This is a genomic window from Desulfofundulus thermosubterraneus DSM 16057 (genome assembly GCF_900142025.1).
In the GTDB taxonomy this organism is placed as follows: domain Bacteria; phylum Bacillota; class Desulfotomaculia; order Desulfotomaculales; family Desulfovirgulaceae; genus Desulfofundulus; species Desulfofundulus thermosubterraneus.
The window spans coordinates 1-115,343 of record NZ_FQZM01000003.1; the positions used below are offsets into that span (position 1 = coordinate 1).

Sequence of the window (115,343 nt, forward strand, 5' to 3'; positions counted from 1 at the left end):
CGGGATACGGCTTTGGCCAGGATGGTGGCCGTGGTGTATTCGTCTATTTCTTCCAATTCGGGGGTGATGAGCACAGCCCGGTCGGCGCCCATGGCCAGGGCCTGGCGCAGGACGTCCTGGGCCTTTGGCCCGCCCATGCTGACCACGGTTACTTCCCCTTTGGTTTTCTCCTTGATGCGCAGGGCTTCTTCTACGGCAAATTCATCGTAGGGGTTCATGATCAGGCTGACGCCTTCCGGGTTGATTTTGCCCTGCGCGTCGAGGGTGATTTTGGCTTCCGTGTCAAAGGTTTGCTTGGTGAATACTACTACCTTCATCTTCCCCCTCCTTAAACGTAAGAGCGGCGCAATTATATTGCAGGCGTAAATCTTCGGTGAATCAGGTTGGATGCGGTGCGCATCTTACGCGAAGCACTGGATTGGGCGAGGACGGCACCGCATCCTTGTCATAACTTTACCTACAGGTTAATGTTGGAGTACTTCCGCCAGGGTCTAACCACCTGTTTGTTTTCCAGGATATCCAGCGCTCTGGCGATATACTTCCTGGTATCGCTGGGCATGATGATATCGTCTATATAGCCGCGCTCTGCGCCGCGGTACGGGTTTTCATACATTTCACGGTATTGCTGGATTCTCTCGGCGGCTACTTTGGCCGGGTCTTCGGCATTTTTAATTTCCTTGGCAAAAATTACGCTGGCCGCCGTTTCCGCACCCACAATGGAGACCTGGGCTATGGGCCAGGCGTAGACCAGATCGGCCCCGGTGTCCTTGCAGCACATCCCCAGGTAGGCACCGGCAAAGGATTTGCGCAGAATTACCGTGACCTTGGGCACCGTGGCGTCGATGTAGGCGTAGAGCATTTTGGCCCCGTGCCTTAAGATCCCCCTGTGTTCTTCATAGGAACCAATCATGTAACCCGGGGTGTCGTGGAAGTTAACCAGGGGGATGTTGAACAGGTCGCAGAAGCGCACGAACCTGGCCACCTTGTCGGCAGCATCGCAGTTGATCACCCCACCCATATACAGGGGCTGGCTGGCCACAAGCCCCACCGTCCGGCCGGCAATCCTGCCGAAACCCACAATCACGTTGGGCGCAAAATCTTTCAGGATCTCAAAGAAAACCCCGTTGTCCACTATTTTATAGATCACCTGGTGCATGTCATAGGGTATGTGGCCTTCCTCGGGCACCAATCCGTCCAGTTCGGGAATGATCCTTTCGGCCTCGTCGCCGGTATCCACCCGGGGCGGCTTCTCCCGGTTGTTTTGCGGCAGGTAGCTCAAAAGCTCTTTGGTCTTGTCCAGACAGTCCTTGTCATCTTCCACCACCACGTGGGTTTGTCCGGTCCTGGTGGCGTGGACATGCACGCCGCATAAGTTCTCCAGGCTAATCTCCTCACCAAGCTGGGTCTTCACAAAGGCCGGCCCGGCTATCCCCATGAAACCGGTCTTCTTGCACTGGAAGACAAAGTCCTGCATCACCGGGTGATAGGCCTGTCCTCCCAGGCAGGGCCCCATCAACAGGGCAATCTGGGGGATAATACCAGAGGCAAGGATTTGGGAACGAAACAACCAGGCATAGGCCTCCAGGGTGTCCATGCCTTCCTGGAGGCGGGCACCGCCGGAGTCATTCATACCCACAAAGGGTATGCCCATTTCCTTGGCCATGTCAATGGCCTGGGCGAATTTTTTTCCGTGGTATTCACCAAAAGTACCGGCCATGGAAGTATAATCTTCAGCCGCCACCATCACGTTCCGGCCGTTTACCTTACCGTAACCCACCACCACGCCTTCGGCCGGAACCTCCCTTTTATCCATCCCAAAGGCCGTGGTACGGTGTTTGACGAACATACCGATTTCCGTGAAGGTGCCGGGGTCAAAGAAATATTCTATCCTTTCCCGGGCCGTCCATTTGCCGGCTTTGTGCTGCTGTTCTACCGCCTTGGGGCCGCCCATTTGCAGGATTTTTTCCTTTTTCTCCTTCAGTTCCTGGTAGCGATCCATTTGAACTTCCTCCTCCAGACGTGATCAAGACGACCGGTTGGCCTTGCGATAACCCAGAGCATCCTGGGAGATAATGAGCTTGTGGATATTGCTGGTGCCCTCCACTATCTGATAATATTTGGCGTCACGGAAGAACCGGGCCACGGGGTATTCCTCGGAGTAGCCGTAGGCACTGTATATTCTCAAGGCATAATCAGCGCACTTATTGGCGGCTTCACTGGCAAAAAGCTTGGCCATGGAGGTTTCCAGGGTGCTGGGTACCCCCTTGTCCTTCAAGAATGCCGCCCGGTAGGTTAAAAGGCGGGCCGCCTCAATGTCCACGCACATTTGGGCAATCATGTCCTGGATCATCTGGAACTTGCCGATGGGCTGGCCAAACTGCTCCCTGGTATTGGCATATTCGATGGCGGCGTCAAGGCAGGCCTGGGCCACTCCCACTGCTCCCGCAGCTGAAGCCAGGCGGGTGTTGTCCAGTTGCTGCATGCAGATGGCAAATCCCTGGCCTTCCCGTCCCAGGAGGTTTTCTTTGGGCACCTTGCAGTTCTCAAAAGTAATGGTACCCACGGGCGAAGACCAGTTGCCCAGTTTTTCAGTTATCGCTTCTACGGTAATGCCTTCGCTCTTCAGGTCCACGATGAAGGCGGACATGCCCTTGGCCCGCTGGGAGGGATCGGTATAGGCGTAAACGAGGGCTATGTCGGCTACAGGCGCTAAAGAGATCCACATCTTGCTGCCGTTCAAAATATAATAATCTCCCTCTAAAACAGCACGGGCCTTCATGGACGCCACGTCGGATCCGGCGTTGGGTTCGGTCATGGCAAAACAACCTAACAGTTTGCCGCTGGTGAGCCCCGGCAGGTACTTTTGCTTCAGTTCTTCGCTGCCGTGACGCCAGATGGTAATGGCCGGGCCGAGGGTGTTGGCCGCAAATATGATGCGCAGGGAACTGTGCACCCGGGCTATTTCTTCGGCCAGAATGGCTAAAGCCAGGTAGCCTAGCCCGTTCCCGCCGTATTCTTCGGGAATAACGCAGCCTAAAAAGCCCAGTTCCCCCATCTTCTCCACCAGATCCCGGCGAAAGCGGTGTGCCTTGTCGTCGGCATCCACCGTGGGCAGCACTTCGCTCACAGCAAAATCGCGGGCCAGCCTTCTAATGTCCTGTAACTCTTCCGGTAAATCGAAGTTCATAAGATCTCCTCCCTGGCAGGAAATTCATTTTTGCCTTTAGTTAGCCCGAGCAACCCTGGACGACTGTGCCTGGAATAACCCAGTTTCTGGGATAAAGTTTCCGCAGCGCGCTTCACCTCCCTGATTAAAACCGGCAGCCGTTCTTCGGTAAAGCGGCTTTCTATGCCAATGATCCCTATGGAGGCCCTGACGGAACCGGAAAAATCGTAAACCGGTGCTGCTATACCTACGCCGTGGTCAAGGTAGTCGCCATAGGTGATGGCGTATCCCTGTTCCCGGATCTTTTTGATCTCTTCCAACAAAATTTTCGGGCTCAGGTGCTCCTGGTTATCTGACATTTCCTTGATGTACTGGTTAATAAAATCGTCATCCATGAAGGAAAGCAGGGCCTTCCTAGCCGCACCCCTGTGCAGGGGAACTTCCTTGCCAACCAGTTCCATTACTTTCACCGGATAAGGCCCTTCAAACCTTTCCAGGAAAATGCCCATCTTACCTTGAACAACGGTGAGGTAGGAATCTTCGCCGGTGCAAAGGGTAAGCTCCTTTAAAACGGGCAGGGCTGCTTTCCTTAAATCTAGCGTTCCCCTGACCTGCAGGCCCATCTTCAACAGCTGGGGACCCAACCGGTAATTTTTGGTTTCAGGATCCTGTTCGACTATCCCAAATTCTTTAAATGTTTGCAAAAAACGATGGATGGTACTGGGTGGAAAGCCTGTAAGGTGAAAAAGCTCCCTGATGGACAAGCCGTTTTCGGATCCCTTTTCTGAAATAGCCTGAAGAACAATCAGGCCCTTGCGCAGAGTGTTGCTCATCAGCATCAGACCATTCCATATATCGAAATTGATTCCGATAAATAGCTAAACGTATTTTTTTACTTAGACATTCCTTTCTGTTTCCCTGTAACCCGGCAAAAATATAAAAATTAAAGTTAATTTTCTGACCTCTAACTTCCGACCTCCGACTTCCATTTAGATTGCTCCGCACGCCTTCAGTTCCTCAATTTCGGCCGCAGTGTACCCCAAACTCGAGAGGATCTCGCTGGTGTGCTGGCCGAGAAGCGGCGGAGGTAGACGGTATTCAATGGACATTCCGGAGAAGTTCAAGGGACTGCCAAGCACCTTGACTTTCCCCGCTTTTTCATGATCCATTTCCACCACCATGCCCCGGTGCAAGACCTGGGGATGGGAAACCACTTCCGAGATGGCGTTGATCATCCCGCAGGGAACCTTGTGCTCGTGCAGCAGGTTTACCCAGTAGCTGGCCTCTTTCTGAATGAAAATCTCAGCCAGTAGTTTCTCCAGCTCATCCCGGTGCTTTACCCTCATCTCGTTGGTCATGAACCGGGGATCGTCCACAAACTCGAGACCCAGAGCAGCGCAGAAACGCTGCCAGATGGCGTCGTTGCCCACGGCCAGGATGAAATACTTGTCCCTGGCGCGGAAAGCCCTGTACGGCACGATGGAAGGATGACCCGAGCCCATACGGATGGGATCTTTCCCGGACGCAAAATAGTTGCTGGCCATGTAGGTCAACCAGGAAACCTCCGTATCCAAGAGGGAGATGTCAATGTACTGGCCTTTGCCGGTTTCTTTACGGGCCATCAGAGCGCTTAAGATCCCAATAACGGCATACATGCCCGCTCCAATATCAATAATGGCCACGCCAATGCGTACGGGTTCGCCGTCCTTTTCCCCCGTGATGGACATCAGCCCGCCCTCACCCTGCATCAACAGGTCGTAAGCGGGGTGATCGCGGTAGGGGCCGTCCTGCCCATAACCGGACAGGGAACAGTAGATAATTTGCGGGTTAATTTCTTTAATCCGCTCATAATCTACACCCAGGCGCTGCACCGTTCCGGGCAGGAAGTTTTCAATCATCACATCGGCCTCTTTGGCCAGCCTGTAGATGATTTCCCGCCCTTTGGGCGACTTCATGTTAACGGTAATGCTTTTCTTGTTCCTGTTGACGCTTAAGAAATAGGCGCTTTCCCCGTTAACAAAGGGAGGGCCCCAGCTCCGGGTCTCATCGCCGACCCCTGGCATCTCCACCTTGATCACTTCCGCCCCCAGGTCACCCAGAATCATGGTGCAGAAAGGCCCCGTCAGGACGCGGGAAATATCCAGCACCTTGATCCCTTCCAGGGGCAATTTCGCCTTTTTTTCCGCCGCCATGCCGTCTCCCCTCCTTGTTCCAAATAATAAAACGGGTTCCAACAGATGAGTTATTATTTAGACGAACATTTGGGTTTTCCTGCTGTTATGACAAAAATTTTTACGAAGTGTGCCTATTTAGCCCATAAGTACCATCACACCCCATGTCGCCTGCTCCCTTGATCACCACCAGCGGCCGCCCTGTTTTGCAAAATGTTTTATTGTTTTCAGGATTGTATTTGGTATAATCTAAGCAAAAGGAGGGATACTCCTTGGTTGTTTGGAGACTGCACGAGATAATGGCAAGCAAAGGCTTAAGATTGCGGAGGTAGCACGAAGCACAGGCTTGGCCTGGGACACCGTGGCGGCAATTTATCACGGGAAAGCAAAGGGTATCAGTCCGGAAACTATCGATGCCCTTTGTGAAGCCCTTAACTGCCAGCCGGGTGATTTGCTGGTTTATGTTCCTGATGGAAAAGGGAGCAAACAAAGTTGAAAGTCAGGGGCGTGATTAAAATGCTCCAGGAAGACGGCTGGTACCTGCTGGCGCAGAAAGGCAGCCACCGCCAGTTCAAGCACCCTACGAAGCCCGGCCGGGTGACCATAGCCGGGCACCCCGGTGACGACATCGCCCCAGGGACTTTAAACAGTATTTTAAAACAGGCCGGATTGAAAGGGAGGCATGAAAAGTGAGGCGTTACCTTGTGGTCATTGAGAAGGCCAACGGCAATTATTCGGCATACATCCCGGACGTGCCGGGATGCGTGGCCACCGGCAAGACGGCAGAAGAAGCTAAAGTAAATATAGCCGAAGCTTTGAAAATGCACCTTGAGGGGCTGGCCGAAGACGGCTTGCCCGTGCCGGAACCCAAGGCGGAAACCGATTACGTGACGGCTTAAACTTGCGTGGCAGCTATTGCACTGGTGTTCAACTGGAAACGCCAGGGGTTTGCCCCCTGGCGTTTCCCCTTGCAGTAATTTTACAGTAAAACCGGGTTTTGCAGTAACCCACAAAACCCGGTACCCCTTGATTTCACTGGTGGGCGATGACGGATTTGAACCGCCGACCCCATGCTTGTAAGGCATGTGCTCTCCCAGCTGAGCTAATCGCCCGTATGGTGACCCCAGCGGGATTCGAACCCGCGTTACCGCCGTGAAAGGGCGGTGTCTTAGACCACTTGACCATGGGGCCGTTTTAAGATATGAGATGTGAGAAGTGGGATGTGAGATTTGTTGTTGGCTTTGGCTTTGCCAAAGCCTTCTTAATCTCACTTCTCACTTCTCACCTCTCATTGCTCCCTGGTGGGCCCACCAGGACTCGAACCTGGAACCAGCCGGTTATGAGCCGGATGCTCTACCAATTGAGCTATAGGCCCACAAATTAATATGAGATGTGAGACCGGAGAACGGTGCATAAATGATTATACATAAAAACACAGCCCCGGTCAATGGCTTTGTGGAGAAAAATTATACCGGGGCTGGTGGTTTAATCTAAGTAGTCTTTAAGCTTCTTGCTGCGGCTGGGATGCCGCAGCTTGCGCAGAGTTTTCGCCTCAATTTGCCGGATCCGTTCCCGGGTCACCCCAAACTTCTGACCCACTTCCTCCAAAGTACGGGCGCGGCCGTCGTCCAGCCCAAAGCGCAGGCGCAGCACCTTTTGTTCCCGGTCGGTGAGGGTTTTCAGAACCTCCTCCAGTTGCTCCCGCAAGAGAGTATAAGAGGCCTCTTCCGCCGGCGCCCGGGCGTCCTGGTCCTCGATGAAATCCCCCAGGTGAGAATCTTCTTCCTCCCCAATAGGCGTTTCCAGGGAAACGGGTTCCTGGGCTATTTTCATGATCTCCCGCACCTTTTCCTCGGAAATGCCCATCTCCTTGGCGATTTCCTCCGGGGTTGGCTCCCGGCCCAGTTCCTGCAAAAGCTGGCGGGAAACCCGGATCAGCTTGTTGATGGTTTCCACCATGTGGACCGGTATCCGGATGGTCCTGGCCTGATCGGCGATGGCCCGCGTGATGGCCTGCCGGATCCACCACGTGGCATAAGTGCTGAACTTATATCCCTTGCGATAGTCAAATTTTTCTACCGCCTTGATCAGTCCCAGGTTGCCTTCCTGGATCAGATCTAAAAAGAGCATACCCCGGCCTACGTAACGCTTGGCTATGCTGACCACTAAACGCAGGTTGGCTTCCGCCAAACGTCGTTTCGCTTCCTCATCTCCCTGCTCCATGCGTTTGGCCAATTCGATTTCTTCTTCCGGGGTCAACAGGGGAATGCGCCCGATCTCTTTCAAGTACATCCTTACGGGATCGTCTATGGCGACCCCCTCGGGAATGGAAAGGTCCACATCCTCTTCTGCTGGCGGCTCCATAACGGCGTCATCTATAGGTTCCAGGTCCGGGATTTCCGGCACCACTTCGATACCCATACCGGCTAATTTTTCATAAATATCGTCAATTTGTTCCGGCGTTAAATCAATACCCTGCAAGGTATCCATAATCTCACTGTAGGTGAGGACGCCCCTTTTTTTACCCTTTTCGATTAATTCCCTGACACATTCAAGTTTGCTCAATTCGTCCCCCAATTTGCTCATTCCCCCTTTCCAACAAGGGTTTGCCGGTCTGTAACAGACTTTGCAGGTCACTTAAAATCCGGGCTACACGCCCCTGATCGCCAATCCTTTCGGCTTCAGCCAGTTCCTGTACCAGTCTTTCCCTTTTTTCCTGTATATTATTTCTTTGAATGGTACAAACAAGATCGGGAATTATTTTAACCGGGTCATCCCCGGGTATTTTTTCCATGAGCAATTGGCTTAATAAGTGTTGTTCTTCTTCATCCAATTCATGCATCCACGCAGCCGGATCAACCCGAACCGCTTCCCCCTCACGGCAGATAAACTGGTAAATCTGGCGTAAACCAGGGTCCCGGGGGAAGGATTCGCCCAGTTGCCGGCTAACCTCCCGCACATACCCGGGATAATGCAACAACAGCTGGACAAGGAGCAATTCCGCCTTATTTCGGGCGCTTGCTATTATATTATGCTTATTTTTAGCAATTTTATCCGGATTTAGCCATTTTTTTCCCGAGTCTCTACTAAATCGCTGTAAAGCATCTCTCACCGCTTCCCAGCTTAAGCTTAAACGGGCAGCCACCCGCTTAATACCCTCTTCTCGCTCCGCTTCTCCTGGCATGGCAGCCAGATTCGGCAGAACCTGGGCCAACAGGGAAGCGGCATCACCACCTTTTTTCGCTGCCTGGCTTAGCTTGTAATCCAACAGGGAGGCCGCCGTCTCGACCAACTGCCGCCACTTCTCCCCGCCATGCTGCTTGATATATTCATCTGGGTCTTTCCCCTCGGGAATGGTGACCACCCGCACGCGAAACCCAAGCTGTTGCAGAAGATCCAGCCCCCGGATAGTGGCAGCAATGCCTGCCGTATCAGCGTCATAAGCAATAACCACATCTTTGGTATAACGGGACAAAAGATGGCCCTGCTCTGCAGTGAGGCTGGTCCCCAGGGAAGCCACCGCATTGTGAATGCCGTGTTGGTGAGCGGTAATCACATCCATATAGCCTTCCATAATGATGGCGTAACCTTGTTCCCGGATGGCTGCCCGGGCCAGATGCAGGCCGAAAAGCAGTTGCCCCTTATTAAATACTATGGTCTCCGGGGTATTGAGGTACTTGGGCTGGCTGTCATCCAGTACCCGGCCCCCGAAGCCCACCACCCGCCCCTGGGCATTGCAAATGGGAAAGATCAGGCGGTTTCTAAACCGGTCGTAAAGCTTTCCCCGCTCCCCCCTGATCAAAAGACCCAATTCCACCGCCCGGTGAGAAGGGTAGTTGCGGGAGGCAAGAAACTGCAACAGGGCATCCCATCCGGGAGGAGCATAACCCAGTTGAAAAATCCCCTGGGTATGCCGGGACACCCCCCGCCTTTCCAGATAGCTGCGGGCTTCCCTCGCCTCCGGCCGGTGGATGAGAAAGTGGTGATAAAAATCCCGCACCATGGCGTTAATTTCCCAGGCCTGCTCCTCCAGCCAGGCCCGCGACCCCTCCCGGGGCCCGCCAGGACGCGGTACTGTTATGCCGGCCCGGTCCGCCAACCTGTATACCGCTTCTGGAAAAGTCAGGTTCTCTTGAAGCATCAAAAATTTAAAGACGTTGCCCCCAATTCCGCAGCCAAAACAGTAAAAGATCTGTTTGTCGGGGCTTACTGTGAAGGATGGGTCTCTCTCCTGGTGAAAGGGACAACTACCAACGTAGTTTTTGCCTTTCTTCTCCAGGCGAACATACTCACCGATTAGCTGAACAATATCGGTTGCCAGGCGGACGGATTCCACGACATCGGCAGGGATCAGGCCACCCATGGGAACCACCCTCCCAAACCCATCCCAGGGGCGTCACGTCCCTCTGTGAATGAGGTATTCGCTATCACTATAGATTTTCCTCCCCAGACCTTCGACAATTTTTCTACCCTTACGCCGTTAACCTATTCCGGCGTGGGAAAGGCCCGGGGAATAAAGAGACGGGAAAATTGGGTAATGGCGAAATGGTCGGTCATGCCCGCAATGTAATCACAAACTACCCTCTCCACCCCCACCTCATCAACCCTCTTGAGTTGCTCCGGAGGCAGCGCTTCCGGATGCTTGGTGAAGTAAAGGTAAAGGTACTGAACCACGTTTTTGGCTTTGGATTCCTCTCTTTTCGCCTCTGAACCAATGTAAACGTGGGCAAAAAGGAAAGAGCGCAACTCATCTGTGGCCTGCTGGACTTCAGGGCTCATGGAGATCACCGGTCTTTCCCAGCTGTTATTGATCAGATCCAGCACCATGGTGTTAATACGTTCCCGGTGCGTGCGTCCAAGAACGTCCAGGCAGGGCTTAGGCAGATCCTCCAGGGTAAGAATGCCACCCCGGATGGCGTCATCAATATCATGGTTAATATAAGCCACGCGGTCACAAATTTTTACCACCTGGCCTTCCAGGGTAAGCGGCCTTACCATGCCGGTGTGGTTTAAAATCCCGTCCCGGACTTCCCGGGTAAGGTTTAAACCCCTACCCCCTTCCAGTTCATCCACAATCCGCAAACTTTGCTCGTTATGACGAAACCCGGGAGGGAAGACTTCATTTAAAGCTTCTTCCCCGATATGACCAAAAGGTGTATGCCCCAGGTCATGGCCCAGGGCAATGGCCTCGGTAAGGTCTTCATTCAGACGCAGTGCTTTGGCCACCGTGCGGGAAATTTGAGCCACTTCGAGGGTATGGGTAAGCCTGGTACGGTAGTGATCCCCTTCGGGAATGATAAAAACCTGGGTTTTGCCCTTTAAACGGCGAAAACTTTTGGAATGGATGATCCGGTCCCGGTCCCGTTGAAAAGCCGTACGCACCTGACAGGGTTCCTCGGGGTACAGGCGACCGGCACTGGACGAACTGCAACAGGCATAGGGAGATAATTGCTGTTCCTCCAACCTTTCCGTGCGTTCCCGAATGTTCACCTTTATCACCCCGATGAAAAACCCCCGGAGCCACGGGGCAAAACCGGGGGTATGAAGTTTCTATCCGCCCGTTACCCGGGACCTGTCCCGCAGACCCCGGGTGGCCAGGGCGACTTCCACCACCCGCCGGGCCAGTATTCGCGCCCGCTGCAATCCCAAAGCATCCTCGCTGGCGGGATCCTGGGCACAGGCTCCTTGATGCCCAGCATCATCCTCCAGGTAGCCGTCCCCCACCACGGTCATCCCCTGGCAAAGCATCATGTCGTGCATGGCCCGTAAGGCGGTTTCCTGACCGCCAAAACGGGCACCGCCTACGGTTAATGCCCCACCGACAACATTTAAAAGAGCTTTCTCCCGGCGCAAGGGACGGGTACGGTCCCAAAAGGCCTTCAAGTGGGAGGACACGGTACTGAAATATACGGGACTGCCCATAATAATGCCATCGGCCTGGCGCATCAAATTAAACACGTCCTCCAGACGGGTTCCGGAAAAGCACTTCCCCGCACAGGGATCGGAGCAAACGACACAATAGGGGATTTTTAATTCCGCCAAAACTTCAGACACCTGACAAAAGACGAACTTTGCACCCGCCGCTTCTACTACTTCCCTGGTGGCCAGCAACATCTGGGCGGTACTGCCCGCCCGGCGAGGACTACCGTTAATAGCCAAAACCAGCATCTTCATACCCTCTCTTCAAGAACTTAAACTAAATTATTATACCTGAAAAAACAAATTTCCTTCCTTGAGATTTTTTAAAAAATATGCCTTGCTAAACGAATTTAGACCTTTAACGGCCTTTTAGACGAATTTGAGCCATCAAGGTATATATAGGGCCGCCGCGGGTAAGCTCGCTTTGCATTAAATCCACCGAAGCAACTTGGACCGTACCAAGGTGAGTGCAGGCATCGCCAAGTTCACGCACCTGCACCATCAATTCCGGCACCTTCCGGGGAGAACGCAACCTGGCCAGCGTTAAGTGGGGAGAAAAGGGTCGACCCGGCAAAGGTATCCCGAAAGGCACCATGGCCTCGCTCACCAACCGGTGGATTTCCCGCAACTCGTCCCCTCCGCCGGTGACACCGGTCCAGAGAACCCGGGGACGCCGGGGATCCGGGAACACGCCCAAACCACCCAACTGCACGGAAAAAGTCTTTTGGGTAAGCAAGACCCTTTGGGCCGCGGCAACAAGGTTATTGATCAGGGCAATCTCCACTTCCCCCAGAAAGTGGATAGTTAAATGCAGGTTTTCCCTTTCCACCCACTTGGCATCCGCCCCGGTTCCTTGTAACTGATTTTGGATCTTCCAAAGCCGCTCTTTAATTGTATCGGGAAGGTTTATGGCCCAGAAAAGCCGCATGGTTTTACCCATTCCCTCTCTCCTCTTCCCCGCCCTTATACTCACCCAAAATGCGCATAAAAGCCTCGACTACCCGAGGGTCAAATTGGCCCCCGGCGTTACGTTTTAATTCGTTGATGGCCACCGGCACCGGCAGTGCCTTGCGATAGCTGCGATCCGAGGTCATGGCATCAAAGGCATCGGCCACGGCCAGAATCCGGCTGAGCAGGGGAATTTCTTCACCCCGCAACCCCCGCGGGTAACCCCGCCCATCATAACGCTCATGGTGGGCCAGCACTACCGGAACTACATCCTCCAACCAGCTTATATGGGATAAAATAGTGGCTCCCTTTTCCGGATGTTGGGTAACCTGCTTAAATTCATCCGTTGTTAGAGCTCCCGGCTTGTTGAGAATATTTTCCGGTACGCCGATTTTACCCACGTCGTGCACGATACCGCATATGTAAGCCAGATCAACCTCTTTTTCGTCAAGCCCAAGGGCCTCCGCAATTAGGCGAGCATATTCCGCCACCTTTTCACTGTGTCCCATGGTGTATTGATCCCGGGCCCCAATGGCTTCGGCAAAGGCATAGATGGTTTCAAACTGCTCCGAGACGGTGGTCAGGCGGTTCATTACCGTTTCCTTTAACAACTTCCGGTCCCGGAGGAAATTGTAGTAAACGGCGCAGGCCCCCACCACCCCTCCATCCCGGTCCCGCAGGATAGAAGTATCCACCAGGAAAACTTTCGGCAGAACATGCAACGCGGTTTTTATTTCTTCCAGACGCAAAGAAAACTCGCGGCCCGTTTCCAGCGTTTCAATTAAAGCACTGGAATACCGCCCCTTGCGGTCAAATTTCTTTCCCTGAAAAAGAATGTCAATTAGGGGATGGGAAATAGCTTCTTCCTTATTTACCCCCAATTCCCTTTCAGAAGCACTGTTGAGATAAATCAAAAATCCCCCGTGATCAATAACCAGCACCGGACACGGCAAAGCTTCCAAAATCAGCCTGTCTAGCGATGCGCCTTCACCATCCATACCGGGTCCCCTTTCCCTTAAACGATAACTGCTATAATCTTTCTCTTTTTGTTTCTCTTTTTGTCGCCTTTTTCCTGTAACCAACCCCCTAAAATTATTAACCCTCCCAAAGGGAGGGCGCAGTATCGTCAGAAATGACCCTGGGCGGCCGGTTAATTTATCGCGGAAAGACGCACGTTCCTTCCGTGACCACCAGCCGCCCTCCTCACTACAGTTCTCAAGCGCTACTTTTAACAGTTCTTTACCCTGGCCTGGGCTGCGGCCAGGCGGGCAATGGGGACCCGGAAGGGAGAACAGCTGACATAGTTTAACCCGATGCGGTGGCAAAACTCAATGGAACTGGGCTCGCCGCCGTGTTCGCCGCAAATACCGATAACCAAATCGGGTTTGGTCTGGCGGCCCAAAGCCACGCACATTTTCATCAATTTGCCCACGCCGGCCTGGTCCAGAACGATGAAGGGGTTTTCCGGCAGGATCTTCTTCTCCACATACTCGTGCAAGAATTTGCCCTCGGCATCATCCCGGGAAAAACCAAAGGTGGTTTGGGTCAGGTCATTGGTGCCAAAGGAGAAGAAATCCGCTTCCCGGGCAATTTCATCGGCCAGCAGGGCCGCGCGGGGTATTTCAATCATCGTCCCCACGCTATACTCAAATTCCACGCCCGTTTCCTTCATTACCTGTTCAGCTACTTCGTCAACCAGCTGGCGAAGCAAAGCCAGCTCCCTGACCTCGCCAACCAGGGGAATTTCCACTTCCGGAAACACCTTTACGCCCTCTTTTACCAGCTGGACCGTAGCCTGGAAAATGGCTCTGGCCTGCATGGCATAAACCTCCGGGAAAGTTATGCCCAGGCGGCAGCCCCGGTGACCCAGCATGGGGTTGAATTCCGCCAGCACCCTTACTTTTTTCAGCAACTCCTCTTTCTTCCGCAGTTCTTCTTCATCGCCACCGGTGAGGCGCAGGCGGGTAATTTCCACCGCCAGTTCTTCCGCGTTGGGCAAAAATTCATGCAAGGGGGGATCCAGCAGGCGGATGGTCACCGGCAAACCCTCCATGGCTTTCAAAATGCCGTAAAAATCCCCCTGCTGCATGGGCAAAAGCTTATCCAGGGCGTCCTGCCGCTCCTGGGTGGTGGTGGCCAGGATCATGTCCTGTACTATGGGCAACCGGTCCGGAGCCATAAACATGTGTTCCGTGCGGGTCAGACCGATACCCTCGGCCCCAAAGGCACGGGCTTTAGCCGCATCTTCCGGAGTGTCCGCATTGGCCCTTACGCCCAGGGTGCGGATCTCATCGGCCCACTGCAACAGCTCAAGAAATTCGGGGGAAAGCTCGGGATCGATCAGCGGCACCTCCCCGAGAATTACCTGGCCGGTAGATCCGTCAATGGAAATGACATCTTCCTTCTTGACCACCAGGTCATTGACGCGAAACTCGCCGGCCTCGTAATCAATGCGTATGGCCTCACAGCCGCAAACGCAGGGCTTGCCCATACCGCGGGCCACTACTGCCGCATGGCTGGTCATTCCACCCCGGGAGGTGAGCACCCCCTGAGCAGCAACAATGCCGTGGATGTCGTCGGGAGTGGTTTCCGTACGGACAAGGATGACTTTTTCACCCTGATTGCCCAGCACTTCAGCCTCATCGGCGTCAAATACAACCTTACCGCTGGCCGCACCAGGAGAAGCAGGCAAGCCTTTGGCAATAACCTTTACGCTGCCCCGGGGATCGATACGGCGGTGCAACAGCTGATCCAGCTGGGCGGGCTCCACCCGCATGATGGCCTCTTCTTTGCTGATCAATCCCTCATGGACCATATCCACGGCAATTTTTACGGCCGCCTGGGCAGTGCGCTTACCGGTACGGGTCTGCAAAATGTAAAGCCTGCTCCGCTCAATGGTAAATTCGATGTCCTGCATGTTCCGGTAATGTTTCTCCAGACGCTCGCATATGGAGGCAAACTGCTGGTAAACAGCGGGCATTTCCACCTTTAAATCGGAAATTGGCCGCGGTGTCCGGATGCCCGCCACCACATCTTCACCCTGGGCGTTAATCAAATATTCCCCGTAAAGCTCCCGGGCACCGGTGGCTGGATCCCGGGTAAAGGCTACCCCGGTACCGCAATCATCCCCCAGGTTGCCAAAGACCATCACCTGGATGTTAACGGCAGTACCCAGGTCATCGGGAATTTTGTTGATCCGGCGGTAGACAATAGCCCGGTCGTTGTTCCAGGAGTTAAATACGGCATAAATGGCCATGAAAAGCTGCTCCATGGGGTCCTGGGGGAAGGGCTGTCCGGTCTCCCGTTCGATTAAGGCCCTGTACTCCGCGACCACCTGTTCCAGATCTTCAGCCGGCAATTCCTGGTCGAGGGCCACCCCCCGGCGCTCCTTGTATCTTTCCAAGATCCGTTCAAACTTGGCATGTTCAATGCCCAGAACCACATCGCCAAACATATTCAGGAAACGGCGGTAGCAGTCAAAGGCAAACCGCCGGTCGGCGGCCCGGCCCAGGCCTTCCACCGTTTCATCGTTTAATCCCAGATTGAGCACTGTATCCATCATCCCGGGCATGGATACTGGAGCACCGGAGCGCACGCTCACCAGCAAGGGATTGGCAGGGTCGCCAAACCGCTTGCCCGTTTTTTCCTCCAGCACACGTATCTTTTCCCGCACCTGTTCCTCCATCCCGGGAGGAAACCGCCGGTCATTAACGTAAAACTCCTTGCAGGCCTCCGTGGTAATAATCATGCCGGGCGGGACAGGCAGGCCTATGTTGGTCATCTCCGCCAGATTCGCCCCTTTGCCGCCGAGCAGATTTTTCATGTCCGCGCGGCCCTCTTCAAACAGGTAGACATACTTTTTACTTGACATGCCTTTCCCCCCTGTAATAAATTTCCAGCACGCGGCTGGCCGTTTCCTCTACTGCCTTGTTGGTAACGTCAATGACAGAACATTTTACCCGGCGCATGATTTCTTCCGCGTACTCCAGTTCCTGTAGTATGCGTTCCATGCTGGCGTAATTTGCCTTGGAAGCAAGCCCCAGAGCTTTCAGACGTTCCCGACGGATTTCATTTAGCTGCTGGGGTTGGATGGTTAAACCGATTACCCGGTGAGGCGGCAATTTAAAGATTTCTTCCGGTGGCGCCACCTCCGGCACCAGGGGAACATTGGCCGCCTTTATGGCCTTGTGGGCCAGGTACATGCACAAGGGAGTTTTAGAAGTCCGGCTGACGCCAATCACCACCACGTCCGCCCGTAAAATTCCCCGGGGATCTTTTCCGTCATCGTACTTTACAGCAAATTCCACTGCTTCCACTTTACGAAAATAATCATCGTCGACACGGCGGACCAGGCCGGGTTCCAATTTCGGTCTTAGACCCCCTACCCGGGTCAGGGCGTCCAACATGGGGGTCAATATGTCCACAGTAGGTATGTTGTATTTACTCGCTTCCCTTTCCAAAGCTTCCCGTAACTCCGGAACAACCAGGGTATAAGCTATGACACTGGGCCTGGTACTGGCCTCCTGCACAATTTCGACAATTTCTTCCACATCATGCACAAAGGGCACCCGGTGGATATCCCCTATACCGGAGTTGAACTGGCTGGCCGCCGCCCGGGCCACCAACTCCGCCGTTTCACCAATGGAATCGGAGATGATGTAAATCACCGGGTGTGTATTACTGGTCGTGGTAATGGTTACCTCCCCCTTAGTTTCCTTCTCCCAGCTCAACAAAGAGGCGAGTGATATTAGTCTTGCTCAGGCGACCGATAACTTCCAGGTCCTTGTTTTTGTCGCCCCCCTCAACCGGGCGTACCACGGGCAGGGCATCCACTTCGTGGGTAATTAGTTTCTTGGCTGCCAACCAGACCGAATCATCAGGGCCCACGGTAATAACATTGGGCATACGGGTCATTACCACACCCACGGGTAATTTATGGATATCCTGCCCCCCCAGGGTGATCTTCAACAGATCCTTCCGCGAGATAACCCCCTCCAAAATCCCTCCCTCCCGGACCACAATCAGTGTCCCCACGTCCTCAATGAACATGGTGACCACCGCATCGTATACCGAACAATGCTCCGAAACAACCACAGGTACGGACTTTACTTCTCCCACCTTGATGCGGTGAAGCTTTTCGGCAATCACCTTGTTCGGGGTCTTGCCGCTGTAATAGTAGCCCACCCGGGGGCGGGCCTCCAGAAGCCCGGCCATGGTCAAAATAGCCATGTCGGGACGCAAAGTGGCCCGGGTGAGGGAGAGGCGCTCGGCAATCTGCTCACCGGTAATGGGACCTTCCTTTTTGACAATCTCCAGAATGGCTTCCTGTCGTTTGGAAAGTTCCAATTTCATCGCCCCTTAAAAGAGCAATTATGTTATACTAATCGGCCCACTTAAAGCAATGTTATATAATATTATATATTCGTCTTAGATTTTCCTCCTGCATCAAACCCAAAATTCATGTATACAATTTGTCCCCCGGTGCGGCAACCAGTTTGCTCAGATCGGCCACACCCAGGGCCAGGGTGGCCACTCCTTTAAGCAGGCTGAGACGGTTGTTCCGGATTTTCTCATCATCCACCATGACCATGACGGCATCAAAAAACTGATCTACTCCCGGCCGCAAAGAAGCCATGGCCGCCAACGCACCCCGGTAATCCCGGGCGGCCAGATTGCGGGCAACCTCTTCCTGTACTTCTTTTAATTTCTTGTACAGGGCTACTTCTGCCGGGTGCACGAGTACAGCCGGGTCCACCGTGGTGGAACCGTGCTTGCGGGATAAATTATGGGCGCGGGTAAAGGCCGTGAGCACTGCTTCAAAATGGGGTTCGTCCCGGAACGCCTCCACAGCCTGGGCGCGCTGCCAGGCGCCGGTGAGATCATCAAAACCGGCCGCCAACACCGCCTCCACCGTGTCGTAGGATAATCCCCGGTCGGCAAAAATTCCTTTCAAGCGCTGGGCGAAGAAGTCCATCAGGTGGGATATAACCTGTTCCCTTCTCAGCTTCAGTTCCACCCGCCCGCGGTACTGTTCGTAGGCCTGCTCAATCAAACCGCGCAAGGAAAGCACCAGTTCCCCCTCCAGGCAGATATGGCATATCCCCAGGGCCTGCCGGCGCAGGCCGTAGGGATCCTGGGAACCGGTGGGCTCGATGCCGATGGCAAAACAACCAACCAGGGTGTCCATTTTATCGGCCAGGCTCAATATCCGTCCCGGGGTACTTACCGGCAGCTCATCGCCGGAGAAACGGGGCAGGTAATGCTCGTAAATGGCCCGGGCAACCGCCGGATCCTCCCCGGAAGCCAGGGCGTATTCCCGACCCATGACGCCCTGCAATTCGGGAAATTCGTAGACCATGTTGGTAACCAGGTCGGCCTTGGCCAGGTATGCCGCCCGCAGCACCTGTTCCGTTTCTTTTTCGCCGACGGCAAAAACACGGGCCAGGTAACGGGACAAGCCGATAAGGCGTTCCACTTTGTCGTAGACCGTACCCAGACTTTCCTGCCAGACGACCTTTTTTAACGCCTCTACCCGTTGGGCCAGGGGTATGGCCAGATCTTCCTTCCAGAAGAAAGCGGCATCGGCCAGACGGGCCCGTAGCACCTTTTCATTTCCCGCCCTTATCGTATCCAGGTAGTCCTCATTACCGTTGCTGATGGCAATAAAGCGGGGCAGCAGTTTACCCCGGGCATCCCGCACGGGGAAATAACGCTGGTGTTCCCGCATGGGCGTTACCAGCACCTCGGCGGGCAACTGCAAAAAGCTCTCGTCAAAGCTGCCGCAAAGGGCTAAGGGATATTCCACCAGATTGGTTACTTCTGTCAGCAGTTCTTCGTCGGGCACTACCTGCCCGCCGGCTCCGGCTGCCAGCTCCTTCACCTGGTTCCAGATCATCTCCCGGCGCCGCTCAGGATCTACCACTACCCGGCCCCGCTCCATAACCTCGAAATACTTGCTGGCATGGGGGATTTCCAGAGGGCCCTGGCTTAAAAACCGGTGCCCGTAGGTAATCCGCCCGGACCGGAGACCGGCATAGGAGAAATCAATCACCTGATCACCGTAAAGGGCCACCAGCCAGCGAATGGGACGGGCAAAGCGCACCTCCAGGGTTCCCCAGCGCATGGGTTTGGGGAAGTGCAAACCAGCAATTAAAGAGGGGCAAAGCCCGGCCAGCACTTCCGTTGCGGGCCGACCCTCCTGACGCTTCACTGCAAATACATATTCCACGGGGCCCAGGTTTTTCACCACCAGCTGGGAAACATCCACCCCCTGGCTTTTCGCAAAACCCAGGGCCGCCCGGGTTGGCTCCCCGGCCGGATTGAAGGCCACTTTAACTGCCGGCCCTTTTACCTCCTGGATCAGGGATTCCTGCACACCGGCCAGGTTGTAGACGTAGAGGACCAGGCGCCGTGGGGTGCCACAGGTCTTAATTTCACCAAAGGGCAGCCGGTTCTCCCGCAACAGATTCACTGCCAGTTCCTTCAATTGTTCCAGGGCCGGGTTTAAAAACCGGGCCGGTATTTCTTCCATACCAATTTCCAGTAAGAAATCCTGGGTATGCATGGTTGTCCTCCCTCGATTATTAGTTATTAGTGTTTTTAACGGTTATTTCTTTAAAAGGGGGTAACCCATTTCTTCCCGCTGGGCCACATAGGCCTCGGCACAGGCCCGGGCCAAGCTGCGTACCCGGTGAATGAAGGCAGTGCGTTCGGTAACGCTGATGGCGCCCCGGGCATCCAGGAGGTTAAAGGTATGGGAGCATTTGAGCACATAATCGTACGCCGGCAGGACCAGGCCCTTTTCTACTATGCGCCGGGCCTCCCTTTCGTACATATCAAATAGCTTAAAAAGCATCTCTGTATCGGCCTCTTCAAAATTGTAACGGGAGTGTTCCACTTCGCCCCGGTGGTGTACGTCTCCGTAAGTCAGGCCGTTGACCCATTCGATGTCAAAAACATTGTCCTTGCCCTGGATAAACATGGCCAGCCGTTCCAAACCGTAGGTGATCTCCGCCGAAACGGGGCGGCAGTCCATGCCCCCGCATTGCTGGAAATAGGTGAACTGGGTGATCTCCATCCCGTCCAGCCATACCTCCCAACCCAGGCCCCAGGCACCCAGGGTGGGGGACTCCCAGTTGTCTTCCACAAAGCGGATATCGTGCTCCCGGGGGTTGATCCCTATGGCCGCCAGGCTGTCCAGGTATACCTCCACCACATCATCGGGGGAGGGCTTCAGGATAACCTGGTACTGATAGTAATGCTGCAGCCGGTTGGGATTTTCCCCGTAGCGGCCGTCGGTGGGCCGGCGGGAAGGCTCCACATAGGCCACCCTCCAGGGTTCGGGCCCTAAAACCCTGAGAAAAGTAGCCGGGTTCATCGTGCCGGCGCCCTTTTCCACATCGTAGGGCTGCTGGATAATGCAGTTTTGATCGGCCCAGAAACGGTTTAAAGCCAGGATCAAGTCTTGAAAGTTCATGTATACATTCCTCCCTGAGCTAGAGAAAAAAGTGATACTTAAGAAAAAATTAGAACACCCTTACTCCCAGGGGTACTTCCCGGTCGGGGTGCAACAAGGCTATATCGCCCTTTTCGTCGGGCACTCCCAGTACCAGGACTTCCGAAGGGAAACCGGCCACCCGCCGGGGCGGGAGGTTTACCACCGCCACCACCAGGCGACCTACCAGTTCCTCCGGACGATAAAGGGCGGTGATCTGGACACTGGACTTTTTTATTCCCAGGGGCCCAAAGTCAATAGTTAGTTTGTAGGCGGGCTTACGCGCTTCAGGAAATTCTTCCGCTTGCAGCACCCGCCCCACGCGCATGTCAACCGCCAAAAAATCTTCAATAGTGGCCATTATCCCACCCCTTTAAAAATTTAAACCCCCCGCCCGGGCAAACTAGGCCAGGGACGGGAGGTACTTCCCGCGGTTCCACCCTGTTTGGCCGCTACAAAAAGCGGCCCCCTCCTTTGGTGCAGGTTTTACTCACCGCCACCTGACACGGCGGCTTTCCTCCTGCCGCTCGGGAACCCCCTTCACACGGGTTCGTTTTACCGGGCTTCCACCTCTTCCCGGCTCTCTGTAAAAACTCCCCCGGCTACTCTTTCCCTCATCGCCGGATATGCTGTTGAACAATGTTAATTTACCAAATTGGCGAGGCAAAGTCAACGGGGACGCTTTTTCCCAGCGCCCCATTCCCCGCGGCCAGTTCCTCCTCCAACGGGAAGGCCGGAATCTCTTCAGGCCTCCCCTTACGTAGGGCCCGCCGGTTCCACATATTGTTCACCCTGACCCTCATTTTGCTGTTCTCCCCGGCCGGGTCGCTCAATTTCCAGGGTATAATTCTTGGCCATGGCCGTAACCGCCCCCAGAGCTCCCAAAACAGCCAGCTGGCTGCTGGCCAGAGTCCCCACCAGACCTAGAGCCCCCAGGGAAGCCGGTAGTTCCATGACCGTCCTTTCCCCCTGTTTTACCTTGATTTTAGTTTCCTGGCTCCGGTGAAAAAAATCCTTCAAGTGCTCCAAAAATTCCTGTCCCCGGTCCTGGAGCTTTTCCGTGATGTTTTTCCTCTCTTCTTCCAGGCGAATGAGAGCCTGCACCACATCTCCTCCGGCTGCATCCAGGGCCTCCTTGGCCTCCTTGTAACCCACCCCCAGGCGGGATCTGATTAAATCAATTTTTTCCAGCTCGCTGTTCATACAGCCATCCTCCCTGGTTCTTTTTATTTAACCATATTTAACCCGGGAGTCCGGCCATTTATACATGTTCCAGCAGTTCCAGAAATCGCGTGGATTTCATACGCCGGTCCAGATGGTACTCCAGGTGGCGGCGAAGCACTTCCTTCAACTCCTTGCGGGCAATCTCCCCCACCTGCAGCTGGTTGAGCTTGCCAGGATCCCAGCGCAAAAGAAGCCTTAGCAGTTCCACCGTACCCCGGCGACAGAGCAGACCGCCCTCGTTCCTGCCTGCACATGATGCACAAAGCACACCCCCTGCCCCGGCATGAAAAACCACTTCGCCGGCACTAATAGGACCCTGGCACAGGATACACCTTTCCAGGCAGGGCCGGTACCCCAGAATGGACAGCAGTTTTATTTCAAAGGCCCGGACCAGCAACTCGCCGTCTCCGCTGCCCAGGGCACGCAGTGTTCCCAGCAGCAGACCAAAAACCGCCTCGCTGGGCTCTTCTTCGACGGTCATGCCGTCCACCATCTCGGCCAGATAAACGGCATAGCCCAGTTTATCCAGCCGGTAACGCAGTTCCGGAAACATCTCTAAAAGCTCGCATTGGCTCACCGCATCCAGCCCGTTGCTCCGGCGGAGGAGAAACCGGGAATGGGAAAAGGGTTGCACGGCCCCCCGCTTACGGCTGGTAGGCTTGCACGCCCCGTAAGCCATCACCCGGATTTTTCCCTTTTCCCGGGAGAATAGCGTTAGCAACTGGTCGGCCTCCTGGATGTTTATGGATTTCAGGACCACGGCCCTGACCTTATATAATTTCACCCGGGCCCACACCCCCGCATGTCCGGAAAGACAAAATTCGTGTGCACAAGCCAAACAATATAATGAAAGTCTTCCCGTGGTTTACCATATATTTTACTGTATCACCTGCAGCCTGACCAGGGCAAACCGGTCGCCCGGAGGGTGGAAATATTAAATGCTTATTGTTCTGCCTTTAACTTTTAAAAAAATTAAAATTGTACTGGTTACTGCTCTGGTTGCAGCCAGTCTCTGGCTGGGTTTGCGCGCCATCGTCAATGCCCGCCACCAGGCATCCATCAGCGCCCTTTCCTGGGCCTTAGCCGGCCGGGTGATCGTAGTCGATCCGGGGCACGGGGGTGTGGACCCCGGAGTGGTGGGGAAAAACAACGTGCTGGAAAAGGACCTGGTCCTGGCCGTAGGGCAAAAGCTGGCCCTTTACTTGCGCCAGGGCGGAGCGAGGGTAATCATGACCCGGGAAGGAGACCACGACCTGGCCGACCCGGAGCTTACCGGCCTGTATAAACGAAAGCGCCAGGATCTCGCCCGCCGGGTGACCCTGGCCAATAGCTTACCGGCCCATGCCATGGTAAGCATCCACATCAACAGTTTTAGCAATCCGTCCCAATATGGCGCACAAACCTTTACCAGATCCGGCTCGCCGGAGAGCGAGGCTTTGGCCAGGGCCATCCAGGACGAACTCAACCGCCTGCTTAAAACCAACCACCGGCTGCCCTTATACGGGGATTATTACATCCTTCGTCATTCCCGGGTGCCCACGGTGATTGTAGAGATTGGTTTCATCACCAATCCCAGGGAATACCGCCTGTTGCAGGATCCCCTGTACCAGAGCAAGGTGGCCTGGTGCCTTTATGCCGGCCTCACCAGATATTTTGCCGGAGAGGGAAAAAAGTCCCCCCGGCTCAACTTAGGTAAGAGGGAAAAGCGTCATTTCCTGAAGGGGGTAAGGGCATGACAGTCAGCCGCATCACCAACATCTGGAGCAAAGTCCACTACAACCCCAGCCGCCCGGTCTCCCGGGTAGTAATTGAATCCACCAGTCCTTTTCATTTTGATGCAAAGGAAAATCCTTCAGGTATCACCCTCATCGCCCGGGGGGCCCGGGCCAGTATGTATTGCGAAACAATTGAAGTGTATGACGGGTTGATTGAATGGATCAGGGTTGAAGAGCAATCACAGGGCGTAACCTTTGAAATCAAGACCAACCACCCTTCCCCCTGGCAAGTAGCAAGTGAACCGGGTATACCTCACCGTACTGTAATCAGCTTTGTCCGGGACCACCTTTTTAATCTTTTTTCTTCAAAGGTATTTGTTATAGACGCGGGGCACGGGGGTAATGACCCGGGAGGAAGGGGGCCCGTTAATCTCCTGGAGAAAAACGTTACCATGGCCATGGCCACCGCCCTGCAGGATCTGCTCAAACCCCTGAAAAGTCAAGTCTACCTTACCCGCACCGGGGATTATCCCCTTTCCCAGTGGATGCGCTGCAACCTCGCCCTAAAAATGAACGCGGATGTGTTTATCAGCTTTCATACCTACCATAATACGGACACTTCCATTCAAGGAACGGCGGTAAAATATAACCCCAGAGCACCGGGGTGTGAACGTCTCGCCCTGTTTACCCTGGAAGAAATCGTGCGCAAAATTAAACGCCCCTCACGGGGGGTAGAGCCGGATCCGCAGCTGTGCCATCTAGGTAGGCTCCCCGGCGTTACGGTTGAGCCCGTGGCCATTTCCAACTGGGTCGAGGAAGGTCTTTTGCGCAACCCTACTCTTTACAAAAAAATCGCCCAGGGTATCTTTAACGGCCTTTTACGGTTATGGGGGGAGAAAAAAGGGGAAAAATAAAAAACGACTCTTTGACCTGCCCGGTGATATGCATGCGTCGTTGCATCTGCCTGATCATCTTAAGTTTCCTTTTGCTTTGCCGGCCTGCCTGCACTCCGGCCCTGGTCAGGGCACATGAGTGCGGCAGCTATGAGCAGCCCCGGCTTACGACACCCTTCCACCAGGGACGGGATATTGCCAACCTGCAGCAATGCCTGTCTTCCCTGGGTTACTTTCGGGGTCCGGCTAGCGGCCTTTACGACGAAACCACCATACAAGCCGTGGAACGCTTCCAGAAGGATCACGGCCTTCCACCCACCGGCGTGGCTGACGTATCCACCTGGCAGTCTATTAGCCAAGCCATGTTGGCCAGGCCTGACCAGGGAGCGCCCCCCTCCCCCGGGCATGACCTTTTTATCCTGGTTGATACCCGTTCCCTGACCATGACCGTTTTTTCCCGGGGACAACCCATCAGGCAATACCCGGTGGCCCTGGGCAAACCGGGCTCGGAAACCCCTTTAGGCCTCTGGAAAATCGTAGACAAATCGGATGAATACGTCCCCGGCATGGGCCCCCGCTGGATGGGACTGAACATCCCCAAAGGCACCTATGGCATCCACGGCACAGACAGCCCCTGGTCCATCGGGACTTTTGCCAGTGCCGGTTGTGTGCGTTTGCACAACGCCCATGTGGTCGAGCTCTATGATTGGGTTTCCGAGGGCACGCCGGTACTGGTCCTGGGTAATCCTTTTTTGCCGCAGTATCCCGTACTCTACCAGGGAAGCTGCGGTACGGCAGTGCAGGAAGTCCAGCGCACCCTGAAGCGGCTGGGTTATTACAACCAGAAGCCCGACGGTATCTTTGGCCCTCAGACGGCCGAAGCCGTAGAATTGTTTCGAAAAAAACACGTCCTGGAAGAAAAACCCGTGGTGGATGAGGAACTGTGGCGTTTGCTGGGATTTTAAGGAGGGTAGGTGAGGAATAATCGACCGGGTGCTTCTGATTGCCGTTTTAACGGCAATTATTCATTTAACTGATACATTAGTTTACGCTGTACGCCTTTCAGGGGTGACCACGCGCCGGCTGGCTACGGCCTTTTCCTTATTTCAAATTATTTCTCTACTGGCCAGCACGGCCAACCTTATTCAGGCCCCCCTGTTATCATCCGTGGTGGAAAAAACCATCAATACCGGCCTGAAGCACGCTTCCGGTTCTTTGCTCGAGTCACCTTTGTATCACCACCAGCTCACCCAGCTAAGCATGGATATACGCCTGGTTATTTTTTCCGCCACCGTGGGTACAGTATTGGGAGTGCTACTAACTCCGGCCTTTAATTATGTTTTTACCCGGGTGATTTTTCTCTTTGAAGAAGCCGGTTCCATTCCCCGCCTGATTATTATCCTCCTTTCGCCGCACCTGTTGGTCAGAACCATGCGCAAAAGACCCGGATACCTCGGCGCCCTGAGAGCATCGTTTCCGGGGCGTCCACAAAACATACCTTTGGCTTTTTTAATCGCCAATACCATGGTCATCGGCATCTGGACCACGGGGGTGTTATCGGCCCTGTATGCCGGCGCGTTGTTGCCCGAATACCGTTCAACGGCCAGCCTTCTTTCAGGCGTGGTGAACGGCGTGGCCACCATTCTTTCGGCCATGATCGTGGACCCGACCGCCGCCATGATTACCGACCAGGCCCTGCGGGGAACCAGGGATCAAAGGGATGTCCGGCAAATGGTTTATTACCTGTGTTTAACCAGGGTGCTGGGGACTATTCTGGCCCAGGTCTTTTTTCTACCGGCTGCCTATCTGATCAGGAATGTGGCCCTGATCATTGCCGTTCCAGATCGTTAAAAAATGGGAGAGAGAGGGACAGGCACATAATTAACCTTCCGGTATAACCTGATATTAGCTCCTTAACCGGCCCGGGCAAATACCAGGAGCACGGTGAGAGGTGATGATGTGTATGCCCTGCTATACCATCCCCATTCGAACCCATGTAATTACCGAACAGGATAACATCATCGAGCTGGCCAAACGTTACACCGAAGGGGTGGTGGAGCCGGGGGATATCATTGCCATTGCCGAGAGTGTGGTAGCCATTACCCAGAAAAGAGCCATCTTACCCGAGGAAGTTCAGCCGGGCTTGCTGGCCCGCTTTCTGTGCCGCTTCCCGGGTAAACACGGTAGCCTGGCTACCCCACCGGCCATGGAACTGGCCATCAGGGAAGCAGGGACCATCAGAATTCTCTTGGGCTGCATGGCCGCAGCCCTGGGGCGGCTCATAGGCAGGCGTGGCTTTTTCTACCTGGTGGCCGGCCGGGAACTGGCTTTTATCGATGATATTGCCGGCACCATGTGGCCCTATGAAAGGCATATCATTCTCGGCCCCCAAAAACCGGGCAAGATTGTGGCCGCCATCAAGGAAGTCACCGGTGCCGATGTAGTAATTGCCGACGTCAACGATATCAAATGCGTGGATATACTGGCTGCAACCAGCCCCGCCAGCGTCAAAATAGCTAAAGAATCGCTGGTAGACAACCCCTTTGGCAACGACGACCAGCAAACACCCATTGTGGTCATTAAGGTAAAAAAGGAGGCACAAGACAGAGCAGCCTAACTATGATAGGAGGGAACACTTTGCTACCAACACCAACCAAATTTACCCTGGTGGCAGGAGCCGGTGAAGGGCAGACGCCTTTAAACGCCTTTGACCGGGCATTGCTGGAAGCCCGAGCGGGAAACGTAAACCTGATCCGGGTAAGCAGCATCCTACCGCCCGGTGCCGAATATGTGGAAGAATTAACCCTGCCCCCCGGAGCACTGGTACCTGTAGCCTACGGTGCAACTACCTCCACCACCCCCGGAGACAGAATTGCCGCTGCCGTAGCCGTGGGCATCCCCGAGGAAGGTTTTGGCGTAATTATGGAGTATTCTGGCCACACCTCCCGCCAGGAAGCGGAAAGGATCATCCGGCAAATGGTGGAGGAGGCTTTTGCCACGCGCAGGCTGGAACTGAAAAAGTACATGGTCAGGGCCGTGGAACACCAGGTAGTCAGGACCGGAGCAGTTTTTGCAGGAATACTGTTGTGGTATTGAGCTGTCCAATATTTGAAAAGCCGGTTTTTCGGCAGGAAAAACCGGCTTTTATGCTTTTATATTATAAAATAGACGGAACAACCGTTCTCCTACAATACTTTTAACGCTTTCAAAGAAAGATAATAATATAATTTCTCTTCCCCATTGCAAAAAGGGTCCTTTCCCAGAATCTCTTTGATGCGCTCCAGGCGGTATTTTACCGAATTGGGGTGAATGTAGAGCTTTTCGGCAGTCCTAGAGATGTTTTCATTGTAATCCAGGTATACTTCCATGGTTTTGATTAACTCCGCCTTATTGGCGGAATCATATTCCAGTAATTTGGCCAACCTCTGACGGCAGGACTCTTTAACTTCATTATTACCAAAAGATAAAAGTAAAGCATAAATACCCAGCTGTTCAAAGTCAAATATACCGTTACCGCCCTGCACCCTGCGGCCAATTTTCAATGCCTGTTCTGCTTCGTGATAACTCTGTGCCACCCCGGTCAATCTGTCACAACACCTGCCAATTCCTATGGACACCGTAACTTTGCCCAACATCCTGTTCACTTCAGCAGTAATTTCCTGGGCCAGGTGAAAGAGCATCGATTTGATTGACTCTGGTTTAACTTCCCTGGCTATGTGCATCAAAACGATCATGCCGTCGCTTTTAGGAATGACTATATTTTTTTGATTCCGGGACAGGGCAGAAACCCTCACTATTCTGCATAACTGGTTCTTTAGCTCCTGAAAAAGAATTTCCCCTCCCTCCAAATAGTAATCTTCAAAACGGTCAATAGCCACAATCATGACGGCCCGTTTTCCATTCAGTTCAAAACCAAGGTGTTGAGCGCGCTGGATAATAATTTCTTCAGAATCATAATGATTGTAAAGCAAATCCTCCCAGAACTCAATGTTCATCTTGTCTTCCGCTCTTTTGATTGCCCTTCGTTTCGATTCCTCCAGGGCAACTGCCGTGGCAGCATGAGTTAAAGCTACGTCTGATATATCGAATTCCCCATCCCTACCAGTGCCTGCAGGAGTAACCACATACCCGTAAAGTTCCCGTCCGACCGCTACCCTTGTTAATAACAACTGCACATTGGGGATAGAAGTCGGTCTGTTGTATGTCCTGATTCCCAGGCTTCCTTCCAGAGGAAACCCATCATCTGCAGGAATAGATGAGTGCAGCTGTCTCAAAACATCCAGAGCTTCCCTGGTAAAATCGCCTGCTAAAACCTTATCAGTCCCTGCAACGGCCAAGACTTTTAAGGAGCTATCCGTAATCATAACCGGCCTGTTTATGAGTTTCTGTAAGGAAAGGGCTATTTTTTCAAAGCTCCCTCCGGCCAGGAGAATATCCGTCAAATATGTGTTTATCTGCAACGATTTTTCCAGCAACATCTTTTGCTTATTAAGGATGGCGCCCATCACAACGGAAAATACGGTGCTGTAGGGAATGCTCCTGGGCAGAACAAGGACGGGAAAATTAAGTTCTTCCGCCAGCTGGAAGGCACAATCATCCATGGCTACTTCCAGGTTATGGCCCGGGTGCACCGCCAGGGCGGTCACACCTGCTCTGCTCAAGTCCCTTATGAGATCATAAACCTGCTCCCGGGCTGGGAAAGCCCCAAGTGTAGTCAGGAAAAGCTCTCCCCCGCGTACCCAGTCCTGGTACCGCGTTACTTCCAGCACGCTCACTGTCTCAATGATCCTGGATAAACCGTTACGCCCCGCTTTCAAAATAACACCGTGGCCTTTTAACAGCTCCAGGGCCTCGTTGACAGTTATACCCTTCATTTAATCTCACTCCTGTCCGCCTCTACTTATTAATTCTTGATTTACAATTCTAACCCCTCCCCATGGATAGAAAAGTTAAAACAAAAAGTGCGGCACCGGTGGCCGCACCTCATACCCTTTAATTCTGCCTGCTCATTTCTTCCCGCAGTTTTTCTGTTTTCTCCCGGTCGATTTCCAGGGTCACCGGATCGATGATCACACCGTATTCCCTGGCTGCCGCTTCAATGGTAATGTATTCGTCTTTGACGTCCTGCCATACTTTTTCCACCGGACGCTCCAGGGGATCTCCATAACCGCCCCCACAACCGCTAATAAATCTTACTAAATCACCTTTACGCATGGGATAATTGGAGAAAGTGGCACCAATAATGGGTTCTGAACCATCTGCAGGGTGAATTTCCACCACGTTGGGGGAGCCGTCCTTTCCTCCGGCAAATCCCCACGGTGGAATCCTGTGCCTGCTGACAATAGTTGTCAATTCGGCATTCGAGTTGAGCAAGCGGTAATCCCTGATCAACCCGCAGCCCCCTCTAAATTTACCGGCACCGGTATTGAGGTTAAAAGCATACTGTTCGACTATAATGGGATACTTGTACTCCGCAACCTCAACAGGAATCATATACGTTTCCCCATCGGCGATGGCCACCAGGCCGTTTTCACCGTCTTTGTTATATCCGGCACCCCATCCTCCGGCCTGGGGTTCACACAGGACAAAGGGTTGCCCGGTTTCATCTTCGATTCCGGCCAGGATGGTACCGATAATGCTTAAAAAGTGGCCGGCCGTTATTCTCTCCGGTATCACCGGGGCCAACGCCTTCGCCACCAGGTCTGTAATATGAGACAAAGCCTCCCAGTTGGTGGAAACCGGGGCCGGTCGCACGGCGGCAAAAACGCTGCCTTCACGCACAATTACTTTTAACGGGGAATAAAAACCCTCGTTGGGCTCGGCGTCGGGATTCAGCAGGGCATGGTAAATAATTCTTCCGGCAGAGTAGGCCCCAAATTTTGTACAGTTGATGGGAGCGGCAATCTGGTTCCCCGACTCCGATAAGTCCACCACAAAACTGTCATCTGTAATGGTCACCTTAACTTTGATATAAACATCGCCCAGACCATTAGCATTGGCATCAATATAGCTTTCCGCCTCAAAGGTGCCCTTGGGCATTTTGGCCAGCTCTTTAAGAGCCAGCTTTCTGCCGTTCTCCAGCAATGTCTTTATACTTTCCATGACAGCGTCTTTACCATACTTGTCGAAGAGCTCAAGCACCCTTTTTTCCGCGATACGCAAAGAAGCCGTCTGGGCATATAAATCCCCGAGAGTCATGTCGGGAGTACGGCAATTGGCAGCAATCATATCCCTGACTGCCTCGTTTAATTTTCCTTCCTCATAAATTTTAATTACCGGGAATTGCAGGCCCTCCTGATAAATCTCGGTGGCATTTGTAGACCAGCTGCCCAGGTTTTTGCCGCCAATCTCATTCCAGTGCCCTTTATTGGCGGCAAAGGCCACCAGTTCCCCGTCGTAAAAAATGGGTAAAACAGCCGATACATCGCACAGGTGGGTGCCGCTGCCGGTAAAGGGATCATTGGTGAGAATGATATCCCCCGGCTTTAAATTCTCCGGACCAAACTTTTCCAGCGTTGAAATAACCGAATAAGTAATTGCTCCCAAAAAGCCGGTGACTCCGTTGGCCTGAGCAATGAGATTTCCTCTGGCATCGGTCAGGCCGCAGGCATAGTCAAGCACTTCGTAGATAATGGTACTCTGGCTGGTACGGCCCCAGGTAAGAAACATTTCTTCCGCTGCTGCAATCAAACCCTGGGCTATGTTTTCTCTAGTGAATGGATCTACTTTTGCCATAAGTCTTACACCCCCGTATAAATGATCAGGTTGCCGTAATCGTCTACTTCCAGAGTTTGACCGGGGTAAAGGATGGTTACCGACTTCGGTTCTTCTATGGCCGCCGGCCCCTGAATTTTATGACCCGGCCCCAGCATGCCCCTGTCGTATACCTTGCTCATCAACCGCCCGTGCTCATCAAAGTCGATAACTCTTTCTCCTTTGATGGCATCATGCAGGGAACCGGCAGGAGGCACTTTCTTTATTTCCGGCTTTTTGACCATTCCAAAAGCAGTCAAATTGAAATTGACAAATTCAGCCGGAGCGTAATCCAGGCTAAAAGTGTACTGTTGATGGTGGTTGCGATCAAAAGCCTTCCTGATGGTAATCAGGTCTTCTTCTCGAATAATACCGTTACCAACCGGAGTCCTGACCGTGTGTTCCTGGCCAATATAGCGCAGATCTGCTGTTCTGACAAACACAATATCACCGGGGGATATACCCTGCTTTTCATAAACGGCCATTGCTTCCTGCTCCATTTCCTGGTAAATAGCATTCACCCTATCCAGATCGCATCCGTTCACAGGCATAATCTGGGTCTGGATGAAATCCTGCCTCAGGTCGGTCATCAACATTCCCCAGGCTGAGAAGGTAGCCGGCATATTTGGAACAATGAGCTTGCCCACCTTTAACTCGGCAGCCAGGAATGGCCCATGAACAGCCCCGTTTCCGCCCATGGCCACCATGACAAAATCCCTGGGATCGTAACCCCTGCGCACGGAAATGAGCTTTAAAGCGTTCAGCATATTGTTATTGGCCGTTTTAATCACACCCAGCGCGGCTTCCTCAATGCTGATTCCGAAATGCCTGGCAATTGGTTCCATAGCCTTCCTGGCCAGCTCGGGGTTGATTTTAAATTCCCCACCCAGGAAACTGCCGGGATCAATCCGGCCTGCTATTAAATTGGCGTCAGTCAGAGTGGGCTGAGTTCCGCCCAGGCCGTAACAAGCAGGGCCAGGGTCCGCTCCAGCACTTTGAGGACCTACTTTCAGCACACCTACATCATCTATCCAGGCAATGCTACCCCCGCCAGCCCCAATTTCGATAATGTCCACAATAGGAGTTTTTACAGGGTAACCGGCAAATTTGGGTGTCCATTCCAGCTTGTAATCGGTAGTGATCTTAACCTCGCCCCTGCTGATTAAAGAGGTCTTGGCCGTAGTACCACCAATATCGAAAGTTATTAAATTTTCCTCGCCGATAATTTTGCCCAGGGCGGCAGCACCGATCACTCCTCCTACGGGCCCCGACTCGATCAGGGTGATTGGCACTTCCTTGGACCGGGCAAAAGTGGCCGTTCCTCCGTTGGAAAGCATGGCGTGAGGTTCTACCTTGAGACCCATTTCCTCCAAACGTTCCTGCAGGGTATCAAGGTACCTGGTGGCCGCCGGCTTCACATAGGCATTGAGTACGGTCGTGCTCGTCCGCTCATATTCACGCCATTCCTTAATCAAGTCTGACGAGATTGTAATCTCGACCCCCGGCAATTCCCTGGCCAGAATGCGTCCGACCATCCGTTCTTGTTCTGGATTGGCATAGGAATGTAAAAGACATACTGCAACCGCTGCGACACCCTCTTCCTTGATCTTTCTGGCTATTTCTACCACTTCATCTTCCGAGACACCTTTCAGCACCTCGCCTTTATAATTGAGGCGCTCATCCACCTCAAACCGCAGGTGTCTGGGAACAAAAGAACGGGGTTTCTTATAAAAGTAATTATATAAATCAGGCCGGTTGGCCCTGCCGATTTCCAGTACGTCCCTGAAACCTTTGGTAGTGACCAGAGCCGTTTTGGCCCCTTTTCTTTCCGTAACGGCATTAATCACCACGGTGGTACCATGTACAAAATACACGGTCTCTGCTAAATCAATACCGGTTTTCTTAATGGCATTAATTACCCCGTTGGCAAAGTTTTCCGGAGTGGTGTGGGCTTTTTCATCAATTACCTGACCGGTTTCTTCATTCAGGCACACGAAGTCAGTGAAGGTTCCTCCAATGTCAACTGCGATTCTTAAACTCATGAACAACCCTCCAGGCCTCTAATTTTCGGGTACTGTGTGCGGAGTAACAAACCACAATATTTTTGCTTCTCCCTGAGATATATTGGTGCTGGCATGGGGCTTGTTCCCAGGCATAAACACCAGATCTCCCTCTTCTGCTATTTCACTGCCGGTATCAGTATCTAACCGGACTTTCCCGGTAAGGATATAGGAAACTTCCTCGGAGGCATGACGGGAATAACCCGAAACCGGGAGCCTTTGGCCCGGTTTCAACACTGCGATTCCTACCTGACAGTTTTTTGCGCCGTGCTCCCTCCCGGAAATCAAGAGCTTCAAAGGGTAGCTTTCATCAACGACAGCGCAAAACTGGTTCTTCTTCACAATCTTCAACTCGAACCACCTCCTTTCCAATGAACAGACCCTATATTTCGATCAGTTCCCTGGGAAAATTATTCAAGCGGATTGGGCCGTCACTGGTTACGGCCACAATATCTTCAATGCGCACGCCCAGTTTTCCGGGCAGGTAGATCCCCGGTTCCACGCTAAAAACCATTCCCTGCCGGAGGGGAGTGGTGTTTCCTTCAACCAGGTAGGGATCCTCATGATAATCCAGGCCAATGCCGTGACCGGTCCGGTGAATGAAGTAGTCCCCGTAGCCTGCACGGGAGATTAAGCTCCGGGCAGCCCTGTCTACATCCCCGCAGGGAACACCTTCCCTGGCCGACTGAAAGCCCAGCTCATTGGCCTCCTGCACCACGCGGTAAACCTCTTTTCCCTCCGGGGTGGCCTTACCCAGGCAAAATGTACGGGTAATATCCGAACAGTACCCCCCCACCACCGCACCGAAATCCAGGACGATAAAATCACCCTTTTGCAGTTTTCGATCGCCGGTGATGTGATGCGGCAAAGAACCGTTAGGGCCTGAAGCTACAATGGGCTTAAAGGAAATATCTTCAGCGCCCAACGCCTTAATGGTGTTCTCAATAAATAGGGCCAGTTCTTTCTCCGTAACACCTTCCCTCATTTCTTTCAGCACTTCACCCATTACCCGGTCCACCAGCTTTCCTGCCTGCTCCAGCAGGGTCAGCTCTGTTTCGTCTTTGCAAACACGCACTTCTGACATGACATCCCGGGCGGCCACGAATTGAAAGCCGGAGAAAGCCCGCATAATGCTCAAGAAATGGCCCGCCCACATTTTTTCATCTACCGCAACCCGCCCCTGTTTTGTGGTTACCGCCGCCATGACCAGCTCCACCGGGTCCTGGTGATCGGGCCAGGTAAGCAAGCGGTAATGCCCATGGATCTTGGCGGCATATTCTTTATACATCTCAGGCAAAACCAACGTTAAGGGACCTTCCGCCGGCAATACGGCAACCTGAAGGCGTTCATCGGCTACTGTTTTCAACCCCGTCAGGTAAAACATATTGGCGGTGGGAGCCAGAACCAGGTAGTCAATGCCTTTGCGGCCCATTAACTGCTGCACCCTGGCCACCCTTTTCGAAAATACATCCATATTCAAACCTCCCTTCACGGGAAGGAACTCAGACGCTTCTATAATCAGTACACCACCCGGCTGCAAACCAAACTAACACCGGGCCATCTCTTTAACGCTTAAAACTGAAGCGCAAAGAAAGGATCTACTTCTTTTCGCTCCAGAGCCCTGGCATGGCGTACTGCTCATCCAGCCGCCACTCCCTTATCTCACGGGCGGGTGGTGTTTCATAGCCTCCCACCTTACTGGTCATCCACCCGAAACGGTCTCTTAAGTCAACCAAAAACTCGGCATGTTTGAATGGTGCCAGCACCACATCAATAACGGGCACTCCCACCATCTCCTGGAGTTCCCTGTAGAAACCAAACTGCATGGTACAACCTAAAACAATCGTTTCCGCCCTATCCTCTTCCACGGCCTTTCGTGCTTCCTCCACCAGCCGGTTTCTGGTACGGCATTCATCGGCGTGAAAATCCAGCACCCCCAGTTCCAGGGACCGGAATGAGGCCAGCTTTTCGCCGTAGCCGTATTTTAAAACATTGCGCCGCATGGCAGGAATCCACTTTTTCCTGCCCACAATAATTGAAAAAGAATCACCCAGCACACTGGCCAGTTGTAGAGAGGACTCGGCCGGAGCCGTCACTACCATCCGTTCGCAAATCTCACGGGCCTCCTCCAGGAAAGGATCATAGAAGCACCCAATCACTGCCGCGTCGTAACCGTCCTTTTCAGCCCGTTTAATGGTGTTAAGCAAATCCACTCCAATCAAAGCCTCGTAGTAGTGATACTCCAGGTGGTGGGGACCTTTTTGGAGAGAGATAACGTCCACTATTGTGGATTCGCTCCTGGCCTCTTCCAGGTAATCTTTTATCGCACTATCCCAATTATTGTGGCCAACAGGATTAATAAACAGGATTCGTTTCTTACTCACGGATTAAATTCCCCCCCAAAATTAGTTTCCCGGTAATGCAAACCAGATAAAATCTGGAAAAATCTTACTACCTTCAAGCAACGTTAACACCGGCAGTCTTTTGATAAGCATGACAGCGCACCAGGTGACCGGGAGACACCTCCAGCATTACGGGGTCTTCCCGGAAACACAACTCAGTCTTTTCCGGACACCGGAGGTGGAAGCTGCAACCGGGCGGCACATTTACCGGGGAAGGTATCTCACCAGTAGAGATGACCTTTTTAGGCTTCAGTGCCTCCTCCTCTTCGGAAACCACCGGAATAGAGGAAAGAAGCATTCTGGTATAGGGGTGAAGGGGATTTCTAAAGAATTCAACGGTATCGGCCATTTCGCAAATTTTCCCCAGGTACATAATGGCCACCCTTGTGGCAATGTTTCGCATCAAGCTTAAATCATGGGTAATAAATAAATAAGTTAGTTGCTTTTCCTGTTGTAATTTTAAAAGCATATTAATTATTTTAGCCTGAATGGAAACATCCAGGGCAGAGGTTGGTTCGTCCAGAATTATGAACGTTGGGTCGGTAGCGAGGGCACGGGCAATGGATACCATCTGTCTTTCCCCGCCGCCCATGGAAGCAGGAGACTTATACATGTAATTAGGCGATAACTCCACCATCTGCAAGATTTGCGTGATCTTCCTCTCCATCTCTTCTCTCTTGACAATCTTATGTACCCGCAAGGGCAGCTCCAAAATTTGACGGATGTTATGAGACGGGTTCAAGGAAGAACCGGGGTCCTGGAAAACTATCTGCAAATCTTTTTTTAAGGAAAGAGGACGTTTGTCACTACTCATACTGATATCCCGGCCCTGAAAAATGATCTGTCCACCGGTAGGCTTATACATGCCCATGACCGTGTAGGCCAGGGTACTTTTACCCGAACCCGATTCTCCCACCAGGCCCATGATTTCCCCTTTGTAGATGGTTAAGTCAACCCCGTCCACGGCCTTCACATAAACGGGCTTACCTTTTGATTTTTGCACCGGAAAGTACATTTTCAAATTGTTAATGGTCATGATGGGTGCATTCATGATTTCTCATCTCCTTATACCTGAAAACAGGCTACCTGGTGGCCGTCTCCCAGGTCTCTAAGAAGGGGCTTTTCTTCCCTGCACCTCTGTACAGCCCGGGGACAGCGGGGGTGAAAACGGCACCCACCGGGAGGGCGCAGGTAATCGGGTATACGCCCATAGATGCCTTCGGCCACACCGCCGCCTGTAAGCTTGGGCACGGACGACAGCAGGCCAAGGGTATAAGGGTGAAGGGGGTTGGCAAAGAGATCGCTGGTTCGAGCCACTTCGACAATATTCCCGGCATACATAACGTAAATGCGGTCTGTTAACTCACGGGCGACTCCAAGGGAGTGGGTAATCATAATTAAAGACATCTCTTTCTTTTCAACCAGCCCCCTCAGGAGCCTGTGCACCTGGTCCTGAATGGTTACATCCAGGGAGGTTCCTGGTTCATCGGCAATCAGTAATTCACGGGCTGTAACTATGGCCATGGCAATACAAATTCGCTGTTTCATTCCACCGCTCAACTGGTTGGGGTAGCAGTTCAGGATCCGCTCGGGATCAGGAATATACACCTCCTTTATTGCCTGAATGGCCAGCCTTTTAATGTTATCCTTCCTGCTTTCTTCTTTGCTCAAGCCGGAATATTTAATCACATCAAACATTTGGGTCCCCACGGTAAAAACCGGATTTAGTGCAGCCGCCGGTTCCTGGAAAATCATGGAAATGCCTCTGGTACGCACCTGCTGGAGTTCCCGGGGTTTCATTTTAAGTATGTCATTTCCATGGTACAGGATCTGACCTTCAGGTATGTGCGCCTGTCCCTCGGGAAGTATTCTTAATACTGATCGCATGGTAGTCGTCTTTCCACAACCGGCCTCACCCACCAGTCCCACTTTTTCCCCTTTGTATACGTGCAGGTTTACGCCATCCAGGACCCTGGAGTAACCGCCGTAAGTGCGGTACCAAACATGAAGGTTCTTGATTTCTAAAACAGGGTTACTCATGGTCATGTTCCCCCTTGGCCAGCATATCCCGGACTCCGTCACCCAGCAGGTTGAAACCCAAAATCATTACTGCGATGGCCAGGGATGGGAAAACAGTCATCCACCAGAGATCGGGCATGTACCGGGTTCCATCGGAGACCATCTGGCCCAGAGCCGGGGTAGGTGGCTGTTCGCCCAAACCGACAAAGCTCAAAGCTGCCCCGATTAAAATCACCCAGCCCACATCCAGGGCCATCTTGGTAAAAATTGGTGAAAGACAGTTGGGCAGGATCTCGCGAAAAAGGATGTGGAACTTGCTGGCCCCAATTAGTTCGGCCGCCGTTACAAAGTATTCGTTGCGCAGGGAAGTGGCCATGCCGTAAACCAGCCGGGTGTACCACGGCCACCACATGATCGTAATGGCAATCATGGCATTGGTAAGGTTCGGCTCTAAAACTGCAGCAATGGCCAGGGCCAGCAACAGGGGAGGTACCGATAGGAAAATGTCGGTGACGCGCATGATGATGGTATCCAGTAAACTTCCCTTGTAATAGCCGGCCAGCAAACCTAAAAAAACACCAACCGGAACAGCAATGGCCAGCACCAGTACCGCCATTAACAACGCCCCCCGGAAGGCAAAGATGATCCTGGACAGGATATCACGCCCGAAAATGTCGGTGCCAAACGGGTGGGTGGCGGAAGGAGCAAGGCTGGCATTGCCATAGTCCACGAATTTTCCGGCATGTTCCGGGTAAGGAGTAATATAAGGTGCCAGAACAGCCGCCATCACAATGGCCAGCACGATTACCAGGCCAGCCACAGATAATTTATTACGAGAAAACTTATACCATTTTTTTCTAAACCCCTCTTTAAACCTGGCTGCAAAAGATGGAACATTTATATCTGAAGCGGGTTGCAAGTTGGCATTCATCAAAGTTTTCCTCCCAGCCGGATGCGTGGATCGAGATAAGCAACTATAAGGTCCACCAGAATATTTACCAGGACAAAGATTAAGCCAAATACGATAATTACCGCCGAAATAGCATTTAGATCCTTTCGAAGCATGGCCTCCATGCCATAGCGGGAAATCCCCGGCCAGTTGAAGATTACTTCGACCAGAAAGGCATTCCCCATCAAGGAAGCGATATCCAGGCCCATTACGGAAACAGCCGGTATCAGGGATGGTTTCAATAGATATTTACCCATAATGATGTGGTTTGGAATTCCGTATCCCACCGCCGCCGCCACGTAGTCTTTCCCCATGTTGTCGGTCATGGCAGATCTGATAATCCGGGCTTCCTGAAATATAGGACCGATAGCCAGGGCCAGTGCCGGCAGGAACAGGTGTTTGAGAGCGTCCCAAAAAACCGGAAAGTCACCGGTGAGCAGGCTGTCAATAGTGAGCAAGCCAGTAATGGACACGGGTGGTTGCACTCCGGCACTAAGACGGCCCAGAGCAGGTATCACCGGCCAGAGATAGCCAAATATGAGCACGAATAGCACGGCCAGCACGAATGACGGCACGGCAACCCCCGTATACGCCATAATCCTGATCACGCTATCTACCCATTTATCTTTGTACCTGGCCGCCAGGGCGCCGAACAATATGGAAAAGACAATCACAAATATGGCCGATACCATGACCAGTTCCATGGTTGCCGGAAGAAATTCCATGATATCTTCCAGTACCCCGCGTTTGGTTACCAGTGACCTGCCCAGGTCACCGGTGGCAACCCCTTTAATCCAGTAATAGTATTGAGCTACCAGGGGTTTATCCAGGTGCATTTCCTCCCGCAACGCATCCACCGCAAACTGGGGTGCTCTCGGCCCTAAAGCCATTCTAGCCGGATCGCCGGGCACGACGCGGGCAATAATGAATATTACGATCGAAAGCCCAACCAGCACAAAAATGGAAAGCAAGAGCCTTCTCAGAAGATATGAGTGCAATTTCATAAATTACCCCCTAACGGCAGTACAATATCCGTGACTGAGATTATGTCAATCCAGTGTAAGCATGCATAATGCACCTGGAGTCCTTGATGAGTACTTCCCACTAAAATTTTGCTCTAGTTTTTCCCGGACAGGCAATGGATTGAAAATGCCGGCTACAGCCACCAATCAATAATACAAATAGTGTGTGGTGTGGTGGCCCTCCTTATCCAGATAGCTAAGGGGCGCCACCACCCGTTAACACCAGAAAACAGCCTGTAATAATGAACAGGCACAAGTTATCTTAATTTACTTGGGAACCTTGTTGGGGTAAACCTTGAAATCGTGGAAATAGAACATGTAGCCCATCACAGAAGTGACCGGTTTACCCTGCTTGATTAAATCGGCCGCCGGCCATACTACATATTCATCCTGGTAAGCTCTTTTCTCGGCCTGATCAAACGCCCAAATAGTCGGAGCCAGGTCTACAATTTTTTCCTGAATAGCCCCGTATTTTTCAAAACGCTTGTTGGTGTCCAGAGTGCTGATGGCATCCTCAATGGCCGCGTCTATCCCGGGATTCTTCAACCACTCACACTGCTCCCAGGTCCCGGTGGATTTGGAGTGGTAGCGTGATTCCAGGATGGAACCAGCCTCACTGTAATGCGGGGACACGAATACGATGCTGGCATTCGGCGTATTCTCAGGCTTCGCCACCTGATCCACAAACGACAACCAGGGAACCTTTACTACGTTAACCTTTATGCCAAGTTCCGCTGCATTCGACTGCAAGAGCAGGGCGATTTTTTCTTCATCAGGAACCTCAGCTACCCATGCCAGTTCAACAGGATATTCATCCAGCTTGCCGGCATATTTCGATTTGGCCAATTCCGCTCTGGCCTTCTCCAGATTCCGTTCATAAGGCGTCAGGTTGGGATTGAATCCGGGCAGGACGGAGGAAACCGGCCCTTTTGCCTTCCGGCAGCCGGGGAACAGCTTATCGACCACGGTGTCGTAGTCAAATGCATAGGCCAGGGCCTTCCGGAAATGCACGTCATCGGTCGGCGCCTTTTTGGTGTTGAGCATGATATTAAGTATGGTACCGGTGAAAGCGGCATTAACGCTCACACCCGGGATCCGGTCCAAGGCTTCCAGGGCTTCTTTAGTTTGCCACTGGTCCGTAATTTCCAACTCCCTGCGGGTCATAAGCGTACGGATTGTCGATGGGGCAGTGGTGCCGATAATCTTAAATGCATCCGGTGCGTCCTGATCCCACCCGCCCCAGTACTGGTCGAATTTGACGGCATAAAGGTGCTCCTGTTTCTTCAACTCTTTGACCATATAAGGGCCGCTACCGGCATCATTGGTAATCAGCCAGTCCTTGCCGTAATCGCCCATCTTCCCGTAAGGGCCGGGCTTGATATTGGCCATTACTTGATCCTTATTTAAGATGTACAGCCTCACCAGGGTGGAAAGGAACGGGCCAAACGTCTTTTTCAAAGTGAATTGTACCGTGTAATTATCCAGGGCCTTGACTTCTTTCACGACGCCGGTGAAGAGATAACCGTAACCTTCACCCAGGGTAAGCATTCTTTGCATGGAGAAAACCACGTCTTCCGCCGTCAGTTCATCTCCATTGTGGAACTTTACACCATGTCTTAAATTGAAGGTCCATGTAAGACCATCGCTGCTGGTTTTCCAACCCGTAGCCAGCCAGGGTTTTAAAGTACCGTCATGGCTGGGAAAAACCAGCGTGTCGTAAAGATTGGCCAGGGCAATAGAACTGGCGTAGTCGGACCCTACTCCCGGATCAATATTGGGTACGTTGGCCTCCGAGATTCTAATGATTTTCTCCCGGGCACTTTGCTGGCTGTCGGAAGCGCCTTTTTGACTTTCGGTCTTACCACCGCCACAGCCGGCCAATAGCATGGCAACCAGAATAGCTAGTACGCCCGGTATTACCAGTTTTTTTCTCAACTTGGCCCATTTTTTCATTTGGAAGTTCTCCTCCTGGTTTTAAAAATTTGTTAATACGCTCCCTTGCACCGCCCCTTACCGTACAGCGAAAATATACGGGCAGCCGTATCCTGATTAGCCCACCATCACCCCCCGTTTCCGGTTTAAGCACCGACTATGTAAAAACAAAAGGGAAGTTATAACGTCTCGAGCATAAAAGAAAAATGCCTCCCCGCATCACAACCCAACTAATTGGTTTTTACCGAAGCAATAGTCTTACTATTCAAAATAAGTAGAAAAGTTATCAAGCTAAAACTTTTAGACATAGTCTGACATTATGCCTATATATATTCTAAGCTTGAGTCCCGGCTCCTTTGTGGGTAAGGGACAAATGCTTGGCTTTGATTTTGTTCTTTTTCAACAATATAGTTACTAATCACGGTTCAGCCCTGCACGGAGTTTACGGATCAAAGGTGTGGAATCACTTTGTACACCCGTCTTCTTGGCCACCCTGGCTCTCAACTAGGGTTATCCTGTCAGCAAGGGATACGTAAAACGAAATTTCTTATTACGCATCATCAGGGTTTAGCGCTTGACCCACGCCATTTAGCCCCAGCCAGGCCAGATTGCCGAACAGGTGCGCCTTATCAGGACCAAAGGCGATGGTGTAACCCAATGTATCGAAATCAAGGCCATGATAAACAGGCTCTGCATGATCGTGCTGAGGGTATTCTTGCGCCTGACCATACCACCGTAGAACAGGGCCACTCCGGCAGGGTCATAATCATCACCAGTGCTGCAGAGATAAAAACGAATGCGGTATCTCCCGTATCAATTTGAGCTTCATCGGCCCAGGCCAGACCGGTCCGGCCAGCAATACCAGAGGTAAAAGGTTAAGGCCATTCATGATTCGCCTGTACACTTACACCAACCTCCTATCTAAACCTACCCTGGTTTCTGCACCTTGAGCCGCCGCAGCCTCCGGATCCTGCTGTAACGGCTGAAGATGGCCTGCATCTTATCACCCGGGGTGAACGGCAACAATTCACCAGCCGGACGTTTCCTGTAAAACGTAAAAAGGGTGCTTTAATGGAGCAACGTTGCTCCCTTTAAAGCACCCTTGCTTTGAGCTCTGCTGGTAAGGTAAAAAGGCACCCTTCAGAAGACACACCTTCTGAAAAAGCGCCTTTGCTTGACCTCCACCTATGGGATAAAACGCCTCCTAACGGAACCTTCCGTTAGAAAACGCCACTGCCTCCTTAGATACTCCCCTGTATCTGCCGCTGTTCAGATTATAAGTCAGGGAGGATTTGTTGTCAACACCCTTTTTAAATGTGTGTCGTCGGACTGTGATATTGTCAGGGTAAAATCCGTCAGTGAAAATGTCAGTATGAAGGAGATAGTTACCCTGTCGCAGACGGAACTAAAGCGGATGCTGGTTTTGCAGCGGGCTCTGGAAGGTCAGATCTCAACCTTTGAAGCTGCCCTGGTATTAGGCTTAAGTGAACGTCAGGTATACAAGCTAAAGGCCAAATTCCAGTCGCAGGGACCTGCTGCCCTGGTCCATGGGAACCGGGGCCGCAAGCCGGTTCACGCTGTTCCCGAGGAGACCCGCCAGCAGGTCATCCAACTCGCCCAAACCATTTATAGGGGGTGCAATTATACTTTTCTTAGCGAGTTGCTCTGCGAACGGGAAGGAATCACCTTGAGTCCTTCTTCGGTGGGTCGCATCCTGAAAAGCGCCGGCATTCCGAGCCCGCGGAAGCACCGTCCGCCTAAACTGCACCGCCGTCGTCATCGGAAACCCCAGTTTGGGATGCTGGTCTTGATCGATGGCAGCCATCATGATTGGCTCGAGGGAAGGGGACCAAAACTGGTTTTGCTTTTGGCGGTGGACGACGCCACCAGTATGATTTTGGCCGCCCTTTTCCGTCTAACGGAAGATTTCGAAGGTTACCGGCGTCTTCTTTTCGACCTGGTTACCCGTTACGGTATTCCTCTGGCCATTTACTCTGACCGGCACACCCTCTTCTTCCCCCGGAAAAGGAAGTATCCCTTGAGCAGCAGTTGCTGGGGGAGGTTCGGCCGCATGGTAAATAACATGACCGTCGTCCCGCCGGCTGCTACGGCCGGGTTGGTAGTGGCAGCAATACGGGTAAGGAAAAAGAAACCCTTAATAAATCCAAGGGTTTCTTTTTAGGAGTAACAAGACCTCCGCAGCATTGTTTAAAGGCGTTTCAAATCATTACCTGGTGGTGGGCGTAATGCGGCGCAGGATTTCTTGAATCTCCCGGTTGAAGCTGGCTACAGGAGTGCCCCGGCTGATGCCTTGAGCCACCCTGCGGATGCGGGTAACGGTATCCGGATCGGTAGTTACCTGCACGGTGGCCACGCGGTTATCTGCCGCCCTGACCCTCCGGGCCACTTCATCCTTAATGGCCGCTGTACGCCCCCTCTCTACCCCGCTTTTAATATCGAGCCCCACAATGGCCGTGTTCCCGGTCAGGACGACCGTGGCCGATTTCACGCCGGGCACTTTCTCGGCTTCAGCCGCCAGCTTTGTAGCCAACCGGTGGGCCTCCGCGGGCGTGGTGGGCAGGGGACGGGGAGCCGTTGCCGCCGGGCCGGGGGCCGCAGGCGCAGGTCCCGGAGCAGCCGGAGCTGGCGGGGCCGGCTTGCGAGCTGCCGTGCAGCCGGATACCAGCATCAATACCAGGGGTATTATGGAAAACCAGACGGGCCATTTTTTCATTTGGTCCACCCCCATTTCCAATCATAATTTACCGTCATTTAATATTTACCGGCGGCATATCTCTTATGCTGTAAAATAATGTCTAGGGACGCCATCGCCGGACCCGTAAAAAAGCGGGCCTGCTTTTCCCGTATTGAACAATCACACCATTCAGGATACAATAATGCAGGAAAAATAGTTACCATATAACACGGAGCGACGGGGAACGATCGCCACCCCGGGGAGTTATGCGACAGTATCCATAAAGGATGGTAGAAAAGTGCGCATTATTCTAGGCATAACCGGGGCATCAGGAGCCGTATACGGCATAACCCTGCTGGAACAACTAAAGCTCTCAGGGATTGAAACCCACCTTATCTTGAGCCCCTGGGCGGCAAAAACCATCGCCCTGGAAACCCGGTGGACGCCGGAACAGGTAATGGCATTGGCCAGCTACTCTTATACGGCCAACGACCTGGCTGCACCGGTGGCCAGCGGGTCTTTTATGCACCAGGGTATGGTCATTGCCCCCTGCAGTATGAAAACCCTGGCATCTATAGCCTGGGGCTACAGCGATAACCTGATCACCCGGGCTGCCGACGTGACCATAAAAGAAAGGCGCCCCTTGATCCTGATGATCAGGGAAACGCCTTTAAGTGCCATCCATCTTGAAAACATGCTCAAACTGGCCCGGCTGGGGGTAATTATTATGCCTCCGGTACCATCCTTTTACCAGCACCCGGAAACCATCGAAGACCTGGTCCTGCAAACAACCGGGCGGGTACTGGATCTTTTGGGTATCGAAAATAGCCTAGTAAAAAGATGGGGGGGTACCCGGTAACCTTACCTGATCAGAATAAGAGTTGCCAGGGTGAAATAAATAAACATACTGCTAACGTCCATCAAGGTAGTAATGAAAGGTCCCGAGGCCAGGGCGGGGTCAACCCCGATGCGGTTGATAATCACCGGCACAAAACTGCCCAGGATGGTGGAAACGGTGATACTTAAGGCCAGTGCCCCGCCTACCACCAAACCAAGGGAGGGGGAACCCTGCCACACAAAGGCAAAGGATCCTACAACCAGGCCGCAAACCAGGCCCACCCACAGCCCCACCTGGGCTTCTTTCCAGATCACCTTTAAAACCTGACCGGGATCTACCTCTCCGGTGGCAATTCCCCTCACCACCACGGCCAGGGACTGGGTAGCCGCGTTGCCCGTACCTCCGGCTATGGCTGTCATAAAAAAAGCCAGGGCCGTTAAATGCTGCAGGGTTTCGGAAAAGCCCTCGATTACATGACCGGCCACCAGCTCTCCGAAGAGCAAACCCACCAGCCAGGGCAAACGACGCAGTGCCCGCTTCAAAGGACTGGCGTCGGGGTCTTCCCCTTCACTATCAATAGTGGCCGCCATGCGCATCATGTCCTCGGTGGCTTCCCGTTCAATAACATCCAGAACATCGTCTACCGTTACAATACCAAGCAGTTCTCCATCATCGCTGACCACAGGTACGGCCAGAAAGTCGTATTTCGCCACCAGGCGGGCCACTTCTTCCTGGTCGGTGCTCACATTCACGCTGATTACCTTGCGCCGCATGATGTCCTCAATACGCATATAAGGCGCAGCCAGTATAAGTTCCCTTAAGGAGAGCACTCCCACCAGGTGGTTTTGATCGTCCACCACATAAACGTAATAAACCGTCTCGGCATCGGGTGCGTTTTCCCGCAGCACTTCAATAGCTTGCCCGGCGGTGATATTTTTCTGAATGGCCACGTATTCCGTGGTCATGATCCCGCCGGCGGTTTCCTCGCCGTAGGTCAACAGCTCTTTGAGGTCCCGGGCCTCATGCACCTCCATCAGACCCAGCAGTTTTTGTCTCAGGTCCCCGGGCAGGTCCCCCAGCAGGTCTGCAGCGTCGTCGGTAAACATGGCACTCAATATATCGGCCGTGCGCTGTAAACCCAGGCATTCCATCAGGGTGGGCAACTTTTCCCGGTCCAGCTCAAAAATTACCTGGGCAGCCCTGTCCGGTTCCATGACCCGCAATACCTTGACCTGCTGGCCCAAACTAATGTCCGGAAATACTTCGGCTATGTCCGCCGGATGTAAGTCCTTCAGGCACTGACGCAGCCTGTCGGTAGAGCCTTCCTCAAGGCAGGAAAGGACTGCCCGGCGTACTTCTTGCCGGTCTCTGGACATCAGGCCACCTCCTTTTATCAGGGGCGGCCCACCATCCCTGGAGCATGGATACCGGGGCCAGCCCCTTTTTATTATTACCACCGGCACCATAGCGAGATCACTGAACATTTACACCCAAAGCAATGCCCCAAACAAAAAAGGCCTCCGGTTAAAGAAGGCCAAAAGCCCGACTGGACTTACATCCAGAACTACTTTAACAAATTGTTTCCTGTGCTGTCAAGGTAAATTAATGTGTATATAGAAAAATCTTATAACATATCTCTCTTCCTGAATATGAACAGAGCTACAATTGATAAAACAACGGACAAAAGAACTATACCGGAAAAAGCACCCTTCGAATTCTGGAATGGCAGATCTACGTTCATGCCGTACAAGCTGAACAGCATGGTAGGAATCATTAAAATGATGGTCACTGAAGTTAGAAACTTCATGACCATGTTTTGATTGTTCGAAATTATCGAGGCAAATGCATCCATCGTGCTACTCAGGATCTCGGCATAAATCTCACTCATTTCAATAGCTTGTTTATTTTCGGTGATTACATCTTCCAGCAAGTCCTCATCTTCTTCGTACATCTTTATTAAACCCACGTTCACCTCCAAAGACTCGGAGTCTTTAGCCAGGTGTGACTTTAATAGCTTTTCCATAACGATTTCATTTGCCCTTAAAGAGGTTGTAAAATAGACCAGGCTTTTTTCTAAACTAAATAACTTAATCAATTCTTTATTTTGCGTCGAACTGTGCAACCTTTGTTGAATTTCTTCACTTCTTTTGTCGATCTGCCTTAAGTAACGCAGGTAATGGATCGCTGTCTTATAAAAAATCTGTAAGAGAAAGCGCGTTTTTTTAAAGGTATAAAATCCCTTGATACGGCAGGAAGAGAATTCGCTTATAATAGCCAGATCTTCCAGGCAAACGGTAATAATAATGTTTTCTGTAATAATGATTCCTAAAGGAATTGTGTCATAAACATTATCCCTAATAATAGGCACCCTGATAATAATCAGCACACAGCCTTCCTCAACCTCGATACGGGAGCTTTCTTCTTCATCAAGAGGGTACTCTAAAAAGTCCACAGGCAGGGTAAGCTGGTGAACGACCTCTTGTATCTCTTCTCTGGTAGGGTTGACTAAGTTAACCCAGCTCCCCTTCTCTCCCAGCACATTGCTTTCTACCAGCGCCTCTCCCACACTTTTATATACTTTGAGCATATCTTCCCACCCCTGTTGTTGAGCTTTATCCTGTTCCAATGCCTTACTCGAATTTTACACAGGAACAAAGAACACATGTTGGCAACCATTATCTTGTATCTTGAGTTTTTCCTCAACACTTACCAGGGGTGCAGCAAGGCACTGGGGCAGTTCCCCAAAATCCTGTTCCGGGCGGCAATAAACCGGGCGCCGTAAAGTACCCGGGTCACTGACATCCAGGCCACCTCCTTTTTTTCAGGGGCGGCCCACCATCCCTGGAGCGTAGATACCGGGGCCAGCCCCTGTTTGTTTTAGTATGAACTTGTGCCTACTAGGGTCGCCGTCCACAGTACCACCTCCGGGAATTTTTGCAAAAATGAAAAGGGCCTTCACTTACGTGAGGAAGCCCGAAAACCTTAGCTGGCTTTCCAGCCAACATTACTTTATCAGAACCTTTCTTGTACTGTCAAGGAAAATTAATCCCTGCCGGCGTAACCAAAGTTCCGCAGGTACAGGTCCTGGTTACGCCAGTCTTCCTTGACCTTGACCCACAGGTCCAGGTATATTTTTGACCCCAGGAGAAGTTCCATTTCTTCCCTGGCCAGCCGGCCTATCTCCTTGAGCATCCGCCCCCCCTTGCCAATTAATATGGCCTTGTGCGATTCCTTTTCGGTATAAATGACCGCCCGCACATAGAGCAACTGGTCCGACCGCGGCTCTATCTCTTCCACCACCACGGCCACCCCGTGGGGTACTTCCTGGGTGGTCAGGTGCAGCACCTTTTCCCGGATCAATTCGGCCATAATAAACTGTTCCGGCCGGTCCGTGACCATATTGTCGGGATAATATTTGGGTCCATAGGGTAAGTAGGAAACCACCAGCTCAACCAGGTGGTCCAGGTTTTCCGGCTTGAGAGCGGAAACGGGGACAATCTCGGCAAAATTGTATTTTTGTCTGAAAACGTCGATCAGAGGTAGCAATTCCGCCTTATTTTCCAGCAAATCTATTTTATTGATCACCAGAATTACCGGAGTAGTTACCTCGCGGAGCTGGTTGATTATGTACTCGTCCCCCGGCCCCGGCAACTGGGGTTCAACCAGGAAAAGGATCACGTCCACTTCCTTTAGGGCGCCCAGGGCCACTTCCACCATGTATTCACCCAGTTTGTGCCTGGGCTTGTGAATTCCCGGCGTGTCCAGGAAAATGATCTGGGCATCATCACGGGTAATGATTGAATGGATTTTATGCCGGGTGGTCTGGGGCTTATCGGACATAATGGCCACCTTATGCCCCACCAGCTGGTTTAATAGGGTAGACTTCCCGACATTGGGGCGGCCAATTATGGCCACAAAACCCGACTTGAATTTCTCCTGTTCCACCATTTTCCTCCTTTCAGCCCTTTATCATTAAAGAGACTCCCCCGGGCAGCACCAAATTTACCTGTCTACCGGCTCCACAACACGAACAGGATTGGGGCGTGGGCTGTCTTCAATTTTCCCATCCTCCCCACCTTTTAACTTAAAGCTCAGGGGCAGCAGCTCAGCAAGCGTTTTTACTATATATTCACCATGGTGGTTACACATATAAACTTTTACTTCGCTTCCGAATTCAGCCAGCACCTGCCGGCAGGCGCCGCAGGGCGTGCAGTAATCCTCGCTGTCGGAAATCACCGCCAGGGCGGCAAATTGCCTCTCCCCGTTGCTTACTGCTTTAAAAAGGGCCACCCGCTCGGCGCAAACGGTTAAACCGTAGGAGGCATTTTCAATGTTACATCCGGTATACACTCTTCCTTCCGATGTCAGTATGGCTGCCCCCACCCGGAAGCCGGAATAAGGAGCGTAAGCCCTTTCCCGGGAAGCCCGGGCCGTGTTTATGAGCTTTTCTACGGGAAACTGCATCACCGGCAGGTCAATCATTAATTTCCACCTCGCCAGGAACGTGCCCAAAAGCGAACGAAGGCGTGCAGGTAAGGGTAAAACACCAATAGCCCTACAACCACCGAGTTTAAGGCAGCCAGCAGTACGGCTCCGGCGGCAACATCCTTGGCTACCCTGGCCAGCGGGTGGTATTTGGCGGTATAAAGATCAACCACCGTCTCCACGGCAGTATTGAACATCTCGGCAATGACAACCAGGGCGATGGCAAAGAGAATAATGAGGAGATCCCGCACCCCTACCCCCAGCAACAGAGCAACAGCCACCACAACCAGGGCGGCACCAAAGTGAAAACGCATGTTTGGCTGTGTGCGCAGGGTATAAGCCAGACCAGCCAGAGCATAACCAAGGCTTTTTCTGAAGCTGCCCCCGGCCATTGCAATGTCACATCCCGTAACCACAAGCTATTCTAAGGGCGGCGCTCTTAATGGCCCTCTTACCTGGCCAAACCCAGCCGGGCCAGGATGGCCTCCTCCTTTTCCCGCATTGCCCGGCATTCCACTTCCGTCTGGTGATCGTATCCCAGGAGATGCAGCACACCGTGAGCCACCAGAAAAGCCACCTCCCGCTCAAAGCTGTGCCCGTACTCCTCGCTTTGCCGGCGCGCCGTCTCCAGGGAAATCACCACATCCCCCAGCAGGGTTTCCCCCCCCGCTTCGGGCATCGGTTCTCCTTCCTGCAGGGCAAAAGAGAGTACATCCGTAGGCCTGTCCACTCCCCGGTATTCACGGTTTAACCGGTGAATGTACTCATCATCCACAAACACCAGGCTTACTTCCGCGTCCCCGGGGCCTCCGGCTAAAGAGAGCGCTTCCCCGGCCACCTTTACCACCAGGTTAACTAGCCGCTCACCCACCGGCACTTTTTCTTGCAGGTTGTTTACGAGAACCGGCACTCTTGCTTCTTCTCCTTTCCATTTCCTTACTCAGGTCGGGATATTCAATGCGGGTGTGAAATATTCCGCCCAGTACCTGCAAAAACGCCTCCGCAATTTTATCCAGGTCCTTAAAAGTCAGGTCGCATTCATCCAGCTGGCCGTCCATGAGCTTATCCTTGATAATTTTGCGTACCATTCCCTCTACGCGGCCCGGAGTGCGGTTTTGCAGGGAGCGGACCGCCGCCTCGACCGAGTCGGCCAGCATGACAATGGCTGCCTCTTTAGTCTGGGGCTTGGGTCCATCATAACGGTATTCGTCCTCATTGACATTTTCCGAGTGGCCGTTCTCCAGGGCCTTGTGATAAAAGTAAGAACAGAGCCCGCTGCCATGGTGCTGCTCGATAATATCAATAATGGCCTGGGGCAACTTGTACTCACGGGCCATTTCCACCCCGTCCTTGACGTGGGAGGTCAAAATCAAAGTGCTCAAGGAAGGGGCAATTTTATCATGGGGGTTTTCACCGTTCAACTGGTTTTCAATAAAAAAGTAGGGCCGTTTAATTTTGCCGATATCATGATAATAGGCACCCACCCGCACCAAAAGGGTTTCCCCGCCCACGGCCCCGGCTGCAGCCTCCGCCAGGTTGGCCACAATAATGCTGTGGTGATAGGTCCCCGGTGCCTCCGTAAGCAAACGCCGCAGCAGGGGATTGCTGGGATGGGACAGTTCCAAAAGATGGACTGCCGAGGTAATTCCAAAGGCGCTTTCCAGATACGGAAGGGCACCAATGGTTAGAATGGAAGACAAAATACCGTTAATCAGACCAAAACCCACGCCGGAAGTAATCATGAGGCCCCAGGGCGTGTTGCCTAAAAGGCCCATAATCAGAATGACAACGATATTGGCGGCGCTAGTATAAACACCGGCCCGTGCCAGATCACCCCGCTGGCTGAGCTTGCTGACGCTGTAAACTCCTACGAACCCCCCCACCAGGGCCACCAGTCCAAAATGGACTTGCCCATCGATCATCAGGGTCACCAGGAAACTCATTACCGCCACCACCAGCATGGCCAGGCGCGCGTCAAGCAAAATGGCAATTAGCATCCCGGCGGCGGCAATAGGGGTCATATAACCCACGAGGTTGCCCAACTCTGGCCAGTAGGGGATACTGATGGCCGTAATGGCCTTGCCCACGGCCAGTACCACCACGATAACGATACCCAGCAGGTACAGGTGACCGGCATGTTCGTAAATTTCCCGGTTCTGCTGGTAGAGATAGAGCAGTACCACCATCATCAGGAGGGCCACCAGCAAAGCGCTGCCAAGCAATATACGCCAGGGGACCCCGGTTTGGGTGAGGCCCAGAGCCTCCAGCTTGGCCAGATGTTCCCTGGTAACCACATCCCCAACCCGGATGATGATCTCGTTCTGCCTGATGGTCACCATCTGGGGCGGCACCGTGGCCATGGCCGCCTCCTTTAAGAGGCGGGTTTTTTCCGCATTGAAGAAGCTGTTCGGCCGCAGGTAATAACGGATTAGGCCCTGGGCCAGTTCCCGGTAGGGTTTGCTTAAACCCCAGCGGGCCACCTGGTCGGCCAGACTTGCCTTTTTAGCCTCCAATTTATCAGGCGTAATACCTTCCTCGCTATCCAGGGCCTGGGCCAACAGGCCGTTTACACTCCGCTCCACCTGATCCAGGGTGTGGGAAGCGGGCCTGGTAAGGGCCACCAGGGTTTCCTGGGACAAAGAAAAGGGCAGCACCTCCCGCAGGCGGGTTACCCGATCTTCCTCACTGGACCTGGTATCCTCCTGCACCTCGCGGATCCCCTGAATGGCGGTGGAAATATCCCGCTGAACCGCCGCACTTACCAGGGGATCCCGGTCGTACTGGTCGCGTACTGCCGCGGCAGCCTGGCGGCGCATTTCTTCGGTCTTGGCCTTATCTTCAAAAACAATACTGCGGGGGGCCGTAATCTGGACCGGGGAAACCTGTCCCTCCCGCAAATTAACCCGTTGGGGAACAAATTCGATGGAAATGAGAATGGTAATGAGCAAAAAAAAGATGACCGCGGCTGCGCTCCGCCGTACCCTGCGCCGTCCCATTAACGGAGCCAGCCGGTGAACAAACTGTTTTCCAATTGTGGTCAGAGGGAGCATCAAATTCACTCCTGCGCCACCGTCCTACGACCCTTCCTCATAGGCCCTGATGATTTCCTGAACCAGCGGGTGCCGGACTATATCCTCCCCCGTCAGATAACAAAAGGCAATACCGTTTACCCGGGCCAAAACCTTCTGGGCATGGACCAGGCCGGAAACCTGACCCCTGGGCAGGTCGATCTGGGTAATGTCTCCGGTAATTACGGCCTTGGAACCAAAACCCAGACGGGTCAAAAACATTTTCATCTGCTGGTCGGTGGTGTTTTGCGCCTCGTCAAGAATGATAAAGGCGTCATCCAGTGTCCTCCCCCGCATATAGGCCAGGGGAGCAATTTCAATAACATGCCTTTCCAGATATTTTTGGGTATTTTCCACACCCAGTACATCGTAAAGGCTATCGTAAAGAGGACGCAGGTAAGGATCTACTTTTTCCTGCAGATCCCCCGGCAGAAAACCGAGCTTTTCTCCGGCTTCCACAGCCGGCCTGGTTAGTACCAGCCGGTTGACTTCCTTATTGCGCAGCGCACGAATGGCCATAACCACGGCCAGGTAGGTTTTCCCCGTTCCCGCGGGGCCGATGGCAAAAACAATGTCGTGCTTGCGAATGGCTTCGATGTACTGTTTCTGCCCCAGTGTCTTGGGCTTCACCTGTTTTCCCCGGGCGGTAACCAGGGTCACCTCCCGCGCCAGGTGGGACAGGGCTTCCTGCATACCCGCCCGCACGGCCTTAATGGCGTAGTTAATTTCGTGTAAAGTTAAACGGTTACCCGCGCGGTAAAAGTCCTGCAACTGATTGAAAACCTCCCGGGCCTGGGCAACCTGTTCGGGGGGACCGATAATAATCACTTCCTCACCCCGGGTTACTACCCTTATGCCCAAGGCCCGTTCCATTAAAGCCAGATGTTCATCGTGACGCCCGAAAATCTCGGCCGCCGTGGCAATGTTATCCAGGATCACCCTGGCTTCAGTGTGTTCGCCCAACTTATCCCTCCAACTCCCTCTTGTTCCTATAGCAGCTAGAATAGACCTCTTATGGCTGGGAAGGGGGCGCCGGTACCTGATTTTGAGACTCTTCCCCCGGGGTAAAGGGTTGTTCAGTGCCGATTTCCTCAAGGCTCTCCACGAAGGCTTTGACCCGCACCAGGCTCTCCGGCTCTTTCACTATCAGCTCATCCAGCTGTTTGTGGACTATCCTGGCTCCTTGAGGTAACTGCTTTTGTACCGCATGCAACGCCCTCTCCCCGGCCAGGCGGCGGGCTTCAGCCCGGTTCCTGACCAACCGGTAGTTTTCCACTTCATAATATTTGCTGATAACTAGTTCGACGGGTAAATGAAGATTCCTCCATGGAGGAGGCTTTTTCACACTGGTCTCGGTTTGATAATGCAAAAAGGGTATTTTCTGGGGACCTGCTAAAATTATTTCCCTGCCTTTTATTTTCATACAAACCCTGGTAACCCGGTGACCGGTAAAACGTTTCCCCGTTTCTGCGAGGAGGGCTTCGCCGTAACCCTCGTACCATACCCGGGCCCTCACGATACCTGCAGCGTGCACGTATGTGGGCTGGCGAGGGGCCGGTTGTTCACTATGTGTTTCTGATCCCGGTTGTTCGGGCTTTTGTTCTTCGGAAGGAGGAATAATGCCGGAAATCAATATTTGACCGGGAACCACCGTATCCCCTTCCTTCGCCGCCGCGTGGCCGCTAAATACCAGTACCTCTTTGATTACGCCCGCTTTAATAGCTACAATATGGGCGGGAGATTGGTTTTTCTTCTCGGGAATAGTTTTTTCCACCACTTCAATGGTCACCTTTGTCCCCTTAACGTATACGCCGGCCCAGGAAATGGCGGGCAAATTTGCTTTCAGGGCTCTCTCCACCGCAGGGCAGTCCAAACGCCATTTGGGCACCCCCCGGTTCAGGCCGGCCGCTGAAGCCACAGATAAGATTTCCTTTCTGGGCACCCTACTGTTGCCGGTAACCTCGATAGTCCAGACAAAGGAGCTCAAGAAATACAGTCCAAGAACAAACAGTACGGCGCCAAAAGCCAGTGCCTTGCGCCGGGCCAGGCGCATCCATAGAAAAGGCAGACCTGCCCGCCGTGTGATATGAAAGCCACAGCGGGTGCGTCGCGCTATATGCCTTAAAGGCCGTACGGCACTCAAGCGCACATTGGCCCTCATGGTCTGCTCACCGGGCCGGGCAATATCCCAAAGGAAAATACCCCGGGCGGCAGCCATATTGATAAATTTTTCCGGTGCTTCTCCCCGGATGGTTATGGTGACATAACCGACGAGGAAATTCATCAATCGAAAAAGAAACATGGCTTGGCCTCCTTATTTTCCTGGGCCATGGGCACGATTTTTACACTGGCCTGTTCCTATTTGAACGTAATGGTCTTAATCATTCCTTCCACGCAAATCTCATCGGGGAGAATATTGCGCAGGATCAATTTCTCTCCGGTAATTTCCAGCTCCCCCTCTTCAATACCAACGCGCACAATTTGAGGGGTATACTCTAAAATGCCACGGTGGTTTTCAATGAAGGCCTGCAGATTTCCCATGAGCACGACACGGGGAAGGTTCAGCATTACATCGTTAGGAATCTCCAGAAATTCCGATAACCGTTTTTTCCATTCCCGCCAGGTCATCTTCCAACCCCTCCTTGCCAAAATATATGCGCCCGCCACGGACAAGATTACTTAAGGGCTGAAAAGCCCCGGCGGGCAGGTTACAGGTTATAAAGATCTTCTCTGCATCGAAACCTGGCCATAAAATCTTATTATCGGGCAAATAAAGGAACCTATCTATTAAAGAACGAAAAAAAGATATGCTATCTTGTAAGAAAAGCCGGGGACAAGGAAACTGCAAAAGTTAGGGGTGAGTAAATATGGCTGAAAAAATTCGCCTGACCACCCTGGCCAAAGCTGCCGGGTGAGCGGCCAAGGTGGGACCGGCCACCCTGTCGCAGGTGCTGCGGCAGATGCCACGCCTTGAAGACCCTCACTTGCTGGTAGGGCTGGAAAAGGCCGACGATGCAGCGGTATACCAGCTAACGGAAGATATGGCCATCATTGAAACGGTGGATTTTTTTACCCCGGTGGTGGATGATCCCTACCTTTTTGGCCAGGTAGCCGCAGCCAACGCCCTGAGCGACATTTACGCCATGGGCGGGCGGCCCCTTTTAGCTCTGAATATTGCCTGTTTCCCCACCTGCCTGCCTCCGGAGATCCTGGCTGAGATTCTCAAAGGGGGGGCGGATAAGGTAAAGGAAGCCGGAGCCATCATCGCCGGAGGACACACGGTCCAGGACGAGGAACCCAAGTACGGGCTGGCCGTCACCGGTTTAGTGCATCCCCAAAGGGTATTGACCAATGCCGGCGCATTGCCTCAAGATGTCCTGATCCTGACCAAGCCCCTGGGTACGGGCATCATTGCCACGGCCGTCAAAGCGGAGCTGGCTCCTCCGGAAGCCCGGGAAGCCGCCCTGGCCAGCATGATTGCCTTAAACAGGGAGGCAGCCTCGGCCATGCTTTCCGTGGGGGCACATGCCTGTACCGATATCACAGGGTTCGGGTTGCTGGGGCATGCTGCGGAAATGGCCGAAGCCAGCGGGGTAAGCATGGTTTTTGAATATGGCCGTCTGCCCCTTTTGCCTGAAACAGTGAAACTGGCCTCCATGGGCCTGATTCCCGGCGGGGCCTATCACAACCGGGATCACCTTGGTGAAGCGGTTACATTTGCCAAAAGCCTCACCCCCGCCCAGCAGATGGTCGTGTTTGATCCCCAAACCTCCGGGGGACTGCTCATTGCCACTCCGCCGGAGCGGGCGGACCGCCTCCTGCAAAAGCTTCACGCCAACGGGGTGACGGCGGCCCGGGCCATCGGCCGGGTGGTGGAAAGGCAGAGCTGGCTAATCCGGGTGGAATAATAAACAAGAGGTGAATGTTATGGTGAAAAAAGAAGTGGACTGCCGGGGGCTGGCTTGCCCCCAGCCGGTAATCAACACCAAGAAGGCGCTGGAGGAAATCGCCGCCGGTCAAGTAATCGTCACCGTAGACAACCCGGTGGCCCGGGAAAACGTAACCATGTTTGCTAGAAACGCCGGCTATCCCGTACAGGTTGCCGAAAAAGAAGGTAACTTTGTGATCACCATAACCAAAGGGGAAGCGCCGGAAAAAGCCCCGGACAACGCCGTAAAACCTGTAGCACAAAGTACCGGGGAAGCCCGCCCCCTGATCTATTTCTTCACTTCCAACCTGCTGGGGCAGGGTGCTCCCGAACTGGGGATGACGCTGTTGAAAAGTTTATGCGCCACCCTGGCCGAAACCGACCCGCCCCCGGATAAGCTCATCTTTTTAAATACGGGGGTATTCCTGACCTGCACCAACTCCCCGGTCCTGCAACATTTAAAAAAGATGGCCGAAAGGGGCACGGACATCATCTCCTGCGGCACCTGCCTGGAGTACTACCGGATAAAAGACAGCCTCCAGGTGGGCCGGATAAGCAACATGTACGAGATTAACGAGGCCCTGCGCGGCCCCGGAAAGGTGATCACCGTACCGTAAGCGGCCGCCATATGGCAGATATTCAGTAAAGGCCGTGTGACGTTTTCAGCACCACCAACGGAAGATGAAAACGGCTGCCGTTTTGCACGAAGCGAACGACCTTGACCCAGCACTCAACAGACTCGAAAGTGATTGTGTTTAGTCGGTCATCATTCGAAGCCTGTTGAGTGCTGGGCAAACTTAGCGAGACCGAGGGTGGAGGCGGGGCCGAGGGCATGGATGACGAAAATGGAGGTTAGAGCTTCAAACGTCCAAATTGGCCGGGAACCCCGCCGGAGCCCGAGGTCGAGCGCTAGTTTGCCCAGCACTCACTGCAACCAGAGTTCTCTGATGGTATGATGCTAACTAGAGACTTTTTAAATGCCTGCGAAGGTCCTACACCCGATGGGTGAGTGCTGGGGAACAGAGCGAACGCGTGCAAAACGGCAGGCGTGTATATTTTTCAGATCAGAGTTACCTACTGAATCTTGATACGAACACGAACAAAACTCTTCTTGACACCAGCAATTGCCTCTTGATATATTCTTTATAGGATACCCCAGTAGGGTAGGATGGTGAGTGATTGGGATTGTCCTATGTGGAAAGAAACAAAGAAGACCTCTTAAACCGCCTCAAAAAAATTGAGGGGCAGATTCGCGGCATTCAAAAGATGCTCGAGGAAGACCGCTACTGCGTGGATATCCTCCTGCAGATCAGTGCCACCCGGGCGGCACTGCAAAAGGTGGCCCTCTCCCTTTTGCGGAGTCACACCCGGGGTTGCGTGGCCCGGGCCATCCGCGAGGACCGGGGTGACGAGGCCATCGATGAGCTCATGCAGGTACTGGATCAGTTCACCAGATAACCGGCGTCCAGCGCCGGGCAGGAAAGGAGGTCGACCCGCGTGTTGAGAAAGCGTTACATGCTGCGTCCCGTAGCCCACTGTAAAGGCGGCTGCTGAATACAGTCCCGGGCAAGACGGTAAACTGCCCGCGTAAAAGCCCGCAGGGAAAAAACTGCGGGTTTCTTAATTTAAAAGTGAGGGCGCGGGACATTCTAAAGAAAAATAAATATTGACTTATTCCAAAGGACAGGGTTAAGATTAAGTAAATACCCTACAGGGGTATAGTAGAAGAAAACGGTCGAGGCTGCCGGTACCGGTGAAGGAGGAAAAAATATGAAACAAGCCAGCATCCCCGTAGAAGGCATGACCTGCGCCGCCTGCGTGGCCCGGGTGGAACGGGCTTTAAAAAACACACCCGGGGTAACTGGCGCCGTGGTCAACCTGGTCACCGGAAAGGCCAGTGTAGAATACGACCCGGAAAAGGTATCCGTGGAACAACTGGTCAAGACCATCCGGGAACTGGGCTACCAGGTGCCCACCGGGGAAATACACCTGACGGTAAGGGGCATGAGTTGCGCGGCCTGTGTGGCCCGGGTGGAACGGGCGGTTTCCGGGCTGCCCGGGGTGTTAAATGTAACCGTTAGCCTTCCCGCGGAAGCCGCCCGGGTAACCTTTTATCCGGGAACGGTAACACCCGTCCGGATTAAGGAAGCAATCGCCGGTTTGGGCTACGAGGTGGCTGAGAAGGCCACGGGCCGGGAGGCCCTGGACCGGGAGAAGCAGGCCCGCCGGCAGGAAATACGCCGCCAGGCCCGGAACATGTGGATTGCCTGGCCCCTATCCCTCCTGGTCATGCTGGGCATGTTCCGGGACGTGTGGATTCTCCCCCGTTTTGTACCCGAGTTTATAGGCAATACCCTCTTTTTGTGGGCGCTGACCACCCCGGTGGTCTTTATCGCCGGCTGGCAGTTCTTCGTGCACAGCTTCAACGGCTTAAAGAAAGGCGCCACCGATATGAACCTTCTCTATGCCACGGGAATAGGAGCCGCATACATCATTGCCACCATCAACACCCTCTGGCCCGGGGCCGGCTTTGGGGGTAAAGGGGCCACCTTTTTTGAGTCGGCCGCCCTGTTAACCGCCTTTATCGTCCTGGGCCGCTACCTGGAAGCCCTCACCCGGGGGCGCGTCTCCGAAGCTATCCGGAAGCTGCTCAACCTGCAGCCCAAAACCGCCCGGGTGATCCGGGAAGGCCGGGAGATGGAAATTGCCGCCCTTGAGGTGGTGCCCGGTGATGTGGTGGTGGTGCGTCCCGGGGAAAGCATCCCGGTGGACGGAAGGGTAATTGAAGGGCATTCGGCGGTGGACGAGTCCATGATCACCGGGGAAAGTATCCCGGTGGAGAAAAAGCCGGGTGACGAAGTAATCGGAGCCACCATCAACAAAACAGGGACCTTTAAATTTGAGGCCACCAGGGTGGGGCGGGACACGGCCCTGGCCCGGATCATCCGCCTGGTGGAAGACGCCCAGGCCACCAAGGCACCTGTACAAAGGCTGGCCGATCTGGTGGCCGGGCACTTCATTGCAGGAGTCCATGTGCTGGCACTGGTCGTTTTCCTCTTCTGGTTTTTCTACGGTTACCACGCCTTTTTCCGGCCGGACAGCCACTTTATCCTGTCACCTTACAGCCTGGCCGAGGTGGGGGTTTTCGGTTTTGCCCTGCTTTTGAGCGTAACCACCCTGGTTATCTCCTGCCCCTGCGCCCTGGGACTGGCCACCCCCAGCGCCATGATGGCCGGGACGGGAAAGGGAGCGGAAAACGGCATTCTTTTCAAAGGAGCCGATGCCGTGGAAGCCACCGCCGCCCTGCAGGCGGTGCTGTTTGATAAAACGGGCACCATTACCCGGGGCGAACCCTCCCTCACCGACGTTATTCCCGCTCCGGGCTTCACGCGGGAGGAACTACTCAGTCTGGCCGCTGCGGCGGAGAAGAACTCGGAGCACCCCCTGGGTGAAGCCATTGTCCGGGGAGCGGAAAAGGCCGGCGTAGCCGTAAAAGAAGCGGAGGAATTCGAGGCCGTCCCCGGCCACGGCATCAAGGCCCGCTACCAGGGCCGCACGATACTGCTGGGCAACCGCCGGCTAATGGAAAGGGAAGGAGTGGCCTTTGAAACCCTGCTGCCCTCTGTGAAATCCCTGGAGCAGGATGGGAAAACCGCCATGCTCCTGGCGGTGGACGGGCAAGCAACCGGGGTAATTGCAGTGGCCGATACGATAAAAGAGCATGTGCCCCAGGCCATTGCCCGGTTGAAAAAAATGGGCCTGCAGGTGATCATGATCACGGGGGACAACCGCCGCACCGCCGAAGCCATCGCTCGCCAGGCGGGTATTGAAAAAGTTCTGGCGGACGTGCTGCCCCAGGATAAGGCCGAAGAGGTGCGCAAGCTGCAGGCCCGCGGCCTGCGAGTAGCCATGGTGGGAGACGGTATCAACGACGCCCCGGCCCTGGCGGCCGCCGACGTGGGTATGGCCATTGGAACCGGTACGGATATCGCCAAGGAGACGGGCGAGGTAATCCTGATCAAGGCAGACCTGCGGGACGTGGTTTCGGCCATTGAAATAGCCCGGGCGACAATGCGCAAAGTGCGGCAAAACCTGGGCTGGGCCTTTATCTACAACAGTCTGGGCATTCCTATTGCCGCCGGCCTTCTCTATCCATCTACCGGGCTGATTGTAAGCCCGGAGCTGGCCGCCTTCTTCATGGCCATGAGCTCGGTCTCGGTAACCCTGAACACCCTGCTCTTAAAACGTTTTATTCCCTCCATGAAGAAGGAACAACAGGAGCCCCGGGGAGAGGCAGGACAACCATTACCCAGCCCGGCGTTGCGGTAACAGCAAAAACGGGAGATTCAAATCAACACTCGCCACCAGGAACCGGAAAGGAGCCGAGATACATGAATAATCCCGCTCGCGCGAGCGTCTTGATCTACACGGGCATCTCCCTGGCCGCCGCCTTTCTCTTTCTTCTATCCACCTATGCCACGGGGATTTCCTACCCGGCCGTGGCCCGCATCGGGGGCGCCGTGTGGGTCTTTATTCTGAGCATGATCATCACCATGCCCGTTGTCATTTCGTACGTGAACAAAAGGCACATTTGAACGGAGGAATCCAGCCATAAAGCCGGCCGTCAGCGCAAGCACAGCAAAAAAGCACATAAAAGCAGCATCAATTAACCGCGTATGGGAAATCGACCTTTTCCGGGGAGTGGCCCTCCTGTTAATGGTGACCTTTCACTTACTTTATGACCTGGCAGAGTTTTACCATCTTCCCCTGGATTACCAGAAGGGCCTGATTTATTACACGGGTAAGATGGCGGCCACTCTCTTCATCCTCATTGCAGGCATAAGCTCTTTCTTCAGCTCCAATAACCTGCGGCGGGGGATAAAAATCCTCCTATGGGGGTTCATCATTTATATCGTTACGGGGGTGGCGCTCCCCGGAAGCAACATCATCTTCGGCATCCTGCAATTCCTGGGGACAAGCATGATCCTGGCCCGCATTTTCATGGGACTACCTTCACCTGTTCTAATGGTCATGGGCGCCCTTCTCCTGCTGGCCGGACGCTATACCGGCACCCTTACTTGGCCCCACAACTGGCTGGCCTGGCTGGGCTTGGTGAGGGACGGCTTCTTTTCCGTGGACTATTACCCCCTTCTCCCCTGGTTTGGGGTGTTCCTGTGGGGCATGGCCCTGGGGCGAATGTTTTACCCCTCTAAACGAAGCCTTTTTCCCCATTCTCCCCTGCCCTTCCACCCGCTGGGCCGGTCATTGCTATTCCTGGGCCGGCATTCGCTGACCATCTACCTGGTACACCAGCCTGTAATTTTATTACTCCTGTACCTGTTTTTTTCTGGCTGTAAAATAGTAAAGTGATCCTGTTTCCGTATCAAGTAGTTTCTTATTGACACCTTCTGGCTAAACATGCTAATATACTTCCGTCAGATATATCCCACCAGGCGATGGAGCTCGCCTTAAATTGCCTTTTCCAGGCTAATAGCTCCTACCAGAATCCCGCAGGGTTTCCGGTAGGAGCTTTTATAATGCAACTTAGCGAGAAAGGGAGGTATTTTCTTTGAACACGTGGCTTGTGGCAGCCACCTGGATTGGGCTGGCCTTAGCCGCCGGGTTAATTTCCGTACGTACCGGTATATCGGTAGCCATGGTGGAGATCATGGTGGGGGTAATCGGCGGCAATTACCTGGGACTGGAAGTAAACACCTGGGTTAACTTCCTGGCGGGATTGGGCGCCATCGTCCTTACTTTTCTGGCCGGGGCCGAAGTGGATCCGGCGGTGCTGAAAAGCAAGTTCAAGGAAAGCGTTTCCCTGGGTGTGGTAGGTTTTCTTTTCCCCTTCCTGGGGGCTTTTGCCTATACCTACTATGTAGCCGGGTGGAACCTGCAGGCGGCGCAGATTGCCGGCATCGCCCTTTCCACCACTTCCGTGGCTATAGTGTACGCGGTCATGGTGGAAACGCGCCTGAACGAAACGGAACTAGGGCAAATCATCCTGGCCGCCTGTTTCATTAACGACCTGGGCACGGTGCTGGCCCTAGGCATACTCTTTGCCAACTATGACTACTGGATGCTCGTCTTTATTGCGGCCACCGCGGTTGTCCTGTTCTTAATGCCCAAAATCACACCCGCCTTTCAGGAAAGGTTCGGCCGCCAGGTAAGCCAGATTGAGGTAAAATACGTGCTTTTTGCCCTGCTGTTGCTGGGGGGGCTGGCCGGCAAGGCCAACAGCGAAGCCGTCTTGCCGGCCTACCTGCTGGGCCTGGCCCTGGCGGGTTTCTTTCAGAGGGAAAAAGAACTTTTGCAGCGCATGCGGGCCGCCGCCTTTGCCTTCCTCACCCCATTCTACTTCCTGAAAGCAGGTCTGTATGTTTCCCTGCCCGCCGTCGTAGGTTCCTTTGGGTTAATCTTGATCCTGCTGATGGTAAAAATGGTAAGCAAATTTGTTGGAATATGGCCTCTAACCAGGCTGTTTCGTTATAAGCACCGGGAAGGCATGTACACCACATTGCTCATGTGTACGGGCCTGACCTTTGGCACCATCTCTTCTCTTTTCGGGCTGAGCCATCACTACATCGACCAGCAGCAGTACACCATACTGGTAACGGTAGTGATAGCCAGCGGGGTGATTCCCACCATTATCGCCCAGGCCTTTTTCCGGCCCCGGGTGCAGGCGGCCGAAGCCGGCGATGTAGTTTCCATCTCCGAACGTCACCCGGTACCGGAGGAGTGAGGACTGTTTTAAGAATCCCCCGAGACACGTTTTCTGGAAGTCCCTGCCGAAAAAGAGGAGTTACTAGCGATTAAGATTATGAAAGCAATTACCCGAAGGACGGGAGACTAACGAAAGGGTGAGATTATGTACCGCAAGATCATGGTGGCCTATGATGGTTCTCCCTACTCCAACAAGGCCCTGTCTGTAGGAATGGAGCTGGCCCGTTGCTGCGGGTGCGAGCTGCACGCGGTTGCCGTGGTAAACCTGCCCGATTATGCGGGCACCGTAGCAGAAGTAGACGACATGGTGACCAGGGCACGGGAATTTTACGAAAAGAAGCTGGGAGATGCGGTTTCCCGAGCAGCCGGCAAAAACGTAAAGCTGACCACGCATTTGATCTTCGGCCACGTGGGAGAAACCATCGTGCGCTTTGCCAGGGAGAATAATTTTGATTTGATAGTCGTGGGAACCCACGGCTGGAGCGCCATTCAAAAGCTGGTCATGGGCAGCGTTTCTTCCTACGTAATCCGTCACGCGGCGTGTGATGTACTGGTGGCAAAAGGCAGGGAAGACTAATCCAAGAAACTGCTCCACGGCGATGGAGCTCGCCTGGAATGCCCGGAAAGGCTGATGGCTCCTACCAAAATCCAGTAAGGTGATGGTAGGAGTTTTTGTTCATTTTCCGGCATACTGCTCCCTTAAACACGGAAGCAAAGAGGTGATTGGTTGATGCTGGAACATTTTCGTGAGCAAAAAACACTGCTCACCAATGCAGTCGAACAATTGATCACTCTGGCTGAGGCCGGGGGAAACCGCTTTGCGGTGGACCTGCTCACCGAAAGCCTGGCCCGGGTTGCCTCAGAGACATTCACCCTGGTGGTGATGGGTGAGTTTAAGCGGGGCAAGTCAACCCTGATCAATGCCCTTGTGGGAACGCGCATCCTGCCTACCGCCATCGTACCTCTTACAGCGATCCCCACCTTTATACGCTATGGCACGGAACCGCAGGCAACGGTCGTGTTCCTGGACGGACGAAGCGAAAAAGTACCCGTTGGAGCTATCGTGCAGTACGTAACGGAAAAAGAAAACCCCCGTAACATTAAGAAAGTGCGCGAAGTGGAGGTTATCTATCCCGCCCCTTTCCTGGCTGAAGGAATTATCCTGGTGGATACTCCCGGGGTGGGTTCGGCCTACACCCATAATACCGAAGCAGCCTACGGCTACCTGCCCCGGGCCGACGCAGCGCTATTTGTTATTTCGGTAGATGCACCGCTGGGCAAGGGAGAACTGGATTACCTGCGCGACATCCGGCACCACGTACACAAGCTCATATTTGTGCTGAACAAAATTGACATTGTCAATCCGCATGACCTGGCGGAAGCTTTGGACTTCACCCGCAGGATGCTGCAGGAACAACTTCAGACTCAGGATATATTACTGGTCCCGCTTTCAGCCCGCCTGGCCCTGGAAGGAAAGGAGCAGAATGATGCAGAACGGCTGAAAACAAGCCAGATGACGGAACTGGAGAACCTGATAAACGATCTGATCAGGCGCCAGAAGGGAGCGCTCATTATTTCAGCCACTGCCTCGCGGGCGCTGCGCATCCTGAATGAACTGGAGCTGGGACTGGAGATCTGGCGCCGCGGCATGGAAGATTCCCTGGAAGAACTGGAGAGGAAGATTGCCGCTTTTGAAGCGGAACTGGCCCATCTGGAGCAAGAACGGGAAGACAGCATCTACTTGCTTTACCGGGAGGTGGATAAGCTGGCCGCCAGGGTGGCGGAAGATATGGAAGCTTTTGAACGCCGCGTGTTTCCTCAACTGGCCGGACAACTGGAGGAATTCATCGAAGAGAATTACCCCAGGCATTCGGTGAAAGAAACTGCCGGTCTGGCCCACGATTACATCAAAAGGATCATCCTGGGCGTACTGGAAGAACAAAGGGAGCGCGAAAAAGAAATAATGCAGCAGGAATTCGCCCGGGTGGCAGGACGGTTTTTCCAGCGCATCGAAGATATAGTAGACCGTTTGATGGCTGCCTCGGCAGAAATTTTCCAGGTAGAAGTACACAAAACGGCTTATAAAGACTATATTCTGGGCGATCGCTATTTCTACTTCCACTTTTACGAACACCCCACCTTTATTCCCGCTTTTGAAGAATTGACCGTAGCATCTCTTTTACCAAAGGCATTACTTAAAAAACACATCCTCACCAAAACCCGTGCCAGTTTGGCGGAGCTTTTGAACCGCAACTGCGGTAGGGTGCGGGCCGACCTGGTGGAGAGTTTAAAGGAAAAAGTACGCCAGGTGGCAGGTGAGCTGAGGTTACGCTCGGACGCTGTTGCCTTCAGCCTTAAAACCGCTTTGCAAAAAGCCCTTGAGGAAAAGAAAGCCAGTGTCGCCGAACAAGAAAAATCCCGTGCCAAATGCGAAGAGGAAAAACAAAAGCTCTCTATTTTAAGGCAAAATCTAGAAGGCCTTTTGAAACTGGAAAATAATTGAAGAAGGCCCAGTTAGGAACGCGGGAGATCACCGGCCCGTTTCCGGTCTGGTTGCCAGTGCAACGGCTTGTGGGCCTGGCTTCAGGTGCAGGATTCGTCAACAACCTGCTTTTGCCGGTAGAGTGGAGGTGTTTGCCATGAAACCGACGGGGAGATATGTGGAAAAATTGATCGCCTCCCTCAGACATGAAGATCCCGCCATCCGGCGAAGGGCGGCCTGGCTGCTGGGAAAATTGAAAGAAAAATCGGCTGTCTTGCCGCTCCTCCATTGCCTTATGGAAAACGGCAACGATCCTTACATTTTGGCCGATGCGGCTCTTGCCCTGGGAGAAATCGGTGATAGGCAGGCGACGGCGCATCTAATATTTTTATTACAACATAATTCGTTTCTGCCGGCCCGTCTGGCAGCCGTCGAAGCGCTGGGCAGGCTGGGTGGCAACCGGGCCAGGGAAGCCCTCACCGAAGCTCTGAAGGACCCAAATCAGGTGGTACGTATAGCCGCCGCAGAGGCACTGCACGCCCTGGATTTTAAGGATTCGGTAAGAAGTAATGAAAAAGTGGCTCGTGACTCTCCGGAAAAGAGTCAATTCTATACGGGGAGGTTAGAATGATGAACCGGGGAGACTACACTTACGACATATGTATGTTCAAAGATATCTTTGAATATGAATTTACCTACCTGAACGGCTTTTTGCGTAACGTGCACCGGTTTGCCGGAAAACCGGCTCTTACCTGCCCTCTGCGGGGAAAAACGTGGACGTACGCCGAACTTAACCGGGAATGTAACAGGCTGGCTCATGCGCTACTGGCCGATGGGGTGGGCAAAAACGATGTGGTCATGTACCAGTTACTGAATAGCGCAGAATTTGTTTTCCTCTACCTGGCTCCACAAAAGATAGGCGCTATCAACTGCCCCATTAATTTCCGGCTGGCCTACGGAGAAACCGCTTATATTATTGACGACAGCAAACCAGCCGTGTTCTTTTATGACGTGGAAGTGAAGGAAACGGCTGAAAAAGCACTGGCCATGGCCCGGCACAAACCACGCCGGGTGGTTATGGTGGATCCCTGGGCCAAAGAAAAACCCTTTGCCGGTTCCATTACCTTCAAAGACTATGTAAAAAACCAGCCAGAGCATGATCCGGACATCCCCCGGCCCAAGCACATATACGATGAAACCACCAGGCTCTACACTTCCGGGACCACCGGCAGGCCCAAGGGGGTGCCCATTAACAACATAAACGAGGTTCTATCCGCCCACGACGTGATCATGCACTTTCCCCTGTCGCCTCTGGACAAAACCATGAACATGAGCCCGTGGTTCCACCGCGGCGGCCTGCATTCCGGCGGACCCAACCCCACCCTGTACGTGGGGGGAGAAGTGATAGTGCTCAGGCAGTTCACGCCCCGCACCTGCCTGGACTATGTGGAGAAGTACGGTATTACTTTCCTGATCGGAGCCCCGCCCATGCTCAAGCTGTTGCATGACTTTCAGAGTAAAAATCCCAGGGATCTGAGCAGTTTGAAGGGCATTGTCACTATGGGCGCGCCACTGGAGCGGGAAGCCTGCATTAAGTTTCAACAGGTGCTCACCCCCAACATTTTTAACGGTTACGGCACCTCCGAAGCCTTTTGGAACACCTTTCTGCGCCCCTACGACCTGCCGCAGATGGCCGGTTCGGCAGGCCGCGCCTGCACGGATGACGATGTCGCGGTGGTAAAAATCTACCCTGACCGCCGGGCCGAACCGGATGACTACGTAGCCAAGGATAACAGGGAGATCGGTGAAATCATAGTAAAGGCACCGGCCAAAACCACATATAGCTATGTGAATAACCCGGCGGAAAGCGAACGGGTTTTTTACAAGGGCTGGATTTACATCGGTGATCTGGGCACTTGGGATGAAAATGAATACATCACCGTGGTGGGAAGAAAAGACGATATGATCATCTCGGCGGGTGAGAACATTTACCCGGATCAGGTAGAGGAAGTAATTAACGAGCATCCCAAAGTAAAGGAATCGGTGGTAATCGGAGTCCCCGATGAAATCCGCGGGGAAGCCGTCGTAGCCTATGTCATCAAAGCGGATCCCTCCCTCACTGCCAGAGAACTGGACGAGCATTGCCGTAACCATCCCATGCTGGCCATGTACAAAAAACCTCGTTATTACAGATTTGTGGAGGAGATACCCTACACAGCCACGGGGAAAAAGATACGCTACAAAGTAAAAGAGCAGGCGATCAGGGATCAACAGGCGGGTCTGCTGGAACGGGCCTGACCGGCGGCGAACGCGGTGTAGTGTTCAATTGCTCTTAACACCTCCAGCTTTCCGCTGGCACGATTTCGCTTAAAACCAGCGCCCGGTGAACAGTGCAGGAAACTTGTACCGGTTTAACTTCATTGAGGGGGATGTTCTAATGAGCGAGCAGTATCCTTTTTGCCGCCTTGAAATGGAGGTTGGCTGGGGTGACTGCGACGCCGCCGGCATTGCTTACTACGCCCAATACTTTGATTGGTTTTCCAACGGTCGCATTCAGCTTTTCAAAAAATACGGCTTGCCCTATATGACCTTTTTTCAACGGCAAAACATCAATATGGTGGCTCTTGAGGCCGGTTGCCGGTATAAAAAGTCGCTACGGCCGGAGGAGATAATCATTTTGGAAACCGTCCTGGTCATTTTAACCCGGACGAGAATCGGATTTAAATATAAAATATTTAAAAAAGACGGGGTGCTTGCCGCCGAGGGTTTTACCACCCACGCTTATGTGGATGAGCGGGGAAAGCCTTTTGATTTAAAAAAACGCCATCCTGCCCTGTGGGAAAAGATAAACGCCCTATTTGGTGAACCAAAGGGTGATGAGATACGGGGTGTTCAAGATTTCAGTTCGGCTGAAGGCATAAGCAGGGAGGTGGAAGAGTGGAAAAGCGGGAGCGGGTAGTAATCACTGGGATGGGCGCGGTCACACCCATTGGTATAGGTGTGGAACCTTACTGGCGTAACCTGTTGCAGGGGAAATGCGGGGTCGGGTACATTTCCAGGTTCAATACCGATCACCTGCCGGTTAAAATTGGGGCCGAAGTTCGGGATTTCAGGGCGGAGGATTTTTTACCCAAAAAACTGGTCAAAGAAACGGACCTGTTTATGCAGTATGCCCTGGTGGCAGCCGGAGAAGCCCTCCAGGACGGCAGCCCTACCGGAAATCCGGAACGCATGGGAGTGGTCATGGGCACCGCCGTCGGGGGCATCACTACCATTACAGAATCACAGGAGCGGCTCTGCCGTACCGGTTCCACCCGCATAAACCCCCATTTCATGCCCCGGATACTGGGCAACGTGGCTGCGGCGCAAGTCGCTATCCTCCACGGTTTGAAGGGACCAAGCCTGACCGTAAGTACCGCCTGTTCTTCGGGGGCGGATGCTGTGGGTACCGCACTCATGCTTTTGCAACGCGGAGAAGCCGATGTCATGGTGGTCGTAGGAGCTGAATCCATCATCTGTCCCCTGGTCATAGCCGGTCTTCATGCCGCCAGGGCCATCTCCACCCGCAACGACGCTCCGGAGAAGGCCAGCCGTCCCTTTGACCGCCGGCGGGACGGATTGGTGATGGGAGAGGGAGCTGGCGCGTTGATTCTGGAAACCCTTTCTCACGCTGAGCGCCGTGGCGCACGGATCAGGGCGGAATTAATTGGTTACGCCAACTTTGGCGACGGTTACCATACCACGGCGCCCGAACCCGGCGGGCGGGGAGAAATCCTGTGCATGCGTAAGGCCCTGGAAAGGGCGGGCTTGACACCCGGAGACATCGACTATATTAACGCTCATGGAACCTCCACGCCCCTGGGCGACCGGGTGGAAACTCTGGCCATTAAGGCCGTTTTTGGTTCCCGTGCTTTTCAGATTCCCATTAGCTCCACGAAGGGAGCCACGGGGCACCTGATGGGAGCCGGTGGCATAACCGAGTTAATAGCCTGTATCAAAGTCATCGAAGAAGAAATCGTACCGCCTACCATCAATTACGAAGAGCCGGATCCGGATTGTGACCTGGATTATGTGCCTAATATACCCCGCCGGACAAGAGTGAGGGTGGCCATGTCCAATTCCTTCGGATTTGGAGGGCAGAACGCCTGCCTGGTGGTGCGGGAATTTAGATGAGCCGGGTGCAAGCCGGCAACCGGATGTCTGTGGGTTCACTTTTCCCACCGGAAGGCATTCTTCCGAAAGCTGAATTGGGTGCACTGAAAAACCAGGATTGTGATTGTAACAGTTATTTAAGATACTTTTGGTGAAATAAGGTAAATTTATCCCAAATCCCCCGCCGAAGCTCCGGGGGATTTTATTTGCCCAAAGCAAGCGGATCTTTTCCAAAAGTCACCCCATCGACAATTTCATAAAGGCACGGTACGGCAACCTCGTATCTGTCCCCGGTTTTCAGAGGTTTGAATATAAAAAAGTATTGATCTATTAAACCACCATAGTTATAATCTAGATATAAACACAGTTATAATCTAAATGTAACAGCAGTTATATTTTTGGTCATTCTATCTCTCTGCTCTGTTACAAGAAGGGGGTGTTATATGGTGTAAAGTGGTTGATTTAATTTTTCCCCGCCTGGATACCATTCAACTTACAGATGGTTGTATCTACTGGAGGAGCAAACAGGAAAGGAGGACTCCTGATGGAATCTCATGGAGAAAAGAAAATGAACCAAACCACCCGGAAAGCATTCAAATTCATTATCCTGCTGGGAATCGTTAGCCTCTTTTCAGACATGACCTATGAAGGTGCCCGCAGCATTACCGGTCCTTTCCTGGCAGTGCTGGGGGCCACCGGAACAATCGTTGGTTTCGTTGCCGGACTGGGAGAACTGCTGGGTTACGGTGTGCGGCTGTTTTCCGGTTATATAAGCGATCGTACGGGGAGATACTGGCCGATTACAATACTGGGGTATTTTCTCAACCTCCTGGCGGTTCCTTTTCTGGCCCTGGCAGGTAACTGGCCGGTGGCAGCAGGTTTAATGATTACGGAAAGAGTGGGGAAGGCCATCCGTACTCCCGCCCGTGATGCCATGCTTTCTTACGCCACTTCGGAAGTTGGGAGAGGACGGGGATTTGGCCTTCACGAAGCTCTGGATCAAATTGGCGCCATTACCGGTCCTTTAATTGTAGCCCTGGTGTTATACTTTTTAAAAGGCAATTATAAAGCAGGATTTGCCGTTTTACTGGTGCCGGCTTCCGTTGCGCTAATAATCCTCATCGCTGCCAGGATTTTATATCCGGTCCCGCGAGAGCTGGAAGCAACGCCAATCATGGCGGTAGACAAAGGTTTACCGTCAAAATTCTGGCTTTACCTGGCAGCCGTCGCCCTCATAGCGGCCGGCTATGTTGATTATCCTTTAATTGCCTTCCACCTGGGTAAGACTTCTCTGATTTCGCCCGAATGGCTTCCAATACTTTATGCCATAGCAATGGCAGCCGATGCCCTGGCGGCTTTAATTTTTGGATACTTGTTTGACCGTACCGGAATCAATATTCTGGTCATAGCTGTACTGGTTTCATCCTCATTTGCACCCTTAGTGTTTTTGGGGGACTTTATAACAGTTGTAACAGGGATGGTAATCTGGGGTATTGGTATGGGGGCACAGGAATCGGTTTTAAGGGCAGCCATTGCCGGTATGATCCCTCCTGATAGGCGCGGTACTGCCTACGGGGTGTTCAACACCGGGTACGGCCTGTTCTGGTTCCTGGGCAGCGCCCTGATGGGGATTTTGTATGACCTGTCGGTGGGGTATGTGGTGGCATTTTCGGTGATAGTTCAGTTACTGGCAGTACCAATTATGCTTTATCTGGGAAAACGCAACAACTTAAAAGCAATATGAAATTCCAGTAAAATCCCAAAAATTTTTCTCAAATTTATCAGGATTCCATACACTCAGGTTTTTTATGCATGGAATCTTCGCATACAAAAACCCGATCGGCAAATTCATCCAGACGCGTACGGCACTCCTGTAATAGTTCCTTTGTCTTTTCTGCCAGGCTGGCCTGGAAGAAGTCTCTTTCCATAACCTTTTTCATCCATTTTTCCAGCTTGGCCAGATCTTCTTCGTTTTCTTCCAGTTCGGCGTAAGTAAAGTGCCGGCTTTCAGTTTCCATCTCTATTTCCTTGAAAAAATCTTCGCAACGGTCGATGATTTCCGCATATTCCTCGTCCCTGGCCGCATTGAAGAGTTCTATTAGGTTCTGTTCGCCAACGAGCAGCGTACCTTTGATTAAAAAGGATTCCCCTCCGCAATCCTCAATCTCTTTGCGCAATTGTCTGAACTGCCTTTCGGTGTCACGTCCGTAAGGCAAAACACAGACCCCGTTCTGCAGGTATATTGCTCCCAGGGACTTGATCCGCCGCCAGACTGCCGCCCTGTAACGGGACGGTTCTGGCGGCAACTTATAAACAAGTACAAGCCACTCCTGCACGTCATAGTACCTCCTCAATTGCAGCTTGATTTTGCCATGATGTTCCTACCGCGTCCCTCTCCTTCTCCGGGCCTGCCGGCCACCGCGGGAATTCAGCACTTCAGACAGGATTACCGCCGCAGCCAGGTTGCGTCTCGAAAGCAGGGGACATTGCACCGGCCGGGGGCAGAATCCCCGGGTTTCCGGAAAAACCTGGTCCGCACCTTCAATTCCGGAGACGTCCCATACGGAACGTTCCCGGCGGGCTTCACGCTCCGTTTCAGCCATCCGTTCCGGTTTATGTTCTAAAGCGGGGTCAGGGCGGCGCTCCTGTTGCTCCCGCCGGAACACACCAGCAGGTGCTTTGCGAACCTTTTCCCCGCCGGTCACCTGGCCGGGCGGATCCCCTTCCCGCCTGCTCCAGGGGCCGGGAAGCGGTCCTTCCTCCTGCCGGTTCCACGGGCCGGGAAGGGGAACATCCTCCGGGTCAGTTTCCCGGCGGTCCCATGGACCTGGCAGGGGCAAGTCAGTCTCTTCCGGCCTGCGGCTCCACGGACCGGGCAGGGGTAGATCCGCTTCTTCCTGTCGACGGCTCCAGGGTCCCGGTAAAGGCAAATCTTCCTCCTCCCCGTAATTCCCTGGTTCCCTTAAGGAACCATCCTGCGGTTTTTCCCGCGCATCCGGCTGCGGAAAGGGAGGAATGGGGCCCCCGGGATAACGCCGGCCAGACCTAGCGCGCTCCCTGGCAAAGAGTGTCCAGAAAATGAACAGGAGAAAAGCCCAGAAAATGAGCGCTTCCATGGGTTAGCGTTCCTTTCCCCTCATGGAGGACTCGCCGGGCTCACCCGGCTCGCCGCCCATCCTGGCCAGACCCTCGCGCATACGGGTATCGGCCAGCAGGTTTTGCATGTTGTAGTAATCCATGACACCCAGTTTGCCCTGGCGCAAAGCCTCGGCCATGGCCCGGGGCACTTCCGCTTCCGCTTCCACCACCCGGGCGCGCATTTCCTCCACCATGGCCCGCATCTCCTGCTCTTTGGCCACGGCCATGGCCCGCCGCTCCTCTGCCTTGGCCTGGGCAATGCGCTTGTCGGCTTCCGCCTGGTCGATTTGCAACTGGGCGCCGATGTTCCGCCCCACGTCCACGTCGGCAATATCAATGGAAAGGATTTCGAAAGCCGTCCCGGCATCCAGGCCCTTCCCCAGCACGGTCCGGGAAATGGAGTCCGGGTTTTCCAGCACGTGCTTGTGGCTTTCGGCACTGCCGACCGTAGTTACGACGCCTTCACCCACCCGGGCCAGGATGGTTTCCTCACCGGCACCACCCACCAGGCGGTCGATATTGGCCCGCACCGTAACCCGGGCGATAACCTTGACCTCAATACCGTCCTTGGCCACGGCAGATACCATGGGGGTTTGAATCACCTTGGGGTTGACGCTCATCTGCACCGCTTCCAGGACATTGCGCCCGGCCAGATCGATGGCCGCGGCCCGCTCAAAGGTGAGGGGAATGTCGGCCCGCTCGGCGGCAATGAGGGCATCCACCACCCGGTCCACATTACCCCCGGCGAGGTAATGGGCCTCCAGCTGGTTTACGGTTACATTGAGGCCGGCTTTATCGGCCTTAATCAACGGGCCGACAATTTTTGCCGGCGGGACGCGCCGCAGGCGCATGCCCACCAGGGTGAAAATGCCGATTTTTACTCCTGCGGCCAGGGCGGAAATCCACAGGCCTACGGGGATAAAACTGAAAATCACAGCCACGCCAATTAAAATGAGCAGGAAGAAAATGATTGTGGAAAGTCCAAGCAGAGTAAACATCCGACACCTCCTGTAAATTAATTAAAAGCGTAGTATGGTAACTGACTCCGGCTACTTTTGTCCTTGCAGTGAAGAAACACTACCTGCTATCCCGGCTTATATTTAGCTTGTGCAATACAGCTAAATGTAGTCTGCCCGGCGTACCACCACCCGGCTCCCTTCCACCCGCACCACCTGTACCTTCGCCCCGGCTGGGATGTATTCCCCGCCGGTAACCACATCCAGCCGCAAGCCGGCAATTTCCGCCGTCCCCGCGGGCCGCAGGGGGGTTAACGCCACCCCCGTAAGGTCCACCAGGTGCCCCAGGTCCACCTGCCCGGCCACATAGCCCTCATGTTTCTCCAGCCTTGTACCCAGGGTTAAACGCTGCCAGAGGTTCAGCCGGGACATAAATTTAAGCCCCAGGGAAAATACCACTATCGTGAGGGCCAGGGCCACCACCAGCGCAGCCGTGGCCTGGGTAAAATCCACCGCCAGCAACAATACCCCCCACGCCAGGAGAATGATCCCGGTCATCCCCGCCACGCCAAAGCCCGGAACGACGAAAATTTCCAGCACCAGGGCAATAAAGCCCAGCAAAAAAGCCAGTACCGAGAGCCAGGTTAAAAGTTGACCAGGCATAATCTTTGGTTCACCCCCCCCATCCGTTAAAATCCCCGGGGAGATCCGCAACGCCGGGACGGCAGCCGTAGAAGGTGTAAAAATGCCCGGCGCGCTTTAATCCAGCACCGGGCTTCTCCTGCTGACGCCACACGTGCGCGGTGAATTTTCGTTTCCGCCGGCCCGGCCAGGCAATTAACGGTACTTACGCCTTCTGGCCGCTTCGGATTTTTTCTTGCGCCGCACACTGGGTTTTTCGTAATGTTCATGCCGTCTTGCTTCGGCTAAGACGCCAGCTTTCTGACAGGAACGCTTGAAGCGACGGAGGGCGCTATCCAGGGTTTCATTCTTGCCAACACGTACTTCTGGCACTGCTCTTTTCCCTCCCTCCGCCAGGCTGTAAGGCTGTTCATATAAGTGCAAAGACCCCCAACCCAAAATTGCAAAATACCTTGTTATTATAGCTCGCTTTCTACAGTTGCGTCAACTAGCCCGGTGGCCACTGCAGCGCTCTACCCCCCAGCAAATGATAATGAATATGGAAAACCAGCTGGCCGGCATCTTCCTTGCAGTTGCTGACCAACCGAAATCCCTTCTCTTCCAGGTCCAACTGCCGGGCGACCCGGGCTGCCGCCAGCTGAACGCGTCCGATTATGGAAACGTCTTCATCCGCCAGGTCGAAGAAGGTGGGGATATGTTTTTTCGGAATGAGCAAGAGGTGGACGGGAGCCGCCGGGTGGATGTCCTTAAAGGCCATCACATGTTCATCCTCATAAACGATCTCGGCGGGAATCTCCTTTTTCACGATCTTGCAGAAAATGCAATCCTGCATCATGCCACCTCCCTCCCGTAAATAGTAACAACGATATTTTATTCAACACCGAAAGAATTAAATCCTGCCGGCTAAAACTTAAATTATCATTCCTTTTAAGTCTCCGCCCTTTATCCCTTCCACCCGCACCGTGACCAGCTCACCCACAGGATTTTCCCGGGCCGGGAAAATTACCCGCAGGTAATTATCGGTAAGGCCGGCAAAGAAACCTTCTTTCTCCGGCAACTCTTCCTCCACCAGCACCTGGACCTCCTGGCCAATATGTTTGGCGGCAAAGGAGCGAGCCAGCTCATCTCCCAGGGCAATCAGACGGCGGCTCCGCGCCTCTTTCACCGGGGCACTGATCTGGTCGGGAAAGGAGGCTGCGGCCGTACCCTGTCGGGGTGAATACTTGAAAACATGCAGCCGGGCAAAAGCCATCTCCCGTACGAAGTTAAATGTATTTTCAAACTGGCCGTCGGTTTCCCCGGGGAAGCCGACAATAATGTCGGTGGTAATGGCTATGCCGGGTACGAGCCCCCTCACTCTTTGGACCAGCTCCCGAAACCAGGCCGTGGTATAGTGGCGGCGCATGCGGGCCAGGACTGTATCATCGCCGCTTTGCAGGGGGATATGCAGGTGGCGGCAGACATTGGGCCGGGTAGCCATTATATCCACCAGCTTATCTGTAATGTCCATCGGTTCCACCGAACTGAGGCGCAGGCGCACCAACCCCGGAATTTCAGCCAGGCGTTCCACCAGGCCAGCCAGGTCCGGGCCGCCGGGCCGGTCTTGACCGTAGGCCCCGGTATGAATCCCGGTGAGCACCAGTTCCTTAAAGCCCCAGGCTACCAGCCTGCCGGCTTCGGCCAGGACATTTTCCGGATCCCGGCTGCGCAAAGGACCGCGGGCAAAGGGAATGATGCAATAAGCACAGTAATTATTGCATCCTTCCTGTATTTTTAAAAAGGCCCGCACCCGGGAGGGCAGCGCCGGTACGGGCAGTTCCTCGTAATCCCGGTCAGCAAAAACATCCCGTACCACGGCCAGCGGCCCCCGGTCATGGCCTTCCAGTTCCTCCACCAGATCCACAATGCGGGATTTGTCCCTTGTCCCCACCACCAGATCCACGCCGGGGATGGAGAGCACCTCTTCCGGTGAGGTCTGGGCGTAACAGCCGGTTACCACCACGCGGGCATGGGGGTTGTTGCGCGTGGCCCGCCGGATAAGCTGCCTTGACTTGCGGTCCCCCAGGTGGGTAACCGTACATGTATTGATGACATAGATGTCCGCCGGTTCACTGAAGTCCACCACTTTGTAGCCCCGCTCCCGGAACAGGGTGGCCAGGGCCGCTGACTCATATTGGTTAACCTTGCATCCCAGGGTGGTCACGGCTACAGTCCTGGGCACGTCTTTCACCCCCCATGGTTGGTTTCACCGGTCGTTCCTGCTGGATGTCCGCCCAGGTCCCCCAGCTCATAAAGAACCATAGTTAGTGTGGCCAGTCCCGCCGTTTCCGTACGCAGGATACGCGGGCCCAGGGAAACGGAAAACACGCCCCTTTCCCTGGCCATGGCCACTTCGTCGGCTTCAAACCCCCCTTCGGGACCTATGAAGACAAACACTTCCCCGCAGGACCGCCCTTTGAGGGCAGCTTTTAGGGACAGCTCCCGTTCTTCCTCCCAGGGCATCAGGGCCAGGGCACCCGGAGTTATGAGGTTGAGCGCTGCCGGCAGGTCCATAACTCCGGTAACCCGGGGCACTATCGCCCGGCGGGACTGCTTGGCCGCTTCCAGGGCTATCCGCTGCCAGCGCTGCTGGCGTTCCCGGGCCTTGTCGGAGGTAAGCCGGACCACGGAACGGCGACAGGCTAAAGGAACCACACAGGATACGCCGAGCTCGGTGCTCTTTTGTATAATTATGTCCATTTTGTCGCCCTTGGAAAGCCCCTGGACCAGGGTCACCTTCAGGGGAGCTTCCCCCCCGGGGACAAACTGCTCCAGGATTACCCCTTCGACGGCGGTTCCGGTGATAACCGCCAACCTCACCCGGTATCCCCTGCCCTGCCCGTCCATAACAGTGATTACATCTCTGGAGCCCAGGCGGAGCACCCGGGAAATATGCACCACATCGGGTCCGGTAATGGTCACCCGCTCCCCGGCGATTTGCTCCGGGGAAACAAAGAAATAGCCTATGGCCGGCACCCCCCACGGGCCAGCAGGGCATGCCACTCGCCACTGCAGCGCCGGTCTATAATCTCAAAACCGTGAGAATGCAGGGCGCCAACGACATCCTGCTCCCGCCCCCTGATGATTCCCGAGGCGATAAAGAGGCCGGCTGGTTTTAGAATCTTACGCGCCTGGAGGGCAAGGCGAACAATCACATCGGCCACGATATTGGCCACCACCACATCCACGGGGCCTTCCATACCGGCCAGTAAATCGCCGCACATGACCTCCACCAGGTCCTGCACCCGGTTTTGCTCTACATTTTGCCGGGCGGCCGCGACGGCCACCGGGTCGTTGTCCACCGCCATCACCCGGCTCGCACCCAGCAGGGCGGCGGCAATGGCCAGGATGCCCGAACCGGTGCCCACATCCACCACCACTTCACCGCCGGCCAGGACATCCTCCAGCAGGGAAAGACAAAGGCGCGTGCTGGGGTGGGTGCCGCAGCCAAAGGCCATCCCCGGATCTATTTCAATCACTACCTGGCCCGGGAGGGCCCGGTATTCTTCCCAGGCGGGTTTCACCACCAGTTTCCTGCCCACAGAAACGGGCTTATAGTAAGCCTTCCAGGAACCGGCCCAATCCTCTTCCTTCATTTTTTTGGTGTTTAAGGTAAACGTCGTCTCACCGGCCAGAGTCGCCAACCGCTCTTTCAGGGCGGCCAAACGGGCGTCCAAATTTTCATCCACGGGCAGGTAAGCCTTCACCACCGGCTCCCGCGGCAGGGATAGAGGGTCCAGAGCCACCTCCTCCTGCGGTCCCTGTAAATACAAAGAAAAGAGGGCGGGGTCTTCAATGGCCACCCCGCCGGTACCCAGCTCAATAAACATATTGCTTACCGCCTCAACCCACTCGTCAGGCGTGGTGACGGCAATTTCCAACCACTGCAAATTAACCGGCCTCCCATTAACCCATAAAAGCGTCCCTTACTTTGTCAAAGAAACCCTTTTCCACCCCAGCCGGGTTCTCCCCGCTCAACCGGGCAAACTGGCGTAACAGCTTCTTCTGTTCCTCAGTAAGCCTGGTGGGAACCATCACCTTGACCCGCACCAGCTGGTCACCCCGTCCGTACCCGCTCAGGTCGGGAATACCCTTGCCCCGCAGGCGGAAGACGGTGCCGTGCTGGGTGCCCTCGGGAATACGTATAGTTGCCTTGCCTTCAAGGGTGGGTACTTCTACCTCATCTCCCAGGGCAGCCTGAGCAAAGGAAATGGGCAGTTCCATGATCACATCATTGCCCTCACGTTTAAAGATCTTGTGAGGCCGGACGCGAATGTAAATATACAGGTCTCCCGGCGGTCCACCCCTTAAGCCGGCCTCTCCCTCACCGGCTACCCGTAGCCTCGTCCCGTCGTCCACACCGGCGGGGATCTTGATGTTGATGGTGCGGGTGCGGCGGACCTGCCCGCTGCCGTGACAGTTGGTGCAGGGCTTTTCGATAATGCGGCCTGCACCGCGGCAACGGTCGCAGGTGCGGGATTGGAAAATGCGCCCGAAGGGTGTGCTCTGGGCAAATTGAATCTGCCCGGAGCCCCCGCACACGGGACAGGTCACAGGACGGGTCCCGGGAGCAGCCCCGGTACCGTCACAGGTGCTGCATGGCTCCATGCGGGGTACCCGGATATCCTTCTCCAGGCCAAAGGCGGCCTCTTTAAAGGAAAGCTCCAGATCCACCCGGATGTCACCGCCTTTTTCCGGACCGCGCCTGTGCCGGGTGGACCCGCCAAAGAACATGTCGAAAATATCCCCGAGGCCTCCAAAATCGCTACCAAAGCCGCCAAAACCGCCAAACCCCTCGAACCCGCCAAATCCTTGATTACCGGTGGCGGCATGGCCAAAGCGGTCATACTGAGCCCTTTTCTCCGGGTCGCTCAAAACTTCGTAGGCTTCAGTTATTTCCTTAAATTTGGCCTCCGCATCCTTATCGTTGGGATTGGCGTCGGGGTGGTACTGCCGGGCCAGCTTGCGGTAGGCCTTTTTGATTTCCTCCTGCGTGGCGTCCCGGGATACTCCCAGGATTTCGTAGTAGTCACGCTTTGCCATGGCGTTACCACCACCTGACTATACCTTCTTGTATTGCCAAACGCCTCCTGGTAACAATGCAAACCTGGCCGGCAGTCGTCTTCATAAACCACCGGCCAGAAGAAATCGCACAACAAATTGCGACGCGAAAGCACATCCGCTAGTATTATACAATATTGCTGCGGCTACTGCCAATTACTTCTGATCGTCTTTGACTTCGTAATCGGCATCCACCACTTTTTCGCCCCCGGAACCGGTAGCGCTGCCACCGCCGGCCTGGGCCTGCTGGGCATGCTGCTGGTAAAGAAGGGCGGACAATTCATAAAGGGGCTTGGTCAGTTCATCGATGCGGGATTTGATGAGCTGCATGTCCTTTCCGCCCAGGGCTTCTTTCAGCCTTTCCACGGCCTTCTTCACTTCTTCCACCTTGGCCTTGTCGGCCTTGTCTCCCAGGTCCTTAATGGTTTTTTCAGCCTGGTAAATCATGCTGTCCGCCTGGTTACGCAGTTCCGCCTCTTCTTTTCGCCTGCGGTCTTCCTCGGCATGTCTTTCCGCATCTTTAACCATGCGCTGGATTTCTTCTTCCGAGAGCCGGGAAGTGCCGCTGATGGTAATGCTCTGGGCCTTGCCGGTAGCCAGATCCTTGGCGGAAACGTGGACAATGCCGTTTACGTCAATATCAAACTTAACTTCAATTTGCGGCACACCCCGCGGTGCCGGGGGAATACCGGTAAGGGTAAACCGCCCCAGGGTCTTGTTGTCGGCCGCCATCGGGCGTTCACCCTGAAGCACATGGATTTCCACCGTAGTCTGGCCGTCGGCGGCAGTGGTGAAGATCTGGCTCTTGGAAGTGGGAATGGTGGTATTCCGCTCAATGATCTTGGTAAAAACGCCGCCCAGGGTTTCAATGCCCAGGGAGAGGGGCGTTACGTCCAAAAGCAGCACGTCCTTGACCTCGCCGGCCAGCACTGCGGCCTGAATGGCCGCCCCAATGGCCACACACTCGTCCGGGTTGATCCCCTTGTAGGGCTCCTTGCCCAGGAACTTGCGAATGGCTTCCTGGACTGCCGGAATCCGGGTGGAACCGCCAACCAGGATCACCTTGTGGATGTCCTTGGGCTCCAGGCCGGCGTCCGCCAGGGCCTGCCGGGTCGGGCCCATGGTCATTTCCACCAGGTCGGCGGTCAGTTCTTCAAACTTGGCCCGGGTAAGGGTCACGTCCAGGTGCTTGGGACCGCTGGCATCGGCAGAAATAAAGGGCAGGTTGATATTGGTGGTGGTGACACTGCTCAGTTCAATTTTGGCCTTCTCGGCAGCTTCCTTCAGCCGCTGCATGGCCATACGGTCGTTGCGCAGGTCAATGCCCGTCTCTTTCTTAAACTGCTCGATCAGCCAGTCCATGATCCGCTGGTCGAAATCGTCGCCGCCCAAGCGGTTGTTTCCGCTGGTGGCCTTCACTTCAAAGACGCCGTCGCCCAGCTCCAGTATGGATACATCAAAGGTACCTCCACCCAGGTCGAACACCAGGATGGTCTGGTCCTCCTCCTTGTCCAGCCCGTAGGCCAGGGAGGCAGCGGTAGGCTCGTTGATAATGCGCAGCACCTCAAGGCCGGCAATTCTGCCTGCGTCTTTGGTGGCCTGCCGCTGGGAATCGGTAAAGTAAGCGGGTACGGTAATAACCGCCTTCTCCACCTTTTCCCCCAGGTAGGCCTCGGCATCCGCCTTTAGTTTCTGCAAAATCATGGCCGAGATTTCCTCGGGGGTATATTCCTTATCGTCAATTTTTACCCTGTAATTGGTACCCATGTGCCGCTTGATGGACCTGATGGTCCGTTCCGGGTTGCTCACTGCCTGGCGCTTGGCCAGCTGGCCCACCAGGCGCTCGCCAGTCTTGGTGAAACCAACCACAGAAGGAGTAATGCGCTCTCCCTCGGCATTAGGAATAACGATTACCTCGCCGCCTTCCATGACGGCCATACAGGAGTTGGTAGTACCAAGGTCAATACCTATAACCTTCCCCATCTATAAATTCCCCTCCTTAACAGACACTGTTGGTCTGGTTGTTCTCTTTGTTTTCTTTTTCATTTTCAGGTTTAGAGTGGTTGTTCTGTTCATTTTGCTGTTCCTGCACGGACACAGCCCGGGCCACCTTGACCATGGCCGGCCGCAATAGCCGGTCCTTAAAATAGTAGCCCCGACGCAGTTCCTCTATGACGGTGTTGTCCGGGTAAGCATCGGTTTCTTCCTGCATGATTGCCTCATGTTTGGCAGGATCAAAGGGTTCATTTACCGCCGGCACGGGAGAAAGCCCCTCTTTGGTAAGTATTTCCTTAAGCTGGCGGTAGATCATTTCCACCCCCGCCACCACCCGGGCGGGGTCCTCCTCCCGGGCCGCCAGTGCCCGCTCAAAGTTATCCAGTACGGACAACAGCTCCGCCACCAGGGGCTGGGAAGCATATTTGAACCACTCCTCCCGCTCCCTGTTCATGCGGCGCCGGTAGTTTTCAAAATCGGCCTGCATCCTTGCCAGGCGCTGGAAATAATCCTGGACCAGGGCCGTTTGTTCGGCCAGGCGTCGCTCCAGTTCCTTTACATCCACTTCCTGCCGGGATTCACCCGCCGGCTGCTGCCCATCGTCCGGCAAACCGCCTTGACCGGCAGGGGCATTTTGGGCTTCACTGCCGGATTCCCCTGCCGGTGGGCTTTCCTGGACGGCACCGGCAGGCCTGGTTTCCTCAGCCTCTCTATTTTGAGGGACTTTTTGTTCTTCCATCTCCGTCACCTCGCCAGTTATAAGTCCGTCACCTGTTTTGGGTTTACCTCCCTGTCTTCCCGCTTCTTGATGATGGTATCAATCCGTAAAATGGCTTCGGCAATCTCCCCGGCGGCTTTAAAGGCGTAAGTCTTCACCAGAACGGGGTCCACTACTCCCAGCTCATACATGTCCGCCACCTGACCCGTATCGCAGTCCACGGCCAGGGCATCGTTCCCCGTTTCCACCTGGGCAGCCATGACATCGCCAATCTTTTCCAGGGGGTTAAAGCCCGCATTGGCCGCAATCTGGGCCAGGGGGCGTTTCAAAGCTTCCACTACGCAATCCACCCCGTAGGCGGTCATGCCGCGCATGGAAGCCCGAACCTTTTCCACTTCCCGGGCCACGGCCAGCTCTAATGCCCCCCCGCCGGGGACGACTCCTCCCTTCACGGCAGCTTGTATGGCCGAAGCGGCATCTTTGGCAATGCGCTCCCTTTCCCCTACCACTTCGGCAGTAGCGGCACCCACAAGCACGGTAGCCATGGGCTTGCCGTTGCCATCCTGAATCCAGACCTGTTCCAGTTTTTCATCATGAAAAACCCGGCGGCAACGGCCGAGGCACTGCTTGATCTGTTCCAAATCCTTCTTCAATCCGGTGCGCTTGATCATCCGCGCCCCGGTGTGTTCCGCCACCCGGCGGAGCTCCTTGTTGGCCACCCTCTGGATGACCATGATGCCGGCATCGGTGAGCATCTCTTCGGCAACGTCATGAACACCCCGGTCGACCAGCACCAGTCCCACCTGCAGGTCAATGATTTTCTGCACATTATTCCGGAACTGGTTTTGCAACTCCATGTAACGGGCGAAGCCGGCTTCGGTGGCCAGGGCCTCTTCCTCTATTTCCTCCGGCTCCAGGGCGTCATCAATCACGAGTACGCTAACATCCGTCAGTTCCCGGGGCATCTGGCGGTTCATGGGTTCCTTGTTCACAATCACGCCCATAAAAACCTGGTTATCCGCCCCCTCTTCAGCCATAACCGTATCGGAAAAGCGAAAGGCCCGGTCTAAGAGCTTTTCCCGGCCGATCATCCTGGCCGCCTGCACCACCAGGGCCGCAATATCATCGTGCCCCCGGCCGGCCACCAGGGCAACCTGGTAGATTAATGGGTCGTCCAGATCTGTCACCGGCCGGGCCCTTTGCAACATTACCTCCAGGCCCCGCTTTACCCCCGCCCGGATGCCTTCAATAACCCGGGCTACCGGCACTCCCCGGGCCACCTGCTCCACCCCGGCACCAACCATGGCCCCGGCCATTACGGTGGCCGTAGTAGTACCGTCGCCAATTTCTTCCTGCTGGGCTTTGGCGATGTTGATCAACATCCGGGCCGCCGGGTGGTTAGCCTCCATCATGGTAAGAATGGTTACCCCGTCGTTGGTAATGACCACTTCTCCAAACTTATCCACCAGCATGGTATCCAGGCCCTTTGGCCCCAGGGTACCTTCTACGGCTGAAGCAATGGCACGAATGGCGTTAGCATTGGTCACCAGGGCCGCCATCCGCTCATCCACTTCCGCACCGGTACTGGCCTGCTGTTTGAGACTCAAAACCCGCTCCCCCTTATTTGTCCCAGCCACCCAGGAGATCTTCCAGAGCGCGGGAAAGGTTTTTGGTCAAATGTTCTACCACGGTGACCACCCTGGCATAATCCATGCGGGTGGGACCCAGAACGCCAATAGACCCAACAGGCTTTCCTTTCAACCGGTAGGTGGCCACGACCATACTGCAGTTGCTCATCTGCCGGCAACGGATTTCCCGGCCAATGCGCACGGTAACGCCTTCTTTGCCCACATCGTCAGCCAACAAATTACACAAAAGACTTTCCTGTTCCAGCAGGCTGAGCAAAGTTTTAACTTTTTCCACATTATGGAATTCCGGTTGGTTTAATATATTAAGGATCCCGCCAAGATATATTCTATCCTCAGGTTGTCTGGTCAGGCTGTCCTGCAATAGTTCCATGGCCAGTTCAATAATGTGTTTATGCTTGACCAGTTCAAAGTAAATTTCCTTTACCAGGGTAAGCTTAATGCTGTCCATGGTGCGGCCCTGGAGTTTGGCATTCAGCACCGCGGAGATGGTTTCCAGGTCCTCGGAGGTTATGCCACGGGGTATATCAATAATCCGGTGGTGTACGGTACCGCTATCCATAATGGCAACCAGCATGGCCTGCTCGAAACCCAGCTGCACCAGGCGAATGTATTTAAATCTGCTGGTACCGATTTTGGGCGGCAGCACCATGGCGGCATACTTGGTCAACTGGGACAATAATTGCCCCGTCCGTTGGATTACTTCTCCCACATCCCGGACTTTTTGATGATAGCTTTTGCGAATCAACCCTTCTTCCTCGGGGGTTAACTCCTGTCGTTTCATTAAATAATCCACATAATACCGGTATCCCAGCTCCGAAGGGATTCGTCCGGCAGAGGTATGGGGCTGTTCGATATAACCCATGTCCTCCAGATCGGCCATTTCATTGCGGATGGTAGCCGGACTGATACCCAGCCGGTATTTCCGGGCGATAGTGCGGGAACCCACCGGTTCAGCAGTGGCAATGTAATCGGTGATAATGGCCAGAAGGATATCCTGTTTACGGGCATCCATTCTCACCTTTAACACCCCCTTTGTTAGCACTCGATCGTGCTGAGTGCTAAATCCTTTTAAGTTAAACATAGCACCGGGCTGAACATTTGTCAAGGCAACACAAACTCCCGGAAGACAGCATTGGCCAGGGGCAAGCCCCGAAAAGTCAACCTCAGGCGACCGGAATGGATTTCCAAAAGGCCTGCCCTCCTCAATTTTATGATTTGCTCACCAAAAACCTCTTCAATATTTTCCCCAAAACAGGCTGCAAATTTCTCCAGATCCAGACCTTCTATAAGGCGGAGGCCCAGAAACACCGTTTCGGCCATCATGGTAGCCCGGGATAATTTCTCGCGGCCGGCCACCGGTAGTTCCCCGGATAAAAGGCGTGCCTCATATTCCTCCAGGGAAGCGGTGTTGTATAAGCGCTCGCCCCGCAGGTAGGAATGGGCTGCCGGCCCCAGGCCAAGATAGGGTTCGTTGTGCCAGTAGGTTAAATTATGCCGGCACCGGTGGCCCGGGCGGGCAAAATTGGAAACTTCATAATGTTCGTAACCCCGGGCCGCCAGAAAGTTAATCACCTCCCGGTACATGGCCAGATCGGTTTCCTCGTCACAGGGAAGGACGCTCCCTTCAGCCACCGCCCGGGCCAGTGGCGTGCCTTCTTCTATTTGTAGCGAGTAGGCTGAAATGTGCTCCGGCCGTAGAGTCAATATTTTATCAAGGCAGTGCAGCCACTCCGCCACGGTTTGGCCGGGTATGGCAAAGATAAGATCCAGGTTCAGATTGTCAAAACCAGCCCGGCGGGCCAGTTGCACCGCCTCTACCGCCTGGCTAAAATCATGAACCCGTCCCAGCAATTTTAAAAAGCGGTCCGAACAGGTCTGCACCCCCAGCGAAAGGCGGTTAACCCCGGCGGCACGCAAAGCCCTTAGCTTTGGCAGGTCCACCGTACCGGGATTGGCTTCTATGGTCACCTCCACCCCGGAAAGCCACTGGAAGTAGCGGTAGCATCCTTCCAGAATGGCTACCAGTTCCCCTTGCGGCAGGCAGGTGGGAGTGCCCCCGCCGATGAAAATGGTCTTGAGCTGCCTCTCCTGCGGGGCTAGCCGCTCGTGGTACAGAGCCATTTCCCGTAAAAGAGCGACCCGGTACCGGCGGGCGGCTTCCGGGTCATAGGTATAGGAAACAAAGTCGCAGTACCGGCATTTACGCAGGCAAAAAGGTACGTGAATGTACAGGCTGATGGCCACGAGCTCACTCCCCATTTACCTCTCTTCTATGCTCAGCACCGCCATAAAAGCCTCCTGGGGAATTTCTACGTTGCCCACCTGCTTCATGCGCTTTTTGCCTTCCTTTTGTTTTTCCAGAAGTTTGCGCTTGCGGGTTACGTCACCGCCGTAACATTTGGCCAGCACGTCCTTGCGCCGGGCCTTAATGGTTTCCCGGGCAATCACCCGGCTGCCGATGGCCGCCTGGACGGGCACATCAAAAAGCTGCCGGGGGATCAAACTGCGCAATTTTTCCACCAGTTGCCGGCCCCGGTAGTAGGCCTTGTCCTGGTGGACAATACAGGTCAAGGCATCCACCGGCTCGCCGTTGATCAGGATGTCCAGTTTAACCAGGTCACTTTCTTTGTACCCGGACAGTTCGTAATCCAGGGATGCATACCCCCGGGTGCGGGACTTGAGCTGGTCAAAGAAATCGAAAATGATCTCGGCAAGAGGCAGGTCGTAGACCAGCATGACCCGGTTTTCGCCCAGGTACTCCATGGTTTTAAAAGTGCCCCGGCGTTCCTGGGCCAGGTCCATTACCGCCCCCACATGCTCCTTGGGCACCATAATGGTGGCGGTAACAAAGGGTTCCTCCATCCGGACCACCTTCCCCGCCGGGGGAATTTTGGTCGGGTTGTCGATGTAAAGCTCTTCTCCCGAAGTGGTAATCACCCTGTACACCACGTTGGGTGCGGTGGTAATCAAATTCAAGCCGTACTCCCGCTCCAGGCGCTCCTGGACAATTTCCATGTGCAACAACCCCAGGAAGCCACAGCGAAAACCAAAACCCAGGGCTTCGGAGGTTTCCGGTTCGTAAACCAGGGAGGCGTCGTTGAGCTTCAGTTTTTCCAGGGCGTCCCGCAGGTCGCCGTAATCCACCGTATCCACGGGATAAAGGCCGCAGTAAACCATGGGCGTAACCTTGCGGTAACCGGGCAAGGGTTCGGCCGCCGGGCGGGCAGCATCGGTGATGGTGTCGCCCACCCGGGTGTCCCTGACATTTTTTATGCCTGCAGCCACATATCCCACCTGACCCGTATCCAGCCGTCCGGTGGGAGTCATGGCCGGTTTGAAGATGCCCACCTCGCTGACCTCAAATTCCTTCCCGGTGGACATCATCTTTATGTGCATGCCCTCTTTCAGGTGGCCATCCACCACCCGCACATAGGCAATAACCCCCTTATAGGGATCGTAATGGGAGTCGAAAATGAGGGCTTTTAAAGGGGCAGCGGAATTGCCACTGGGAGGCGGTATGCGCCGCACAATGGCTTCCAACAACTCCTTAATTCCGGTCCCAAACTTGGCCGAAACCAAAACGGCCCCGGAGGCATCAAGGCCGATTACGTCCTCAATTTCCCGTTTCACCCTTTCGGGATCGGCCGCGGGCAGGTCTATTTTATTAATCACCGGAATAATTTCCAGGTCGTTTTCAATGGCCAGATACACGTTGGCCAGGGTTTGCGCCTCAATGCCCTGGGCCGCATCCACCACCAGCAGGGCTCCCTCGCACGCCGCCAGGCTGCGGGACACTTCGTAGGTAAAATCCACGTGTCCGGGAGTATCAATCAGGTTTAACTGGTATTCCACCCCGTCTTCCGCCCGGTAGGCAAGGCGTACCGCCTGCAACTTGATGGTAATGCCCCGCTCCCGTTCCAGATCCATTTGATCCAGCACCTGGTCGGTCATTTCCCGGGGGCTGAGCGCTCCGGTATATTCCAAAAGCCTGTCGGCCAGGGTAGACTTGCCGTGATCAATATGGGCTATTATGCAAAAATTGCGGATTTGTTCTCTCCCCATACAAAATCACCATCCCAGCTCTCTCAAAGCCTTATTATAACATCAATTACTGATGGTGAAAAGAACACCCCACTCATGCGTACATAGAGCGCGCAGCTTCTCCTGATACGTCACAATGAGTTCTTTTATTGAGTTCATGTGCCGGTCAAACCCAGATTCCTGAAAATATTCCTCGAAAGCTTTCGCAGCCTGCCCCAGGTGCAGGGGGTCCGGGGGTAAAAGAAATTGATTATACCCCGCCACCACCACCTGCAGGCCGAAAATGATCAAACCCAGAAAAATTCCCAGGGTGATGACCGTCCTCCACCAGCTGATACCCATGGCATCACTTCCCATTTTCCAGTATTGAACGACAAAGGCGGGTTTATACCTCACAATAAAAAGACTACCTGCCATCCAAAACCGGTCAGGTAGTCTATTTGCTTTGCCCTTATATCCCCGGCCATTCAAAATGGCCGTCAGGGCGGTAGCCCCTTTCCGGCGGAATGCACCGTACGGGTAAAGGAACCACCATTCCCCGCTGGGATTTCAGCTTATGATAAAATAAAATGCCAGAGGTAAATGTTTGGCGTGATACAGGCAGCAACGAACCAGCCGGATTACCTGCCAGGAGGTGCATAGCCATGCCGTTTAAAGAAGGAGAACTGGTTGTTTTCGCCGATCACCGCGTTCAATTATTGCAGCGCTTGACCCCAGGGGAGCGCTTAAACACATATTGGGGTTACATTGAACACGATGAAGTGCTGGGCCTGGAACCCGGCAGTGTTGTCAATACTTCAGAGGGTAAGAAACTCTATGTTTTTTACCCCACTCTCTCGAACTATATAATAAAGATGCCGCGCAAAAGCGGCATCATATACCCGAAGGACTTGGGCATTATTATGATGTGGGCGGATGTCCGGCCCGGTGACCGGGTGTTGGTGGGAGGTGTAGGCAGCGGGGCGCTTCTGCTCGCCGTACTGAGACAGGTAGGGCCCACCGGGAAAGTGGTAGCTTACGACATTCGTCAGGACATGCTTGACTGTGCCGTGGAAAACATTAAAGCCTATTTTGGCGGCTTGCCGCCATATCTTGAACTCAAGCTTGGGGACATATACGAAACAACCGGGGAATCGGGATTCGACCGTGTTCTCCTGGATGTACCGGAACCCTGGCGGGCGGCCAAGACTGCGGACGATGCCCTTATCCCCGGGGGTATATTGTGTTCTTACTTGCCTTCCATCATGCAGGTTCGCACTTTTGCCACTGTCCTGCAAAAGGGAGGCACCTTTGGTTTGATTGAGACCGTAGAAGTAATGCTTCGGGGCTGGCACATAAAGGGCCGGGCTGTAAGGCCCCAACACCGTATGGTGGGCCATACCGGGTTCCTCACGTTCGCCCGCAAACTGAACGACCAGGAGTAATTTGGTACTGTAGCAAAACCAGCAACGAAACGGGCGGCGGTCGTCCCTTAAGGAGCGACCCAGCACTCACCATAACAAAGTCCTCGTTAGAATAGCTATTAAGACCAAGGTACTCAAAAGAAGTACCCTACCAGTGAGTGCTGGGCCGTCCCGGTTAGTTATGCGACAGTGTCCATTTACCGCGAGGATTGATTATGTACGTTTTTTTATTCAGCGCTAGGTTGAGCGGGCCCGGCTTCCATCAGTTTCCGCACCTCTTCCCCCAGCACCCCGGCAAATAAGCGGGCCGCAGCCAGTGCCTCGTCGGTGGTGTTATTGGTGCTTCCAATCTCCACCAACAGCGCCCGGGGATGGAGAAACTGGTTGTAACGGCCTTCCTTAACCCGTACCCCCCGACATAAACCGGGGTATTTTTTGTCCAGGGCTGCGGCCAGCTGCCTGGCAAACTGCTCATTCTGCCGCCAGGTGGGGAAGGGCGCCCTGGCGTCCGAACCGACGACAAAGAGGATGGGGGCTACCTCCATATCCTTCACCTTTACCAAACAGTCCCGGCGGGGTTTTCCGGCATCCCGGTGGACATCCAGGAGCACTTTCAGCTGTGGCTCTTCCTTCAACAATTCCCGCACCGTTTTTTCGGATTCCATATATGATGAATTGTATTGCCGGTCATGGATTTTTTTAATGTGCAGGGTGGAAATTCCATATTTGGACTCCAGTTCCTGGCGTATAATCTCCCCAACCTTAACCACACCCCCTTCTTTACCCTCCAATCTGGCCACACCATCCGTAAGCGTGTAGGTTTCCCCGGTGTGGGTGTGGTAAATGGCCACCAGGTACTCCCCGGAGGTTTTTCGGGTCATACCCGCGTGCTCCTCAGAGGCAGGTTCTACCGGATTGACCTCCACTTTTCGCTTTACCGGTACATAAGCCAGCAGGGGGAGCTGGGAACGAAGCAATGCCCGGGGGTATTTGTCGGGCAGGGCAAAAGAGCCAACCAACCCGGGCCACAAACTAAATAACGAGTCTGCAAAATCACCCTCATGTTGTACACCGGCGGCGTGATGGGGCATGACGGCCTCCAGGAACAGCCGCGGGTCCCTGTTTAAAAGGACCTGTCCTCCCCAGCGCAAAAACAAAACCCCTGTTCCAACCACCAAGGTAAGAAGCGAAAAAATAATCCCGGCAACCACCAGGAAACCGTAGAGTCTATTCCATAGCCAGCGGAGGCGGTAGCGGTAAAGAGTATGGTACACAAAAAATCCCCTCCCGGATTGCCTGTACCATTCTATTCCCGGAAGGAGATCTTTATGAAGCCAACCTGCCTGCAGGCTAAAGTGGCTTGACTGCTAGCGCAACACCGTAGGCACTACAGCATCTATAAGTCCGATAATGAAGGCAGCGATCAGCGCGCCCAGCAAATTAACACTGAGCAGGTTGGGAATGATAAACTGGGCCACGTAGATTACCACTGCGGCGGTTATAAAACCTACTATCCCCCTGCTGTGGGGCGAAATCCGGTCACCCAGCAGGGCTTCCACAATATAACCCAGCACGGCAATAACCACCGCGGCAATCAGTGCCCCTACGAACCCCCCGCGTACCACAAAGCCCGGGGAGAGCCAGCTCACCACAATGAGCACCAGCGCGGAAACGATAAACCTTACAATCACTCCCATCCACTGCGTCATGGCAATCACCTCCTCCTTTTTGCTACGAGCATAGCTTTGACAAAAAAACGGCTGGCTATACCGGTTGCCCTTGCAATTTTTTTTGGCCCGTGGTAAAATGAGGGCTGTTGGGAGGTGACTGAACGGTGCCCAATACCAAGTCCGCCATAAAAAGAGTTAAGGTTACCCGCAAACGCACCCTACGCAATAAGCAGCTGAAGTCTGCCCTGCGCACTGCCATTAAGAAGTTTGAGCGGGCTCTATCAGCCGGTGTCAACGTGGAGGAAACGAGGGAACTCTTGCGCCGGGCGCTGAGGGCCATTGATAAGGCGGTAACGAAGGGTATCATCCACAAAAATACTGCTGCCCGTAAAAAATCCCGCCTGACCAGACGGTTCAACCGCCAGGCAAGCTAGCCCGCACACTCCTCCCGGAACAAAAATGATGAACTCGGCAAAAAAACCACCCGGTAGTAGAGGTGGTTTTTTTAGTACCATATTTACGCCACGGTTTCCCGTTCCATCTCCAGCAGAAGCATTTCAATACCCGGGTAAAATTCCAGCCTGCCCCTCTTTACCGCCCGGTCTAAATCCAAAAGTTTTTGCAAAGCCATGATTACCTGTTCCCGGGTGAAATTTCCCGACTGGGCCAAAAGCTTTTGAGCAACAAAGGGATGCACCCCCAGCTTTGCCGCCGCCTCACCCGGGGACCGTTTTCCGGCACTTAATTCCATGGCCCGCAAGATTAGCCGAAACTGCCGGGCTATCATGGCCAGTATCGCCGGGCCTGTCTGACCCTGCCGCATCAACCCCCGGATGCCCTCCAGCGCCGCTCCGATCCGTCTTTCCCCGATGGCATCAACGACGCTAAAAATATTTTCCTCCAGGGCCGGCACGGTTAGACGATAAATGTCTTCCTCCAGAATGGTTTTCCTGGAACCGGTGTAAGAAATTAACTTGGCCATCTCCTGGCTCAAAACAAACAGGCTGGGGCCTACCCGCCTTACCAGCAGCCCGGCCGCGTCCGGGGTAATGGTCTTGTGGGCCAGGCGCGCCTGTTTTTCCAGCCAGCGCACCAGGTCCCGGCTTTTTAAGTAGGTAAATTCCACTACCCGCCCGGTTTCTTTAAGCGACTTAAAAAGGCGTCCCCGCTGATCTACGGGATGGGTGGTGGTAAAGATCAGGCAGGTGGTAGGGGTAGGCTTTTGCATGTAGGCCAGCAAAGGGGGCTCCGTATCCCGGGAGGAAGCTCTGGTTCTCTTATTGCTGGATGGACCGGAAGAACCGGTAAAAAACGGGGCATGGCGGACCACGACCAGGCGCCAGCCGGCCATAAAAGGGGGGGTTTGTGCCCGCACAACAATATCCCCTTCGGTAACCCCCTCCCCGTCCAGAATGTCAAGGTTGAACTCCCCTGCCGGGGGCACCAAAAGTTTTTCCCGGAACCTTTGGACGGCCTTTTCATGCAGAAACGACTCCTGGCCGTAAAAAAGATAAACCGGCGCAATATTACCTTTTTCCAGGTCATTAATTAAATCAAGATAGTACTTCAAGCCCACCCCCCCTTGATTGTAAAATTCGTAATTTACTTCAGCTTTTCCTCCACCGCCGACACTTTGCCGGCCATGGTCAATTCCTTATCCCGCCGGTCGTCAATGCGAATGGTGGTCACCACCCGGGCAATCCCCTGGTTGAAGGGCACTTCGTGCATCCGGCGGACCACTGCAAGAATGAAATCCAGATCCCCTTCGATGATGGTCCCCATGGGGGTCAGCTGATAACGAATATTCTTTTCGCCCTGCAGGACATCCACACACCGGGCTACATAGGCACTCAAACTGGTGCCGGCGGTGCCGATGGGCACGATGCTTACTTCCACCACGGCCATTATCATCACCCTATCTCAAGGTTAATCCAAACCCAGGAAATTAACAATGAGATCTGCCACCGCTCCTACTTCATCGCTACCAAAACAGGGAAGCTCTGCATGGTGAGCACCGTCACCTACCAGGGCAACCAGCCGGTCCTTTCTCCCCACCGGGGCGGTGCATCCCCCGGGCGGGCAGATCTCGATCTGGGGCCAATCCGCCTTTTTGTAACCTTCCGCCAAGACGATGTCCACCGGGCCAAGCAAAGGAACGATTTGCTCCGGGGACAACTCTTCATCCACCTGGCGAATGACGGCAATTTTACGGGGAGCGGAAATACATACCGCCCGGGCACCGGCCCGGGCATGACGCCAGGTATCCTTACCCGGCTTATCTATTTCAAAGTCGCCATGGTGGTGCTTGATGGTTCCTACGCGGTAGCCGCGCCGTTCAAATTCCGCAATCAGCTTCTCCAGAAAAGTGGTCTTGCCTGCGTTGGAAGTTCCTACGATGCATATTCCAGGAGGGCCGGACATGTTCTTCATCTTCCGGAACTACTCCCCGGTTCAAGGACTTCTATCCGGTCTCCCACCTTCACCGGCCCGCCGGTAAGAATACGCACAAAGATGCCCTCCCGGGGCATGATGCAGTCCCCGGTCAGCCTGCGAATCTCACAGGCAGAATGGCATTCCTTGCCGATCTGGGTCACTTCCCCAATGGCTTCAGGGCCGATGGCCAGCCGGGTACCCACGGGCAGGCCGGCCAGATTTATCCCTTCAGTGGTAATGTTTTCGGCAAAATCACCAGGATTGACGTCCAAACCCAGTTCACGCATTTTTTGAATGCTTTCCATGGCCAAAAGGCTGACCTGGCGGTGCCAGGGCCCGGCGTGGGCATCCCCTTTCAGACCGTGATTGGCCACCAGCATACCGGTACCAATGTTCTTCTTGCGCGTGCCCTTTTCCGGACTTGCACACACTGCTACAATTACTCCCATTCTTCTTCTCCCTCCCGCCGGAATTCCCCACTTTTGCCGCCGCTTTTGCTCACCAGCCGGATATTCTCGATTACCATGCCCCGGTCCACAGCCTTGCACATGTCATAGATAGTCAGAGCGGCCACACTTGTGGCCGTAAGGGCCTCCATTTCCACCCCGGTCTTGCCGGTGGTCCGTACCCGGGCCTGGATTTCCACCCTGTCCGGAGGCTGCAGGCGAAAGTCCACAGCCACACTGGTTAAAGGAATGGGATGGGCCAGGGGAATGAGCTCCTGCGTTTTTTTGGCGGCCATGATTCCGGCCAGGCGGGCCACCCCCAGCACATCTCCCTTGGTTGCTGTACCGCCAGCAATGATGTTTAAGGTCTCCGGACGCATGAGCACTTCTCCCCGGGCCACAGCCTCCCGGACGGTATCCCCTTTCCCGCTTATATCCACCATGTGAGCCCGGCCCCGGGAGTCAAAATGATTTAAAGTGATATCCATAATATTAATCACCAGCTCCTAGCCGCCAATTTGAGACATGTTTTTCCGGGAGCAGGACTGCCCCTCATTTAAATGGTGACGGCCGGGCTTGTCCCAAACAGCCCGGGCCACCAGCTCAGCCAGTTCATCCAGGGTGGCACCCCGGCGCAACGGCCCTTTGAGATCAATTTCGTATTCATGAAAAAGACAGGGCCTCAAGGCACCGGTAGCGGTCAGGCGCAGGCGGTTGCACCGTCCGCAAAAATGATCGCTCACTGCGCTGATAAACCCAATGGTCCCCGCCGCCCCCGCCAGGCGGTAGTAGCGTGCCGGCCCGCTACCCGTCAGCTTGCGCACTTCCTGCAACTGGCCCAGTTCCTCCTCAATCCGGCTCCTGATTTCCGCGGTGGGAATATAGCCTTCCCTGGAAACGCCGGCAGATGTTCCAAAGGGCATCAATTCAATGAAACGCACGTGCAGGGGCCGGTCCAGCGAAAGGCGGGCCAGATCGCAAATTTCATCATCATTAAAACCGCGTACGACCACGGCATTCAGCTTGACCGGATGAAGGCCCAGCTCTAAAGACCTCTCTATTCCCTGCCACACCGCTTCCAGACGGCCTCCCCGGGTAATATAACTGTAGCGTTCGGGTTTTAATGTATCCAGGCTGATGTTTACCCGGCGAAGGCCAGCGGCTTTTAACTGGTCGCCCCTGGCGGCCAGCAGGATGCCGTTGGTGGTAAGGGCCAGGTCGTCAATTTCCGGTATGGCAGCCAGTGCCCGCACGAGATCGGTTATCCCGCGGCGTACCAAGGGCTCTCCTCCGGTAAGGCGCACTTTTTTCACTCCCACCCTGGTCGATGCCTCGACCACCCGGACAATTTCCTCCAGGGTAAGGATTTCCTTCCGGGGCACGACGGATACACCCTGAGGGGGCATGCAGTAATGGCAGCGTAAATTACAGCGGTCGGTGACTGAAACCCGCAGGTAGTTTATCTCCCTTTGGTAACGATCTTCCACAAAATGTGCACCTTCCTCCGGTGTTAGGCTGCTCAAGATAATATTCTCGACAAAACCGTACTTTCCTGCCGGCATCTCCGCAAAATAGATACTGTCGCATAACCACCCGGGGCGGCCCGGCACTCACCGAAACATAACTCCGCCCCTGGTATTTCAGGTTTAATTGATACCTCCGGTTTTAGAAAACCTGGTAGACCAGTGAGTGCTGGGTCCCCGCTCACTCCAGTGCTTCGCGCTGAAGCACTTTGGACTCTGTTCAAATTCTGTTTAATTGTCCAAACATCTCGTCCAATTTATTATACAACACAATCTTCCTCAGCGGCCAAATGGGGCGGTAGAAACGGCCTTTTCCTGGTATTCTTTTTGCGTATGGCATTTGTATCGTAGCAAATCGTCATGTTATCTTCGCAAGTTGAAATGGAGGTGTGACCATGCGCATAGAGCAGCACCCCGTTCTGGAATTCAGGCGAGGAAAAAAAATAAAGTTCACTTTTGACGGTAAAGAGTATGAAGGCTACGAAGGGGAAACCATTGCCGCGGCCCTGCACGCCGCCGGCATCCGGGTCATGCGGGAAAGCCCGGTGCTCCACCGTCCCCGGGGCCTTTTCTGTGCCATTGGCAACTGTTCCTCCTGTCTCATGACTGTAAACGGGGAACCCAACGTGCGAATTTGTGTGGAAAAACTGCGCCCGGGCATGGTGGTGGAAAGCCAGAAAGGAAAGGGAGTCATTTATGCAGCAGGAAATTAGCTTTGTAGAAATCGCGGTCATTGGCGGCGGTCCGGCCGGACTTTGTGCCGCCCTGGAAGCAGCAAACGCCGGTGCCCGGGTGGTCCTTTTGGACCGCCAGGACCGGCTTGGAGGCCAGCTAGTCAAGCAAACCCACCGTTTTTTCGGTTCCCGCAGCCACAGGGCTTCCGAACGGGGGATCAATATCGCGGCCGAACTCACCGGACAGGTGATATCCCATCCTCTAATCGAAGCCCTGACCGGTGCCACCGTCTTTGGTTTCTACGAAGACGGCGTGCTGGGGGTAGAACAGGAGGGGAAAGTCTTTTACCTGAAGCCTTCCCGGGTAATAGTAGCTACCGGAGCGTCGGAAAAGACCCTTGCTTTCCCCAATAATGACCTGCCGGGTATTTACGGCGCCGGTGCGGTACAGACACTGGTCAATGTTTACGGTATTTTACCTGGAAAGCGGGTCCTGATGGTGGGCGCCGGCAATATCGGGGTTATTGTCACCTACCAGCTGCTGCAGGCCGGCATGGACGTGGCCGCTATCGTGGAGGCCGCCCCGAGAATTGGCGCCTACTGGGTTCATGCAGCCAAAGTACGCCGGGCGGGAGTACCCATCCATACCAGCCATACCATCAAGCGGGCCTACGGTGGGCGGGAAGTGGAAGGGGCCGTGATCTGGCAGCTGGATGAACAGGGACAGCCCGTACCGGGGACGGAAAAGGACTTTGCCGTAGATACCATTTGTCTCTCCGTGGGCCTTTCACCCCTGGTGGAACTGCTGGCCCAGGCTGGATGCCGCCTGGCTTACGTACCCCAGCTGGGCGGGCACGTGCCTTTCCGTGATGCCAACCTCCAGACCACCGTACCGGGAGTCTACGTAGCCGGCGATGCAGCCGGGGTGGAAGAAGCTTCGGCAGCGATGATGGAAGGCGCCCTGGCCGGGCTGCATGCCGCTTACAGTTTAGGCTACAGTCAGACCGGCTACGAGGCCCGGCGCGCGGAGTTGCAACACCAGCTGGACAGCCTGCGTTCTGGCCCGGTGGGCGAAAAGATCCGCACCGGGCTGACCAGGGTGCTGGTTGAATAAAGTGCGGGAGGTGAAGCTTATGCTTGCTGTGGATGGCATCCCCACCCCGGAGGACCTGGCGGCAAAGATGCCCCCGCCGGAGCGGCTGGCCAGAGGGCCGGTGGTCATAGCGGAATGCTTTCAACCCATTCCCTGCGATCCCTGCAGCCACGCCTGTCCCCGCCAGGCCATCGGACCCTTTGAGGATATCAACGAAATACCGCAGGTGGACTACGAAAAATGCAACGGCTGCGGCCAGTGTATCACCCGCTGCCCGGGGCTGGCCCTTTTCGTCGTGGATCTCACTTATAGCGACGAAGAAGCCCTGATCAAGCTGCCCTACGAGTTCCTCCCCCTCCCCGCGGAAGGTCAGGAAGTAACCGGGGTGAACCGGGCGGGGGAAAAAGTGTGCCGGGCACGGGTGATCAAAGTGGTGACAACGGAAAAGATGGATAAAACCGCGGTCGTCTGGCTTGCCGTACCCAAGGAGCTGGCCATGGAAGTACGGCATTTTGTTATAACACATGTCTAAAATGGGTGTTATTAAACGTTCCGGGAGTGAAAGCCATGGATGATAAAACCATTGTCTGCCGCTGCGAGGACGTAACCCTGGAAGAAGTTCGGGAGGCCATTGCCGGGGGGGCCCGCACCCTGGATGAAATCAAGCGGCTGAAACGGTGCGGCATGGGCCCATGCCAGGGGCGTACCTGCCGCCCCCTCATTGCCGGGGAAATTGCCCGCCTCACCGGACAGGACCAGGCCAACCTGGCCCTGCCTACCTTCCGGCCGCCTGCAATCCCCTTGAAACTGGGTACCCTGGCCCGGGGAGGTGCCAAAAATGAACAGGCATGAAGTGATTATCATTGGCGGAGGCGTCACCGGCTGTTCCATAGCCTATCATCTGGCTGCCCGGGGCATGCGTGATGTGGCCGTGCTGGAACGGGCCTACCTCACCTCCGGTGCCACGGGACGCTGCGGAGCCGGTTTCCGCCACCAGTGGGGTACAAAAACCAACTGCCTCTTAGCCAAGTACGCCATTGCCCAGCTGGAGCGCCTGGCGGAAGAGCTGGACTATCCCGGAGGCGTAGAAATCAAGCAGGGAGGTTACCTGATCCTGGCCTACACCCCCAGAATGGAAGAGCAGTTCAAGAAAAACCTGGCCCTGCAAAAAAGCCTGGGCATTGACGCCCGCTGGGTAACACCCCAGGAGGCCCGAGAAATCGTACCCTTTTTAAACACCAAGGGCCTTCTCGGAGCCACCTTCTGTGCCAAAGACGGCCACGCCAACCCTTTTAAGGTCACCGATGCCTATGCCCGGGCAGCCAGACGGCTGGGGGTAAAAATCCATACCTATACGGAAGTACAGGACATCAAAATTGAAGGCTCCCTGAAAACTGTCATCACCAACCGGGGAGCTTTCCAGGCTCCAGTGGTGGTCAACGCGGCGGGCGGCCATGCGGCGGAGATCGGCCGCATGGTGGGGGTAGACCTGCCCGTGGTGCCGGAAAGGCACCAGATCCTGGTAACAGAACCGGTGGAACCGACCTTGGGCCCCATGGTGATGAGTTTCTACCACAACCTCTACTGCCAGCAAACGCCCCACGGCAGCTTTATCATGGGCCTGGGGGATCCCAACGAACCCAAGGAATACAACGTCCGTTCCAGCTGGCAGTTTCTTTCCCAGATGGCCCAAAAAGTGGTCTGGCTTCTGCCGGTGTTGAAAAACGTACGGGTGGTCCGGCAATGGGCCGGGGTGTATGATATGAGCCCCGACCGGCAGCCGGTGCTGGGCGAAGTACCCGAAGTGCCCGGGTTTTATGTCGCCGCCGGTTTTTCCGGCCACGGCTTTATGATTGCCCCCATGACCGGCCAGTTGATGGCGGAAATCATTTTAGGGCTGCCGACCACCCTGCCCGTGGATATGTTTAGCCTGTCCCGTTTTACCACCGGTGAACTGTTTGTGGAACCATCGGTTGTCTAGGCAGTTAAAAAAATTACCGCCACCTCTTTGCCCCCGGGATCTTGTTCCGGGAAAAACCCAGGCCTATAATAAGGAGTGAAAAGCCATGCTCATACCCTTTACCAACGAGCCCCTAACCGACTTCACCCGGGAAGAAAACCAGAAGAAAATGAAGGAAGCCCTGCAAAAAATCAAAAGCTGCCTGGGAAGGGAGTATCCTCTAATCATCGGGGGAGAACAAATCTACACTGAGGAAAAAATCGTCTCTTATAACCCATCCTGCCACAGCGAGGTTATCGGCCGGGTTTCCCGGGCCGACCGGGCTTTGGCCCAGCGGGCGGTGGAAACGGCCGCGGAAGCTTTCTTGAGCTGGCGCCAGATGCCCCCCGAGGCCAGGGCACGTTATCTTTTTAAGGCTGCTGCTATCATGCGCAAAAGAAAACACGAGCTATCGGCCTGGATGGTGCTAGAGGCAGGAAAAAACTGGGCTGAGGCCGATGCTGACACTGCAGAGGCCATCGACTTCCTGGAATTTTACGGCCGGGAAATGATCCGCCTAGCCCAACCCCAGCCGGTCACCCCCTATCCCGGTGAAGAAAATACCCTGGAATACCTGCCTCTGGGTGTGGGGGTTATCATCCCACCCTGGAACTTCCCCCTGGCCATCCTCACCGGTACGACCGTGGGGCCGGTGGTAGCCGGCAATACGGTGGTTTTAAAACCGGCCAGCAATACACCTGTAATCGCCTACATGTTCATGGAGATCATGCAGGAAGCGGGCCTGCCTCCCGGAGTGATCAACTTCCTGCCCGGCAGCGGTGGAGAAATTGGCGATTTCCTGGTGGGCCATCCCCTGGTGCATTTCATCAACTTTACCGGCTCCAGGGATGTGGGCCTGCATATTAACAGCCTGGCCGCCCGGATCGCACCCGGCCAGAAATGGATTAAGCGGGTGGCCGCGGAAATGGGCGGTAAGGACGCCATCATTATTGACGAGGACTGCGACCTGGAGGAAGCTGTAGCCGGTGTGATCACCTCGGCCTATGGCTTTTCCGGCCAGAAATGCTCCGCCTGCTCCCGGCTGATTGTGGTGGGTGACGCCTACCGGCCGGTGCTGGAAAAACTGGCCGAAAGGGTGGCTCAACTTAAAACGGGGCCTGCCGAAGAATACGGTACAGACGTGGGCCCGGTCATTGACGAAGCCTCATACAATAAAATCATGGGCTATATCCAGATTGGCCGGGACGAAGGCGGCCACCTGCTCGCCGGCGGCCGGGGGGACAACAGCCGGGGCTACTTTATCTGGCCCACGGTGTTCGCCGATGTAGCGCCCCGGGCCCGCATCGCCCAGGAGGAAATTTTCGGGCCTGTGCTGGCGGTCATCCAGGCTAAAACCTTCGATGAAGCCATTGCCATTGCCAACGACACTGAATACGGCCTTACCGGAGGCGTATACTCCCGCAACCGCGCTCACCTGGAAAAGGCCCGCCGGGAATTCCATGTGGGCAACCTGTACTTCAACCGCAAGTGCACCGGTGCCCTGGTGGGGGTGCAACCCTTCGGTGGTTTCAAAATGTCCGGCACCAACTCCAAAGCCGGTGGCCGTGACTACCTTAAATTATTCATGCAGGCCAAATCTATCTCCGAGCGCTTTTAGCCTGGATTTTAACGGAAATGTTGTTGTTGATCGGATGTGAGATCCTGTGTCCAGACTGGATCAGGTAAAAGAAGATTGCCAGCGGGTTGCCGAAGCCATTGCCGCCGCCCTGGGGGTCGAGGTCGAGGTCATCGATCTCGACCTGGTGCGGGTGGCCGGTACGGGCAAGGTGCGCAATGACGTGGGCTCCCGCCTCCTGCGGGGGCTGGTGAACAAACACGTGCTCAAGACCAGCCAGCCCATTTTCATCAAGGAGGCGGGCTACCACCCCATTTGCATGTCCTGCCCCCTTACGGGAAGCTGTTTTTACAAAGCTTCCATCGTTTACCCCATCATTGCCGGGCAGAACGTCATTGGCACCATCAGCTTGATTGCCTTTAGCGACGAGCAAAAAGTAACCCTGCTTAACAGAACCGAATCTTTGATGGAATTTATCGGGCGCATGGCCGACCTGATCGCAGCCAAGGTCCTGGAAACCGAGGCCATGACTGAGAAAATGATCATGGCCAGCCAGGTGAACGCGGTCATGGATGCGGTGGATGAAGGGGTCATTGCCATCAACAGCGACGGAGTGGTAACCCACTTCAACCTCTCCGCCGAACGGATGTTTAATATACCTAAAAACGAAATTCTGCAGCAACACCTGGAAGAACATTTAGCCGGCCTGCCCCTCCTTTCAGCCCTACGCAAACCCGGAGGTTTTACTTCCCGGGAGTGCTTTGTCCAGGCCAGGGGGAGGCGGCTGCACCTTCTGGTGACAGCACGTCCCATTATGGGCAGCGACGGCAGGCCCGTGGGAGTGGTGGCCTCAGCCCGGGACTTCAAAGAAACCCAAAAGCTGGCCTATGAAATTATGAGCGCTCAGAAGATCTTTACCTTTGATGACATCATCGGGGAAAGCCGGGCCATAAAAGAGCTAAAAGCGAGGGCGGCGAAAATAGCCGGCAGCCATTCCACCGTGCTGATCACCGGGGAAAGCGGTACGGGCAAGGAAATTTTTGCCCGGGCCATCCATGCCGCCAGCCCGCGGAAAAACAAGCCATTTGTGGCCATAAACTGCGGGGCCATACCGGAAACCTTGCTGGAAAGCGAACTGTTCGGCTATGAAGAAGGAGCCTTCACCGGTGCCCGCAAAGGGGGCAAACCGGGCAAGTTTGAGCTGGCCAATCACGGGACCATTTTCCTGGACGAAATCGGGAACATGTCCCTCTACCTGCAGGCGAAGCTGCTACGGGTACTGCAGGAGCGCCAGGTGGAACGCGTCGGCGGCAATCGCCTGATCCCGGTGGACATACGCATCATTGCCGCCACCAACAGCAACCTGGAAGAAATGATTGCCAAGGGGCGTTTCCGGGACGACCTGTATTATCGCTTAAGCGTGATCCCCCTGACCATACCCCCTTTACGGGAAAGACCGGAGGATATCAAGCTGCTTCTGGAATACTACCGGGAGTACTATAACAACCTCCTGGGCAAGAATATCCGGGGTTATACCTCCCGGGCGGAACGAGCCTGCCTGGCTTATAGCTGGCCGGGAAATGTTCGGGAACTGATCAACGCCGTGGAATATGCCGTGAACCTGGAAGAAGGCGAGCTTATTGATACCGGCAGCCTGCCTCGTTCGGTACAGGAAGGTGGTCATCGTATAGCAGAAATCCCCGCCCGGGAAAACCGCTGGCCGACTTTAGAGCAGATGGAAAAGGAGGCCATCATCAGCGCCCTTGATCATTTCGGCTGGAATGAACAGGGCAAAACAAAAGCCGCCCGGGCGCTGGGCATAAGCCGGGCGACCATCTACCGCAAAATTGCCAAATACAATCTTATTTCCCCCACGGCACGGGAAGGGACTCTCCCCAGGGAACATTAATTCTTGCGCAAAGGTTTTTTTGCACCCAGGATACCCAGGCGATTCATTTTGTAATAGAGAGTACTCCTGGGTACTCCCAGCAGGCGGGCGGTAACGGTGCGGTTGCCTCCCGCCTCTTTTAGTGCCTTAAGAATGATTTCCTTCTCGGTTTCTTTTGCAGCCACGGTTAAATCGGGGGGAGATTCCCGGGCAGCGGCAAAACCCAGGGCATGCTCCCGCAGGTACTTGGGGAGATCCCTTTCCGTGATCACCTCGTTTTCAGCCAGCACTACCATTCGCTCCACCGTATTCTTTAATTCCCGGACATTGCCGGGCCAGGAATAGGAGAGCAGTGCCGCCACCACTCCCGGCTCCACCTTGCTGATCTCCTTGCCATAAAGCTGGCAGTATTCCTGTAAAAAACGGTAGAGCAATTCGGGAATATCGGAACGCCTCTCCCTCAGGGGAGGCATCTCGACGCTGATTACATTTAACCGGTAATACAGATCTTCCCTGAATTCGCCGCCGGAAACCATTTCCTCCAGCTGGCGGTTGGTGGCGGCAATAATGCGGATATTAACGCTCACGGGCCGGGACCCGCCCACGCGGTAAAACACCCTTTCCTGCAACACGCGCAAAAGCTTAACCTGCAGGTTGGGGGGCAGCTCCCCGATTTCATCCAGGAAAACCGTTCCTTCATTGGCCATTTCCAACAGACCCGGTTTTCCGCGGGGCCCGGCCCCGGTAAAGGCGCCCTGCTCATAGCCGAAAATTTCACTTTCAAAGAGCTCCGCCGGAATGGCGCCGCAATTGATCACCACGAAGGGCTTGCCCGCCCGGTCGCTGGCCTCGTGGATGGCCCTGGCCAGAACCTCCTTCCCCGTACCGCTCTCCCCCCGGATCAGCACGGTGGCATCGGTGGGGGCGGCCCGCCGGGCCACATCCATTATGGCCTTCAGGCGGGGGTGGTGACCGTAGAGCTTGGCAAAGGGATCCACGCGCTTGATCTCGTTTTTCTGGATGGCTTCTTTCAGGCATTTGACCTGATAACTGGCCCGGGACAGGGCACGGTTGAGCTGGATTACTTCCGTAACATCCTTCTCGGCGGAAACACCGCCTATAACCCGCCCGTCCCGCCGGATGGGCACGGAATTAATTAAAACATGGGTATCCTGGCGGGGCTGATGATACTCCGCGTATACCTCACGATCTTCCCGGCAGACCCGGGTAACCACCAGGTTGGTAAAAAAATCGTGGATGGAACGCCCCAGAATGTCCTGGCACTTAATGCCGTACAGCAATTCAGCCTTGCGGTTCCAGCCGGTAACATTTTCCTGGCTATCGATCATGCAGATAACATCATCGGTGACTCCAAGAACCGCGGTGAGGGCCGCCTCCGTTTCCCGAATGAAATCCACCAGGTGCTCCGCCACCCGCTCTAAGATCAGCAAGCCCGTTACCGTCCCGCTGGCATCCACAACGGCAATATTTTTCTCCCGTAAAGCCGGGATCACACTTAAAATGTGCTGGTCCAGGATTTCCTCCCCGTGGAGGGCAAATTCCGTGAGGTCAATTTGCGGAACCGGCTCGATTAAAAAATCCCGCACCAAAAGCCTTTTTTCCAGGTACATAGGTCATTCTCCCCATCATTCACCCAGATAGGCCCTCTTGACCTCCGGTTTTTGCATAAGCTCCGCCGCCGGACCCTCCAGGGTTATTTCCCCCGTTTGCAACACATAAGCCCTGTGGGCAATGGAGAGGGCCATGTGGGCATTTTGTTCCACCAGAAGAATGGTCGTACCCGCCTTGTTAATCTCCTGAATGATGGAAAACACCTCCCGCACCAGAAGTGGCGCCAGACCCATGGAGGGCTCATCCAACAGTAAAAGCTCCGGCCGGGACATGAGGGCCCTGCCCATAGCCAGCATCTGCTGTTCTCCCCCGCTTAAAGTACCGGCCAGCTGGTGTTTGCGCTCGGCCAGGCGGGGAAAACGCGCGAAAACCCGCTCCAGCCCCGCCTTCAACTCGGAGCGGCTGCGCACCACATAAGCCCCCATCTCCAGGTTTTCCAGCACCGTCATGCGGCTGAATACCCGCCTGCCCTCGGGCACCTGGGTCAAACCAAGCTCAACAATTTTGTAGGGAGCCAGTTTGGTAATATCACGCCCTTTGAAAAGGATCTGACCTTTTTTGGCCCGCAAAAGTCCGGAAATGGTGCGCAGGGTGGTAGTCTTACCCGCCCCGTTGGCACCAATTAGGGCCACAATCTCCCCTTCCTCTACTGAAAAAGATATGCCCTTCAAGGCTTCAATTACCCCGTAGGCAACGCAGACCTCCTTAACCTCCAGCACCTTCACACATCCTTCCCCAGGTAGGCCTCAATTACCGCCGGATCCTGCTGTACTTCAGTGGGAGTCCCATCGGCTATCTTTCTGCCGTAATCCAGTACCGCCACCCGGTCGGCCAGGCTCATGACAAACTTCATATCGTGTTCCACCAGGAAAATGGTGATGCCCATATCCCGGATGCGGCGGACCATCCCGGAAAGGTCCTGTTTTTCCTGCGGGTTCATCCCTGCCGCCGGCTCATCCAGCAAAATTATTTTGGGATCGGTGGCCAGGGCCCGGGCTATTTCCAGCCGCCTTTGCTCACCGTAGGAAAGATTCCTGGCCAGTTCCTCCTTCTTGTCATCCAGACCCATAAATTCCAGCAACTCCCCCGCACGCGCGGTGATACTTGCTTCTTCCGCCCGCACGCGGCCAAAGGGTAAGAGGGCACCCCATACGCCCGCCCTGCCCCGGCAATGCCGGCCGATCTGCACATTTTCCAGTACCGTCAGATTGCCAAAAAGACGAATGTTTTGAAAGGTGCGGGCGATCCCCCGGGCGGTGATCTCGTGGGGGGACAGGCCGTTTATTTTTTGTCCTTGAAAAACAATTTCCCCTTGCGTGGGGCGGTAGATACCGGTGACCAGGTTGAAGATGGTGCTTTTCCCCGCCCCGTTAGGGCCAATCAGAGCCCGAATTTCCCCTTCCTCTATGGACATGTCCACACCATCAACGGCACAAAGGCCGCCAAAATGGATGCTTAAATTTCTTAACTCCAGGATTGCTGTCATATATCCTCCCGCCATCAGATCGAACAAGCAGTCCGATGTTTTTTTAACTGCTCAGGGCTGCCGCCTTTTGTTTTCTGCGCCGTAACAGGCGGCGGAAGTTAACGCCGCCCAGCAGGCCGTTGGGCCGGAAGATCATCATCAATACCAGAAGCAAGCCGTAAATCATCATGCGGTACTCCTGGACGAAACGCAGGAACTCGGGAGCCAGGGTAAGTACGGTCGTGCCGACAATGGTTCCAGGGATACTTCCCAGACCGCCCAGCACCACGAAATTCAGAATCTCAAAGGATTTCAAAAAGCCAAAGTCGTTGGGGTTCAAGTATTGCAGCATATGAGCATAGAACCCACCGCTGATCCCGGCCAGGAAACAGCCGATGCCAAAGGCCTGTATTTTGTACCACATGGTATTAACGCCCATGGCCTCGGCGGCAATCTCGTCCTCCCGTATGGCCTTTAAAGCGCGACCGAAGCGGGAATTCTCCAGCAAAACCACGGCAACCACGGCCAGGATCACAAAAACGGTTACATTTACCAGGTTTGACGCACGGGGAATGGCCGCTAGTCCAATGGCTCCCCCGGTTATTTTCATATTTGTAAAAGCCACCCGCACAATCTCCCCAAAACCCAGGGTGGCAATACCCAGGTAGTCACCGGTGAGCTTGAGTACGGGAATTCCCAGCAAGATACCAAATATAGCCGCCATCAATCCACCCAGGATAAGACTGGCCAGGAAGGGGACATGATAATCTCTAGTTAAAATTGCCGCCGTGTAGGCGCCTATACTCAGGAAAGCAGCATGTCCAAAGGTAAGCTGACCGCACAAGCCGGTAATCAAGTTCAAACCCAATGCCGCAATGATAAAAATGCCCACCAGCATGAGTACCTGCTGGTAATAAGGGTCAATTACACTGGCTAGCCACTGTGACATAATCTCTACACCTTCCTCTGGATGGGCCGCCCCAAAAGACCGGTGGGTCTGACCAGCAAAATGATGATCAGCAGGGTAAAGGCAATGGCATCCTTATAGGTCGAAAAGCCTGCGGCTACGCCAAAAACCTCGGCCAGACCCAGCAGCATGCCCCCCAGCATGGCCCCAGGAATATTGCCGATACCACCCAGCACCGCCGCTACAAAGGCTTTCAAACCGGCAGTCACACCCATATAGGGGGATACGGAGTTAAAATAAATCCCTACCAGCACTCCACCCGCCGCCGCCAGGGCAGACCCGATGGCAAAAGTGAATGAAATCACCCGGTTGATGTTAATGCCCATCAGGCTGGCCGTATCGTAATCCTCGGAGGATGCCCGCATGGCCTTGCCGATTTTGGTGTACTTGACGATAAATTGCAATCCCATCATCAGGGCCACGGCAACCAGCAAGATAACCAGCTGGATGCTGGAAAATTCCAGGGTGCCCACCCGCAGAGTCACATTTTTTAAAACGGGGGGGAACCCGGTGGGCTGCGGTCCTTTGAGAACGGTCATAAAGGTTTCCAGAAAGATGGACACTCCAATGGTGGTAATGAGGAGGTTCAAACGGGGAGCACGGCGCAAAGGCCGGTAGGCCACCCGCTCGATGGTCACCCCCAGGACCACACAGGCGAGCATGGCTGCAGCCAGGGTGAGGAAAAAATTCTGGTGGAACAGGGCTACCACCGCCACCCCGATAAAGGCGCCAATCATGTAAATATCGCCGTGGGCGAAATTAATCAACTGGATGATGCCATAGACCATGGTATAACCCAGGGCAATTAAGGCGTAGGTGGCCCCCAGGGTGAGGCCGTTAATAATTTGTTGCAGTAACATGGCTCCCTCCACAAAGCAAATTTCTGGTGGAACCGGGCAAGTATTTACCCCGGTTCCACCGGAAAGCGAAAATGGATCAAGCTTTCGGCGCCTCAGTGGGTAGAGCCGCCTTGATGGTGAACTGCTGGTTCTTCACTTCCAGCAGGTACACCGGACTCTTGATGGGCTCCCGGTTAGGCATTAAGTTCAGCGTACCGGAAACACCCGGGTAATCTTTGGTCTTTGCCAGGGCATCTTTGAATTTCGAAGGATCGGTGCTGTTGGCGTCCTTCATGGCCTTGGCAAGCCACATTACCGCATCGTAACCCTGGGCAGAGAACATGTCGGGCAGCTTGTTGTCATTGGCCGCCTGGTATTTTTTAATGAACTCCTTGGTCTGGGGAGCGGCATTTTCGGGATCAGCGGCAAAACCGGTGTACACCATGCAGCCCTCAACGGCATCGCCACCCAACTTCCAGAGCACCGGGGAAAGCAAGCCGTCACCACCGGCCATCTTCAGATTCAGGCCCTGCTTGCGCACTTCTTTCATAAACAGGCCGCCCTCGGTGTAGTAGCCGGTGAAGATAATCCCGTCGGGCTTGGCCTGCTTGATCCGGGTCACCTGGGCGCTGAAGTCCTGGTCCCCGTCCTGAATGCTTTCTTTATCGACTATTTGAGCATTATGCTTGGCCAGCGCACCTTCAAAGATCTTGGTCAGTCCCACGCTGTAGTCGTTGTTGGTGGAAGTAACGATGGCCACTTTCTTCCACCCCAGCTTGTTGACTAGATAATCGGTCACCGCCGGAGCACCTACCGCGTCTAAAAGGGTGTTCCGGAAAATATAATCGCCGAATTCCACTACACCGGGACCTACCGCACCGGCGGAAAGGAGGACCACCTTATTTTGTTGGCAGATGGGTGCCGCCAGCTTGGTCTTGCCGGTAGTGGGGTCGCCTACAATGGCCACCACCCGGTCCTTGCTAATCATCTTCTGCACCACGGCGGCAGCCTCAGTTTGCTTGCTGCCGTGGTCCGACTCCACGATTTCAATCTTTTTGCCCAGCACGCCGCCTTCTTTATTTAAATCCTCGGCGGCCATTTTCATGCCTTTTAAGGTTTCTATACCGTAACTGGCCTCGTTTCCGGTCAAAGCGCCCATGAAACCAATCTTAATGGTATCACCCGACGCCCCGCCTTTATTTTCGCCATCGCCCGAGGTGCCCGTTTTACCACCACACCCGGCCACAAGGGCGATCATAAGCAACACACTTAATAATACCAGAGCAGCTGCTTTATACTTTTTCAACCCGTCCTCCTCCTTTTCTTTTGCTTTCTAAAACCTTTTCGCCTACCCCCGTCATTTAGCTATGTAACCTCCTGCCCGCTTTCACCTCCCCATTTTCTGAAAAATTCTTTGTATAAAAGTATTTCGACTTTTAACGGCCAAATCCTTTTCAAAAAATCGACAAAGAAAAAATTTTTTTGTCCTCATATTTAGACACTTTGGCCCTTCTCAAAAACAAAAAGATCCACCAACCTTCTTTTTATTTTTGAAGGTTTTCGGATCTTTCTCCGATCCACTCGGCCGGGCACCGTTGCCCGGTCTTAAAAAAATGACCTTTTGTTCCATTTTATCCTTACCGGAAGCCAGATGTCAATCGTTTATTTACCAGTTCAATTAAATTCGGCAGCTGTTTAAAAAATTATACAAGCACCGACATCTTCCGCGGGGAGCTGTTTAACACTAGTTTGCTGGCCGGCGGCATGTTTACAATGCTATGCAACCGGCAGGATTTCCACCCTTTTAAAACGAATAGTTAGTTATTTGCTCCAAGCCTGCAGAAAGGAAGAATTTCCAATGTCCGTACAGGAACCAAGGAAAAACCGGATCATTGTAACCGTACTGGGACCCGACCGGGTGGGCATTATCGCCGGGGTGGCCCAGGTGCTGGCCGAAAACAACATCAATATCCTGGACATCAGCCAGACCATATTGCAGGAATTCCTGGCCATGATCATGATTGCCGACATGGAAAAAAGCCGCATCGACCTGAGCACTTTAAAAGAACGCCTAGCGGCAAAAGGGTCCGAACTGGGGGTGCGCATCGACGCCCAGCACGAGGACGCCTTCCGCTTTATGCACAGGATTTAGCCTGAAAGGGCTTTTTTAACGCATAACACTGAAAAATGACGGTGCGCTGTTCTTCGCGCACTCCAGTGCTCCGCGCCGATAGCACCACGGCTTGCTGCGGGCCGCCCAGCACTCACTAAATAAGTTATACTGCGAAGACCAAATCTTCTATTGCCCGTGTATTAGCCTTGGAATGAGCATTTTTGCCGGTGAGTGCTGGGTTGCCTGGTGCTGTTACCGGCGCTGCGCAAGTCGTTTGCTCAGAATCAGCGCACCGTCCCTGCGCAAATGCTTTTGATAAATGAATAAGTAAAAAACGAAGGAGAAACAAATACCATGCTTACCCTGGCAGAAATCATGGAAACCATCAAGATGGTCCAGGAGGAAAACCTGGACATCCGCACCATTACCATGGGCATCAGCCTGCGGGACTGCGCGGACCCGGATCCCAAGACGGCATGCCGGAAAATTTACGATAAAATCACCCGCCTGGCCAGCAGGCTGGTTGCGGTCGGAGAAGAAATCAGCCGGGAATACGGCATTCCCATCGTACACAAACGGATCTCCGTCACCCCCATTTCCCTGATTGCCGAATGCAGCCGTCAGGAAGATTATCTGGAATACGCCCTCACCCTTGATGCCGCCGCGGCCGCCGTAGGGGTAAACTTTATCGGCGGCTTTTCCGCCCTGGTACACAAAGGCTTTACCGGCGGGGACCGGATATTGATTACTTCCATCCCCCCCGCCCTGGCCGGCACCGGAAGGGTCTGCGCCTCGGTAAACGTGGCTACCACCAAGGCGGGCATAAATATGGACGCCGTTTACCTGATGGGCCGGGTGATTAAAGAAACCGCCGCGCGGACGGCGGAACAGGGCGGTTTGGGCTGCGCCAAACTGGTGGTTTTCAGCAATGTCCCCGAGGACAACCCCTTTATGGCCGGTGCCTTTCATGGAATCGGGGAGCCCGAATGTACCATCAATGTAGGGGTATCCGGGCCGGGAGTGGTTAAAAACGCCGTCGCCCGGGTGGGCAATGCGGATTTCGGGACACTGGCGGAAACGGTGAAAAAGACGGCCTTTAAAATTACCCGCATGGGTGAACTGGTTGGCCGGCTGGCAGCAGAACGGCTAGGCGTGCCCTTCGGCATCGTGGACCTGTCCCTTGCCCCCACCCCGGCAGTGGGAGACAGCGTGGCGGAGATCCTGGAAGCCATGGGTCTGGAACGTTGCGGCACCCACGGCACCACCGCCGCTCTGGCCCTGTTAAACGATGCGGTTAAAAAAGGAGGGGCCATGGCCTCTTCCTACATAGGCGGGTTGTCGGGAGCCTTTATCCCGGTGAGCGAAGACGCGGGGATGATCCGGGCTGCGGAGGAAGGAGCCCTTTCCCTGGACAAGCTGGAGGCCATGACCTGCGTTTGTTCGGTGGGCCTGGACATGATTGCCGTCCCCGGGGATACCAGTGCGGAAACCATCGCCGCCATTATTGCCGACGAGGTGGCTATTGGCGTGATCAATAATAAAACCACCGCGGTCCGCATAATTCCTGCCCCGGGTAAAAAGGTGGGGGATAAAGTTATCTTTGGCGGGCTTTTAGGAGAAGCGCCCGTAATGGCGGTGCATCCCTTTTCGGCGGAAAACTTTGTGCGCCGGGGAGGCCGCATCCCCGCCCCCATCCAGAGCCTGACCAATTAAAACCGTAAAAGCCATCCCATGGAGGCACAACGGGAACCGCCCGGGTTTTTGCCCCGGAAGGGGCCAGCCCAATAGCCATCGGCACTTTACGGCTTACCGTTGGCGGACTGGCCCTCCTGTTTTTAGCTGCCGTCGAGGCTCCTTTCGCCGGGGGTAGAAGTGGCCGAAATTAACGGCAGTCAAAACGCCCGGTAATCTGCAAACGACAGAATCATAACTTTACTTTATACTTACTATTGATTGAGCAAATAACGGTAAGCTCCCAGGGCGGCTTTGGCCCCTTCCCCGGCGGCAACGATAATCTGTTTTTCCGGAATGCTGCTCACATCCCCGGCTGCAAAGGCACCGGGTACGGAGGTGCTGCAGTCGCAGTCGACCTTGATTTCACCTTTCTCGTTTAGCTCAAGTAAACCTTCGACAAAGTCCGCACTGGGTACGGTGCCAATTTCGATAAATACCCCTTGTACTGGTATTATTTTCTCTTCTTTTCGCCCGTCCAGGGAGCGCAAGGTTACGCCCGCCACCCTTTCGTCTCCCTCGATGCGCACCGTTTCGTACCCCACCAGTTTGGTCAGATTCGGTGCGTTTTTCACTTTGTCGACGATAATGGGGTCCGCCGTCCATTCCGCCAGGGAGACGACGTAGACCTGCCTAGCTATTTTGATCAAATCGTAAGCCGCCGTAAGGGCCGAATTGCCGCCGCCCACTACAGCCACGTCCATACCGGCAAAAAGGGGGGCATCGCAAACCGCGCAGTAGCTGACCCCCCGGCCCGTTAACTCCCTTTCACCGGGCGCATTGAGCCGGCGGGGAACCTTGCCGGAAGCTACAATCACCGTCCGGGAGTGAAACTCCTCACCGCCGGCAGTACGGGTGACAAAATGACCGTTTTCCCGGGTTAGTTTAACTACTTCGGCTTCAACCCGCTCAACGGGGTATTGTTTTACATGGTCTTCAAACTTGGACAGCAATTCGGAACCGGTAATATATTGAAAACCGATATAGTTTTCTACTCCCGAAGCCCAGGCCATCTGGCCTCCATACTGTTTTCCAATTAAGAGGGTAGACAGCTTTTTGCGAGCCGCATATACGGCCGCCGTTAGCCCTGCCGGGCCCATCCCGATAATGACCAGGTCGTACATTGCAAGTTCCCCCCTGACCATTATCATCTCCCGGCAGGGAAAATTAATGCAACTAACTTAAACTGTGTAACTGGCGGTAATGTCCTTTAATTCAGATTTGCCGGGTTAAATCACCCGGCAGCCATCTTAATTTGTAATCTTAAATTGCAGAGACAGGCTGTTCAGCCTGTCCACCACCCGGGCCAGCCGGCGGGCTGCATTGTTTATTTCCGCCAGCTCCGCCACCTCTTTCTGGTCTTTCCCGTCGGTGGAACAGTAGCTTTCCGTACGGGACAAAATAAGCTGGCAGCTTTTGGCCATCTCCATGGTGCTCAGATGGACTGTCCGGAAGAGATTGGTCAGATAGGTGGTCATGGCGTTAAAAGCCAGGTTCCCTCCCACCTGCCGCTGGACAAGCACGGCGGTAACCACCAGGGACAAGTCTTCGCTTTTCACTCTTTTGACCAGGCTGGTCAACGCCTCTTCCACCGGCGTGCCCAGGCTCAACTCCCGAAAGGTGCGTCCAAATTCCCGCCCAATAGGCGGCGGCATCTCCCGCTGGACTACTTCGATGGCCTGCATAAAACTAAAACCGGCGCGCAAAGAGTTGGCCATGATCAAAAGAGTATCGGCAATCTGGCCGTTAAAAAGCATAACCCGTCTTTTTGCGATCGCCTTTACCAGCCAGAAAGGCGCTGCCCCGGCGGCCAGCGCAGCCAGCACGGCCAGCTCCGGGCGCCCGGTCAGCGCAACAGCGATAACACCTCCCCCGGCCGCGCAAAACGCGGCCAGGGCGATAAATTCTTCTCCTTTGAAAGGCAGATCAGCTTCGGCCAGCCGCCTGTCCGCAGCCATACTCAACACCCGCGGGGACAACCGGCCCGCGTGGGCGAGCAGCGATTTAAAGAAGTTATGGCGCAGGTCTTGATTAATTTTTTCCATCCGGCCGTTTCCGCCCCGGCCTCCCCGCCCGGCCAGTTCTTTTAGCCGGTCGGTGATAAACTTCTTCCGGGCCAGGATGAGTTGCTGCAGCCCCGGCGCAAGCAACGCTACGGCCAGAAAAGTAAAAAGGGCAATAACCTTTAAATCCACGCCACTCACTCCTTTAGCGCAGCCAGAAAATATTCGGCGGCAGCTCGATCCCACACACTTCCAGGCGGTCTATAAATTTTGGCCTGATCCCGGTGGCCCGGAACCGGCCGAGTATTTTCCCGTTGCCGTCCACGCCCGTCTGCTCGAAAAGAAAAAGATCCTGGAGGACGATCACGTCCCCTTCCATCCCCTGTACTTCCGTAATGTGGGTCACTTTTCGGGATCCGTCCTTAAGGCGCGCCATATGCACAATCACATCGAGGGCCGAGGAAATTTGTTCCCTGATGGCACGCACGGGCAACTCCATCCCCGCCATCAGCACCATGGTTTCCAGGCGCGAAAGAATGTCCCGGGGGGAATTGGCGTGCCCGGTGGTCAAAGAGCCGTCATGCCCCGTGTTCATGGCCTGCAACATGTCCAGCGCTTCGCCGCTGCGCACCTCACCCACGATGATGCGGTCCGGGCGCATCCGCAAAGCGTTGCGCACCAGATCCCGGATAGTTACCTCCCCCCGCCCTTCCGCTGGCGGTCGGAACGGGAGACGTGCTGCCCGGATTCATCAATCAATCTGCCGACCAGGTCCCCGATCCTTTCAGCCACCGATTCGCGGCGGTCTCTTTTCTCCTGGGGCAGGTCCGCCAGTTCGGCGATAACTTTCTTGTGCAGGTCGATTTTAAGGTTCTGGAAGGGGTCTTTGGGGGGAGCGGAAGAAGCCTGCCTGGCAGGCTGAATGCTTTTATTTACCTGTATAGCTCCGCCGGGTTCAAAAGTTCTCCTGTTCTTCTGCTCAAACCTCGCAAAAAGGGACACCCCAATCACCTCTCTTATCTTAACGAAACGGGTTTCGCGGATGTTTTGAAAAACTTGCCCAACAGCGACTTCCGCTCACGATAATCGGCGCGGCTCTCCGGAACAATCCTGCCTTTTCCGGCCGCTTTTTCTGAATCGGCCCGGTCCACCAAAAAGGCGGCAAAACCCTCTACTTTTACCTGGCTTCTCCCGTGGAGCGTACCGCTGGGATCGTAAACGGGAATAATCAGGATTTTCGGGCAACCCGGCTCAAAATGGTCCACCGTGCAGTTGTTTTTGCAGCGGGCCAGCCGCTCGTCGATGCCCTGGGTAGGACCGCTCATGTGGTGAAGGGGTCCGGCAGCAACGCACTGATCAAGGGAATGACCAGGTCCACGGGATAAGTCACCGTCACTGTGAGCATGTCCCCCCGCCCGTAACTCTCGGGTTCCAGCAAAACATCCAGGGAATCGGCGTCCAGCGACGGTGCAGAAGCGATTACCTTCTCGCGCACCCCATCGTAAGTTTCCCCCACCACGGCGACCCGGGCACCCTCGCGGCTGGCACCGGTGATCACCAGATAAGCATGGAAAATGCGCCCGAATTCAATAATTCCCCCTAAAATCAACA

113 protein-coding genes, 3 tRNA genes, 1 pseudogene and 2 riboswitches (1 of these 119 running past the window's edge) are annotated in these 115,343 nt (G+C 54.3%); of the genes and pseudogenes, 36 read left to right on the forward strand and 81 right to left on the reverse strand.

Translation table 11 applies throughout. The annotated features are described in order from the left end of the window. From BUA65_RS00015 to BUA65_RS00035, 5 genes are all read right to left on the reverse strand, one after another. On the reverse strand, positions 1-317 hold a 317-nt coding region (locus tag BUA65_RS00015; protein ID WP_439328926.1), incomplete at its 3' end, for an electron transfer flavoprotein subunit beta/FixA family protein. 140 nt (positions 318-457) lie between these two features. Then, positions 458-1,999 (reverse strand): acyl-CoA carboxylase subunit beta, encoded by a 1,542-nt coding sequence (locus BUA65_RS00020; RefSeq protein WP_072866731.1) that lies wholly within the window; start codon positions 1,997-1,999, stop codon positions 458-460. A gap of 24 nt (positions 2,000-2,023) precedes the next feature. Continuing rightward, positions 2,024-3,187, reverse strand: coding sequence for a glutaryl-CoA dehydrogenase Acd (gene acd, locus BUA65_RS00025; protein WP_072866732.1), 1,164 nt, complete (start codon positions 3,185-3,187; stop codon positions 2,024-2,026). Continuing rightward, the gene (locus BUA65_RS00030) at positions 3,184-3,999 is read right to left on the reverse strand and encodes an IclR family transcriptional regulator (RefSeq protein WP_165613160.1); all 816 of its coding nucleotides are present in this window, start codon (positions 3,997-3,999) and stop codon (positions 3,184-3,186) included. Before BUA65_RS00030 ends, acd begins: the two co-directional genes overlap by 4 nt. A 156-nt stretch (positions 4,000-4,155) precedes the next feature. Continuing rightward, entirely contained in the window at positions 4,156-5,358 is a 1,203-nt protein-coding gene (locus tag BUA65_RS00035) for a CaiB/BaiF CoA transferase family protein (protein WP_072866734.1), read from the reverse strand. A 259-nt stretch (positions 5,359-5,617) separates the two neighbouring features. Here BUA65_RS00035 and BUA65_RS18940 point away from each other — a divergent pair, with 259 nt between their 5' ends. From BUA65_RS18940 to BUA65_RS00050, 3 genes are read left to right on the forward strand one after another with little or no spacing between them, the layout of a single operon-like run. Then, positions 5,618-5,833: a helix-turn-helix domain-containing protein gene (locus tag BUA65_RS18940; protein ID WP_084061908.1), complete on the forward strand. Its 216-nt coding sequence runs from the start codon at positions 5,618-5,620 to the stop codon at positions 5,831-5,833. After that, positions 5,830-6,030: a type II toxin-antitoxin system HicA family toxin gene (locus BUA65_RS00045; RefSeq protein WP_072866736.1), complete on the forward strand. Its 201-nt coding sequence runs from the start codon at positions 5,830-5,832 to the stop codon at positions 6,028-6,030. Before BUA65_RS18940 ends, BUA65_RS00045 begins: the two co-directional genes overlap by 4 nt. Further along, a complete protein-coding gene (locus BUA65_RS00050; protein ID WP_072866737.1) occupies positions 6,027-6,236 on the forward strand; it encodes a type II toxin-antitoxin system HicB family antitoxin in 210 nt (69 codons plus the stop codon). The genes BUA65_RS00045 and BUA65_RS00050 overlap by 4 nt, the downstream gene beginning before the upstream one ends. Before the next feature lie 137 nt (positions 6,237-6,373). On the opposite strand, the gene BUA65_RS00055 is transcribed toward BUA65_RS00050, so the two are convergent. The 17 genes from BUA65_RS00055 to recO form a co-directional block, all read right to left on the reverse strand. Further along, positions 6,374-6,449: transfer RNA gene (locus BUA65_RS00055), tRNA-Val, on the reverse strand. A 3-nt stretch (positions 6,450-6,452) separates the two neighbouring features. Then, positions 6,453-6,528: transfer RNA gene (locus tag BUA65_RS00060), tRNA-Glu, on the reverse strand. Positions 6,529-6,636: 108 nt separating this feature from the next. Next, positions 6,637-6,712, reverse strand: a tRNA-Ile gene (locus BUA65_RS00065). A gap of 110 nt (positions 6,713-6,822) precedes the next feature. Then, a complete protein-coding gene (gene rpoD, locus BUA65_RS00070; RefSeq protein ID WP_207543829.1) occupies positions 6,823-7,923 on the reverse strand; it encodes an RNA polymerase sigma factor RpoD in 1,101 nt (366 codons plus the stop codon). Then, on the reverse strand, positions 7,889-9,700 hold the full coding sequence (dnaG, locus tag BUA65_RS00075) for a DNA primase (RefSeq protein ID WP_072866739.1): 1,812 nt from the start codon (positions 9,698-9,700) through the stop codon (positions 7,889-7,891). Before dnaG ends, rpoD begins: the two co-directional genes overlap by 35 nt. A gap of 122 nt (positions 9,701-9,822) precedes the next feature. After that, positions 9,823-10,827 carry a deoxyguanosinetriphosphate triphosphohydrolase gene (locus BUA65_RS00080; RefSeq protein ID WP_072866940.1) on the reverse strand — a complete coding sequence of 335 codons (1,005 nt, stop codon included), beginning with the start codon at positions 10,825-10,827 and terminating at the stop codon, positions 9,823-9,825. A 60-nt stretch (positions 10,828-10,887) separates the two neighbouring features. Next, positions 10,888-11,505 (reverse strand): flavodoxin family protein, encoded by a 618-nt coding sequence (locus BUA65_RS00085; RefSeq protein ID WP_072866740.1) that lies wholly within the window; start codon positions 11,503-11,505, stop codon positions 10,888-10,890. A gap of 109 nt (positions 11,506-11,614) precedes the next feature. After that, the gene (gene thpR, locus BUA65_RS00090) at positions 11,615-12,196 is read right to left on the reverse strand and encodes an RNA 2',3'-cyclic phosphodiesterase (protein WP_084061912.1); all 582 of its coding nucleotides are present in this window, start codon (positions 12,194-12,196) and stop codon (positions 11,615-11,617) included. Then, on the reverse strand, positions 12,189-13,202 hold the full coding sequence (locus tag BUA65_RS00095) for an HD domain-containing phosphohydrolase (RefSeq protein WP_072866942.1): 1,014 nt from the start codon (positions 13,200-13,202) through the stop codon (positions 12,189-12,191). Before BUA65_RS00095 ends, thpR begins: the two co-directional genes overlap by 8 nt. Positions 13,203-13,432: 230 nt before the next feature. Continuing rightward, positions 13,433-16,075, reverse strand: a complete 2,643-nt coding sequence (ppdK, locus tag BUA65_RS00100; protein ID WP_072866741.1) for a pyruvate, phosphate dikinase — start codon at positions 16,073-16,075, stop codon at positions 13,433-13,435. After that, positions 16,065-16,871 (reverse strand): pyruvate, water dikinase regulatory protein, encoded by an 807-nt coding sequence (locus tag BUA65_RS00105; protein WP_242656171.1) that lies wholly within the window; start codon positions 16,869-16,871, stop codon positions 16,065-16,067. Before BUA65_RS00105 ends, ppdK begins: the two co-directional genes overlap by 11 nt. A gap of 40 nt (positions 16,872-16,911) precedes the next feature. Then, positions 16,912-17,550 (reverse strand): transcriptional regulator CcpN, encoded by a 639-nt coding sequence (gene ccpN / locus BUA65_RS00110; protein WP_013823652.1) that lies wholly within the window; start codon positions 17,548-17,550, stop codon positions 16,912-16,914. Between the two features lie 112 nt (positions 17,551-17,662). Continuing rightward, complete coding sequence (gene glyS / locus BUA65_RS00115; RefSeq protein ID WP_072866742.1) at positions 17,663-19,768, reverse strand: glycine--tRNA ligase subunit beta; 2,106 nt, start codon at positions 19,766-19,768, stop codon at positions 17,663-17,665. A 42-nt stretch (positions 19,769-19,810) separates the two neighbouring features. After that, positions 19,811-20,680: a glycine--tRNA ligase subunit alpha gene (gene glyQ / locus BUA65_RS00120; RefSeq protein WP_072866743.1), complete on the reverse strand. Its 870-nt coding sequence runs from the start codon at positions 20,678-20,680 to the stop codon at positions 19,811-19,813. Between the two features lie 49 nt (positions 20,681-20,729). Beyond that, entirely contained in the window at positions 20,730-21,059 is a 330-nt protein-coding gene (locus tag BUA65_RS00125) for a tRNA-binding protein (protein WP_072866744.1), read from the reverse strand. 395 nt (positions 21,060-21,454) lie between these two features. Further along, positions 21,455-21,901 (reverse strand): DUF4342 domain-containing protein, encoded by a 447-nt coding sequence (locus BUA65_RS00130; RefSeq protein ID WP_072866745.1) that lies wholly within the window; start codon positions 21,899-21,901, stop codon positions 21,455-21,457. 58 nt (positions 21,902-21,959) lie between these two features. Then, positions 21,960-22,706 carry a DNA repair protein RecO gene (gene recO, locus BUA65_RS00135; RefSeq protein WP_072866746.1) on the reverse strand — a complete coding sequence of 249 codons (747 nt, stop codon included), beginning with the start codon at positions 22,704-22,706 and terminating at the stop codon, positions 21,960-21,962. Between the two features lie 154 nt (positions 22,707-22,860). On the opposite strand from recO, the gene BUA65_RS00140 reads away from it, so the two are divergent. From BUA65_RS00140 to BUA65_RS00165, 6 genes are all read left to right on the forward strand, one after another. Next, positions 22,861-23,658 carry an N-acetylmuramoyl-L-alanine amidase gene (locus BUA65_RS00140; RefSeq protein ID WP_242656173.1) on the forward strand — a complete coding sequence of 266 codons (798 nt, stop codon included), beginning with the start codon at positions 22,861-22,863 and terminating at the stop codon, positions 23,656-23,658. Next, positions 23,655-24,551, forward strand: a complete 897-nt coding sequence (locus BUA65_RS00145; RefSeq protein WP_072866747.1) for an N-acetylmuramoyl-L-alanine amidase family protein — start codon at positions 23,655-23,657, stop codon at positions 24,549-24,551. Before BUA65_RS00140 ends, BUA65_RS00145 begins: the two co-directional genes overlap by 4 nt. 32 nt (positions 24,552-24,583) lie before the next feature. Further along, positions 24,584-25,495: a L,D-transpeptidase family protein gene (locus tag BUA65_RS00150; RefSeq protein ID WP_165613161.1), complete on the forward strand. Its 912-nt coding sequence runs from the start codon at positions 24,584-24,586 to the stop codon at positions 25,493-25,495. A 19-nt stretch (positions 25,496-25,514) separates the two neighbouring features. Beyond that, positions 25,515-26,381 carry a lipid II flippase Amj family protein gene (locus BUA65_RS00155; RefSeq protein WP_072866748.1) on the forward strand — a complete coding sequence of 289 codons (867 nt, stop codon included), beginning with the start codon at positions 25,515-25,517 and terminating at the stop codon, positions 26,379-26,381. Between the two features lie 112 nt (positions 26,382-26,493). Continuing rightward, the gene (locus tag BUA65_RS00160; RefSeq protein ID WP_072866749.1) at positions 26,494-27,147 is read left to right on the forward strand and encodes a coenzyme F420-0:L-glutamate ligase; all 654 of its coding nucleotides are present in this window, start codon (positions 26,494-26,496) and stop codon (positions 27,145-27,147) included. 20 nt (positions 27,148-27,167) lie between these two features. Further along, positions 27,168-27,626, forward strand: a complete 459-nt coding sequence (locus BUA65_RS00165; protein WP_072866750.1) for a pyruvoyl-dependent arginine decarboxylase — start codon at positions 27,168-27,170, stop codon at positions 27,624-27,626. Between the two features lie 89 nt (positions 27,627-27,715). Here BUA65_RS00165 and BUA65_RS00170 read toward each other — a convergent pair whose 3' ends face one another. The 11 genes from BUA65_RS00170 to BUA65_RS00220 all read right to left on the reverse strand — a co-directional run bounded on the left by BUA65_RS00170 (position 27,716) and on the right by BUA65_RS00220 (position 41,688). Continuing rightward, the gene (locus BUA65_RS00170) at positions 27,716-29,404 is read right to left on the reverse strand and encodes a PucR family transcriptional regulator (protein WP_072866751.1); all 1,689 of its coding nucleotides are present in this window, start codon (positions 29,402-29,404) and stop codon (positions 27,716-27,718) included. Between the two features lie 118 nt (positions 29,405-29,522). Further along, entirely contained in the window at positions 29,523-31,265 is a 1,743-nt protein-coding gene (locus BUA65_RS00175) for a hydantoinase B/oxoprolinase family protein (protein WP_072866752.1), read from the reverse strand. 5 nt (positions 31,266-31,270) lie between these two features. Continuing rightward, on the reverse strand, positions 31,271-33,325 hold the full coding sequence (locus BUA65_RS00180; RefSeq protein WP_072866753.1) for a hydantoinase/oxoprolinase family protein: 2,055 nt from the start codon (positions 33,323-33,325) through the stop codon (positions 31,271-31,273). A gap of 18 nt (positions 33,326-33,343) precedes the next feature. After that, entirely contained in the window at positions 33,344-33,685 is a 342-nt protein-coding gene (locus BUA65_RS00185; protein WP_242656197.1) for a cupin domain-containing protein, read from the reverse strand. A 40-nt stretch (positions 33,686-33,725) separates the two neighbouring features. After that, positions 33,726-34,817: a M24 family metallopeptidase gene (locus BUA65_RS00190; RefSeq protein WP_072866755.1), complete on the reverse strand. Its 1,092-nt coding sequence runs from the start codon at positions 34,815-34,817 to the stop codon at positions 33,726-33,728. A gap of 124 nt (positions 34,818-34,941) precedes the next feature. Continuing rightward, entirely contained in the window at positions 34,942-35,727 is a 786-nt protein-coding gene (locus BUA65_RS00195) for an aspartate/glutamate racemase family protein (protein WP_072866756.1), read from the reverse strand. A gap of 73 nt (positions 35,728-35,800) precedes the next feature. Next, a complete protein-coding gene (locus tag BUA65_RS00200) occupies positions 35,801-36,796 on the reverse strand; it encodes an ABC transporter ATP-binding protein (protein WP_072866757.1) in 996 nt (331 codons plus the stop codon). A gap of 14 nt (positions 36,797-36,810) precedes the next feature. Next, complete coding sequence (locus tag BUA65_RS00205) at positions 36,811-37,785, reverse strand: ABC transporter ATP-binding protein (RefSeq protein ID WP_072866758.1); 975 nt, start codon at positions 37,783-37,785, stop codon at positions 36,811-36,813. Beyond that, positions 37,778-38,695, reverse strand: a complete 918-nt coding sequence (locus tag BUA65_RS00210) for an ABC transporter permease (protein ID WP_072866759.1) — start codon at positions 38,693-38,695, stop codon at positions 37,778-37,780. Before BUA65_RS00210 ends, BUA65_RS00205 begins: the two co-directional genes overlap by 8 nt. Next, positions 38,695-39,717 (reverse strand): ABC transporter permease, encoded by a 1,023-nt coding sequence (locus BUA65_RS00215; protein ID WP_072866760.1) that lies wholly within the window; start codon positions 39,715-39,717, stop codon positions 38,695-38,697. Before BUA65_RS00215 ends, BUA65_RS00210 begins: the two co-directional genes overlap by 1 nt. Positions 39,718-40,002: 285 nt before the next feature. Then, a complete protein-coding gene (locus tag BUA65_RS00220) occupies positions 40,003-41,688 on the reverse strand; it encodes an ABC transporter substrate-binding protein (protein ID WP_072866761.1) in 1,686 nt (561 codons plus the stop codon). Between the two features lie 1,351 nt (positions 41,689-43,039). On the opposite strand from BUA65_RS00220, the gene BUA65_RS00225 reads away from it, so the two are divergent. Then, positions 43,040-43,849, forward strand: a complete 810-nt coding sequence (locus tag BUA65_RS00225; protein WP_207543831.1) for a helix-turn-helix domain-containing protein — start codon at positions 43,040-43,042, stop codon at positions 43,847-43,849. 45 nt (positions 43,850-43,894) lie between these two features. Here BUA65_RS00225 and BUA65_RS00230 read toward each other — a convergent pair whose 3' ends face one another. Continuing rightward, on the reverse strand, positions 43,895-44,401 hold the full coding sequence (locus tag BUA65_RS00230) for a YhcN/YlaJ family sporulation lipoprotein (protein WP_072866763.1): 507 nt from the start codon (positions 44,399-44,401) through the stop codon (positions 43,895-43,897). A gap of 259 nt (positions 44,402-44,660) precedes the next feature. On the opposite strand from BUA65_RS00230, the gene BUA65_RS00235 reads away from it, so the two are divergent. Beyond that, positions 44,661-45,221, forward strand: a complete 561-nt coding sequence (locus BUA65_RS00235; protein WP_072866764.1) for a UbiX family flavin prenyltransferase — start codon at positions 44,661-44,663, stop codon at positions 45,219-45,221. Positions 45,222-45,223: 2 nt separating this feature from the next. Here BUA65_RS00235 and mgtE read toward each other — a convergent pair whose 3' ends face one another. The 10 genes from mgtE to yqfC all read right to left on the reverse strand — a co-directional run bounded on the left by mgtE (position 45,224) and on the right by yqfC (position 55,381). Further along, on the reverse strand, positions 45,224-46,576 hold the full coding sequence (gene mgtE, locus BUA65_RS00240; RefSeq protein ID WP_072866765.1) for a magnesium transporter: 1,353 nt from the start codon (positions 46,574-46,576) through the stop codon (positions 45,224-45,226). Positions 46,577-46,824: 248 nt separating this feature from the next. Beyond that, positions 46,825-47,826: a magnesium transporter CorA family protein gene (locus BUA65_RS00245; protein ID WP_500683350.1), complete on the reverse strand. Its 1,002-nt coding sequence runs from the start codon at positions 47,824-47,826 to the stop codon at positions 46,825-46,827. Between the two features lie 416 nt (positions 47,827-48,242). Continuing rightward, the gene (gene era, locus BUA65_RS00250; RefSeq protein WP_072866767.1) at positions 48,243-49,148 is read right to left on the reverse strand and encodes a GTPase Era; all 906 of its coding nucleotides are present in this window, start codon (positions 49,146-49,148) and stop codon (positions 48,243-48,245) included. A 54-nt stretch (positions 49,149-49,202) separates the two neighbouring features. Further along, the gene (gene cdd, locus BUA65_RS00255) at positions 49,203-49,682 is read right to left on the reverse strand and encodes a cytidine deaminase (RefSeq protein WP_072866768.1); all 480 of its coding nucleotides are present in this window, start codon (positions 49,680-49,682) and stop codon (positions 49,203-49,205) included. Continuing rightward, positions 49,682-50,077, reverse strand: coding sequence for a diacylglycerol kinase family protein (locus BUA65_RS00260; protein WP_072866769.1), 396 nt, complete (start codon positions 50,075-50,077; stop codon positions 49,682-49,684). The genes cdd and BUA65_RS00260 overlap by 1 nt, the downstream gene beginning before the upstream one ends. A 59-nt stretch (positions 50,078-50,136) precedes the next feature. Further along, positions 50,137-50,595: an rRNA maturation RNase YbeY gene (gene ybeY, locus BUA65_RS00265; protein ID WP_072866770.1), complete on the reverse strand. Its 459-nt coding sequence runs from the start codon at positions 50,593-50,595 to the stop codon at positions 50,137-50,139. Then, positions 50,549-52,735, reverse strand: a complete 2,187-nt coding sequence (locus BUA65_RS00270) for an HD family phosphohydrolase (protein ID WP_072866771.1) — start codon at positions 52,733-52,735, stop codon at positions 50,549-50,551. Before BUA65_RS00270 ends, ybeY begins: the two co-directional genes overlap by 47 nt. A gap of 24 nt (positions 52,736-52,759) precedes the next feature. Continuing rightward, positions 52,760-53,716, reverse strand: coding sequence for a PhoH family protein (locus tag BUA65_RS00275; protein WP_013823671.1), 957 nt, complete (start codon positions 53,714-53,716; stop codon positions 52,760-52,762). A gap of 49 nt (positions 53,717-53,765) precedes the next feature. After that, complete coding sequence (yqfD, locus tag BUA65_RS00280; protein ID WP_072866772.1) at positions 53,766-55,055, reverse strand: sporulation protein YqfD; 1,290 nt, start codon at positions 55,053-55,055, stop codon at positions 53,766-53,768. A gap of 56 nt (positions 55,056-55,111) precedes the next feature. Next, positions 55,112-55,381 (reverse strand): sporulation protein YqfC, encoded by a 270-nt coding sequence (yqfC, locus tag BUA65_RS00285; protein ID WP_072866773.1) that lies wholly within the window; start codon positions 55,379-55,381, stop codon positions 55,112-55,114. 239 nt (positions 55,382-55,620) lie between these two features. Here yqfC and selD point away from each other — a divergent pair, with 239 nt between their 5' ends. The 14 genes from selD (at position 55,621) to BUA65_RS00355 (ending at position 71,782) form a co-directional block, all read left to right on the forward strand. Then, positions 55,621-56,661, forward strand: coding sequence for a selenide, water dikinase SelD (gene selD / locus BUA65_RS00290; RefSeq protein WP_084061917.1), 1,041 nt, complete (start codon positions 55,621-55,623; stop codon positions 56,659-56,661). A 19-nt stretch (positions 56,662-56,680) separates the two neighbouring features. Continuing rightward, entirely contained in the window at positions 56,681-57,298 is a 618-nt protein-coding gene (gene yedF / locus BUA65_RS00295) for a sulfurtransferase-like selenium metabolism protein YedF (protein WP_207543832.1), read from the forward strand. A gap of 562 nt (positions 57,299-57,860) precedes the next feature. After that, positions 57,861-58,139, forward strand: coding sequence for a metal-sensitive transcriptional regulator (locus BUA65_RS00300; RefSeq protein ID WP_341349585.1), 279 nt, complete (start codon positions 57,861-57,863; stop codon positions 58,137-58,139). A gap of 312 nt (positions 58,140-58,451) precedes the next feature. Beyond that, positions 58,452-61,010, forward strand: a complete 2,559-nt coding sequence (locus BUA65_RS00305) for a heavy metal translocating P-type ATPase (RefSeq protein WP_072866775.1) — start codon at positions 58,452-58,454, stop codon at positions 61,008-61,010. Between the two features lie 62 nt (positions 61,011-61,072). Next, positions 61,073-61,276, forward strand: a complete 204-nt coding sequence (locus BUA65_RS00310) for a hypothetical protein (protein ID WP_072866776.1) — start codon at positions 61,073-61,075, stop codon at positions 61,274-61,276. A 121-nt stretch (positions 61,277-61,397) separates the two neighbouring features. Then, positions 61,398-62,051, forward strand: a complete 654-nt coding sequence (locus BUA65_RS00315; RefSeq protein ID WP_242656175.1) for a heparan-alpha-glucosaminide N-acetyltransferase — start codon at positions 61,398-61,400, stop codon at positions 62,049-62,051. Between the two features lie 73 nt (positions 62,052-62,124). After that, a riboswitch (Fluoride riboswitch) is annotated at positions 62,125-62,188 on the forward strand. Between the two features lie 62 nt (positions 62,189-62,250). Further along, a complete protein-coding gene (locus BUA65_RS00320; protein ID WP_072866778.1) occupies positions 62,251-63,423 on the forward strand; it encodes a cation:proton antiporter in 1,173 nt (390 codons plus the stop codon). Positions 63,424-63,549: 126 nt separating this feature from the next. Further along, the gene (locus tag BUA65_RS00325) at positions 63,550-63,981 is read left to right on the forward strand and encodes a universal stress protein (RefSeq protein ID WP_072866779.1); all 432 of its coding nucleotides are present in this window, start codon (positions 63,550-63,552) and stop codon (positions 63,979-63,981) included. A gap of 9 nt (positions 63,982-63,990) precedes the next feature. After that, positions 63,991-64,052, forward strand: a riboswitch (Fluoride riboswitch). An 82-nt stretch (positions 64,053-64,134) separates the two neighbouring features. Continuing rightward, positions 64,135-65,907 (forward strand): dynamin family protein, encoded by a 1,773-nt coding sequence (locus BUA65_RS00330; protein WP_072866780.1) that lies wholly within the window; start codon positions 64,135-64,137, stop codon positions 65,905-65,907. Positions 65,908-66,043: 136 nt separating this feature from the next. Continuing rightward, positions 66,044-66,517, forward strand: a complete 474-nt coding sequence (locus tag BUA65_RS00335; protein WP_072866781.1) for a HEAT repeat domain-containing protein — start codon at positions 66,044-66,046, stop codon at positions 66,515-66,517. Next, the gene (locus BUA65_RS00340) at positions 66,514-68,184 is read left to right on the forward strand and encodes a class I adenylate-forming enzyme family protein (RefSeq protein WP_242656177.1); all 1,671 of its coding nucleotides are present in this window, start codon (positions 66,514-66,516) and stop codon (positions 68,182-68,184) included. Before BUA65_RS00335 ends, BUA65_RS00340 begins: the two co-directional genes overlap by 4 nt. A gap of 139 nt (positions 68,185-68,323) precedes the next feature. After that, positions 68,324-68,845, forward strand: a complete 522-nt coding sequence (locus tag BUA65_RS00345) for an acyl-CoA thioesterase (protein ID WP_072866783.1) — start codon at positions 68,324-68,326, stop codon at positions 68,843-68,845. After that, on the forward strand, positions 68,824-70,059 hold the full coding sequence (gene fabF / locus BUA65_RS00350; protein ID WP_072866784.1) for a beta-ketoacyl-ACP synthase II: 1,236 nt from the start codon (positions 68,824-68,826) through the stop codon (positions 70,057-70,059). Before BUA65_RS00345 ends, fabF begins: the two co-directional genes overlap by 22 nt. Before the next feature lie 523 nt (positions 70,060-70,582). Continuing rightward, positions 70,583-71,782 carry an MFS transporter gene (locus BUA65_RS00355; RefSeq protein ID WP_242656179.1) on the forward strand — a complete coding sequence of 400 codons (1,200 nt, stop codon included), beginning with the start codon at positions 70,583-70,585 and terminating at the stop codon, positions 71,780-71,782. Between the two features lie 37 nt (positions 71,783-71,819). Here the strand turns inward: BUA65_RS00355 and BUA65_RS00360 are convergent, their stop codons facing one another. From BUA65_RS00360 to BUA65_RS00440, 17 genes are all read right to left on the reverse strand, one after another. Next, on the reverse strand, positions 71,820-72,374 hold the full coding sequence (locus tag BUA65_RS00360) for a Chromate resistance protein ChrB (protein ID WP_207543833.1): 555 nt from the start codon (positions 72,372-72,374) through the stop codon (positions 71,820-71,822). 45 nt (positions 72,375-72,419) lie between these two features. Then, a complete protein-coding gene (locus BUA65_RS00365; RefSeq protein WP_072866786.1) occupies positions 72,420-73,154 on the reverse strand; it encodes a chromosomal replication initiator protein DnaA in 735 nt (244 codons plus the stop codon). Between the two features lie 3 nt (positions 73,155-73,157). Further along, the gene (gene floA, locus BUA65_RS00370; RefSeq protein ID WP_072866787.1) at positions 73,158-74,174 is read right to left on the reverse strand and encodes a flotillin-like protein FloA; all 1,017 of its coding nucleotides are present in this window, start codon (positions 74,172-74,174) and stop codon (positions 73,158-73,160) included. Positions 74,175-74,294: 120 nt separating this feature from the next. Further along, positions 74,295-74,795, reverse strand: coding sequence for an NfeD family protein (locus tag BUA65_RS00375; RefSeq protein WP_072866788.1), 501 nt, complete (start codon positions 74,793-74,795; stop codon positions 74,295-74,297). 174 nt (positions 74,796-74,969) lie between these two features. After that, positions 74,970-75,146, reverse strand: coding sequence for a 30S ribosomal protein S21 (rpsU, locus tag BUA65_RS00380; protein WP_013823688.1), 177 nt, complete (start codon positions 75,144-75,146; stop codon positions 74,970-74,972). Between the two features lie 115 nt (positions 75,147-75,261). Then, complete coding sequence (locus BUA65_RS00385) at positions 75,262-75,606, reverse strand: histidine triad nucleotide-binding protein (protein WP_072866949.1); 345 nt, start codon at positions 75,604-75,606, stop codon at positions 75,262-75,264. Between the two features lie 78 nt (positions 75,607-75,684). Further along, positions 75,685-76,995 carry a tRNA (N(6)-L-threonylcarbamoyladenosine(37)-C(2))-methylthiotransferase MtaB gene (gene mtaB, locus BUA65_RS00390; protein WP_072866789.1) on the reverse strand — a complete coding sequence of 437 codons (1,311 nt, stop codon included), beginning with the start codon at positions 76,993-76,995 and terminating at the stop codon, positions 75,685-75,687. 5 nt (positions 76,996-77,000) lie between these two features. Beyond that, complete coding sequence (locus tag BUA65_RS00395) at positions 77,001-77,789, reverse strand: 16S rRNA (uracil(1498)-N(3))-methyltransferase (protein WP_084061918.1); 789 nt, start codon at positions 77,787-77,789, stop codon at positions 77,001-77,003. Further along, complete coding sequence (gene prmA, locus BUA65_RS00400; protein WP_072866790.1) at positions 77,777-78,703, reverse strand: 50S ribosomal protein L11 methyltransferase; 927 nt, start codon at positions 78,701-78,703, stop codon at positions 77,777-77,779. The genes BUA65_RS00395 and prmA overlap by 13 nt, the downstream gene beginning before the upstream one ends. Positions 78,704-78,719: 16 nt before the next feature. After that, positions 78,720-79,856 carry a molecular chaperone DnaJ gene (gene dnaJ / locus BUA65_RS00405; RefSeq protein ID WP_072866791.1) on the reverse strand — a complete coding sequence of 379 codons (1,137 nt, stop codon included), beginning with the start codon at positions 79,854-79,856 and terminating at the stop codon, positions 78,720-78,722. A gap of 174 nt (positions 79,857-80,030) precedes the next feature. Continuing rightward, a complete protein-coding gene (gene dnaK / locus BUA65_RS00410; protein ID WP_072866792.1) occupies positions 80,031-81,857 on the reverse strand; it encodes a molecular chaperone DnaK in 1,827 nt (608 codons plus the stop codon). Positions 81,858-81,873: 16 nt separating this feature from the next. Further along, entirely contained in the window at positions 81,874-82,608 is a 735-nt protein-coding gene (gene grpE, locus BUA65_RS00415) for a nucleotide exchange factor GrpE (protein ID WP_072866793.1), read from the reverse strand. A 17-nt stretch (positions 82,609-82,625) separates the two neighbouring features. Then, entirely contained in the window at positions 82,626-84,194 is a 1,569-nt protein-coding gene (locus tag BUA65_RS00420; protein WP_072866794.1) for a TCP-1/cpn60 chaperonin family protein, read from the reverse strand. 13 nt (positions 84,195-84,207) lie between these two features. Then, the gene (hrcA, locus tag BUA65_RS00425) at positions 84,208-85,254 is read right to left on the reverse strand and encodes a heat-inducible transcriptional repressor HrcA (RefSeq protein WP_072866795.1); all 1,047 of its coding nucleotides are present in this window, start codon (positions 85,252-85,254) and stop codon (positions 84,208-84,210) included. A gap of 83 nt (positions 85,255-85,337) precedes the next feature. Further along, positions 85,338-86,480, reverse strand: coding sequence for a radical SAM family heme chaperone HemW (hemW, locus tag BUA65_RS00430; protein ID WP_072866951.1), 1,143 nt, complete (start codon positions 86,478-86,480; stop codon positions 85,338-85,340). 15 nt (positions 86,481-86,495) lie between these two features. Then, positions 86,496-88,298: a translation elongation factor 4 gene (gene lepA, locus BUA65_RS00435; RefSeq protein WP_072866796.1), complete on the reverse strand. Its 1,803-nt coding sequence runs from the start codon at positions 88,296-88,298 to the stop codon at positions 86,496-86,498. A 42-nt stretch (positions 88,299-88,340) separates the two neighbouring features. Then, positions 88,341-88,673: a hypothetical protein gene (locus BUA65_RS00440; protein ID WP_131821440.1), complete on the reverse strand. Its 333-nt coding sequence runs from the start codon at positions 88,671-88,673 to the stop codon at positions 88,341-88,343. A gap of 248 nt (positions 88,674-88,921) precedes the next feature. Between BUA65_RS00440 and BUA65_RS00445 the strand changes: the two genes are divergently transcribed. Then, a complete protein-coding gene (locus BUA65_RS00445) occupies positions 88,922-89,701 on the forward strand; it encodes a tRNA (adenine-N1)-methyltransferase (RefSeq protein ID WP_072866798.1) in 780 nt (259 codons plus the stop codon). A 206-nt stretch (positions 89,702-89,907) separates the two neighbouring features. Here the strand turns inward: BUA65_RS00445 and spoIIP are convergent, their stop codons facing one another. Both spoIIP and BUA65_RS00455 read right to left on the reverse strand, forming a co-directional pair. Further along, complete coding sequence (gene spoIIP, locus BUA65_RS00450) at positions 89,908-90,954, reverse strand: stage II sporulation protein P (protein WP_072866799.1); 1,047 nt, start codon at positions 90,952-90,954, stop codon at positions 89,908-89,910. 93 nt (positions 90,955-91,047) lie between these two features. After that, on the reverse strand, positions 91,048-91,389 hold the full coding sequence (locus BUA65_RS00455; RefSeq protein WP_072866800.1) for a phage holin family protein: 342 nt from the start codon (positions 91,387-91,389) through the stop codon (positions 91,048-91,050). A 125-nt stretch (positions 91,390-91,514) separates the two neighbouring features. On the opposite strand from BUA65_RS00455, the gene rpsT reads away from it, so the two are divergent. Continuing rightward, on the forward strand, positions 91,515-91,784 hold the full coding sequence (rpsT, locus tag BUA65_RS00460; protein ID WP_072866801.1) for a 30S ribosomal protein S20: 270 nt from the start codon (positions 91,515-91,517) through the stop codon (positions 91,782-91,784). An 83-nt stretch (positions 91,785-91,867) separates the two neighbouring features. On the opposite strand, the gene holA is transcribed toward rpsT, so the two are convergent. Genes holA through moaA form a run of 6 tightly spaced genes read right to left on the reverse strand, consistent with a single transcriptional unit; the run spans position 91,868 to position 95,716 of the window. Next, positions 91,868-92,920: a DNA polymerase III subunit delta gene (gene holA, locus BUA65_RS00465; protein ID WP_072866802.1), complete on the reverse strand. Its 1,053-nt coding sequence runs from the start codon at positions 92,918-92,920 to the stop codon at positions 91,868-91,870. Between the two features lie 32 nt (positions 92,921-92,952). Beyond that, positions 92,953-93,255 (reverse strand): MTH1187 family thiamine-binding protein, encoded by a 303-nt coding sequence (locus BUA65_RS00470; RefSeq protein WP_072866803.1) that lies wholly within the window; start codon positions 93,253-93,255, stop codon positions 92,953-92,955. Between the two features lie 21 nt (positions 93,256-93,276). After that, positions 93,277-93,780 carry a molybdopterin-guanine dinucleotide biosynthesis protein B gene (gene mobB / locus BUA65_RS00475; RefSeq protein ID WP_242656181.1) on the reverse strand — a complete coding sequence of 168 codons (504 nt, stop codon included), beginning with the start codon at positions 93,778-93,780 and terminating at the stop codon, positions 93,277-93,279. Beyond that, positions 93,777-94,232, reverse strand: a complete 456-nt coding sequence (locus BUA65_RS00480; protein ID WP_072866804.1) for an MOSC domain-containing protein — start codon at positions 94,230-94,232, stop codon at positions 93,777-93,779. The genes mobB and BUA65_RS00480 overlap by 4 nt, the downstream gene beginning before the upstream one ends. Then, positions 94,223-94,717 (reverse strand): cyclic pyranopterin monophosphate synthase MoaC, encoded by a 495-nt coding sequence (moaC, locus tag BUA65_RS00485; RefSeq protein WP_072866953.1) that lies wholly within the window; start codon positions 94,715-94,717, stop codon positions 94,223-94,225. The genes BUA65_RS00480 and moaC overlap by 10 nt, the downstream gene beginning before the upstream one ends. Positions 94,718-94,735: 18 nt before the next feature. Then, positions 94,736-95,716 carry a GTP 3',8-cyclase MoaA gene (gene moaA / locus BUA65_RS00490; protein ID WP_072866954.1) on the reverse strand — a complete coding sequence of 327 codons (981 nt, stop codon included), beginning with the start codon at positions 95,714-95,716 and terminating at the stop codon, positions 94,736-94,738. A 431-nt stretch (positions 95,717-96,147) separates the two neighbouring features. Here moaA and BUA65_RS00495 point away from each other — a divergent pair, with 431 nt between their 5' ends. From BUA65_RS00495 to BUA65_RS00525, 7 genes are all read left to right on the forward strand, one after another. Continuing rightward, positions 96,148-96,465 (forward strand): (2Fe-2S)-binding protein, encoded by a 318-nt coding sequence (locus tag BUA65_RS00495; protein WP_072866805.1) that lies wholly within the window; start codon positions 96,148-96,150, stop codon positions 96,463-96,465. Then, on the forward strand, positions 96,449-97,540 hold the full coding sequence (locus BUA65_RS00500) for an NAD(P)/FAD-dependent oxidoreductase (RefSeq protein ID WP_072866806.1): 1,092 nt from the start codon (positions 96,449-96,451) through the stop codon (positions 97,538-97,540). Before BUA65_RS00495 ends, BUA65_RS00500 begins: the two co-directional genes overlap by 17 nt. A gap of 19 nt (positions 97,541-97,559) precedes the next feature. Then, positions 97,560-98,051: a 4Fe-4S dicluster domain-containing protein gene (locus BUA65_RS00505; protein WP_072866807.1), complete on the forward strand. Its 492-nt coding sequence runs from the start codon at positions 97,560-97,562 to the stop codon at positions 98,049-98,051. Between the two features lie 35 nt (positions 98,052-98,086). Next, a complete protein-coding gene (locus BUA65_RS00510; RefSeq protein WP_072866808.1) occupies positions 98,087-98,371 on the forward strand; it encodes a (2Fe-2S)-binding protein in 285 nt (94 codons plus the stop codon). Beyond that, on the forward strand, positions 98,358-99,500 hold the full coding sequence (locus BUA65_RS00515; RefSeq protein ID WP_072866809.1) for an NAD(P)/FAD-dependent oxidoreductase: 1,143 nt from the start codon (positions 98,358-98,360) through the stop codon (positions 99,498-99,500). The genes BUA65_RS00510 and BUA65_RS00515 overlap by 14 nt, the downstream gene beginning before the upstream one ends. An 85-nt stretch (positions 99,501-99,585) precedes the next feature. Further along, positions 99,586-101,136, forward strand: coding sequence for an L-glutamate gamma-semialdehyde dehydrogenase (gene pruA, locus BUA65_RS00520; protein ID WP_072866810.1), 1,551 nt, complete (start codon positions 99,586-99,588; stop codon positions 101,134-101,136). A gap of 46 nt (positions 101,137-101,182) precedes the next feature. Continuing rightward, complete coding sequence (locus BUA65_RS00525) at positions 101,183-103,003, forward strand: sigma 54-interacting transcriptional regulator (RefSeq protein ID WP_072866811.1); 1,821 nt, start codon at positions 101,183-101,185, stop codon at positions 103,001-103,003. Here the strand turns inward: BUA65_RS00525 and BUA65_RS00530 are convergent. The 6 genes from BUA65_RS00530 to BUA65_RS00555 all read right to left on the reverse strand — a co-directional run bounded on the left by BUA65_RS00530 (position 103,000) and on the right by BUA65_RS00555 (position 109,191). Beyond that, on the reverse strand, positions 103,000-104,613 hold the full coding sequence (locus tag BUA65_RS00530; RefSeq protein ID WP_072866812.1) for a sigma-54 interaction domain-containing protein: 1,614 nt from the start codon (positions 104,611-104,613) through the stop codon (positions 103,000-103,002). The genes BUA65_RS00525 and BUA65_RS00530 overlap by 4 nt on opposite strands. Before the next feature lie 15 nt (positions 104,614-104,628). Continuing rightward, positions 104,629-105,339, reverse strand: a complete 711-nt coding sequence (locus BUA65_RS00535; protein WP_072866813.1) for an ABC transporter ATP-binding protein — start codon at positions 105,337-105,339, stop codon at positions 104,629-104,631. Then, on the reverse strand, positions 105,336-106,100 hold the full coding sequence (locus BUA65_RS00540) for an ABC transporter ATP-binding protein (protein ID WP_072866814.1): 765 nt from the start codon (positions 106,098-106,100) through the stop codon (positions 105,336-105,338). Before BUA65_RS00540 ends, BUA65_RS00535 begins: the two co-directional genes overlap by 4 nt. Before the next feature lie 43 nt (positions 106,101-106,143). Then, positions 106,144-107,028, reverse strand: coding sequence for a branched-chain amino acid ABC transporter permease (locus BUA65_RS00545; protein ID WP_072866815.1), 885 nt, complete (start codon positions 107,026-107,028; stop codon positions 106,144-106,146). 5 nt (positions 107,029-107,033) lie between these two features. Continuing rightward, entirely contained in the window at positions 107,034-107,906 is an 873-nt protein-coding gene (locus tag BUA65_RS00550; protein WP_072866816.1) for a branched-chain amino acid ABC transporter permease, read from the reverse strand. Positions 107,907-107,982: 76 nt separating this feature from the next. Continuing rightward, complete coding sequence (locus BUA65_RS00555; protein ID WP_072866817.1) at positions 107,983-109,191, reverse strand: ABC transporter substrate-binding protein; 1,209 nt, start codon at positions 109,189-109,191, stop codon at positions 107,983-107,985. A 552-nt stretch (positions 109,192-109,743) separates the two neighbouring features. Between BUA65_RS00555 and BUA65_RS00560 the strand changes: the two genes are divergently transcribed. Together BUA65_RS00560 and BUA65_RS00565 are read left to right on the forward strand one after the other, a co-directional pair. Next, entirely contained in the window at positions 109,744-110,037 is a 294-nt protein-coding gene (locus BUA65_RS00560; protein WP_072866818.1) for an ACT domain-containing protein, read from the forward strand. A 315-nt stretch (positions 110,038-110,352) separates the two neighbouring features. Further along, positions 110,353-111,711, forward strand: coding sequence for a PFL family protein (locus BUA65_RS00565; protein ID WP_072866819.1), 1,359 nt, complete (start codon positions 110,353-110,355; stop codon positions 111,709-111,711). A gap of 233 nt (positions 111,712-111,944) precedes the next feature. Here the strand turns inward: BUA65_RS00565 and BUA65_RS00570 are convergent, their stop codons facing one another. From BUA65_RS00570 to BUA65_RS00595, 6 genes and pseudogenes are all read right to left on the reverse strand, one after another. Continuing rightward, a complete protein-coding gene (locus tag BUA65_RS00570) occupies positions 111,945-112,853 on the reverse strand; it encodes an NAD(P)/FAD-dependent oxidoreductase (protein ID WP_072866820.1) in 909 nt (302 codons plus the stop codon). Positions 112,854-112,979: 126 nt separating this feature from the next. Then, entirely contained in the window at positions 112,980-113,924 is a 945-nt protein-coding gene (locus tag BUA65_RS00575; protein WP_242656183.1) for a type II secretion system F family protein, read from the reverse strand. A gap of 13 nt (positions 113,925-113,937) precedes the next feature. After that, a pseudogene (locus tag BUA65_RS00580) lies at positions 113,938-114,465 on the reverse strand (TadA family conjugal transfer-associated ATPase); the annotation flags it as partial. After that, complete coding sequence (locus BUA65_RS00585) at positions 114,426-114,734, reverse strand: hypothetical protein (protein WP_072866821.1); 309 nt, start codon at positions 114,732-114,734, stop codon at positions 114,426-114,428. The pseudogene BUA65_RS00580 and the gene BUA65_RS00585, both read right to left, overlap by 40 nt. A 14-nt stretch (positions 114,735-114,748) precedes the next feature. Next, the gene (locus tag BUA65_RS00590; protein WP_072866822.1) at positions 114,749-115,057 is read right to left on the reverse strand and encodes a hypothetical protein; all 309 of its coding nucleotides are present in this window, start codon (positions 115,055-115,057) and stop codon (positions 114,749-114,751) included. Then, positions 115,054-115,343, reverse strand: the 3' portion of a protein-coding gene (locus tag BUA65_RS00595; RefSeq protein ID WP_072866823.1) for a TadE/TadG family type IV pilus assembly protein. Its footprint extends 73 nt past the window's final position; 290 of the gene's 363 nt are visible here — the last part of the coding sequence; its start codon lies beyond the right edge, outside the window; it ends in the stop codon at positions 115,054-115,056. Before BUA65_RS00595 ends, BUA65_RS00590 begins: the two co-directional genes overlap by 4 nt.

Excerpts from the sequence above, each read along its gene's own strand:
- BUA65_RS00020 (WP_072866731.1), bottom strand. The coding sequence starts at position 1,999 with ATGGATCGCTACCAGGAACTGAAGGAGAAAAAGGAAAAAATCCTGCAA.
- acd (WP_072866732.1), bottom strand. The coding sequence starts at position 3,187 with ATGAACTTCGATTTACCGGAAGAGTTACAGGACATTAGAAGGCTGGCC.
- BUA65_RS00030 (WP_165613160.1), bottom strand. The coding sequence starts at position 3,999 with ATGAGCAACACTCTGCGCAAGGGCCTGATTGTTCTTCAGGCTATTTCA.
- BUA65_RS00035 (WP_072866734.1), bottom strand. The coding sequence starts at position 5,358 with ATGGCGGCGGAAAAAAAGGCGAAATTGCCCCTGGAAGGGATCAAGGTG.
- rpoD (WP_207543829.1), bottom strand. The coding sequence starts at position 7,923 with ATGAGCAAATTGGGGGACGAATTGAGCAAACTTGAATGTGTCAGGGAA.
- dnaG (WP_072866739.1), bottom strand. The coding sequence starts at position 9,700 with ATGGGTGGCCTGATCCCTGCCGATGTCGTGGAATCCGTCCGCCTGGCA.
- BUA65_RS00085 (WP_072866740.1), bottom strand. The coding sequence starts at position 11,505 with ATGCTGGTTTTGGCTATTAACGGTAGTCCTCGCCGGGCGGGCAGTACC.
- thpR (WP_084061912.1), bottom strand. The coding sequence starts at position 12,196 with ATGGGTAAAACCATGCGGCTTTTCTGGGCCATAAACCTTCCCGATACA.
- BUA65_RS00095 (WP_072866942.1), bottom strand. The coding sequence starts at position 13,202 with ATGGATGGTGAAGGCGCATCGCTAGACAGGCTGATTTTGGAAGCTTTG.
- ppdK (WP_072866741.1), bottom strand. The coding sequence starts at position 16,075 with ATGTCAAGTAAAAAGTATGTCTACCTGTTTGAAGAGGGCCGCGCGGAC.
- glyS (WP_072866742.1), bottom strand. The coding sequence starts at position 19,768 with ATGCATACCCAGGATTTCTTACTGGAAATTGGTATGGAAGAAATACCG.
- glyQ (WP_072866743.1), bottom strand. The coding sequence starts at position 20,680 with ATGAACTTTCAAGACTTGATCCTGGCTTTAAACCGTTTCTGGGCCGAT.
- BUA65_RS00125 (WP_072866744.1), bottom strand. The coding sequence starts at position 21,059 with ATGGCCACTATTGAAGATTTTTTGGCGGTTGACATGCGCGTGGGGCGG.
- BUA65_RS00130 (WP_072866745.1), bottom strand. The coding sequence starts at position 21,901 with ATGAACAGCGAGCTGGAAAAAATTGATTTAATCAGATCCCGCCTGGGG.
- BUA65_RS00140 (WP_242656173.1), top strand. The coding sequence starts at position 22,861 with ATGCTTATTGTTCTGCCTTTAACTTTTAAAAAAATTAAAATTGTACTG.
- BUA65_RS00145 (WP_072866747.1), top strand. The coding sequence starts at position 23,655 with ATGACAGTCAGCCGCATCACCAACATCTGGAGCAAAGTCCACTACAAC.
- BUA65_RS00150 (WP_165613161.1), top strand. The coding sequence starts at position 24,584 with ATGCGTCGTTGCATCTGCCTGATCATCTTAAGTTTCCTTTTGCTTTGC.
- BUA65_RS00160 (WP_072866749.1), top strand. The coding sequence starts at position 26,494 with ATGCCCTGCTATACCATCCCCATTCGAACCCATGTAATTACCGAACAG.
- BUA65_RS00170 (WP_072866751.1), bottom strand. The coding sequence starts at position 29,404 with ATGAAGGGTATAACTGTCAACGAGGCCCTGGAGCTGTTAAAAGGCCAC.
- BUA65_RS00175 (WP_072866752.1), bottom strand. The coding sequence starts at position 31,265 with ATGGCAAAAGTAGATCCATTCACTAGAGAAAACATAGCCCAGGGTTTG.
- BUA65_RS00180 (WP_072866753.1), bottom strand. The coding sequence starts at position 33,325 with ATGAGTTTAAGAATCGCAGTTGACATTGGAGGAACCTTCACTGACTTC.
- BUA65_RS00190 (WP_072866755.1), bottom strand. The coding sequence starts at position 34,817 with ATGGATGTATTTTCGAAAAGGGTGGCCAGGGTGCAGCAGTTAATGGGC.
- BUA65_RS00200 (WP_072866757.1), bottom strand. The coding sequence starts at position 36,796 with ATGAATGCACCCATCATGACCATTAACAATTTGAAAATGTACTTTCCG.
- BUA65_RS00205 (WP_072866758.1), bottom strand. The coding sequence starts at position 37,785 with ATGAGTAACCCTGTTTTAGAAATCAAGAACCTTCATGTTTGGTACCGC.
- BUA65_RS00210 (WP_072866759.1), bottom strand. The coding sequence starts at position 38,695 with ATGAATGCCAACTTGCAACCCGCTTCAGATATAAATGTTCCATCTTTT.
- BUA65_RS00215 (WP_072866760.1), bottom strand. The coding sequence starts at position 39,717 with ATGAAATTGCACTCATATCTTCTGAGAAGGCTCTTGCTTTCCATTTTT.
- BUA65_RS00220 (WP_072866761.1), bottom strand. The coding sequence starts at position 41,688 with ATGAAAAAATGGGCCAAGTTGAGAAAAAAACTGGTAATACCGGGCGTA.
- BUA65_RS00225 (WP_207543831.1), top strand. The coding sequence starts at position 43,040 with ATGAAGGAGATAGTTACCCTGTCGCAGACGGAACTAAAGCGGATGCTG.
- BUA65_RS00230 (WP_072866763.1), bottom strand. The coding sequence starts at position 44,401 with ATGAAAAAATGGCCCGTCTGGTTTTCCATAATACCCCTGGTATTGATG.
- mgtE (WP_072866765.1), bottom strand. The coding sequence starts at position 46,576 with ATGTCCAGAGACCGGCAAGAAGTACGCCGGGCAGTCCTTTCCTGCCTT.
- era (WP_072866767.1), bottom strand. The coding sequence starts at position 49,148 with ATGGTGGAACAGGAGAAATTCAAGTCGGGTTTTGTGGCCATAATTGGC.
- cdd (WP_072866768.1), bottom strand. The coding sequence starts at position 49,682 with ATGATTGACCTGCCGGTGATGCAGTTTCCCGTAGAAAAGCTCATAAAC.
- BUA65_RS00260 (WP_072866769.1), bottom strand. The coding sequence starts at position 50,077 with ATGGCCGGGGGCAGCTTCAGAAAAAGCCTTGGTTATGCTCTGGCTGGT.
- BUA65_RS00270 (WP_072866771.1), bottom strand. The coding sequence starts at position 52,735 with ATGCTCCCTCTGACCACAATTGGAAAACAGTTTGTTCACCGGCTGGCT.
- yqfD (WP_072866772.1), bottom strand. The coding sequence starts at position 55,055 with ATGTTTCTTTTTCGATTGATGAATTTCCTCGTCGGTTATGTCACCATA.
- yqfC (WP_072866773.1), bottom strand. The coding sequence starts at position 55,381 with ATGACCTGGCGGGAATGGAAAAAACGGTTATCGGAATTTCTGGAGATT.
- yedF (WP_207543832.1), top strand. The coding sequence starts at position 56,681 with ATGGTGAAAAAAGAAGTGGACTGCCGGGGGCTGGCTTGCCCCCAGCCG.
- BUA65_RS00305 (WP_072866775.1), top strand. The coding sequence starts at position 58,452 with ATGAAACAAGCCAGCATCCCCGTAGAAGGCATGACCTGCGCCGCCTGC.
- BUA65_RS00310 (WP_072866776.1), top strand. The coding sequence starts at position 61,073 with ATGAATAATCCCGCTCGCGCGAGCGTCTTGATCTACACGGGCATCTCC.
- BUA65_RS00315 (WP_242656175.1), top strand. The coding sequence starts at position 61,398 with ATGGTGACCTTTCACTTACTTTATGACCTGGCAGAGTTTTACCATCTT.
- BUA65_RS00325 (WP_072866779.1), top strand. The coding sequence starts at position 63,550 with ATGTACCGCAAGATCATGGTGGCCTATGATGGTTCTCCCTACTCCAAC.
- BUA65_RS00330 (WP_072866780.1), top strand. The coding sequence starts at position 64,135 with ATGCTGGAACATTTTCGTGAGCAAAAAACACTGCTCACCAATGCAGTC.
- BUA65_RS00335 (WP_072866781.1), top strand. The coding sequence starts at position 66,044 with ATGAAACCGACGGGGAGATATGTGGAAAAATTGATCGCCTCCCTCAGA.
- BUA65_RS00340 (WP_242656177.1), top strand. The coding sequence starts at position 66,514 with ATGATGAACCGGGGAGACTACACTTACGACATATGTATGTTCAAAGAT.
- BUA65_RS00345 (WP_072866783.1), top strand. The coding sequence starts at position 68,324 with ATGAGCGAGCAGTATCCTTTTTGCCGCCTTGAAATGGAGGTTGGCTGG.
- BUA65_RS00355 (WP_242656179.1), top strand. The coding sequence starts at position 70,583 with ATGGAATCTCATGGAGAAAAGAAAATGAACCAAACCACCCGGAAAGCA.
- BUA65_RS00365 (WP_072866786.1), bottom strand. The coding sequence starts at position 73,154 with ATGGAAGCGCTCATTTTCTGGGCTTTTCTCCTGTTCATTTTCTGGACA.
- floA (WP_072866787.1), bottom strand. The coding sequence starts at position 74,174 with ATGTTTACTCTGCTTGGACTTTCCACAATCATTTTCTTCCTGCTCATT.
- BUA65_RS00375 (WP_072866788.1), bottom strand. The coding sequence starts at position 74,795 with ATGCCTGGTCAACTTTTAACCTGGCTCTCGGTACTGGCTTTTTTGCTG.
- BUA65_RS00385 (WP_072866949.1), bottom strand. The coding sequence starts at position 75,606 with ATGCAGGATTGCATTTTCTGCAAGATCGTGAAAAAGGAGATTCCCGCC.
- dnaJ (WP_072866791.1), bottom strand. The coding sequence starts at position 79,856 with ATGGCAAAGCGTGACTACTACGAAATCCTGGGAGTATCCCGGGACGCC.
- dnaK (WP_072866792.1), bottom strand. The coding sequence starts at position 81,857 with ATGGGGAAGGTTATAGGTATTGACCTTGGTACTACCAACTCCTGTATG.
- grpE (WP_072866793.1), bottom strand. The coding sequence starts at position 82,608 with ATGGAAGAACAAAAAGTCCCTCAAAATAGAGAGGCTGAGGAAACCAGG.
- lepA (WP_072866796.1), bottom strand. The coding sequence starts at position 88,298 with ATGGGGAGAGAACAAATCCGCAATTTTTGCATAATAGCCCATATTGAT.
- BUA65_RS00445 (WP_072866798.1), top strand. The coding sequence starts at position 88,922 with ATGCCGTTTAAAGAAGGAGAACTGGTTGTTTTCGCCGATCACCGCGTT.
- BUA65_RS00455 (WP_072866800.1), bottom strand. The coding sequence starts at position 91,389 with ATGACGCAGTGGATGGGAGTGATTGTAAGGTTTATCGTTTCCGCGCTG.
- BUA65_RS00470 (WP_072866803.1), bottom strand. The coding sequence starts at position 93,255 with ATGGCCGTGGTGGAAGTAAGCATCGTGCCCATCGGCACCGCCGGCACC.
- mobB (WP_242656181.1), bottom strand. The coding sequence starts at position 93,780 with ATGAAGAACATGTCCGGCCCTCCTGGAATATGCATCGTAGGAACTTCC.
- BUA65_RS00480 (WP_072866804.1), bottom strand. The coding sequence starts at position 94,232 with ATGGGAGTAATTGTAGCAGTGTGTGCAAGTCCGGAAAAGGGCACGCGC.
- moaC (WP_072866953.1), bottom strand. The coding sequence starts at position 94,717 with ATGGATATCACTTTAAATCATTTTGACTCCCGGGGCCGGGCTCACATG.
- BUA65_RS00495 (WP_072866805.1), top strand. The coding sequence starts at position 96,148 with ATGCGCATAGAGCAGCACCCCGTTCTGGAATTCAGGCGAGGAAAAAAA.
- BUA65_RS00500 (WP_072866806.1), top strand. The coding sequence starts at position 96,449 with ATGCAGCAGGAAATTAGCTTTGTAGAAATCGCGGTCATTGGCGGCGGT.
- BUA65_RS00505 (WP_072866807.1), top strand. The coding sequence starts at position 97,560 with ATGCTTGCTGTGGATGGCATCCCCACCCCGGAGGACCTGGCGGCAAAG.
- BUA65_RS00510 (WP_072866808.1), top strand. The coding sequence starts at position 98,087 with ATGGATGATAAAACCATTGTCTGCCGCTGCGAGGACGTAACCCTGGAA.
- BUA65_RS00515 (WP_072866809.1), top strand. The coding sequence starts at position 98,358 with ATGAACAGGCATGAAGTGATTATCATTGGCGGAGGCGTCACCGGCTGT.
- pruA (WP_072866810.1), top strand. The coding sequence starts at position 99,586 with ATGCTCATACCCTTTACCAACGAGCCCCTAACCGACTTCACCCGGGAA.
- BUA65_RS00530 (WP_072866812.1), bottom strand. The coding sequence starts at position 104,613 with ATGTACCTGGAAAAAAGGCTTTTGGTGCGGGATTTTTTAATCGAGCCG.
- BUA65_RS00540 (WP_072866814.1), bottom strand. The coding sequence starts at position 106,100 with ATGACAGCAATCCTGGAGTTAAGAAATTTAAGCATCCATTTTGGCGGC.
- BUA65_RS00545 (WP_072866815.1), bottom strand. The coding sequence starts at position 107,028 with ATGTCACAGTGGCTAGCCAGTGTAATTGACCCTTATTACCAGCAGGTA.
- BUA65_RS00550 (WP_072866816.1), bottom strand. The coding sequence starts at position 107,906 with ATGTTACTGCAACAAATTATTAACGGCCTCACCCTGGGGGCCACCTAC.
- BUA65_RS00560 (WP_072866818.1), top strand. The coding sequence starts at position 109,744 with ATGTCCGTACAGGAACCAAGGAAAAACCGGATCATTGTAACCGTACTG.
- BUA65_RS00565 (WP_072866819.1), top strand. The coding sequence starts at position 110,353 with ATGCTTACCCTGGCAGAAATCATGGAAACCATCAAGATGGTCCAGGAG.
- BUA65_RS00570 (WP_072866820.1), bottom strand. The coding sequence starts at position 112,853 with ATGTACGACCTGGTCATTATCGGGATGGGCCCGGCAGGGCTAACGGCG.
- BUA65_RS00590 (WP_072866822.1), bottom strand. The coding sequence starts at position 115,057 with ATGAGCGGTCCTACCCAGGGCATCGACGAGCGGCTGGCCCGCTGCAAA.